Origin of the sequence: Microbacterium sp. BE35, assembly GCF_031457705.1 — a bacterium.
Taxonomy (GTDB): Bacteria; Actinomycetota; Actinomycetes; order Actinomycetales; family Microbacteriaceae; genus Microbacterium; species Microbacterium trichothecenolyticum.
This window is the reverse complement of sequence record NZ_JAVDXD010000001.1, coordinates 1-111,161: the sequence shown is the minus strand read 5'-3', so window position 1 is coordinate 111,161 and position 111,161 is coordinate 1. Positions and strand designations below refer to the sequence as shown.

General features: G+C 71.0%; 108 protein-coding genes and 1 pseudogene (1 of these 109 running past the window's edge). 58 read left to right on the top strand and 51 right to left on the bottom strand.

All coding sequences use genetic code 11. The features are described from left to right. Positions 1-536: the 3' portion of a sodium:solute symporter family transporter gene (locus J2Y46_RS00545; RefSeq protein ID WP_310239493.1), read on the top strand. Its footprint begins 1,081 nt before the window's first position; only the last 536 of its 1,617 coding nucleotides appear in the window; its start codon lies off the left edge, out of view; it ends in the stop codon at positions 534-536. Positions 537-1,070: 534 nt separating this feature from the next. Beyond that, a complete protein-coding gene (locus tag J2Y46_RS00540) occupies positions 1,071-1,778 on the top strand; it encodes a DUF899 family protein (protein ID WP_045297748.1) in 708 nt (235 codons plus the stop codon). A gap of 63 nt (positions 1,779-1,841) precedes the next feature. Here J2Y46_RS00540 and J2Y46_RS00535 read toward each other — a convergent pair whose 3' ends face one another. Continuing rightward, entirely contained in the window at positions 1,842-2,735 is an 894-nt protein-coding gene (locus tag J2Y46_RS00535; RefSeq protein WP_045297747.1) for an outer membrane phospholipase A, read from the bottom strand. A gap of 304 nt (positions 2,736-3,039) precedes the next feature. On the opposite strand from J2Y46_RS00535, the gene J2Y46_RS00530 reads away from it, so the two are divergent. Together J2Y46_RS00530 and J2Y46_RS00525 are read left to right on the top strand one after the other, a co-directional pair. Next, a complete protein-coding gene (locus tag J2Y46_RS00530; protein ID WP_310239488.1) occupies positions 3,040-4,995 on the top strand; it encodes a GMC family oxidoreductase in 1,956 nt (651 codons plus the stop codon). A 53-nt stretch (positions 4,996-5,048) separates the two neighbouring features. Continuing rightward, positions 5,049-5,375 (top strand): annotated as a pseudogene (locus tag J2Y46_RS00525) (PTS transporter subunit EIIC); the annotation flags it as partial. Between the two features lie 152 nt (positions 5,376-5,527). Here the strand turns inward: J2Y46_RS00525 and pgi are convergent. Then, complete coding sequence (gene pgi, locus J2Y46_RS00520; protein ID WP_310239486.1) at positions 5,528-7,207, bottom strand: glucose-6-phosphate isomerase; 1,680 nt, start codon at positions 7,205-7,207, stop codon at positions 5,528-5,530. 122 nt (positions 7,208-7,329) lie between these two features. Between pgi and J2Y46_RS00515 the strand changes: the two genes are divergently transcribed. From J2Y46_RS00515 to J2Y46_RS00505, 3 genes are read left to right on the top strand one after another with little or no spacing between them, the layout of a single operon-like run. After that, positions 7,330-8,160 carry a Cof-type HAD-IIB family hydrolase gene (locus J2Y46_RS00515; RefSeq protein ID WP_310239483.1) on the top strand — a complete coding sequence of 277 codons (831 nt, stop codon included), beginning with the start codon at positions 7,330-7,332 and terminating at the stop codon, positions 8,158-8,160. 21 nt (positions 8,161-8,181) lie between these two features. Beyond that, on the top strand, positions 8,182-8,550 hold the full coding sequence (locus J2Y46_RS00510) for an HNH endonuclease (protein WP_045297742.1): 369 nt from the start codon (positions 8,182-8,184) through the stop codon (positions 8,548-8,550). After that, positions 8,547-9,020, top strand: a complete 474-nt coding sequence (locus J2Y46_RS00505; RefSeq protein ID WP_045297740.1) for a GNAT family N-acetyltransferase — start codon at positions 8,547-8,549, stop codon at positions 9,018-9,020. Before J2Y46_RS00510 ends, J2Y46_RS00505 begins: the two co-directional genes overlap by 4 nt. 72 nt (positions 9,021-9,092) lie before the next feature. On the opposite strand, the gene J2Y46_RS00500 is transcribed toward J2Y46_RS00505, so the two are convergent. Further along, a complete protein-coding gene (locus J2Y46_RS00500) occupies positions 9,093-9,848 on the bottom strand; it encodes an SDR family NAD(P)-dependent oxidoreductase (protein ID WP_045297739.1) in 756 nt (251 codons plus the stop codon). A gap of 107 nt (positions 9,849-9,955) precedes the next feature. On the opposite strand from J2Y46_RS00500, the gene J2Y46_RS00495 reads away from it, so the two are divergent. Continuing rightward, complete coding sequence (locus J2Y46_RS00495; protein ID WP_310239478.1) at positions 9,956-10,537, top strand: TetR/AcrR family transcriptional regulator; 582 nt, start codon at positions 9,956-9,958, stop codon at positions 10,535-10,537. Between the two features lie 5 nt (positions 10,538-10,542). On the opposite strand, the gene J2Y46_RS00490 is transcribed toward J2Y46_RS00495, so the two are convergent. The 3 genes from J2Y46_RS00490 to J2Y46_RS00480 all read right to left on the bottom strand — a co-directional run bounded on the left by J2Y46_RS00490 (position 10,543) and on the right by J2Y46_RS00480 (position 12,558). Next, positions 10,543-11,385: a hypothetical protein gene (locus J2Y46_RS00490; protein ID WP_310239476.1), complete on the bottom strand. Its 843-nt coding sequence runs from the start codon at positions 11,383-11,385 to the stop codon at positions 10,543-10,545. A 53-nt stretch (positions 11,386-11,438) separates the two neighbouring features. Further along, positions 11,439-11,843, bottom strand: a complete 405-nt coding sequence (locus J2Y46_RS00485; RefSeq protein ID WP_045297844.1) for a DUF6855 family protein — start codon at positions 11,841-11,843, stop codon at positions 11,439-11,441. Between the two features lie 61 nt (positions 11,844-11,904). Then, positions 11,905-12,558, bottom strand: coding sequence for a TetR/AcrR family transcriptional regulator (locus tag J2Y46_RS00480; protein ID WP_310239470.1), 654 nt, complete (start codon positions 12,556-12,558; stop codon positions 11,905-11,907). A gap of 115 nt (positions 12,559-12,673) precedes the next feature. Here J2Y46_RS00480 and J2Y46_RS00475 point away from each other — a divergent pair, with 115 nt between their 5' ends. Then, positions 12,674-14,149 carry an MFS transporter gene (locus J2Y46_RS00475; RefSeq protein ID WP_310239466.1) on the top strand — a complete coding sequence of 492 codons (1,476 nt, stop codon included), beginning with the start codon at positions 12,674-12,676 and terminating at the stop codon, positions 14,147-14,149. Between the two features lie 9 nt (positions 14,150-14,158). Here J2Y46_RS00475 and J2Y46_RS00470 read toward each other — a convergent pair whose 3' ends face one another. The 3 genes from J2Y46_RS00470 to J2Y46_RS00460 form a co-directional block, all read right to left on the bottom strand. Next, a complete protein-coding gene (locus tag J2Y46_RS00470) occupies positions 14,159-15,232 on the bottom strand; it encodes a C45 family peptidase (RefSeq protein ID WP_310239461.1) in 1,074 nt (357 codons plus the stop codon). A 6-nt stretch (positions 15,233-15,238) separates the two neighbouring features. Beyond that, positions 15,239-16,960, bottom strand: a complete 1,722-nt coding sequence (locus J2Y46_RS00465) for an amidase (RefSeq protein WP_045297731.1) — start codon at positions 16,958-16,960, stop codon at positions 15,239-15,241. Positions 16,961-17,072: 112 nt separating this feature from the next. Further along, positions 17,073-18,110 (bottom strand): agmatine deiminase family protein, encoded by a 1,038-nt coding sequence (locus tag J2Y46_RS00460; protein WP_310239459.1) that lies wholly within the window; start codon positions 18,108-18,110, stop codon positions 17,073-17,075. A gap of 101 nt (positions 18,111-18,211) precedes the next feature. Between J2Y46_RS00460 and J2Y46_RS00455 the strand changes: the two genes are divergently transcribed. The 3 genes from J2Y46_RS00455 to J2Y46_RS00445 all read left to right on the top strand — a co-directional run bounded on the left by J2Y46_RS00455 (position 18,212) and on the right by J2Y46_RS00445 (position 20,680). Next, the gene (locus tag J2Y46_RS00455) at positions 18,212-18,841 is read left to right on the top strand and encodes a TetR/AcrR family transcriptional regulator (RefSeq protein WP_045297728.1); all 630 of its coding nucleotides are present in this window, start codon (positions 18,212-18,214) and stop codon (positions 18,839-18,841) included. Then, complete coding sequence (locus J2Y46_RS00450) at positions 18,838-19,773, top strand: aminoglycoside phosphotransferase family protein (protein WP_310239455.1); 936 nt, start codon at positions 18,838-18,840, stop codon at positions 19,771-19,773. The genes J2Y46_RS00455 and J2Y46_RS00450 overlap by 4 nt, the downstream gene beginning before the upstream one ends. A gap of 73 nt (positions 19,774-19,846) precedes the next feature. Continuing rightward, a complete protein-coding gene (locus tag J2Y46_RS00445; protein ID WP_310239452.1) occupies positions 19,847-20,680 on the top strand; it encodes an aldo/keto reductase in 834 nt (277 codons plus the stop codon). A 55-nt stretch (positions 20,681-20,735) separates the two neighbouring features. Here the strand turns inward: J2Y46_RS00445 and J2Y46_RS00440 are convergent, their stop codons facing one another. Continuing rightward, a complete protein-coding gene (locus J2Y46_RS00440) occupies positions 20,736-21,482 on the bottom strand; it encodes an NAD(P)H-binding protein (RefSeq protein ID WP_310239449.1) in 747 nt (248 codons plus the stop codon). 183 nt (positions 21,483-21,665) lie between these two features. Continuing rightward, positions 21,666-22,409, bottom strand: coding sequence for an NAD(P)H-binding protein (locus J2Y46_RS00435; protein WP_310239446.1), 744 nt, complete (start codon positions 22,407-22,409; stop codon positions 21,666-21,668). Between the two features lie 125 nt (positions 22,410-22,534). On the opposite strand from J2Y46_RS00435, the gene sigJ reads away from it, so the two are divergent. Both sigJ and J2Y46_RS00425 read left to right on the top strand, forming a co-directional pair. Next, complete coding sequence (gene sigJ / locus J2Y46_RS00430; RefSeq protein WP_310239444.1) at positions 22,535-23,416, top strand: RNA polymerase sigma factor SigJ; 882 nt, start codon at positions 22,535-22,537, stop codon at positions 23,414-23,416. Between the two features lie 47 nt (positions 23,417-23,463). Further along, the gene (locus tag J2Y46_RS00425; protein WP_310239440.1) at positions 23,464-25,608 is read left to right on the top strand and encodes an alpha/beta fold hydrolase; all 2,145 of its coding nucleotides are present in this window, start codon (positions 23,464-23,466) and stop codon (positions 25,606-25,608) included. Positions 25,609-25,711: 103 nt separating this feature from the next. Here J2Y46_RS00425 and J2Y46_RS00420 read toward each other — a convergent pair whose 3' ends face one another. Both J2Y46_RS00420 and J2Y46_RS00415 read right to left on the bottom strand, forming a co-directional pair. Continuing rightward, a complete protein-coding gene (locus tag J2Y46_RS00420) occupies positions 25,712-25,897 on the bottom strand; it encodes a DUF1918 domain-containing protein (RefSeq protein ID WP_045297722.1) in 186 nt (61 codons plus the stop codon). Between the two features lie 71 nt (positions 25,898-25,968). Further along, positions 25,969-26,193 (bottom strand): hypothetical protein, encoded by a 225-nt coding sequence (locus J2Y46_RS00415; protein WP_045297720.1) that lies wholly within the window; start codon positions 26,191-26,193, stop codon positions 25,969-25,971. A gap of 96 nt (positions 26,194-26,289) precedes the next feature. Here J2Y46_RS00415 and J2Y46_RS00410 point away from each other — a divergent pair, with 96 nt between their 5' ends. After that, complete coding sequence (locus J2Y46_RS00410; RefSeq protein ID WP_310239436.1) at positions 26,290-27,207, top strand: aldo/keto reductase; 918 nt, start codon at positions 26,290-26,292, stop codon at positions 27,205-27,207. A gap of 63 nt (positions 27,208-27,270) precedes the next feature. Here J2Y46_RS00410 and J2Y46_RS00405 read toward each other — a convergent pair whose 3' ends face one another. The 4 genes from J2Y46_RS00405 to J2Y46_RS00390 all read right to left on the bottom strand — a co-directional run bounded on the left by J2Y46_RS00405 (position 27,271) and on the right by J2Y46_RS00390 (position 30,067). After that, entirely contained in the window at positions 27,271-27,687 is a 417-nt protein-coding gene (locus J2Y46_RS00405) for a VOC family protein (RefSeq protein ID WP_045297718.1), read from the bottom strand. 94 nt (positions 27,688-27,781) lie between these two features. Beyond that, complete coding sequence (locus J2Y46_RS00400) at positions 27,782-28,159, bottom strand: STAS/SEC14 domain-containing protein (protein WP_310239427.1); 378 nt, start codon at positions 28,157-28,159, stop codon at positions 27,782-27,784. Positions 28,160-28,210: 51 nt separating this feature from the next. Beyond that, complete coding sequence (locus J2Y46_RS00395) at positions 28,211-29,218, bottom strand: DNA-3-methyladenine glycosylase 2 family protein (protein WP_310239424.1); 1,008 nt, start codon at positions 29,216-29,218, stop codon at positions 28,211-28,213. A gap of 99 nt (positions 29,219-29,317) precedes the next feature. Then, complete coding sequence (locus J2Y46_RS00390) at positions 29,318-30,067, bottom strand: winged helix-turn-helix domain-containing protein (RefSeq protein WP_310239422.1); 750 nt, start codon at positions 30,065-30,067, stop codon at positions 29,318-29,320. Positions 30,068-30,587: 520 nt separating this feature from the next. On the opposite strand from J2Y46_RS00390, the gene J2Y46_RS00385 reads away from it, so the two are divergent. From J2Y46_RS00385 to J2Y46_RS00370, 4 genes are all read left to right on the top strand, one after another. Beyond that, a complete protein-coding gene (locus J2Y46_RS00385; protein WP_310239419.1) occupies positions 30,588-30,881 on the top strand; it encodes a GNAT family N-acetyltransferase in 294 nt (97 codons plus the stop codon). A 99-nt stretch (positions 30,882-30,980) separates the two neighbouring features. Next, entirely contained in the window at positions 30,981-31,220 is a 240-nt protein-coding gene (locus J2Y46_RS00380) for a hypothetical protein (RefSeq protein WP_310239416.1), read from the top strand. After that, complete coding sequence (locus J2Y46_RS00375; protein WP_310239414.1) at positions 31,220-31,822, top strand: hypothetical protein; 603 nt, start codon at positions 31,220-31,222, stop codon at positions 31,820-31,822. Before J2Y46_RS00380 ends, J2Y46_RS00375 begins: the two co-directional genes overlap by 1 nt. Before the next feature lie 56 nt (positions 31,823-31,878). After that, on the top strand, positions 31,879-32,325 hold the full coding sequence (locus J2Y46_RS00370; protein WP_045296547.1) for a DUF1622 domain-containing protein: 447 nt from the start codon (positions 31,879-31,881) through the stop codon (positions 32,323-32,325). Between the two features lie 9 nt (positions 32,326-32,334). Here J2Y46_RS00370 and J2Y46_RS00365 read toward each other — a convergent pair whose 3' ends face one another. From J2Y46_RS00365 to J2Y46_RS00350, 4 genes are all read right to left on the bottom strand, one after another. Continuing rightward, on the bottom strand, positions 32,335-32,550 hold the full coding sequence (locus tag J2Y46_RS00365; protein ID WP_045296545.1) for a hypothetical protein: 216 nt from the start codon (positions 32,548-32,550) through the stop codon (positions 32,335-32,337). Between the two features lie 110 nt (positions 32,551-32,660). Then, positions 32,661-33,392 (bottom strand): alpha/beta hydrolase, encoded by a 732-nt coding sequence (locus J2Y46_RS00360; RefSeq protein WP_310239412.1) that lies wholly within the window; start codon positions 33,390-33,392, stop codon positions 32,661-32,663. Positions 33,393-33,395: 3 nt separating this feature from the next. Further along, positions 33,396-33,956 carry a hypothetical protein gene (locus J2Y46_RS00355; protein WP_045296565.1) on the bottom strand — a complete coding sequence of 187 codons (561 nt, stop codon included), beginning with the start codon at positions 33,954-33,956 and terminating at the stop codon, positions 33,396-33,398. Positions 33,957-34,042: 86 nt separating this feature from the next. Next, a complete protein-coding gene (locus J2Y46_RS00350) occupies positions 34,043-34,516 on the bottom strand; it encodes an NUDIX domain-containing protein (protein ID WP_310239410.1) in 474 nt (157 codons plus the stop codon). Positions 34,517-34,626: 110 nt separating this feature from the next. Here J2Y46_RS00350 and J2Y46_RS00345 point away from each other — a divergent pair, with 110 nt between their 5' ends. The 3 genes from J2Y46_RS00345 to J2Y46_RS00335 all read left to right on the top strand — a co-directional run bounded on the left by J2Y46_RS00345 (position 34,627) and on the right by J2Y46_RS00335 (position 39,825). Further along, positions 34,627-35,775 (top strand): exonuclease SbcCD subunit D, encoded by a 1,149-nt coding sequence (locus tag J2Y46_RS00345; RefSeq protein ID WP_045296542.1) that lies wholly within the window; start codon positions 34,627-34,629, stop codon positions 35,773-35,775. Next, positions 35,772-38,780, top strand: coding sequence for an SMC family ATPase (locus tag J2Y46_RS00340; protein WP_310239405.1), 3,009 nt, complete (start codon positions 35,772-35,774; stop codon positions 38,778-38,780). The genes J2Y46_RS00345 and J2Y46_RS00340 overlap by 4 nt, the downstream gene beginning before the upstream one ends. A 193-nt stretch (positions 38,781-38,973) precedes the next feature. Further along, positions 38,974-39,825 (top strand): SGNH/GDSL hydrolase family protein, encoded by an 852-nt coding sequence (locus J2Y46_RS00335; RefSeq protein WP_045296540.1) that lies wholly within the window; start codon positions 38,974-38,976, stop codon positions 39,823-39,825. Positions 39,826-39,832: 7 nt separating this feature from the next. On the opposite strand, the gene J2Y46_RS00330 is transcribed toward J2Y46_RS00335, so the two are convergent. Continuing rightward, positions 39,833-40,390: a nucleoside phosphorylase gene (locus J2Y46_RS00330; RefSeq protein WP_045296539.1), complete on the bottom strand. Its 558-nt coding sequence runs from the start codon at positions 40,388-40,390 to the stop codon at positions 39,833-39,835. A 68-nt stretch (positions 40,391-40,458) separates the two neighbouring features. On the opposite strand from J2Y46_RS00330, the gene J2Y46_RS00325 reads away from it, so the two are divergent. Next, a complete protein-coding gene (locus J2Y46_RS00325; RefSeq protein WP_310239401.1) occupies positions 40,459-42,006 on the top strand; it encodes an MFS transporter in 1,548 nt (515 codons plus the stop codon). Here the strand turns inward: J2Y46_RS00325 and J2Y46_RS00320 are convergent. Both J2Y46_RS00320 and J2Y46_RS00315 read right to left on the bottom strand, forming a co-directional pair. Beyond that, positions 41,978-43,522 (bottom strand): lipase maturation factor family protein, encoded by a 1,545-nt coding sequence (locus J2Y46_RS00320; RefSeq protein WP_310239398.1) that lies wholly within the window; start codon positions 43,520-43,522, stop codon positions 41,978-41,980. The genes J2Y46_RS00325 and J2Y46_RS00320 overlap by 29 nt on opposite strands. A 4-nt stretch (positions 43,523-43,526) precedes the next feature. Further along, positions 43,527-44,999, bottom strand: coding sequence for an NAD(P)/FAD-dependent oxidoreductase (locus J2Y46_RS00315; protein ID WP_052676646.1), 1,473 nt, complete (start codon positions 44,997-44,999; stop codon positions 43,527-43,529). A 262-nt stretch (positions 45,000-45,261) separates the two neighbouring features. Here J2Y46_RS00315 and J2Y46_RS00310 point away from each other — a divergent pair, with 262 nt between their 5' ends. Next, positions 45,262-45,840: a hypothetical protein gene (locus J2Y46_RS00310; protein ID WP_045296561.1), complete on the top strand. Its 579-nt coding sequence runs from the start codon at positions 45,262-45,264 to the stop codon at positions 45,838-45,840. Positions 45,841-45,941: 101 nt separating this feature from the next. Here the strand turns inward: J2Y46_RS00310 and J2Y46_RS00305 are convergent, their stop codons facing one another. Further along, positions 45,942-48,002, bottom strand: coding sequence for an NAD(+) synthase (locus J2Y46_RS00305; protein WP_310239394.1), 2,061 nt, complete (start codon positions 48,000-48,002; stop codon positions 45,942-45,944). Between the two features lie 113 nt (positions 48,003-48,115). On the opposite strand from J2Y46_RS00305, the gene J2Y46_RS00300 reads away from it, so the two are divergent. From J2Y46_RS00300 to J2Y46_RS00285, 4 genes are all read left to right on the top strand, one after another. Then, a complete protein-coding gene (locus tag J2Y46_RS00300; protein ID WP_310239392.1) occupies positions 48,116-51,745 on the top strand; it encodes a TM0106 family RecB-like putative nuclease in 3,630 nt (1,209 codons plus the stop codon). 102 nt (positions 51,746-51,847) lie between these two features. Then, on the top strand, positions 51,848-52,168 hold the full coding sequence (locus tag J2Y46_RS00295; RefSeq protein WP_045296530.1) for a DUF3467 domain-containing protein: 321 nt from the start codon (positions 51,848-51,850) through the stop codon (positions 52,166-52,168). A gap of 220 nt (positions 52,169-52,388) precedes the next feature. Then, positions 52,389-52,949 carry a hypothetical protein gene (locus J2Y46_RS00290; RefSeq protein ID WP_310239388.1) on the top strand — a complete coding sequence of 187 codons (561 nt, stop codon included), beginning with the start codon at positions 52,389-52,391 and terminating at the stop codon, positions 52,947-52,949. Further along, complete coding sequence (locus J2Y46_RS00285) at positions 52,946-54,214, top strand: type III PLP-dependent enzyme (protein ID WP_310239384.1); 1,269 nt, start codon at positions 52,946-52,948, stop codon at positions 54,212-54,214. The genes J2Y46_RS00290 and J2Y46_RS00285 overlap by 4 nt, the downstream gene beginning before the upstream one ends. An 18-nt stretch (positions 54,215-54,232) precedes the next feature. Here J2Y46_RS00285 and upp read toward each other — a convergent pair whose 3' ends face one another. Then, positions 54,233-54,865 carry a uracil phosphoribosyltransferase gene (gene upp, locus J2Y46_RS00280; protein ID WP_045296524.1) on the bottom strand — a complete coding sequence of 211 codons (633 nt, stop codon included), beginning with the start codon at positions 54,863-54,865 and terminating at the stop codon, positions 54,233-54,235. A 99-nt stretch (positions 54,866-54,964) separates the two neighbouring features. Here upp and J2Y46_RS00275 point away from each other — a divergent pair, with 99 nt between their 5' ends. Together J2Y46_RS00275 and J2Y46_RS00270 are read left to right on the top strand one after the other, a co-directional pair. After that, complete coding sequence (locus J2Y46_RS00275) at positions 54,965-55,396, top strand: nucleoside deaminase (RefSeq protein ID WP_045296560.1); 432 nt, start codon at positions 54,965-54,967, stop codon at positions 55,394-55,396. 76 nt (positions 55,397-55,472) lie between these two features. Next, a complete protein-coding gene (locus tag J2Y46_RS00270; protein WP_310239381.1) occupies positions 55,473-56,198 on the top strand; it encodes a DUF2306 domain-containing protein in 726 nt (241 codons plus the stop codon). Between the two features lie 87 nt (positions 56,199-56,285). Here J2Y46_RS00270 and J2Y46_RS00265 read toward each other — a convergent pair whose 3' ends face one another. After that, positions 56,286-57,533, bottom strand: a complete 1,248-nt coding sequence (locus J2Y46_RS00265; protein ID WP_310239379.1) for a hypothetical protein — start codon at positions 57,531-57,533, stop codon at positions 56,286-56,288. Positions 57,534-57,675: 142 nt separating this feature from the next. Between J2Y46_RS00265 and J2Y46_RS00260 the strand changes: the two genes are divergently transcribed. Next, positions 57,676-58,026: a hypothetical protein gene (locus J2Y46_RS00260; RefSeq protein WP_045296517.1), complete on the top strand. Its 351-nt coding sequence runs from the start codon at positions 57,676-57,678 to the stop codon at positions 58,024-58,026. Positions 58,027-58,247: 221 nt separating this feature from the next. On the opposite strand, the gene J2Y46_RS00255 is transcribed toward J2Y46_RS00260, so the two are convergent. From J2Y46_RS00255 to J2Y46_RS00235, 5 genes are all read right to left on the bottom strand, one after another. Then, complete coding sequence (locus J2Y46_RS00255) at positions 58,248-59,174, bottom strand: LLM class F420-dependent oxidoreductase (protein WP_310239374.1); 927 nt, start codon at positions 59,172-59,174, stop codon at positions 58,248-58,250. Positions 59,175-59,199: 25 nt separating this feature from the next. Continuing rightward, on the bottom strand, positions 59,200-60,165 hold the full coding sequence (locus tag J2Y46_RS00250; RefSeq protein WP_310239371.1) for a cation diffusion facilitator family transporter: 966 nt from the start codon (positions 60,163-60,165) through the stop codon (positions 59,200-59,202). A gap of 67 nt (positions 60,166-60,232) precedes the next feature. Continuing rightward, on the bottom strand, positions 60,233-61,345 hold the full coding sequence (locus tag J2Y46_RS00245; protein WP_045296514.1) for an alpha/beta fold hydrolase: 1,113 nt from the start codon (positions 61,343-61,345) through the stop codon (positions 60,233-60,235). 178 nt (positions 61,346-61,523) lie between these two features. Continuing rightward, entirely contained in the window at positions 61,524-62,195 is a 672-nt protein-coding gene (locus tag J2Y46_RS00240; protein ID WP_310239368.1) for an SRPBCC domain-containing protein, read from the bottom strand. Position 62,196: 1 nt separating this feature from the next. Continuing rightward, positions 62,197-62,580, bottom strand: a complete 384-nt coding sequence (locus J2Y46_RS00235; RefSeq protein WP_310239365.1) for a metalloregulator ArsR/SmtB family transcription factor — start codon at positions 62,578-62,580, stop codon at positions 62,197-62,199. A gap of 178 nt (positions 62,581-62,758) precedes the next feature. Between J2Y46_RS00235 and proC the strand changes: the two genes are divergently transcribed. Continuing rightward, positions 62,759-63,604, top strand: coding sequence for a pyrroline-5-carboxylate reductase (gene proC / locus J2Y46_RS00230; RefSeq protein WP_310239361.1), 846 nt, complete (start codon positions 62,759-62,761; stop codon positions 63,602-63,604). Between the two features lie 14 nt (positions 63,605-63,618). On the opposite strand, the gene J2Y46_RS00225 is transcribed toward proC, so the two are convergent. The 4 genes from J2Y46_RS00225 to J2Y46_RS00210 all read right to left on the bottom strand — a co-directional run bounded on the left by J2Y46_RS00225 (position 63,619) and on the right by J2Y46_RS00210 (position 70,766). Then, a complete protein-coding gene (locus tag J2Y46_RS00225) occupies positions 63,619-64,014 on the bottom strand; it encodes a nuclear transport factor 2 family protein (RefSeq protein ID WP_310239360.1) in 396 nt (131 codons plus the stop codon). A 124-nt stretch (positions 64,015-64,138) separates the two neighbouring features. After that, complete coding sequence (locus J2Y46_RS00220) at positions 64,139-68,494, bottom strand: family 43 glycosylhydrolase (protein WP_310239357.1); 4,356 nt, start codon at positions 68,492-68,494, stop codon at positions 64,139-64,141. A gap of 195 nt (positions 68,495-68,689) precedes the next feature. Further along, a complete protein-coding gene (locus tag J2Y46_RS00215; protein WP_396653137.1) occupies positions 68,690-69,349 on the bottom strand; it encodes a TrkA family potassium uptake protein in 660 nt (219 codons plus the stop codon). A gap of 4 nt (positions 69,350-69,353) precedes the next feature. Then, complete coding sequence (locus J2Y46_RS00210) at positions 69,354-70,766, bottom strand: potassium transporter TrkG (RefSeq protein WP_045296508.1); 1,413 nt, start codon at positions 70,764-70,766, stop codon at positions 69,354-69,356. Between the two features lie 128 nt (positions 70,767-70,894). Here J2Y46_RS00210 and J2Y46_RS00205 point away from each other — a divergent pair, with 128 nt between their 5' ends. Beyond that, complete coding sequence (locus tag J2Y46_RS00205) at positions 70,895-71,305, top strand: metalloregulator ArsR/SmtB family transcription factor (protein ID WP_310239349.1); 411 nt, start codon at positions 70,895-70,897, stop codon at positions 71,303-71,305. A gap of 55 nt (positions 71,306-71,360) precedes the next feature. On the opposite strand, the gene J2Y46_RS00200 is transcribed toward J2Y46_RS00205, so the two are convergent. Next, positions 71,361-72,152 (bottom strand): ABC transporter permease, encoded by a 792-nt coding sequence (locus tag J2Y46_RS00200; protein WP_310239347.1) that lies wholly within the window; start codon positions 72,150-72,152, stop codon positions 71,361-71,363. Next, positions 72,149-73,102: an ATP-binding cassette domain-containing protein gene (locus J2Y46_RS00195; protein ID WP_084695399.1), complete on the bottom strand. Its 954-nt coding sequence runs from the start codon at positions 73,100-73,102 to the stop codon at positions 72,149-72,151. Before J2Y46_RS00195 ends, J2Y46_RS00200 begins: the two co-directional genes overlap by 4 nt. A gap of 106 nt (positions 73,103-73,208) precedes the next feature. On the opposite strand from J2Y46_RS00195, the gene J2Y46_RS00190 reads away from it, so the two are divergent. The 5 genes from J2Y46_RS00190 (at position 73,209) to J2Y46_RS00170 (ending at position 75,263) form a co-directional block, all read left to right on the top strand. Then, positions 73,209-74,138 (top strand): TetR/AcrR family transcriptional regulator, encoded by a 930-nt coding sequence (locus J2Y46_RS00190; RefSeq protein ID WP_045296504.1) that lies wholly within the window; start codon positions 73,209-73,211, stop codon positions 74,136-74,138. Between the two features lie 110 nt (positions 74,139-74,248). Next, the gene (locus J2Y46_RS00185; protein WP_045296502.1) at positions 74,249-74,440 is read left to right on the top strand and encodes a helix-turn-helix domain-containing protein; all 192 of its coding nucleotides are present in this window, start codon (positions 74,249-74,251) and stop codon (positions 74,438-74,440) included. An 81-nt stretch (positions 74,441-74,521) separates the two neighbouring features. Then, the gene (locus J2Y46_RS00180) at positions 74,522-74,620 is read left to right on the top strand and encodes a 30S ribosomal protein bS22 (protein ID WP_003792170.1); all 99 of its coding nucleotides are present in this window, start codon (positions 74,522-74,524) and stop codon (positions 74,618-74,620) included. 89 nt (positions 74,621-74,709) lie between these two features. Further along, positions 74,710-75,003, top strand: a complete 294-nt coding sequence (locus J2Y46_RS00175; RefSeq protein ID WP_045296499.1) for a rhodanese-like domain-containing protein — start codon at positions 74,710-74,712, stop codon at positions 75,001-75,003. Between the two features lie 8 nt (positions 75,004-75,011). Continuing rightward, positions 75,012-75,263, top strand: coding sequence for a glutaredoxin family protein (locus J2Y46_RS00170; protein ID WP_045296556.1), 252 nt, complete (start codon positions 75,012-75,014; stop codon positions 75,261-75,263). Between the two features lie 10 nt (positions 75,264-75,273). Here the strand turns inward: J2Y46_RS00170 and J2Y46_RS00165 are convergent, their stop codons facing one another. The 3 genes from J2Y46_RS00165 to aspS all read right to left on the bottom strand — a co-directional run bounded on the left by J2Y46_RS00165 (position 75,274) and on the right by aspS (position 77,756). Next, positions 75,274-75,456 (bottom strand): YegP family protein, encoded by a 183-nt coding sequence (locus J2Y46_RS00165; protein WP_045296498.1) that lies wholly within the window; start codon positions 75,454-75,456, stop codon positions 75,274-75,276. 134 nt (positions 75,457-75,590) lie between these two features. Further along, complete coding sequence (locus J2Y46_RS00160) at positions 75,591-76,364, bottom strand: tyrosine-protein phosphatase (protein WP_045296496.1); 774 nt, start codon at positions 76,362-76,364, stop codon at positions 75,591-75,593. Between the two features lie 51 nt (positions 76,365-76,415). After that, positions 76,416-77,756, bottom strand: a complete 1,341-nt coding sequence (gene aspS, locus J2Y46_RS00155; RefSeq protein WP_310239336.1) for an aspartate--tRNA(Asn) ligase — start codon at positions 77,754-77,756, stop codon at positions 76,416-76,418. 73 nt (positions 77,757-77,829) lie between these two features. Between aspS and J2Y46_RS00150 the strand changes: the two genes are divergently transcribed. From J2Y46_RS00150 to ccsB, 7 genes are all read left to right on the top strand, one after another. After that, positions 77,830-78,282, top strand: a complete 453-nt coding sequence (locus J2Y46_RS00150; RefSeq protein WP_396653136.1) for a DUF6264 family protein — start codon at positions 77,830-77,832, stop codon at positions 78,280-78,282. A 145-nt stretch (positions 78,283-78,427) separates the two neighbouring features. Beyond that, positions 78,428-79,105 carry a DedA family protein gene (locus J2Y46_RS00145; protein ID WP_045296494.1) on the top strand — a complete coding sequence of 226 codons (678 nt, stop codon included), beginning with the start codon at positions 78,428-78,430 and terminating at the stop codon, positions 79,103-79,105. Between the two features lie 65 nt (positions 79,106-79,170). Next, entirely contained in the window at positions 79,171-79,800 is a 630-nt protein-coding gene (locus J2Y46_RS00140; protein WP_045296493.1) for a histidine phosphatase family protein, read from the top strand. Then, positions 79,797-80,447: a TlpA disulfide reductase family protein gene (locus J2Y46_RS00135; RefSeq protein WP_310239330.1), complete on the top strand. Its 651-nt coding sequence runs from the start codon at positions 79,797-79,799 to the stop codon at positions 80,445-80,447. The genes J2Y46_RS00140 and J2Y46_RS00135 overlap by 4 nt, the downstream gene beginning before the upstream one ends. Beyond that, a complete protein-coding gene (locus tag J2Y46_RS00130) occupies positions 80,444-81,328 on the top strand; it encodes a cytochrome c biogenesis protein CcdA (RefSeq protein WP_310239328.1) in 885 nt (294 codons plus the stop codon). Before J2Y46_RS00135 ends, J2Y46_RS00130 begins: the two co-directional genes overlap by 4 nt. Before the next feature lie 16 nt (positions 81,329-81,344). After that, complete coding sequence (locus J2Y46_RS00125; RefSeq protein WP_310239325.1) at positions 81,345-83,075, top strand: cytochrome c biogenesis protein ResB; 1,731 nt, start codon at positions 81,345-81,347, stop codon at positions 83,073-83,075. Positions 83,076-83,080: 5 nt separating this feature from the next. Beyond that, complete coding sequence (ccsB, locus tag J2Y46_RS00120; protein WP_310239322.1) at positions 83,081-84,157, top strand: c-type cytochrome biogenesis protein CcsB; 1,077 nt, start codon at positions 83,081-83,083, stop codon at positions 84,155-84,157. Positions 84,158-84,211: 54 nt separating this feature from the next. On the opposite strand, the gene J2Y46_RS00115 is transcribed toward ccsB, so the two are convergent. The 3 genes from J2Y46_RS00115 to J2Y46_RS00105 form a co-directional block, all read right to left on the bottom strand. Next, positions 84,212-84,706 (bottom strand): nitroreductase/quinone reductase family protein, encoded by a 495-nt coding sequence (locus J2Y46_RS00115; RefSeq protein WP_310239319.1) that lies wholly within the window; start codon positions 84,704-84,706, stop codon positions 84,212-84,214. Positions 84,707-84,839: 133 nt separating this feature from the next. Continuing rightward, on the bottom strand, positions 84,840-86,912 hold the full coding sequence (locus J2Y46_RS00110) for a YhgE/Pip domain-containing protein (RefSeq protein ID WP_310239317.1): 2,073 nt from the start codon (positions 86,910-86,912) through the stop codon (positions 84,840-84,842). Next, positions 86,909-89,803: an MMPL family transporter gene (locus J2Y46_RS00105; protein ID WP_310239315.1), complete on the bottom strand. Its 2,895-nt coding sequence runs from the start codon at positions 89,801-89,803 to the stop codon at positions 86,909-86,911. Before J2Y46_RS00105 ends, J2Y46_RS00110 begins: the two co-directional genes overlap by 4 nt. Before the next feature lie 135 nt (positions 89,804-89,938). Here J2Y46_RS00105 and J2Y46_RS00100 point away from each other — a divergent pair, with 135 nt between their 5' ends. Continuing rightward, positions 89,939-90,577: a TetR/AcrR family transcriptional regulator gene (locus tag J2Y46_RS00100; protein WP_045296486.1), complete on the top strand. Its 639-nt coding sequence runs from the start codon at positions 89,939-89,941 to the stop codon at positions 90,575-90,577. An 89-nt stretch (positions 90,578-90,666) separates the two neighbouring features. On the opposite strand, the gene J2Y46_RS00095 is transcribed toward J2Y46_RS00100, so the two are convergent. Beyond that, the gene (locus J2Y46_RS00095; protein ID WP_310239313.1) at positions 90,667-91,668 is read right to left on the bottom strand and encodes an o-succinylbenzoate synthase; all 1,002 of its coding nucleotides are present in this window, start codon (positions 91,666-91,668) and stop codon (positions 90,667-90,669) included. 23 nt (positions 91,669-91,691) lie between these two features. Further along, a complete protein-coding gene (locus tag J2Y46_RS00090; RefSeq protein ID WP_310239311.1) occupies positions 91,692-91,859 on the bottom strand; it encodes a hypothetical protein in 168 nt (55 codons plus the stop codon). Positions 91,860-91,958: 99 nt separating this feature from the next. On the opposite strand from J2Y46_RS00090, the gene J2Y46_RS00085 reads away from it, so the two are divergent. From J2Y46_RS00085 to J2Y46_RS00070, 4 genes are all read left to right on the top strand, one after another. After that, complete coding sequence (locus J2Y46_RS00085) at positions 91,959-92,294, top strand: PadR family transcriptional regulator (protein WP_045296484.1); 336 nt, start codon at positions 91,959-91,961, stop codon at positions 92,292-92,294. 1 nt (position 92,295) lies between these two features. Beyond that, on the top strand, positions 92,296-93,270 hold the full coding sequence (locus tag J2Y46_RS00080) for a permease prefix domain 1-containing protein (RefSeq protein WP_045296483.1): 975 nt from the start codon (positions 92,296-92,298) through the stop codon (positions 93,268-93,270). A gap of 102 nt (positions 93,271-93,372) precedes the next feature. Next, complete coding sequence (locus J2Y46_RS00075; protein ID WP_310239305.1) at positions 93,373-94,170, top strand: LLM class F420-dependent oxidoreductase; 798 nt, start codon at positions 93,373-93,375, stop codon at positions 94,168-94,170. Positions 94,171-94,423: 253 nt separating this feature from the next. Then, positions 94,424-98,128: a homocysteine S-methyltransferase family protein gene (locus J2Y46_RS00070; RefSeq protein ID WP_310239303.1), complete on the top strand. Its 3,705-nt coding sequence runs from the start codon at positions 94,424-94,426 to the stop codon at positions 98,126-98,128. 45 nt (positions 98,129-98,173) lie between these two features. Here the strand turns inward: J2Y46_RS00070 and J2Y46_RS00065 are convergent, their stop codons facing one another. The 3 genes from J2Y46_RS00065 to J2Y46_RS00055 are packed head-to-tail and all read right to left on the bottom strand — an operon-like array spanning position 98,174 to position 102,201. After that, complete coding sequence (locus tag J2Y46_RS00065) at positions 98,174-98,599, bottom strand: hypothetical protein (protein WP_310239300.1); 426 nt, start codon at positions 98,597-98,599, stop codon at positions 98,174-98,176. Positions 98,600-98,624: 25 nt separating this feature from the next. Beyond that, a complete protein-coding gene (locus J2Y46_RS00060; protein ID WP_310239297.1) occupies positions 98,625-101,651 on the bottom strand; it encodes an ATP-binding cassette domain-containing protein in 3,027 nt (1,008 codons plus the stop codon). Position 101,652: 1 nt separating this feature from the next. Beyond that, positions 101,653-102,201, bottom strand: coding sequence for a hypothetical protein (locus tag J2Y46_RS00055; RefSeq protein ID WP_310239294.1), 549 nt, complete (start codon positions 102,199-102,201; stop codon positions 101,653-101,655). Positions 102,202-102,277: 76 nt separating this feature from the next. Here J2Y46_RS00055 and J2Y46_RS00050 point away from each other — a divergent pair, with 76 nt between their 5' ends. Together J2Y46_RS00050 and J2Y46_RS00045 are read left to right on the top strand one after the other, a co-directional pair. Beyond that, positions 102,278-103,192: a 1,4-dihydroxy-2-naphthoyl-CoA synthase gene (locus J2Y46_RS00050; RefSeq protein WP_045296643.1), complete on the top strand. Its 915-nt coding sequence runs from the start codon at positions 102,278-102,280 to the stop codon at positions 103,190-103,192. Positions 103,193-103,283: 91 nt separating this feature from the next. After that, positions 103,284-104,438 carry an AMP-binding protein gene (locus J2Y46_RS00045; protein ID WP_045296644.1) on the top strand — a complete coding sequence of 385 codons (1,155 nt, stop codon included), beginning with the start codon at positions 103,284-103,286 and terminating at the stop codon, positions 104,436-104,438. Positions 104,439-104,455: 17 nt separating this feature from the next. Here J2Y46_RS00045 and J2Y46_RS00040 read toward each other — a convergent pair whose 3' ends face one another. After that, complete coding sequence (locus J2Y46_RS00040) at positions 104,456-104,839, bottom strand: VOC family protein (protein WP_045296645.1); 384 nt, start codon at positions 104,837-104,839, stop codon at positions 104,456-104,458. An 89-nt stretch (positions 104,840-104,928) separates the two neighbouring features. On the opposite strand from J2Y46_RS00040, the gene J2Y46_RS00035 reads away from it, so the two are divergent. Continuing rightward, on the top strand, positions 104,929-105,912 hold the full coding sequence (locus J2Y46_RS00035; RefSeq protein WP_310239290.1) for a 1,4-dihydroxy-2-naphthoate polyprenyltransferase: 984 nt from the start codon (positions 104,929-104,931) through the stop codon (positions 105,910-105,912). A 99-nt stretch (positions 105,913-106,011) separates the two neighbouring features. On the opposite strand, the gene J2Y46_RS00030 is transcribed toward J2Y46_RS00035, so the two are convergent. After that, positions 106,012-106,347 carry a DUF4229 domain-containing protein gene (locus J2Y46_RS00030; protein ID WP_310239288.1) on the bottom strand — a complete coding sequence of 112 codons (336 nt, stop codon included), beginning with the start codon at positions 106,345-106,347 and terminating at the stop codon, positions 106,012-106,014. A 102-nt stretch (positions 106,348-106,449) separates the two neighbouring features. Here J2Y46_RS00030 and J2Y46_RS00025 point away from each other — a divergent pair, with 102 nt between their 5' ends. From J2Y46_RS00025 to J2Y46_RS00005, 5 genes are all read left to right on the top strand, one after another. After that, the gene (locus tag J2Y46_RS00025; RefSeq protein ID WP_310239286.1) at positions 106,450-106,944 is read left to right on the top strand and encodes a PLDc N-terminal domain-containing protein; all 495 of its coding nucleotides are present in this window, start codon (positions 106,450-106,452) and stop codon (positions 106,942-106,944) included. Position 106,945: 1 nt separating this feature from the next. Beyond that, entirely contained in the window at positions 106,946-108,769 is a 1,824-nt protein-coding gene (gene menD / locus J2Y46_RS00020) for a 2-succinyl-5-enolpyruvyl-6-hydroxy-3-cyclohexene-1-carboxylic-acid synthase (RefSeq protein ID WP_310239284.1), read from the top strand. A gap of 27 nt (positions 108,770-108,796) precedes the next feature. Beyond that, on the top strand, positions 108,797-109,660 hold the full coding sequence (locus J2Y46_RS00015; protein ID WP_045296650.1) for a PPK2 family polyphosphate kinase: 864 nt from the start codon (positions 108,797-108,799) through the stop codon (positions 109,658-109,660). Positions 109,661-109,788: 128 nt separating this feature from the next. Further along, the gene (locus tag J2Y46_RS00010; protein ID WP_045296651.1) at positions 109,789-110,142 is read left to right on the top strand and encodes a PadR family transcriptional regulator; all 354 of its coding nucleotides are present in this window, start codon (positions 109,789-109,791) and stop codon (positions 110,140-110,142) included. Further along, positions 110,139-111,029: a permease prefix domain 1-containing protein gene (locus J2Y46_RS00005; protein WP_310239279.1), complete on the top strand. Its 891-nt coding sequence runs from the start codon at positions 110,139-110,141 to the stop codon at positions 111,027-111,029. The genes J2Y46_RS00010 and J2Y46_RS00005 overlap by 4 nt, the downstream gene beginning before the upstream one ends. Positions 111,030-111,161 lie beyond the last annotated feature (132 nt).

Genomic DNA, 111,161 nt, shown 5'->3' with positions numbered 1-111,161 from the left:
CGATCACCGCCGCCGCGTCGTTCGCGCACGACATCTACGCGTCGGTCGTCAAGAAGGGCAAGCCCGAACCCGGCGCCGAGGTGAAGGTCGCGCGGCGCACGGTGGTCATCATCGGCATCGTCGCGATCATCGGCGGCATCGGAGCGAACGGTCAGAACGTCGCGTTCCTCGTGGCCCTCGCCTTCGCCGTCGCGGCCTCCGCGAACCTCCCGACGATCGTGTACTCGCTGTTCTGGAAGCGGTTCACGACCAAGGGCGCTCTGTGGAGCATGTACGGCGGTCTCGCCTCGGCGATCCTGCTCATCGTGTTCTCGCCGGTGGTCTCGGGCTCCGAGACGTCGATGCTGAAGACCGACGCGATCGACTTCGCGTGGTTCCCGTTGTCGAACCCCGGCATCATCTCGATCCCGCTCGCCTTCTTCCTGGGCTGGATCGTGAGCGTGCTCGACAAGACGCAGGAGGACCCGAAGAAGCAGTCCGAGATGGAGGTCCGCTCGCTCACCGGCATCGGCGCCGAGAAGGCGGTCAGCCACTAGAGCAAAGGGCAAGAGTAAGGGCCGGTCGGAGAGGCTACCGACCGGCCCTTTTTCCCTTGCACCAAGAGTGTCCTGCAATCACATGCCGGTAGCTGCCACAGCAAAACAACTACCGTGCGAGCACTCTATAACGGCCAGATAACGCTGACAAGCGTTTTCTGTGATCTTTTCGTGATCTTCCCAGGTGCGCCCGGATCCTGGATGCACGGGTGCCGACGGTCATCGCCAGTGGTCGACCGGGCGTGGCAGATGTCCTGGCCAGCGGACAAAAGTGAAGGGCCGGTCGGAGAGGCTACCGACCGGCCCTTGTCCCTTGCACCAAGAGTGTCCTGCAATCACATGCCGGTAGCTGCCACAGCAAAACAACTACCGTGCAAGCACTCTATAACGGCCAGATAACGCTGGCAAGAGGTCGTTGTTATGTTTCCGTGATCGATTTCCTGAGTGCCCTCGCCTGGTGGCGACGAGGGCCCTTGACCGGGGCGTTCAGATGTGTACAGTGTCAACATACGCACTCGACACTCGGAGGTTCCGATGCAGAGCTCGACCCAGAACGCCCTTCCGCCCGTCGTCGATGCCGAGCAATGGCGACGCGAGCTCGATGAGCTCCGCGTGCGCGAGAAGGCGGCGACGCGCGAGCTCGACGCCATCGCGGCGCAGCGCAGGAGGCTGCCGATGGTGGAGATGCCGGACTACACGCTGATGGGCGAGTACGGCCCGGTGCGCCTCGTCGACGTGTTCGAGGGAAAGTCGCAGCTCATCGTGTACAACCACATGTGGTTCGAGGGGAAGCAGTGGCACTGCCCGGGCTGCACCGGCTACACCTCGCAGTTCACGCGGCTCGACTTCCTCGACGCGTACGACGCCCGCTTCGTCATCGTGACGCAGGGGCCGATCGACGAAGCGCTCGAGTACAAGGAGCGCACGGGCAACCGCATGGACTGGTACTCCACCGCCGGGAGTCCGTTCGGCGCCGACGTCGACGCGCCCGCCGGCGGAGGTTTCGCGGTGAACGTCTTCCTCCGCGACGGCGACACCGTGTACCGCACGTGGCACACGAACGGCCGGGGCACCGAGCAGTTGAGCCACACGTTCCCGCTGATCGATGTGCTCCCGTACGGCCGTCAGGAGGAATGGCAGGACTCGCCCGAGGGCTGGCCGAAGACCGACGCATACGACGGATGGTTCACGTCGCAGAAGGTCGCGGAGCTGTACGGGCCGGGCGCGCACGCGCACGCCTGAATGCCGGATGCCGCACCCCGCGACTGCGGCCGGGGTGCGGCATCCGTTGTTCAGAGTGGCTGATCAGTACCAGTCGGTGGCCTGCGAGTGGCCCCACGCGGCGCACGGCGTGCCGTAGGAGCCCGCGATGTAGCCGAGGCCCCACGCGATCTGGGTGGCGGCGTTGGTCTGCCAGTCGGCTCCGGCGCTGGCCATCTTGTTGCCGGGAAGCGACTGCGGGATGCCCGTCGCGCCGCTTCCGGCGTTGTAGGCCTGGTAGTTCCAGCTCGATTCCTTGTTCCAGAGCGACTCGAGGCACGAGAACTGGCCGTCGCCCCACCCGTACTGCGAGGCGGCCATCTGGCGCGCGGTCGCTTTGGCGCCCTCGGGGGTGTTCGCGGCGGCGAGCGCGGCGGCGGCCTCTTCCGCCTGGCGCTGCGCCTCTGCGGCAGCGGCTGCGGCTGCGGCTGCCGCCTCCTCTGCGGCCTTCTTCTCCTTGGCAGCGGCGAGGTGCTCGCGGAGCTCTGTCACGCGGGCCTTCACCGTCTCGGTGGCGCCGCTCGCTTCGGCGGTGAGCCCCGGAACGAGGAGCATCGGAACGAGGTCGAGCTTCGCGAGCCGGTCGGCCGCCTGCTCGAGGCCGGCGGTGGCGACGGAGGTGTCGTCGATGCCCAGGTCGAGGCCTGCGGCGGCGATGTCGGCGGTGACCGAGGCGGCGTCGCTCAGCGCGACGCGAGCCGACAGGAGGGTGCTCTGCGCATCGGAGCGGATATCGCGGAACGAATCAGCGGTCGCTTCGGGCGCGGTGGCGGACGCGATCGCCGAGGCGGCCAGCGGCGCGGCGGCGGCGAGTGCCGGAGAAGCGAGCGTGAGGCCCGTCGTGAGGAGCACGCCGAGCGCGGCTCCGGTGGCGACGGCGGGCACGAAGAAGCGGCGGCGTGAACGGCGGGCAGGCGTGAGTGACTGGTCTGAATGCATGACGAACGTACGATCCTTCGGGTTTCGCGCCGCGGGTATCGGCGCCTGCGCGCCTTCGGGTCGGACGCACAAGTCCCCGAGTCTGCCTCATGGTGTCTGGACGGTTCCCGGTGTTTTCCTGGACGGAACGTGAGAGCGCTTTTGCGGGAAAGGCCTGATCGGAGGATGAGAATGTTCTCACGCGGAAGCCTCGGTGAGCCTTAAATGCGTGCTGGAGACTGTGAATCGCGATTCACTTAAAGCTTGCCTGGAGCCGGCAGGATGGTGCATGCTGGCGGCAGCAACGGCGCACCTGGAGGCACCCATGACGTTGACCGCAGCGCAGCGGGCGACATTCGAGTCCATCTTCGACACCTTCGCTCCCGGCGACGGCAACGGAATCCCCTCGGCCAGCCGGCTGGGTGCGGTTGCGATCGCCGAGGGCATGCTCGAGGCGAATCCCCGCAAGGGGGAGGCGGAACTCCTCGCCCGCGTGCTCTCGCTGTGGGACACGCCCCTCGGCGGCGTGCTCCTCGGCATCGGCCCGCGCCGGTTCTCGACGCTGCCGGCCGCGAAGCGCGAGGCGGCGCTCATCGCCCTGTCGGACTCGCGCGTGCCCCTCAAGCGCGTGCTGTTTCAGAACCTGAAGTCCGCGGCGATGCTGTCGTACTACGTCGCCCCCGGAGCTGACGGCGCCTCACCCCTCTGGGCGTCCATGGGCTACCCAGGTCCTCCCGGCCCCCGCGCCGACGCGGCGACGCCGCCGCTGCACCCGCAGACACCGGAGTCCGACCTCGCGCTCGCGTGCGACGTGGTCGTCGTGGGCTCTGGCGCGGGCGGCGGGACGGCGGCTGCGGTGCTCGCGGCGCAGGGGCTCGACGTGATCGTGCTCGAGAAGGGCGCCTACTACGACGATCGCGACTTCGACGGAAGCGAGCTCGGCGGCCTCGCCCGCCTCTACGCGCCCGGGCCTTCCGCCACCGCCGAGGGGCAGCTCAGCATCCTGTCGGCGCAATGCCTCGGCGGCGGCACCGTCGTGAACTTCTCGACCTCGTTCCGCACGCCCGACCACGTGCGCGAGGAGTGGGCCGCGCACGGGGTGCCGCAGTTCACGACGCCCGAGTACGACGTCGCACTCGATCAGGTGTGGGCACGGCTCGGCGTCAACGGCGCCTACAGCGAGCCCTCTGCGCGCGACCGCATCATGGAGCGAGGGCTCATCGACCTCGGTTGGCACGTCGGCGTGCTCGAGCGCAACGTCGTCGGCTGCGACACGGGCCCCGAGTGCGGCCGCTGCGGCTACGGGTGCCGCATCGGCGCGAAGCAGTCGGTGACCAAGACGTGGCTGACGGATGCCGAGACCGCCGGTGCGCGGCTCTACACCGGCGTCGACGTGCGAAAGGTCGACACCGCGGCGGGGCGGGCGACCGGCGTGTCGGGCCGCACCGCCGCCGGCCACAACGTCACGGTGCGTGCCCGCGCGGTCGTGGCCGCCGGCGGAGCCGTCCAGACGCCGGCGCTGCTGCGTCGCTCCGGATTGACGAACCCGAACATCGGCAAGCATCTGCGTCTGCACCCGGCGACGGCGGTGTGGGCGGAGTTCGACGAGGAGGTGCGCCCCTGGGAGGGCGCCATGCAGGCGCGCTACTCCGCCGAGCACGCCGACCTCGACGGCTCGGGCTACGGCGCCGTGTACGAGACCGCGGCGGCCAACCCCGGGCTGTCGGTCGCGTTCCAGTCGTGGCGGGGAGCGCGGCCCCACCTCGACGTGATGAAGCGCCTCGCGCACTACTCGAGCGTCGGCGTGATCACGCGGGACCAGGACGCGGGCGAGGTGCGTGTCGACAAGTCCGGGGAGCCGACGATGCACTACCTGCTGTCGGCCCGCGACGCCGCACGCGTTCAGGCAGGGGTGGCGGGTGCCGCCCGAATCCTCGAGGCGGCCGGCGCGCTGCGCATGTTCTCGGGGCACCAGGCAGGCATCGAGTGGACCCGCGCCGGCGGCGAGCCCCTCGACGCCTTCATCGCGCGCTGCGCTGCGGCGGGTTACGGTCCGGGCCGGTGCTCCATGGCGGCGCTGCACATCATGGGGTCCGCGCGCATGGGCGGCTCCGCTTCCACGAGCGCGGTCGACCCCGACGGCGCCACGTGGGAGGTGCCGAACCTCGTCGTCGCGGACGCCTCGACGTTCCCCACGGCCTCCGGCGTCAACCCGATGATCTCGATCGAGGCCATCGCGTACATGACGGCGACCCGCCTCGCCGGTCGCCTGCAGGCGTAGCTGCGGGAGCATCCGCCACGAAAAGTCCTGGCCCGGGGGCATACCGGGCCGCCGCCTACCCGTTCATGGTGCCCCTCGGCCTGCACTGGCCGATCAACGCGATCATGCTCCTGAACATCCAGACGCTCGGGTACGACTTCATCCAGGGCCCGATGGGTGCGTGGAACTTCGCATGCTTCGGTGCGACCGCCGGTGTGCTCGTGCTCTCGCTCCGCCACCGTGACACCCAGATGCGGCAGACGGCGACCGGCGCGCTCGCCGCAGGCCTGCTGGGCGGCATCTCGGAGCCGTCGCTGTACCGCATCCATCTGCGGTTCAAGCGGATCTATCCGCGCATGCTCGTGGGCTGCTTCGTCGGCGGTCTCACGATCGGCATCGGCAGCCTGATCATGGGTCTTCCCGACGGGGTCACCGGGCCCGGGCGCGGCCATCGAGCCGGTCGGCGACACCGTGTTCTCGCCGGGAGCGGGGGTGATCGTCGCGGCCCAGCCGACCGGGCACGCGTTCGGCATCGTCCTCGACGGCGTGCGGCCTACTCGCGATGCGCGGCGTAGTAGGCGAGGAGCGCGCGGGTCGAGGCATCCTGCGCGGCGATCGCCGCCTCGTCGCCCTCGATGGCCGGCGCGATCTGCAGAGCCAGCTGCTTGCCGAGCTCGACTCCCCATTGGTCGAACGAGTTGACGCCCCAGATCACGCCCTGCGTGAACGTGATGTGCTCGTACAGCGCGACGAGCTGGCCGAGCGCGGCGGGCGTGAGCGCCGGAGCGAAGATCGACGTCGTCGGCTTGTTGCCCGCGAACGTGCGCGCGGCGACGAGGGCCCCGGTGGTGCCTTCGGCCTCGACCTCTTCGGCCGTCTTGCCGAAGGCGAGCGCCTTGGTCTGCGCGAGGAAGTTCGACAGGAACAGGCCGTGCACGTCGCGGCCGCCGTCCTCGAGCGCGTAGGCGGGGTTGGCGAAGGCGATGAAGTCGGCCGGGATGAGGCGCGTGCCCTGGTGGATCAGCTGGTAGAACGCGTGCTGACCGTTGGTGCCGGGCTCGCCCCAGAACACCTCGCCGGTGTCGGTGGTGACAGGGGAGCCGTCCCAGCGGACGGACTTGCCGTTGGACTCCATGGTCAGCTGCTGCAGGTACGCGGCGAAGCGCGAGAGCTGCTGGGCGTAGGGGAGCACCGCGTGCGACTGGGCGCCGAGGAAGTTCGAGTACCAGATGTTGAGGAGGCCCATCAGCACCGGCACGTTGCGCTCGAGCGGCGTGCTCGCCACGTGCTCGTCGACCGCGTGGAATCCGGCGAGCAGCTCGCGGAACACGTCGGGGCCGAGCTCGATCATGAGCGAGAGACCGATGGCCGAGTCCACGGAGTAGCGGCCGCCGACCCAGTCCCAGAAGCCGAACGCGTTGTCGGTGTCGATGCCGAACGCGGCGACCTTGTCGAGAGCGGTCGAGACGGCGACGAAGTGGTGGGCCACAGTATCCGTCCTCGCCTCATCCGAGCCGTCGATCGCACCCGACGCCGCGAGGCCGGCCCACAGCCAGTCGCGCGCGAGGCGGGCGTTGGTCAGCGTCTCGAGCGTGGTGAAGGTCTTCGACGCGACGATGAACAGCGTCGTCTCGGGGTCGAGGTCCTTCGTCTTGTTCGCGAGGTCGAACGGGTCGATGTTCGACACGAAGCGGGCCTGGATGCCGGCGGTGGCATACGGCTCGAGGGCCGCCGAGATCATGACCGGACCGAGGTCCGAGCCGCCGATGCCGATGTTGACGATGTGCGTGACCTTCTTGCCGGTCACGCCCTGCCACTCGCCCGAGCGCACGCGATCGGCGAAGGCAGTCATGGCGGTGAGCACCGATTGCACATCGGCGTCGACGTCCTGGCCGTCCACGACGAGCGCGGGCGCGGCGCCCGCGGGCCGCCGCAGCGCGGTGTGGAGCACCGCTCGGTCCTCAGTGGTGTTGATGTGCTCGCCGGCGAGCATCGCGGCGTAGCGCTCGGCGACCCCGGTCTCTTCGGCGAGCTTCACGAGCGCCGCGAGGATCTCGTCGGTCACGAGGTTCTTCGACAGGTCGACGTGCAGGTCGGCGAGCTCGAAGCTCAGACGCTCGGCGCGACGCGGATCGATGGCGAACCAGTCGCGCAGATCGGGGGCGAACGAGTCGCGGATCGAGCTGAGCTCGGCCCAGGCGGAGGTGGTGGTGGCATCGATGGGAGCTGTCACGCACCCCAAGGTACCCGCGCGGGTGCGCGCGTTGGTTACGCGTTACTCACCGACGGCCCGCCGCTGTTGTGAGGCTGGCGTCCGCCCGGCGTTCAGGAAGCCGACCGTAGGGTGGAAGCACCATGCCCTTCCCCTCGCCCGACCTCCGCCTGATCGCCGTCGACATGGACGGCACGCTCCTCGACGGCCACGGCCGCATCCCCGAGGCCCTCTGGCCGCTGCTGGACCGCCTGCACGCGGACGGCATCCGCTTCGCGCCGGCGAGCGGACGCCAGCTCGCGACGCTGCAGCGCGCGTTCGCCGAGCACCTCGACGACATGGTGTTCATCGCCGAGAACGGCGCGTACGTCGTCGAGGGCGACGCCGAGATCAGCTCGGACGCGATGGACGCTGCGTTCACGGCGTCGCTCGTCACGCGCCTGCGCGCGCTCGCCGTCGAGGGGCGTGACCTCGGCATCGTCGTGTGCGGCAAGCGGTCCGCCTACATCGAGCGCGCCGACGACGCCTTCCTCCCCGAGGCCGAGAAGTACTACGCCCGGCTCGAGGCCGTGCCCGATCTGCTCGCCGTCGACGACCAGATCCTCAAGGTCGCGATCTTCGACTTCGCGGAGGCCGCGGCCACCGCCCCGGCGCTCGACGATCTGCGAGCGACCCACCAGGTGGTGGTGTCGGGCGAGCACTGGATCGACGTGATGAACCAGGGCGTCAACAAAGGCGTCGCGCTCGGGCGGCTGCAGGCGGCGACGGGTATCACGCCCGAGCAGACGGCGGTGTTCGGCGACTACCTCAACGACCTCGAGATGATGGATGCCGCGTCCCTGTCATTCGCGATGGCCAACGCGCACCCGCTCGTCGCGGCCAGGGCGCGCTTCCGCGCCCCGTCGAACCTCGACCACGGCGTCATCACCACGATCGAGAAGCTCCTCGACGGCGTGCCCGACCCCGTCGCCTGACGGAGTCGGTAGCCTTCGGGCATGGCGGTGAGTCAGACCAGGCGTGCGCGCGCCGCGCGACGCCGCGCTCGCCGGGTGGCCGCTGCCGACAACGACCTCACACTCGACGAGTGGGAGGACCTCGTCGAGGCGTGGGGCGCGTGCGCCTACTGCGGCGTGACGGTGGGTCCGTTCCAGAAGGACTGCGTGCTGCCCATCTCCCGCGGCGGCCGCTACACGTTCGAGAACGTCGTCCCCGCGTGCCGGTCGTGCAACGCGAGCAAGTGCAACGACGAGGTGACCGGGTGGCTGCGTCGCAAGCGCCTCGACGAGCGCGCGTTCCTGCTGCGCCATGTCGAGGTCCTCGCCGCGTGGCGCGGCGCGGCCGCGGTGCCCGGTGAGACACCATGACCGTCCTCATCCGTCCGTACGACAGCGCCGACTGGGACGACATCCAGCGCATCCACGACGCCGCCCGGCTCGACGAGCTCCGCGCCGCCGGGCTCCTCGATGCGTACCTCGACCTCGCCGCCACGTATGAGAACGAGGGCCTCTTCGATGACGAGGTGTGGGTCGCCGAGACCGAGGGTGCGGTCGCAGGCTTCATCGCCGGCAGCGTCGGCCCCGGCGGCGGCGAGATCACCTGGATCTACGTCGATCCCGGCCAGTACCGCCGCGGCGTCGGCCGGGCACTCGTCGAGCACTTCGTCGCGCGCTCCGGCGGGCGGGTCGAACTCGAGGTCCTCGACGGCAACGCCGCGCGCGACTTCTACGAGGCGCTGGGTTTCGTGCTCGAGTCGACCACGACCGGCAAGCTCGCCGGTAACGAGATGTTCACCGCGACCGGCCACACTCTCGTGTGGACCCCGCCGCAGCTGTAGACATCGCGCGGAATGGGAGGCGGCCCGCGTGCTTCGGGTGCACGCGGGCCGCCGGTTCCGGACAGGCGGATGCTACTGCGCGGCGTAACCGCCGTCGACGAGGTGGTAGCTGCCGCTGACGAAGGTGGCGGCATCCGAGGCGAGGAACGCCACGAGGTTCGCCACCTCCTGCGGGTCGCCGAGGCGGCCCAGCGCGTGCTTGGCGGCGAGCGCGGCCTGCGCGTCGGCGTCGAGGTTCGCGTCGACGAGGGGAGTGTGGATGAAGCCGGGGCCGACCGCGTTCACGCGCACGCCCTGCGTGCCGTACTCGAGAGCGGCGTTCTTGGTGAGGCCGACGACGCCGTGCTTGGCGGTGACGTAGGCCGACGACATGGGGATGCCGACGGAGCCGAGCACCGACGAGATGTTGACGATCGAGCCGCCGCCGTTCTTCGCGATCGCGGGCGCCTGCGCGCGCGTGCCGTAGAACACCGCGTTCAGGTTGATCTCGATGACCTTCTGCCACGAGTCGATCGGGTACTCGCCGATCGGTGCCGCCGCGCCGCCGATACCGGCGTTGTTGACCGCGATCCGCAGGGGAGCGAGGGCCTCTGCGGCCTCGACGGCCGCCTGCCCGACCGCAGGGTCCGCCACGTCGCCGACGAACGCCGCTGCCGTGCCGCCCGCGCCCGTGATCTCTGCGACGACCGCGTCCGCGGCCTCCTGTCGCACATCCGCGACGAGGACCGCCGCGCCGTTCGCGGCGAGGGTGAGGGCGACCGCCCGGCCGATGCCGGATCCTGCGCCGGTGACGATGGCGGAACGCTCCGCGACATCGTACGTAGCCATGATTACCTCCGTTGGTGGCGTCATCGCGTGGCGCCGATCACTTCTCCGACATCTGTCGGCTATACATGACTTAACCTACACCTGTCGAAAAGATTCCCGGAGGCGCCATGGACCCTCGCAAACAGCGCAGTCGTGATCGTCTGTACGCCGCGGCACTCCGTCTCGCCGAGGATCGGCCGATCGCGAGCTTGACGGTCACCCAGCTCGCCGATGCGGCGGGCGTACATCGCTCGACCTTCTACGAGCACGCGGAATCGCCCGAGGCGCTGGTCGAGGCGGCGCTCACCGCCGAGCTCGACGTGCTGCGCGACGAGCTCATGAAGGACCGATCGGATGCCGCCACCGCCGTCGCGACCGTGACCGAAGGTGTGCTGCACCACATCCTGCGGCACGTCGACATCTACCGCCGCGAGCTCGCGGACGGCGGCGGAGCGCTGCACGCGATGCTGAGCAGGCACTTCCGCAGCACCACCGAGACACTGCTGGACCGCGGGCGCGTCGAGATCGCGGTGCCGGTCGCGGGCGCGACCCCCGCGAGCGTCTCGGACGCCGCCGCGCGCTTCCTCGCGGACGGCACGGTGGGGATCATCGACGGGTGGCTGCGGCATCCGTCCCCGCGGGTCGAGGACTTCCTCCGGGTGTATCTCGCGCTGCTGCCGGACTGGTGGCCGCACCGCCCCGAGGCCTGACCGGGCTAGTCGGCCGCGGGTACCGTTCCCGTGAGCACGGCGATGCCATCGAGCACGGCGCGCGCGGTCGAGCGGGCGCCGAGCACCCGGAAGTGGCCAGACGTCGGGACGGCGATGTTCGTCGCGCCGTCGAGTGCGCTCCCCTCGGGGATGTGGGGATCCCACGGCCCGAACACCGACACGATGCGGCCGTTGACCGACGTCTCGCGGCCGAGGGTGAGGATGGTCTCGTCCTTGGGGCTGAAGGCGCGGATGCTCGGGACGACGAAGAGGCGGGCGAGCCGCGAGCCGCCGAACGGCGTCGCCACGGCGACGAGCCCGACCAGGCCGAGCGGGCGACCGCCGTCGGTCGCTGCCGCGGCGCCCTCGGCAGGGTCGCCGCCGGCGGCCGCCGCTGCGGCGGCCCGCGCGGCGGCCCCGGACGAGACCAGCAGGTGCTTGCCGATGAGGCCGCCCTTGCTGTGGGCGACGAGCACGCGCCCGGCGTCGGGCGCCGGCGTGCGGGCGAGCAGGTCGGCGAGGCGCTCCGACGTCGAAGCGATCGTGCGCCGGTTCACACCCAGACCGTGCACCACGCGCACCCTATGGCCCGCCGAAGCGAGCGCGTCGCCCAGGGGGCGCAGGAACGTCCAGTGCTCGTACACACCGGGGATGAGATACACCTCGGGCAGCCCGGGCTCGCCACGCTGCCAGGCCGGCGGAGCGGGGCGAGGTCGCCCGATCGCCCATGGGAACGAGAGCACGGCGAGCTGCCGGCGCCCGGCGTAGACGTAGTCGGCGACCCATGACAACCCGCGGCCCACCATCGACGGGCGCGCGAACGTGGTCGCTTCCGGCGGGCGCGGCATGGGCGAAAGTCTAGAAGCCCCGCCGCCCGCGGTGCCGCTCGTGTCGATGCCGGTCACACGGCGCGGACGCTGTTGCTGCGCTTGTCGTGCGTCAGCTCGGCGAGCCCGAGCTCCTCCAGCAGCGGCGGGAGATACATCCCGAACCGTCCGCGGTACCCCTTGCGGAGTCCATACCAGCCGCCGACGGGGTTGCCCTCGTCACGGCCCCACGCTTCGACCGTGCCGTCGGCCGCCGGCTTCTGCTCGTCGGCGGCCCCGAGCGGCACCCAGTCGCCCTGCTCGCGCAGCCACGCCGCGAGGTCGTCGATCGCGCTCAGGTGGTACTTGAGAGTCGTCGAGCCCACCTGGCAGACGAGTGCCGGCGGGTCCGCTGCCTCGTCGCGGTACATCGTGTACTCGCTGGTGCCCGGCGCCGTGGTGAGCTGCCACGGGTCCTCAGCGGTCCCTGAACCGGCCATCTCCATCCCCTCCGTCGGTGCGAGTCTTGCCGGTTCGCGGGGTGACGGCAAGGGGCGCAGCTCAGTCGGCGGCCGGGGCCTCGGGCGTGCCGCGGACACCCGTGATGGCCGACTCCACGACGGAGGCCGCGAGGGCGTCGATGACGGATGCCGGCTGCCAGCGCACCGGGCCGTGCACGGCGATGTCTGCGAAGCCGTGCACCGCCGACCAGCACGCCCACTCGGCGTACGGGCGGCGATCGGGGGAGAGGGCGCCCGCGTGCACCATCGCGTCGAGGGTCTCCATGAGGAGCCGGAACGGGGCGACGATCTCGTCGTCGAGGGTGACGATGCCCTCGTTCGCTTGGGTGTCCTGCGTGAAGAACGCGGTCTCGAACCACCCGCGCTCGGCGCGCGCGAAGTCGATGTAGGCGAGGCCCACGCGGCGCAGCCGCTCGATCGCGGCCTCCGCGGGGGAGAGGTCGCCCGGCGTGGCCGCGACGCGCGAAGTGATCGCGTCGGCCAGTGCCAGCTGCGCCTCGCGGGCGACGGCGCGCACCAGGGCGTCGCGATCGGCGAAATGCCGGTAGGCGGCATTGGGTGAAACCCCGACGGCGCGGGTCGCCTCGCGCAGCGTGACCGCGCCCGGGCCGCCGGTGCGCGCGAGCAGCAGGCCTTTGCTGATCAGCGCGTGTCGGAGGTCACCGTGATGATAGGCGCGCACGGGCGAAGTCATTGCGTCCTCCCGGCCGGGTGTGTACGTTATGAAAACCGAATGTGAACAGTGTCCACATTCACTTTAGGCCCTCGCCCTCGCCGCTCGTTCCACGAACACGCCGAAGGAATCCGTCATGAGCCAGCCGAGCCCTGCCGGGCCCGCAGCATCCGAAGATCCCGTCCAGCACCGCCCCGATGCGCGCACGCTCCGCGCGTTCTACCAGGTGCTCGTCAACACCGCGCTCGCCAACGTGACCTCGAGCTACCTCTGGTTCGCGCTGACGTTCTGGGTGTACCTCGAGACCAAGTCGGTGCTCGCGACGGCGATCATCGGCGGGTCGTACATGCTGCTCGTGGCCGTCTTCGGCGTCGTGTTCGGCGTGATCGTCGATCACATGAAGAAGAAGTCGGTCATGCTGCTCTCGAGCATCGTGACAGTGTCGGCCTACGTCGTCGCCGGCGCCATGTTCGTGGCGTTCCCCGAGAGTGCGCTGCTCGACTGGACCGGTCCGTGGTTCTGGGCGTTCGCGGGCGTCATCCTCCTCGGCGGGGTCGTCGAGAACCTCCGCAACATCGCGCTCTCGACGACGGTGACCCTGCTCGTCCCAGGGGACCGGCGCGACAAGGCGAACGGTCTCGTCGGTGCGGTGCAGGGCATCGCGTTCATGGTCACGAGCGTGTTCTCCGGCCTGTCGATCGGGCTGCTCGGCATGGGCTGGACGGTCGCCATCGCGATCGCTGCCACCGGTGTCGCGCTGATCCACCTCATCTTCGTCCCGATCCCCGAGCGCGGCGTCGCCCACGTCGAGGGGGAGGCGCCGAAGGGCTTCGGCTTCAAGGGCGTGATCCCTGCGGTCATGGCGGTGCCGGGGCTTCTCGCCCTCATCCTCTTCTCCACGTTCAACAACCTCGTGGGCGGGGTCTTCATGGCCCTCATGGACCCGTACGGACTGACGCTCTTCTCGGTCGAGATGTGGGGCATCGTCCTCGGCGTGACGAGCTTCGGATTCATCATCGGCGGCGCACTCGTGGCGAGGTTCGGCCTCGGCAAGAACCCGGTGCGCACGATGCTGCTCGTCAACATCGGCATCGCGCTGCTCGGCATGACCTTCGCGATCCGCGAGTGGTGGTGGCTGTACGGGCTCGGCATCCTGATCTTCATGGCGCTCATGCCCATCGCCGAAGCCTCCGAGCAGACGATCGTGCAGCGCGTCGTGCCGTTCGAGAAGCAGGGGCGCGTCTTCGGCTTCGCCGCGAGCGTGGAGTCCGCCGCGGCACCCGTCTCCGCCTTCCTCATCGGACCCATCGCGCAGTTCTGGCTCATCCCCTACATGAATTCGCCCGAGGGCCAGCAGGCGTGGGGCTGGCTGCTCGGCGAGGGCGAGGCTCGCGGCATCGCGCTCGCGTTCGTCGGCGCGAGCCTGGTGCTCCTGCTGGTCGTGCTGCTCGCCTTCGTGTCCAAGCCCTATCGTGAGCTGTCCGACGCGTACTCCGCGGCCCCGCCGTCGCTCCACACCGACGAGGAGGGGGCGGATGCTGCCACCCCGGCGACATCCGGGACCGACGTGACCGGCGGGGCCGCTGAAGACCTGCGCTCGGGCCTGCGCTGACACGGCGGGTCAGAAGCGGGCGAGGCCTCCGGCAGCCGCTTCGTCAGGACGGCCGGGGAAGACCTCGAGCGCGAAGCCCTGGGTGTCGACGGCGACCGTGAGCAGGGTCGCCCACTGATCGATGCGGGGGAGGGTCGGGTCGGGGGTCATGCAGATCTCGGCCGCGGCTCCCTGTCCGCCGCACGCCGCGAGCGCCCGGGCGGTGGGATCCAGGCCGGCGAGGCCGTCCCGCACGTCCTCGAGATGCGCGAGGCGCTCCATGGTCGTGGAGTCGGCGGGCATGGTGTCGCCCGCGAAGAGCGCCGAGTCGAGGAAGTGGTTCGTGTGGAAGAGCCAGCCGTCCGCGGCGGGCTCGACGGCGCCGAGACCTGCGGGAGAAAGCTCGAGCGACGCGGCCCGCGACCCGGCACCGTCGGTCTCGAAGACCGTCAGCACTGTCGAGGCGCTCACCGTCGCGCTCGCTGCGATGTCCTGCGCGTCCCCGATGGACCGGGCCTCTTCGAGCACGCGGCGCGCGATCGCGTGGACGGGGACGCCGCCGGCGTCCGAGTCCGTCTGGTGCGACAGGATGTTGAAGTGCAGGCCGAGCCCGGCGCTGTTGACGCCGATCTTCGCCGCGGTGCCGAACTCGGTGAACATCTTCACGCGCATCCCGCCGGCGGTGGCGAACTCCACCAGGAGTCCCTCCGGCACCAAGAAGTCGTGCCAGTCCCACGTCTGCAGCGTCTCGGCAGCGAGCCGCGGGCCGACATGGACCGCGGTCGAGCACTCGCCCTCCCTCGGCGGTGGTGCCACCGCGAGGATCTCGGTGCGTCCGCCGACGGCGGCGAGCCGCCACGGCTCGAGGCCGGCCGCAGCGGCGATGGCGTCGGCCTCCGCGCCGAGGCCCGGTGCCCAGGTGGCGAGCGAGGCGTGCGTGCGGTCGGCGATCGCCCTCACCGCATCGGAAGGGATGCCGAGCTCGGCGAAGTGCGCGAGGTACAGCTGCGCCGTGCGCCGGTACTGGGTTGCGAAAGCCGCACCCAGTTCGGCGCCGCGCGTGGCGGGATCCGGAGTCGTCGACGTGAAGGTGCGGAGTTCCATGGGTTCTCAGTCGAGCTCGGGCGTGCGCGGGGGAGCGGTGCGGCGCGGCCGCAGGGCCTCGAACGCCGCGGCCCAGGCGAGCAGGTCGGGGTCGCTGTAGGCGCGCCCCGCGATCGTCAGCCCCACCGGCATCCCGATGTCGTCCATCGTGCCCATCGGCACGGTCACCGTCGGGATGCCGAGGTGCCGGATCGCGAGGTTGCCGTTGGCGACCCATACGCCGTTGCGCCAGCCGAGATCGGCGGATGCCGCGTTCACGTCCATGTCGGCGGGGCCGACGTCGGCGACCGCGGGGAAGAGCACGGCGTCGAGGCCGAGGATCGACATCCAGTCCTCGAGGTCGATGCGCCGCGTCTCCTCGAGGCCGCGGACGCCGTCGGCGATCTCGGGGATGTCGGCGAACGACGCGTACGGGTGCTCGCGCACCTGCGCCGGATAGGTCGCGATGTCGTCGTCGAAGCCGGTGTACCGGTCGGGCAGCGCACCGTCGGGGTGCGGGAAGATCGTCGCGCCGTCCACGCCGTCGAGTCGATCGAGCGCCGGGTCGCCGTTCGCTCGCAGGAAGTCGTCCCACGCCCACGCCGAGAGGTCGACGATCTCGCGCTGGAGGAAGGCCTCGGTCACGAGCCCGCGCGTCTTGATCGTCGGGGCGCCCGGGCGATCGCCCTCGTAGTTCGTGACCGCCGGGAAGTCGACTTCCACGACCTCGGCGCCGGCCGCCTCCAGGTCGAGCCGCGCCTTCTCCCACAGCGCGAGCACCGAGGGCCGGGTCTCGACACGGGTGCCCGTCGGTCCGCCGATCCCGCCGTCAGCGGCGGTGCCGGCCTCCGGATCGGCGTTGATGTACATGCGCGGCACACCGAATCGACGCCCCGCGAGGGTCGCGGCGGCGGCATCGGCATCGCCCGACGCGAGCGCCGGGTACGACGCCGGGCGCAGGGCGGAGGCATCCGGGATCCGGATCCAGGGCTGCGCGCGCCAGAAATCGCCGCGCGTCTCGGGGTCGTCGGCGACCATCACGTCGAGGATCTCGAGCAGGTCCGCCATCGTGCGGGTGTGCGGCACGACGACGTCCATCGTGGGCACGAGCGGCCAGTTGCCGCGCACCGAGATGACGCCGCGCGACGGGGTGTAGGCGCACAGTGCGTTGTTCGAGGCCGGCGCGCGGCCGCTCGACCACGTCTCCTCGCCGAGCCCGAACGCCGCGAAGCTCGCCGCGGTCGCCGTGCCTGAGCCGTTCGACGAGCCCGACCCGAACGCCGACGTCAGGTACTCGGCGTTGTAGGGGCTCTCGGCGCGGCCGTAGAGACCCCGCTGCATCCCGCCGTTGGCCATCGGGGGCATGTTGGTGAGACCGATCAGCACGGCCCCGGCACCGCGCAGACGCTCGATCGAGAACGCGTCGCGCTGCGCGACGAGGTCGGCGAACGCGGGCGAGCCCGCCGCGACGGTGAGGCCCTTCGCCATGAACGAGTCCTTGGCGGTGTATGGGATGCCGTCGAGCGGCCCGAGCGCGCGCCCTCCGGCGCGACGGAGATCGGACGCCGCGGCCTCGGCCCGCGCGTCGGGATTGCGCACGACCACCGCGGTGAGCGCCGTCGCCGTGCCGGGCGCATCGTACGCGTCGATGCGAGCCAGATACGCGTCCACGAGCTCGACGCTCGTCACGGCGCCGGACTCGAGGGCCTCGCGCAGCTCCGTGATCGTCTTCTCGACCACGGGGTACATCAGGCCATCTCCCGTCGGACACGGAGTCGGAGGTCTTCGGCGACTCGCCGGTTCGCGGCATCCGCTCCTCGGCGCGTCGCCGCGACGCTCCGATTCTGTGCGCGCCCAAGGCTCATCGCGCCACCACCGTCGGCTGCTGCTGCGTGATGCAGTGGATGCCGCCGCCGCCCGCGAAGATCTGGCGGGCGTCGACCGTCAGCGCGCGGCGCCCCGGGTACGCGGCCTCGAGGATCTCGCGCGCCTGCGCGTCGGCGCGGTCCTCGCCGAACCCGCACGCGATGATCCCGTCGTTGACGACCAGGTGGTTGACGTAGCTGTAGTCGACGAATCCCTCATGGTCGCGGAGAATCTCAGGGGCGGGGAGGTCGATGATCTCGAAGGTTCGGCCCGCGGCATCCGTCTGCTCCGAGAAGAAGGCGCGCAGATCGCGCGACACCTCGAAGTCGGGATGCTCGGGATTCTGCTGCGCGTGCAGCAGGATGCGGCCGGGGGTCGGGATGGTGGCGACGATGTCGACGTGGCCGTTCGTGCCGAACTCGTCGTAGTCGCGGGTGAGGCCGCGGGGGAGCCACACGACCTTCGTCGCGCCGATCGTGCGGTGCAGTTCCGCCTCGACGCGTGCCCGGTCGGCGAAGCGGTTGCGGCGCGGGTCGAGCTGCACGGTCTCGGTGGCCAGCACCGTGCCTTCGCCGTCGACGTGGATGCCGCCGCCCTCGTTGACGAGCAGCGAGCTCACCAGCTCGGCGCCGACGAGGTCCGCGGTGAAGCGGGCGTGCTGCGCGGCCTTCTCCCACGAGGCCCATTCGGGCGCGCCCCAGCCGTTGAAGATCCAGTCGACGGCGCCGAGCGCGCCGGGACGCTGGTCGTCCACGACGAACGTCGGACCGTGGTCGCGGAACCAGAACTCGTCGACCGGCGTCTCGACGATGTCGATGGCGGAGTCGAGCATGCGCCGGGCGCGCTCGGCCTTCGACGGATCGACGAGCATCGTGACCGGCTCGAAGCCGGCGACGGCGTTGGCGACCGCGCTCCACGCCGCGTAGAAGCGCTCCTGCTCGGCTGGGTCGTCGCCGAGCGTCGGCCCCTCGTTCGGGAACGCCATCCACGTGCGCTCGTGCGGATCGCCCTCGTGCGGCATCCTCCAGGCCATCGGCGCCCCTTCGTTCGGTGTTTGTCGCGGTGGCGGTCGATGCGCCTCGCGAAGTAATTGATCTAGCGATCAATAGGAAAGATACCTATGCTGGCGAGACCATGTCAAGCACATCGTCACGGCCGCGGACCCGCAAGGCTCCCGCCGAACGGGCTGCCGAGATCGTCGCGGCGGCGACCGCGATCGCGCGGGAACAGGGACCGAGCGCCCTCACGCTGCGCGCAGTCGCCGAGCGTGCAGGAGTCGCCTCCGGCCTCGTGGCGCACTACCAGCCCTCGATGGACGACCTCGTCGCGCGCGTCTACGCCGACCTCGTCGATGAGGAGGTGCGCGACGTCGAGGGGGTCGTCGGTGCGGTCGCCGATCCGGGTGCACGGCTCGGGGCCCTCATCGACACCCTGATGGACGGCGAGCGGGAAGAGCTCACCGTCGTGTGGGTCGAGGGGTGGGCGATGGCCCGCCGCAACGACGCCCTCGCGCGTGCCGTGCGGGCGCAGATGGAGCGCTGGCAGACGCTCGTGGAGTCGATCATCGAGGACGGATGCCGCGCCGGCGCCTTCTCGACGACCGAGCCCGGCGAGGTGGCGTGGCAGCTCATCGGCATGATCGACGGACTCAACGCGCAGTCCCTCTCGCGCGGCACCGACACGACCCGGTTCGCCGCCCGCACGGCCCGCGCGGCGGAGGCCCTCGTCGGCGCCGCGCCCGGATCGGTGCCGATCCCGACATGACGCGCCTCCCGTGGAACGAGATCCCGCCGCCGCTGCGCGCGCGGGTGGAAGAGGTGCTCGGCGAGCCCGTGGTCGAGGCGCTGTCGCAGACGGGCGGGTTCTCGCCCGGGTCCGCCGACCGCGTGATCACGGCATCCGGCCGCCGCGCGTTCGTCAAGAGCGCCGGGCTGTCGCTGAACGCCGACACCCCGGGAATCCACCGCGCAGAGGCGGCGATCACGGCAGCACTTCCGCCCCACGTCCCGGCGCCGGCACTCCTCGGCTTCGTCGAGCACGACGACTGGGTCGCCCTCGTGCTCGAGGACGTCGAGGCGCGGCATCCGTCCACTCCGTGGGAGCCTGGCGAACTCGAGGCCGTCCTCGAAGCGCTGCACGCGATGACGGCGACGCCGCTGCCCGCGGACGCCGCCGTGACGACGCTCGCCGACGCGATCGCGGGCGACGCCGCCGAATGGCAGCGCATCGACCCTGTGACCCTGCCCCCGTTGCCACGCGGACTCGACACGTGGGTGCGGGCGCACCATGACGGTTTGACGGATGCCGCGGCCCGCGCCGTCGCGGACGTGCGCGGCGACCGGCTCGTGCACTTCGACACCCGCGCCGACAACATCCTGCTGCGTGAAGACGGGTCGGTGGTGCTGATCGACTGGCCGTGGGCGGCGAGGGGCGTGGCGTGGTTCGACGCGCTGTCGCTCCTCATCAACGTGCGCTACTACGACCCCGATGCCGACATCGAGCGCCTGATCGGGCGGCACGCGATCTTCGACGGCATGCCTCGCGATGCCGCGACCCGTGTGCTCGCCGGTTTCGCGGGCATGTTCCTCGGGTCCTCGCTGCGGCCGGTGCCGCCGAGGATGCCAACGCTGCGCACCTTCCAGAGGGACCAGGCGATCGTGACGCTGGACTGGTTGCGCGAGCGCTGGGAGAGGTGAGACCCGACGTCCGTCCGTGACGCCCCGCGCGCGACACGCGGCGCGCGCGGGGCAGCAGGGCCAGGATGGAGCCATGAGCGCGATCCCCACCGTGACCTTGAACGACGGCGCCTGGTTCCCCGAGCTGGGTCTGGGCACCTACGGCCTTCGGGGCGAGGAGGGGATCGCGGCCATGGTCGGCGCGATCGGCTCCGGCTACCGGCTGCTCGACACCGCGGTCAACTACGAGAACGAGCGCGAGGTCGGCGAGGCCGTGCGGCGCAGCGACGTCGACCGCCGCACACTGCTGGTCGCGTCGAAGATCCCCGGTCGCCACCACGGCCGGCAGGAGGCGGTCGACAGCGTCAAGGGCTCGCTGGATCGGCTGGGCCTCGACCGCATCGACCTGCAGCTGATCCACTGGCCGAACCCCAGCGTCGGCAAGTACGTCGACACCTGGCGCGGCCTCATCGAGGCGCGTGAACTCGGACTCGTCCGCTCCATCGGCGTCTCCAACTTCACCGAGGACCAACTGGCCGAGCTCATCGAGGAGACGGGCGTCGTGCCCGCGGTGAACCAGGTCGAGCTGCACCCGTACTTCCCGCAGGCGAAGCTTCGCGCGTTCCACGCGACGCACGGCATCCGCACCGAGAGCTGGAGCCCGCTCGCCAAGCGCAGCGAGCTGCTGACGGAGCAGATCCTCACCGAGCTCGCGACGGTCCACGACGTGACGCCGACGCAGGTGGTGCTGCGCTGGCACACGCAGCTCGGCAGCACGCCGATTCCCAAGTCGGCCGACGCCGACCGACAGCGTGAGAACGCGGACGTCTTCGGCTTCACGCTCACTCACGATCAGCTCGCGGCGGTCAGCGCGCTCGAGCGCGGTCGTCTGTGGGACGGCGACCCGAACACCCACGAGGAGATGTGACCGAACGGATGCTGCGACCCGGCGCACCGCGCAGGGTCGCAGCATCCGCTCCGGTTCAGGCGTCGGGGAGGGCGTCGAGCCACTCGGCGAACGTCTGGGTGCCGCGCAGCGCATCGGGGCCGGGAAGCAGCGCTCCGGAGCGGAGGGCGCGGCCGAGGCCGCCGGGGGTGTTCACGACGGGGATCGGGCCGCGATGGCCGATCGCGCGGGCGTAGCGGTGCACCATGTCGGCGAGGCTCTCCTCCTGCGGTCCGGCGAGGTCGGTCGCGCGGCCGGCGGGACCCTGCTCGGCCAGGTCGACGAGGTGCGCGGCGACCTCGTGCACGGCGACGGGCTGCACGCGACCGGACGGAGTGACATGGGCCCCGGCGTGGCCTCGGTGGTACATCATCGCCGCGTACTCGTGGAACTGTGTCGTGCGCAGGATCGTCCACGGCACGTCGCTGCCGGCGACCAGCCGCTCCTGCACCAGCTTTCCGGCGTAGTAGCCGTCGGGGGCCGCCTCGGCGCCGACGATGGTCAGCACCAGGTGGTGGGCGACCCCCGCTGCGCGCTCGGCCATGAGGAGGCTCTTCGTGGCCCCGGCGAATAACATCACCGACACGTCGGGCTTCGCGGTCGTCACATTGGTCACGTCGATCAGCGCGTCGACCCCGTCCAGCGAGCCCGCGAGCCCTGCGCCGCTCAGGAGTTCGACCCCCGTGCGGCGGGACAGGGTGCTGACATCGTGGCCGCGCCCGCGCGCGATCTCTGCGATGTGCCCGCCCGTCATGCCGGTGCCGCCGGCGATGGCGAGTCTCACGAATCCTCCTGGTGCGTGTGACCCCGACCCCCGCTCAGCGTAGACCTGCTCGGTCCTGCTGCACGATACGAGCGGCTCGGGCTCGCTCGGGGGAGAGTGCGCACCCGAGCCGCTCACGGAGCGGCCCGACGAGCGCACCGCCTCGATCGGAGGGAGGCGCGCTGCCGCCGGTCGGATACGGGCTCAGCCGATTTCGGCGAGCCACTGCGCGAACGTCTGGACGCCCAGCACCGCGCCGTCGCCCGGGAGCGCGAGACCCGCCCGCATGCCCTTCATCTGCGCGCCCGGCAGGCTCACCGAGGGGATCCAGCCGTCGTGGCCGGTGCGCCGGGCATACGCCTTGACCATCCCGTCGAGCCGCTCCTCGCGCGGTCCGGCGAGGTCCGCGGCGCGGCCCTGGGGTGCGCCGGCGGCGAGTCGGGCCAGGTGGGCGCCGACCTCGCGCGCGGCGACCGGCTGCACGCGCGCCCTCGGCGCGACATGCAGCGGCCCGACCTTCGCCCGGTCGAACAGTTGGCCGGCGAACTCGTGGAACTGCGTCGCGCGCAGGATGGTCCACGGCACGGGCGCTGCCTCGACCACGCGCTCCTGCGCGAGCTTTCCTGCGTAGTAGTCGTGCGGCATCCGGTCGATCCCCACGATCGACAGCAGCACCACGTGCGGAACGCGCGCCCGAGCGGCCGCGTCGACGAGATTGCCGGTCGCGGTCTCGAAGAACCGCGTGGCGGCATCCGCCGACAGCGTCGAGACGTTCGCGGTGTCGATGACTGCGTCGACGCGGTCGAGCGCGGCGTCCAGACCCGCCCCGGTGGTCAGATCGACGCCGGTGCCGCGACTGAGCACGACCGGGTCGTGTCCGTCCGCCCGCACCGCCTCCACGACATGGCTTCCGACGACACCCGTGCCTCCGGCGACCGCGATCCTCATGACATCACTCCTCTCGTTCCCCGAACGGGGATCTCGACAGTCCGACGATGCGGCACGCGAGAATGTGAGGAATCGGCTCACATTCTCCGGGCATGCGTCGCCGGAACATCGAGAAGGGATCACGGATGCCTCCCACCGACGAGGTCGAGAGCGAACGCCGGGCCCTCCTCGGCCTCTGCTACCGCATGCTCGGCACGGTGGCCGACGCCGAGGATGCGGTGCAGGAGACGTACGTCCGCTGGCTCCGCCTGTCGGACGAGGAGCGGGCCGCGATCCGCAACCCCGCCGCCTGGCTGACCCGGGTCGCCGGACGCGTGTGCCTCGACATGCTGGGCTCGGCGCGCGCCCGGCGCGAGCACTACGTGGGGGAGTGGCTGCCGGAGCCCGTGCCGCAGGGCTCACCGCTCGCAGCATCCGGCCCTCTCGACCCGATCGAGCAGGTCACGCTCGACGACTCCGTCTCGATGGCACTGCTCGTGCTGCTCGAGTCGCTCACCCCTGCGGAGCGCGTCGCGTTCGTGCTGCACGATGTCTTCGGCGTGCCGTTCGCCGAGATCGCCGAGACGGTGGGGCGCAGCGCGGATGCCGTTCGGCAGCTGGCGTCGCAGGCGCGGCGGCGCGTGCGCGAGCATCGCACGGGCGCAGCCTCGCGGGAACAGCATGACGCGGTCGCCCGCGCCTTCGCGGCGGCGACCGCCACCGGCGAGCTCGACGCCCTCGTCGCCGTGCTCGATCCCGGTGTCGTGCTGCGCTCGGACGGCGGAGGACGCGTCTCGGCTGCGCTGCGTCCGGTGCGCGGCGCCGACCGCGTCGGGAGGTTCCTCCTCGGTCTGCCGCGGCTGGAGCCCGACGCGGTGCTCGTCGCGATCGAGACGCCCGACGGGCTGGGATTCCTCGCGACGATCGACGACGAGCCCAGCGCACTGGTGTCGCTGGAGGTGCGCGACGGGCGGGTCACCGACGTCTACATCATGCGCAACCCCGACAAGCTCACGCAGTGGAGCTGACGGATCCACATTCCGCGGGCCGAGGAGCGTCGGTTAGCGTGGAGCGCATGGCGTCCCCCTCGAACTCCACCGCTTTCGATTCGCTCACCGACTACATCGCCCTTCCGCGGGTGGAGGCGCTCGCCCTCTCACCCGACGGGAAGACCGCCGTGCTCACCGTCGCTGCGCTGAAGAAGGACGGCACCGGCTACGACCGGTCATTGTGGGCGGTGCCGGCGACGGGCGGCGGCACGCCGCGACGGCTGACGCGGTCGGCGAAGGGCGAGGCGGGCGCCGCGTTCACGGCCGGCGGCGACATCCTGTTCGTCTCCGCCCGGCCCGATGCCGACGGCGACGCCGACGACGAGTCCGGCCAGCTGTGGCTGCTGCCCGCCACCGGCGGTGAAGCGCGGCCCGTGACGCGACTGGCGGGCGGGGTCGACGGCATCGCCGCGACCGCCGACGCTTCCGCACGGCTGGTGATCTCGGCCTCCCTGCTGCCGGGCGCCGACACACTCGAGGGCGAGGCGGCGCTGCGCGCGAAGCGCAAGGAGAAGAAGGTGTCGGCGATCCTGCACGACACCTACCCCGTCCGCTACTGGGACCACGACCTCGGCCCCGCCGAGCCGCACCTGCTCGCGATCGACATCGACGCCCTCGAGGACACCATCGCCGCGGCGGTGGCGGACACGGCGGCAGCAGACGCGTCGGAAGCGGATGCCTCGACCCCCGCGGACGCCGGGGCCCCGGCATCCGGGACCGAGGCGAACCCGTACCCGGCGACCCTGCCGCGTCCGCGGGACCTCACGCCGAAGCCGGTGCGGTCGCTCGACCACGCGGAGGCCGCGCTCACGCCGGACGGGGCGACGCTCGTGGTGTCGCTCGAGCACCGTGAGCAGCGCGCCGGGCGCCGCGTGATCGTCGCGATCGATACGGCGACCGGCGAGCGCACGACGCTGTTCGATGAGGTCGGCGTGGACTACGAGATGCCTGCGATCAGCCACGACGGCGCGCGCATCGCCTACCTCCGCACGGTCAAGAGCAGCCCGGCCGCTCCCACGGACTGCGAGATCTGGGTCGCCGGGATCGACGGCAGCGGCGCACAGCGCGTCGCGGCCGAGTGGGACCACTGGGCGTCGTCGCTGGAGTTCGCGGCCGACGACACGGCGCTCATCGCGACCGCCGACCACGACGGCCGCGCACCGGTGTTCCGCATCCCCGTCGACGGCGGCGCGCCCGAGAAGCTCACCGACGACGACTTCGCGTACGCGAACGTCGTGGTCGACCGCCGTACGGGGGATGTCGTGGCGCTCCGTTCGTCGTGGGTCGTGCCGCCGCACCCCGTCCGCATCGCACGCGACGGCGCGGTGACCCCGCTCGCGACGCCGGCGCCGACGCCGGCCGCCCCGGGCTCGATCACCGAGGTCGAGACCACCGCTGAGGACGGCGCCCGCGTGCGCGGCTGGCTGCTGCTGCCCGAAGGGGCATCGGAGGATTCGCCGGCGCCGCTGCTGCTGTGGATCCACGGTGGTCCCCTCAACAGCTGGAACGCGTGGAGCTGGCGCTGGGCACCGCTGCTCGCGGTTGCTCGCGGGTATGCCGTGCTGCTGCCCGACCCCGCCCTGTCGACCGGCTACGGCCTGGACTTCATCGCTCGCGGCTGGAACAGCTGGGGTGGCAAGCCGTACACGGACCTGCTGTCGATCACCGACGCCGTCGAGGCCCGCGACGACATCGACCAGACGCGCACCGCCGCGATGGGCGGATCCTTCGGCGGTTACATGGCCAACTGGGTCGCCGGTCACACCGACCGCTTCCAGGCGATCGTGACCCACGCGAGCCTCTGGGCGCTCGACCAGTTCTCGGGCACGACCGACAGCTCGGAGTACTGGCAGCGGATCTTCACCCCCGAGGCGATGACCGAGCACTCGCCGCATCAGTTCGTGCGGGACATCCGCACGCCGCTGCTGGTCGTCCACGGCGACAAGGACTACCGCGTGCCGATCGGCGAGGGTCTGCGGCTGTGGTCGGAACTCGCCGAGCACCATGCCGACGAGGACGGGCGCATGCCGCACCGCTTCCTGTACTTCCCCGACGAGAACCACTGGGTACTCAAGCCCCAGCACGCCGTCGTCTGGTACGAGACGGTGTTCGCGTTCCTCGGCGAGCACGTGCTCGGCGAGGAGCCGTCGCGGTACGAACTCCTGGGGTAGCACGCGGCGCCGAGCACACCGTCGGAGGTCTTCCTCGACACGCCGGAAGACGGATGCCACGTCCCGGCGTGGCGGGCGGATCCTCCGATTCTGTGCACGCGGTTCAGGACGCGTGCCGGACTTCGCAGTCGCTTCCCGGCGACAGGATCGCCTCGTGCCCGTCGTCGTAACGGACCACGAGCAGCGGGTTGTCCCCGGTGCCGCGGACCTCGATGACCTCACCCGCGCGCTCCACGGCACCGACGACACGGCCGTGGATGATCACGCGATCGCCGACGCTCGCTTGCATGGCGGACCACCTCCTGGCGCTCACCATACGACGCGGCGGCGGCCAGGGGTAGGGGTGAGCGGGTGCGACGCCTACAGCTGGGCGCCGTCGTCGTCGCGATCTTCGAGCCCGACACTGCGCCCGCGCCAGGACTCGTAGGCCATGAGCCACCCGATCGACACCGCGGCGGCGAGCACGACCCCCAGCAGCACGTTGCCCCAGATGAGTCCGAAGACGATCCCCAGCGTGAACATGAGGGCCGTGCCGAGCGCCCAGCCCGAGTGCCCGCGCGTCCAGCCTCTCCGCGTCGTGGTCATGGCGAAAGCCTAGGGGTGCGGCGGAGCCCGTGGGCCGCCTGTGGCCCGGAGGCTCTCGGTAGGTTGGAAGGACCCACCTCATACGGAACGGATGCCATGACCCTCAACGTCAGCCCGCTCACCCTCGGCACCTCCCCTCTCGGACGAGGCACCGAGCCCGGTTCCCCCGAAGAGGACGCCGCCGTCCGATTCGCAGAGCAGCTGTTCGACAGCAGCCACGCCTTCATCGACACCTCCAACAACTACTCCGGGGGGCGGTCCGAGGCGGTGCTGGGCCTCGCGATCGCACGGAAGGGAACGGATGCCGCGACCCGCGTCATCTCAAAGGTCGATTGCGACCCCGAGACCGGCGCGTTCGACCGCGACCGCGTCATGCGCTCGTTCGAAGAGACGACGGCGCGCCTCGGCGTCGAGCGTCTGCCGCTGCTGCACCTGCACGATCCCTACACCGTCACCTTCGACGAGGCGATGGGCCGCGGCGGCGCGGTCGAGGGACTCATCGAGTTGCGCGAATCGGGTCGAGTCGACGCGATCGGCGTGGCCGCGGGACCGGTCGGGATGATGGCCGGCTACGTCGAGACCGGCGTCTTCGACGCCGTGCTCATCCACAACCGCTTCACGGTCGTCGACCACTCCGCCGCGCCGGTGTTCGCCGACGCGCGCGAGCGCGGCATGACGGTGTTCAACGCGGCGCCGTTCGGCGCCGGCATCCTCGCCACCGGGGCGCGCGAGGGTGCGATGTACGGTTACCGTCCGGCGACCCCCGAGCTGCAGGAGTGGGTGTCGCGCCTCGAGCGTGTCGCCGCCTCGTTCGGGGTCAGCCTTCCGGCGGTGGCTCTGCACTTCTCGCTGCGGTCGCCGCTGGTCGACTCGACCGTGGTCGGCATCTCGTCGGCGCGGCGTCTCGCGCAGCTCGACGAGCTCGCCGCGACGCCGATCCCCGACGAGGTGTGGACCCAGCTCGAAGCACTCGGGCCCGCGCCGTCGCCCGTAGACGACAGCGCCTACGCCTGATCGCTGGCACCCTGCGTCGAGCGAGCGCGGACCCCGGCTCCTGCGGGGGTCCGCGCCGTGGGCTCACGCCTGCTGGGCGTTGACCGCGACCATCCAGTCGATGCCGAAGCGGTCGGTGAGCATGCCGAACTTTCCGCCCCACGGCGGGGTGTCGTACGGCATCGTGATGGTGCCGCCGTCGGCGAGCTTGTCCCAGAAGCCCTGCAGCGAGGCCTCGTCGTCACCGCTGACCGAGACCGAGATGCCGGCCGGCCTCTCGTAGTTCATTCCGGTGGGCGTGTCGGCGCCCATGAGGATGAACCCGTCGGGGCTGGTGAGCTGCGCGTGCATCACGAGGTCGTTCTCGGAGGGGTCCTGCACCATCCCCTCGAACTGGCCGAACGTCGAGATGTCGAGGTCGCCCCCGAACACGCTCTGATAGAACGTCATCGCCTCGCGGGCTTCGTTCTTGAAGGAGAGATACGGGTTGAGGCTGGGCATGTCGAACTCCTGAAGTGGGTGGTGGATGCCGCGCCCGGCCGCGTGGCGCGTCCCAGTGTCGTCGTGACCTCCGACATCCACAAGGAGGTCCGCGTCAGGTGTCCTTGGGCCCCTCCGCCGCCCACGCGATCGCGTCGTCGAGCGCCGACACCGCGAAGATCCGCAGCTCGCAGGGGAACAGGAACGAGATGCCGTGGATCACCTCGCCGATCAGGCTGTGGTCGGTGACGAGCGCGATGCGCCCCCACACGTCGGCCGGCTTCCCCTCGAGCTTGGCGTCCTGCCAGAGAGCGCCGAGCGAGTAGCGCTCGAACTCGTCGCCGAGGACGTAGACCAGGTTGACCTTGCGGCCGGCGTCCACCGCCGCGTCGATCGCCGGGTCGAGAGACCCGACGTAGTCCGATGTGTCGACGGCGCCGATGGCGCGGAACCCGATGACGCCGTCGGGCAGGCCGTGCAGAGACTCGATCATGCGTCCATCGTGTCGGCGGACGCCGCGACCGCGGCGCGGACGCGCGGAGAGTCAGCGGTCGCGGTGGTCTTCGGGGTGCAGGCGCGCGCCGCGCCGGGGCTCGCGCACACCGCTCGCCCCGATGAGACGGATCACGCGCTGGCGCTGACCCGGCCACGCGGCCAGGAGCCGCAGCATCCCATCGTCGTCCGTGCGATGGCCGGTCAGCGCGTAGCCGACCTCGTGAGCCAGGTGGTAGTCGCCGACGCTCACGGCGTCGGCGTCGCCGAGTGCCCTGATGCGAGCCTCCGCGGAGGTCCATGGACCGATGCCGGGCTGGCTCACGAGCACGCGGTCGACGGCCTCGCCGTCGTCGGCGGCGAGCACGGCCCGCACGATCGCGTCGCCGCGGCGGGCGGCGCGCACGACGGTCTTCGACTGCGGCGGTTCGAGCCCCGCGCGGTGCCACACCCACGAGGGGACGCGCTGCCATCCGTCGATCGTCGGCGGGGCGAACATCGGCGCCGGCGTCGGGCCGGGAGCACGCTCGCCGCACCACGTCACGACGCGCCGCCACGCTCCGAACGCCTGCATGCCGGTGACCTTCTGCTCGAAGACCGCGCTCGCCAGGGCGTCGAACACGAGATCGGTGCGCGAGAGGCGCAGCCCGGGATTGCGGTGATGAGCGTCGGCGACGAGTGGATGCCGCGACGCATCGAAGTCGCCGGGCTCGTCGTCCGCACCGCACAGCGCGGGAAGCTGCGCGAGCGCCCACTCGCGGCCCGGACCCCAGGCGGCGCCGCGGATCACGCCCGGGTGCGTCTCCCGGATCGCGAGCGTCGCGATGCCGGCCGGCGTACGGCTCACCCGCCAGATGACCGCGCCCGAGACCGCCATCGTCGGGTCCCCGGCTCCGCGTCGCTGATACAGCACAGTGCGGCGGAGGTCGAGCGGATGCCGCGGCCGGTACTCCGTCTCGAGCGGTCGGCCATAGTCGGGCCGGGGATCGCGGGTCGCCGCCCGTGGACCGAAGCGCTCGGCATCCCTCGCTCGAGGGATGCGCGAGAGCGAGGTGGTCATGCCGCCCACCCTACGCCCCGCCCTCCGACATCGAATCCTGCTCGCCTGTCGCGAAGGGTCGGCGCGGCTGACCCGATGCGACAGATGGACAGAATGCGATCAGAAGCGGTCGGGCGACGGGGTGCCGTGGCCGTAGCGGATGACGACGTCGGCGTGACGGTCGAAGCGGTAGCCGACGCCGCGCACGGTGCGGACGATGTCCTCGTACCGGCCGAGCTTGGCGCGAAGACGACGCACGTGCACGTCGATCGTCCGCTCGCCCGGGGCGTCCTCGTCGGTCGCGCCCTGCCACAGCGACGTCACCAGCTCGGTGCGCTCGATGGTGCGGCCCTCTCGCAGGACGAGGTACTGCAGCAGCTCGAACTCCTTGAAGGTGAAGGCGGCCGACTCGCCGTCGATGAGCACGCGCTTGCGCGAGATGTCGACGACCACGCCGCCCGAGGCGGGCTCTTCGTCCTCGGGCTCCTCCTGCTTGGTGCGGGCGACGGCCGACGGCTCGTGCAGCGCGAGGCGCACGACGTCGACGTCGCGGCCGCCCGAGCCCACCGGCGCGAGGGCGACGGTGGCGTAGGTCTCGGCGGACGGGGCCAGCTCGGCGAGGGTGCGGCGCAGGGCGTCGACGAGCACGCCGAGGTTCACGCCGGAGGCGGCGGCCTTGGCTTCGTCGATGCCGACGTAGAGGGCGAAGCCACGCGGGGACGTGCCGGCGGGGAGGGCGCGCCCGGCCGGCTGCGCGGGCTCGGGGGCCGGGGCCGCAGGCGCCTCGACCGCGGCCGGGTGATTCACGGCGCGGAGGTGGCGGACGGGGGCGGTGGCGGTGGGACGGTCGAGGAGTGCGGTGGTCGACATGATGATGGTCCTTGCGGGAGGAACCCGTGTGGCGGAGACCGGGTTGGATGATGTGCTGCGGCCCTGGTCGTCGGTGGCGAGAAAGGCCGTAGGCCGGATGGGGCCTGTGCCCGACGTTGGGCGGTGTGCGAAGCGGGTCCGGGTGCGCGTGATCGACGCACGAAACCGGTGCTTCGGGGGACTCCGTACGATCCGTGTTCAGAAGCGGAGGAGGAGTCCGACGGGGGTCACCGTGCTAGTGGCACATTCGACAACACATGACAACGCGGCCGGCCATCATCATGCCGGCAGTCCTGTTCGCCTCCCGGGCGGACAGATACAGCGCGTTGTCAGTCATGAGCCCGATTATTACCGACTTTGTCCAAAAACGTCAAATCGCACGGGTTCCGGGCCCAGATCGTTTCGGAATGTGACAGATTGCTCAGTCCCACGTCGGGTGAGACCGAGTGTCAGCTGGGTGATCACTGCGACATACCGGGCGACGCGTCCCGCCGTGGCGCCGCGGGCGTAGCCTGGCGGCGTGACCGACCTCCGCTTCGCGAAAGAGCCCGACGCCTCGCGGTACACCCTGCACCGCGGCGACGATCTCGTGAGCGTGCTCGACTATCGCGACGACGGACGCACCGTTGCCATGACACGCGCCTATACGGTTCCCACCTTCCGCGGGCACGGCTACGCCGGCGAGCTCGTCGAGCGCGCGGTCGAGGAGCTGGAGGCGCGCGGGGATCGCAAGGTCATCCCGGTGTGCTGGTACGTCGCGGACTGGTTCGATGCGAACCCGACGCGCCGAGGCATCCTGAATCCGCGTCCGTAGCCGCAGTGTGCCCCGCCGACATCGTCGGCACTTCTTGTCAACCCCATGTCGCCGTGCGGCCGCGCGACGGAGGCTGGGGGAGGACGAGAGGAGCACGCCATGGATCGCGATCGAGCGAGAGACCAGGACCTGCCCGAGGGCGTCGTGAACGCCGACCCGCCCGGCGGCTGGGAGCAGGTCGACGACACGGAGTCGCGGGAGCGCACCGCGGCGGTGAGCGGGGCCGACCTGCTCACGGATGCCGCGCTGCAGCCCGACGACCCCGTCGAGGGGGAGGCGGCGCGGCAGGGTGCCGATCCCGACCTTGCGACCGAAAGCGGACGAGGAGAGGAGCCGTGATGAGCACGACCGGTGACGAGTACGAGCGGGCGGGGGTCGACCGCCCCGATCGAGAAGATGCCGCAGGTGCCGGCGGCACGCAGGCGCCGGGCGAACCGGTGCGCGACGAGCCGCCCTCGGCACCGCCCGCGCTGGGCGAGCCTGCGCCGGACGCGCCGGATGCCGCATCCGCGACGGGGGACCCGGGTCGGACCGACGTCGAGCCCGGGGTGCCGGCGGCGCCCCCGCCGAGCCACGAGGCGGTCGGCATCGGGGTCGTGGAAGACGGCAGGGACCACCACGGCCAGGACGGCGCCCGCGCGACCCAGACCGCGGGGGAGGCGCAGCGCACCCCCGGTGCACTCGGGACCGAGCAGGAGCAGCGGCTTCCCGCGATGGCGCAGAACAACGCGTCCGACGTCGACAAGGTGGCGGGCATCGTCGCGCAGACGCGCCAGGACGTCGGCACGCATCCTCTGGAGCACATCGCGCATGTGCTGCGCCAGCGGCTTACGCAGTCCGGCATCGAGCTGCCGGAGAACGACATCGAGGAGCTCGCGCGACAGGTGTCGGTCGGGGACACCGACGACCCTGCGCACCCGCGGCGCCACGCCGCGGACTGACTCCGCGATTCGCCCGCCGATGTGCACGCACCCGGCCCTAGGCTGGGCGCGTGCACATGGAGGCGGTGTTCACGGCCGTCGCCGTCGGCTTCGAGGCCGTCGGCGCCGCCGCCATGATCGTGGGCTTCGTGATCGCGCTCGTTCTGGGCGGCCGGTCGCTCGCGCGTCACGAAGGCGGTCAGACCGCGTTCACGACACTGCGCACGACCCTCGGCGGAGCGATCCTCCTCGGGCTCGAGGTCCTGGTCGCCGCGGACCTCATCCGCACGATCACCTCCAAGCCCTCTCTCGAGGACGCGGCCATCCTGGGTCTCATCGTGCTCATCCGGACCATCCTGTCGATCTCCATCCAGATCGAGATCGAAGGCACTCTGCCGTGGCGTCGCGCCCTCCTGCGCAGCGGGGGCCAGATGATCGGCGATGCGGTCGCGAAGGACCGCGCGGCCCAGCAGGCCGCCGGCGCAGCGCGCGGGCCTGCTCCCCCGGACCCGCGCACGCCCTGACCTCGTGGGCTACGCGACCGCGCAGACCGCGGGGTCGTGCTCCGAGACGTGCAGCCCGATCGGCCGCGCCCACGCGACGCGCTGCGGGCGGGCGATGACGCGGGCCGGGCGGCGCACGGCGGCAGCGGTCCTCCGCTCGCGGATGGAGGCGAGGATCGCGTGCTCGCGGTCTCGCGACCAGGTGTCGTGGCGGTACTGCTGTTCGGCGGCGTATACAGCGAACATGGTTTCCTCCGTTGGTTCCGACAGTGTGAAACCTACGCGGGGGTTCCGACATTGCAGGCTGCGACGGGGATGGCAGGATTCCGGCGGGACCAGGCAGTCGCGAGCCGTCGTCACACCGATCGGGCGAACTCGCGGATGACCCGTGCGGCGGGTGCGGCATCCCGGATCATCGTCTCGTGACCGTGCCCCGCCACCTCGGCCAGCCGGCCGTCGGGCAGCGCGTCCGCGACCTGTCGGCACCACTGCTGCGGCGCCACGATGTCGTCCTCGCCGCGCAGAACCAGCGCCGGCATCCGCACGCGCGGCAGTGCCTCCTCGGGACGGTGCCGGAGCATCGCGCGGAACTTGGCGCGCAGCCGCGGCCCGGCGCGCACGTACTCCCGAGCGCCGCGCGCGATCACCACCGGGCTCTCGACGGCGATGTCGCGCAGCAGCCGCCACACCTGCCGCGGTGCCGTCCGGGCCTCGGGATCGACGGTCGGCCCGATGAGCACGATGCCGTCGACGAGCGCGGGATGGCGTACGGCGACCTCCAGCGCGACCTGCGCGCCCATCGAGTGCCCGATGACGACGGCGGGGGCGCGCACGCGAGCCCGGAGGTACGCGGCGACGAGATCGGCGGTGCGCTCGATCGTGAGCACGCGGCGCGGTTCGGGGGCCTCGCCGTAGCCGGGGAGGTCGAACGAGACGACCTCGCCGTCGCCCAGATGACGCTCGAGGTCGGCGAAGACGCTTCGGCCCATTCCGATGCCGTGGATGAGGACGTACACGCGCTCGCCGCGTCCGCGCCGCTGCGCGACCAGTGTCGCGCCGGCGTGCGCGAATCTCTCCACGTCCGTCATGGATCAGGCGGCGCCCGGCTGATCGCGAAGGCCGACGCGATCGGGGATGTCGAAGTGCACCCGCGGCAGCCAGGCCTCGGGCTCGGGCCAGGGCCGTGAGGCGGGCAGGGAGCGCAGCCTCGCCCGCAGGGCGGTGCCGGATGCCTCGACCGGAAGCACGCGCGACGGGGCGTGGTGGGCGAGCGCACCGAGCCACCAGTGCCGCCACGTGCCCTCGATCGCCTCGGGTCCGGCGACGACGTAGTAGTCGGGCATGACGGCCTCGCCCGACGCGAACAGCGACAGCAGCGCACCGACCTCCGCCTCGAGGGAGCCCAGCGTGGCGCGCTCCTCGTACAGCTCGACCCAGGCCGACGCGACGTGCTCGAGCGGGTCCGCGTCGTGGACGACGTAGGGCATCGAGACGGAGGCGACGAGGTGCGCGGCGACGGCCGGCTCGGCCTCGCGCAACGACAGCGCGACGAGCGCGGGAACATCGGCGAGGCCGGTCAGCAGCTCGTCGCTGTCGGCTCCGACGAGCGCCACCACGGTCGATCGCGGAGCGGTGTCTGCGTTGTGCGCCATGTTCCACGATACGTCCGGCGGAGGACCGAAGGGAGGGTGCACCGCCGGAAGAGGAGCGAACCCGGCCGGCGGCGACGCCGCCGCGGTCACTCCGCGGTGAGCACCACCGTCGCGAGATCCGCCCCGAACGTGAAGCGCGCGTCGACCGTGCCGCCGCGGAGCAAGCCCGGGAGCCACCGCGAGGCGTCGTCCCACATGCGCGCGTACGGCACCGCGTCGAGGCCGTACCACTGCGGCGTCATCCCGTCGCGCTCGACGGGGTCGCCCCGCCACCTGCGGCACACGAACACCGTCGCCTGCCGGGACCACGCGCGCCGGGTCGGGAAGTGGTACTCGACCGTTCCGGCGAACAGCAGATCGGATGCCTCGACCCGCACGCCGAGCGACTTCCGAGCCTCGCGCACGGCGGCCTCGTCGGCGCCCTCGCCCGGGTCGACCTCGACGCAGATGCCGACGACCTTCCCCCGGCCGAGCCCGGCGCGCTTGCGGCCCAGCAGCACCTCGGCCCCGTCCGCCCCGCGGCGCAGCAGGAACACCACGCAGACCTCGGGCAAGGACATGGCTCGAGGGTACGCGCCGGAGACGCCGCGCCGACGCGGAAACCCCGGTGGTTCGCCGGTCCGCGGCCTGCCTCGCCGGCGATGTCAGGGGCCGAACGTACCGTGTGAGCATGCGGATCCTGCACACCTCGGACTGGCACATCGGGCGGTCGTTCCACGGCCACTCGACGCTGGATGCGCTGCGCGGTGTGCTCGAGGCGCTGGTCGCGCAGGTGACGGAGCGCGACGTCGACCTCGTGATCGTCGCAGGCGACGTGTTCGACTCCGCGACACCCGCGGCGGGCGCATATACGCTCCTGACGGACGCGCTGCGCGGCCTGGCCGACGCGGGTGCGACCGTCGTGGTCACGAGCGGCAACCACGACTCGGCGGCGCGGCTCGGCTTTCAATCGGGCCTCCTCCGCGACGGCGTCCACGTCATCACCGATCCCGCGACCATCGGGACCCCGATCACCGTCCACGACGAGCACGGCCCCGTGCACGTGTACGGCATCCCGTACCTCGAGCCCGTGCTCCTGCGCGGCGCCTGGCCCGGCGTGCGCACGCAGGCCGATGTGCTCGCGCATGCGATGGACCTGGTGCGGACGGATGCCGCGACCCGCGGGGCGCGCTCGATCGCGGTCGCGCACTGCTTCGCGGCGGGGGTCGAGCCGACACCCCACCTCGAGCGCGACATCCAGCAGGGCGGGCTCGACATCGTTCCGCTGTCCGCCTTCGACGGCGTGGACTACATGGCCCTCGGCCACATCCACGGGCGTCAGCAGCTCTCGCCGCGCGTTCGATACGCCGGGGCGCCTCTGCACTACAGCTTCGACGAGGGGCACAAGCCGCGCGGGGCATGGCTCGTCGAACTCGGCGCCGAGGGACTCGGCGACATCGAGTGGCTCCCGCTGCCGGTGCCGCGCGCCCTCACCACGCTGACCGCGACCCTCGACGAGCTGCTCTCCGACGAGCGGTTCGCGTCCCACGCCGACGAGTGGGTACGCGCCGAATACACCGATCCACTGCCGCAGCGCGACCCGATGCGGCGACTGCTCGCCCGTTTCCCGTTCTGCGCCGAGGTGCGTCACGCGCCGGTCGCGACGCGCATCGACGATGCGCGCTCCTACGCCGAACGGGTCCGCTCCGCCCGCAACGACGCCGAGCTCGTCGACGCCTTCCTCTCCCATGTGCGCGAGGGAGAGGGCGCGTCGATCCGCGAGGCCGAGCTCGTCGGCGAGCTGCTGGAGCAGCGCGCGCGGGTGGAGGCGACCGCGTGAGGCTGCACCACCTCGAGCTCACCGGCTTCGGGCCCTTCCTCGAGAGGCAGAGCGTCGACTTCGAGGCGTTCTCGCACGACGGCATCTTCCTCATCGCCGGCCGCACCGGCGCGGGCAAGTCGAGCATCCTCGACGGCGTCTGCTTCGCGCTGTACGGCAGCGTGCCCCGCTACGAGACGGGCGACAAGCGCCTGCGCAGCGACCACTGCGCGCCCGAGGATCCCACCGAGGTCCGCCTCGAGTTCACCGTCGGCGACCGGCGCTGGCGGGTCACCCGCGCTCCGGAGTACCAGCGGCCTGCAAGACGCGGCGGCGGGCTCACCACCGAGCCCACGCGGGCCGAGCTCGAAGAGCTCGTCGCGGGCGAGTGGATCGGCCGCGCTGCGAAACCACGCGACGTCGGGCTGTTCCTCGACGAGGTGCTCGGCCTCAACGCCCAGCAGTTCCAGCAGGTGATCCTGCTGGCGCAGAACCGCTTCTCGAGGTTCCTCCTCGCCTCCGGCACGGAGCGGCAGACGTTGCTGCGCGCGCTCTTCGGCACGCGTCGCTACGAGGAGTACGCGCGCGAACTGGGCGAGCGCAGCAAGGCGGCGCAGCACGAGCTGGATGCGCTCGGCGAACGGGCCCGCACCCTGCTCGATCAGGCGGAGCGCCTCATCGCGGCGCACGAGCTCGTGCCGGCCGAGGAGGCCGAGGGCGACAGGCCGCTCGACCTTGCTGCGCGGCGCGCGGCGGTCGACCTCGGTCAGCAGCGTGCGTCGTACCGCCTCGACACGCTGACGCGCGAGCGCGCCGCTGCGGACGACACCCGCACCCTCGCGGAGGCTGCGCACGCCGAGCGCGTCGCGCTGGCCAAGGCGCAGGCAGAGCTCTCGCGCGCGCGGGAGCGGCTCGCCGCGCTCGAGGAGGCGGGCCCGCAGATCGCCGACGACCGTCGGCGACTCAACCGGGCACGCTCTGCAGAGGTGCTGCGCGCGCCACTCGAGACGGCACGCCGAGCCGAGCGCAGCGCGGCGACGTCGGCCGAGCTGGCCGCGTCCGCCGACGCGGCATGGGCTCGTGCGGTCGCCGGCACCGACGACGCGAGCGCCGACGATCTCTCCGCGGTGGTCGAGCGACTCACCGGCGAGCTGGCCGTATGGACCGCGGCCCTCGCGCACGAGGCGGCCCTGGCCGACGGCGAGACGCGGAAGACGGCTGCCGCAGCGGACGCGGCGCGGCTCGAGGCCGATGTCGTGGCACTCGATGCACAGCGCGCGCAGGTGCCGGCCGAGCTCGAGCGCATCGACACGGAGCTCGAGGCCGAGCGCGCGGCGGCCTCCCGTCGCGATCCCGCTCAGGTGCGCCACGACGAGCTCACCGGGCGCCTTGCGGCCGCCGTCGAGGCCGAAGGGCTCGCCGACGCGCAGCGCGCAGCAGAGATCGTCCACCGCGATGCGGCCGCGGCGGCCGCCGCCGCCGCCGAGAGGGTCGCCGCACTCCTCCAGCGCCGTCTCGACGGCTACGCGGGCGAGCTCGCCGCGACGCTCGTCGAGGGCGAGCCCTGCGCCGTGTGCGGTGCGACGGCACATCCGTCGCCGGCCGCGCAGGCCGACGAGCCGGTGACCGACGAGCTCCTCACGGCGGCAGAGGCCCAGCGTGACGCGGCTGTCGCGCGCGAGCGCACCGCAGCGGACGTCGCGAAGACCGCGCGGGAACGCCATGGTGCGGCAGCCGCCCGCGCCGGCGGAGAAGGCGTCGAGCGGCTCCGCGAGCAGCTGGCCGCGGCCACCGCAGACCTGGCCGCCGCCGAGCGCGCCGTCCAACGCCGCGATGCGCTCGCGGCCCGGCGCACCGAGCTGGCGGCGCTCGACCACGAGGCCGAGACATCCCGAGCATCCCTGACGGAGCGACTCGCCGAGGCACGCACCCGGATCGCGGCGCTGGAAGAGCGGGTCGCGGCTGCGCGCGAGGCGGTCGACGCGGCCCGCGGCGAGCACGTGAGCGTCGCCGACCGCGTCGCCCACGCCACCTCGATCCGCGACGCGGGCCGTGCGGCGGTCGACGCCCGCGCCGATGCGCATCGCGCGGCGACCCTGGCAGCGCAGGCGCGCACCGACGTCGACGAGAGGATCGCGGCATCCGTCTTCGCCGACGTCGCCGAGGCGACCGCCGCACTCGCCGCACTCCCCGACGTGGAAGCCCTCGCAGAGCGGATCTCGGCGCACGACACGCAGCTCGGAGCCGCGCGGGCGCGCATGCTCGAGCTCGAGCTCGAACTCGCGGGCGCGCCGAGCGAGCGCGTCGACACCGATGCGTCACAGGCGGCGCTCGCGGCCGCCGACGCGGCACGCACCGAGGCGCTCCGCGCGGAGAGCGACGCGCGCACGCTGGTGGCGGGACTCCGCGATCTCGCGATGCAGATCGATCACGCGTACGCCGGCGTCGCCGCACGCGCCGCAGAGGCCGCGGCCATCGCACGGCTCGCCGACACCGTCGCGGGCCGCGCCCCCAACACGATGAAGATGGACCTCGAGACGTTCGTGCTCGCCGCCGAACTCGAAGAGATCGTGGCCGCCGCGAACCTGCGGCTCAGCGACATGTCGTCGGGTCGCTACGGGCTGCAGCACACCGATGCGCGGGCCGCGCGCGGCGCCGCGTCCGGCCTCGGCCTCGAGATCATGGACGCCTTCACCGGCCAGTCCCGTCCGGCCCAGTCGTTGTCGGGCGGCGAGACGTTCCTCGCATCGCTCGCGCTCGCCCTCGGGCTCGCCGAGGTCGTCACCGCCCGTGCGGGCGGTGTGCGACTCGACACCCTGTTCGTCGACGAAGGCTTCGGCTCGCTCGACGAGGAGACGCTCGACCTCGCCATGCGCACCCTCGACGAGCTGCGCCAGGGCGGGCGCACCGTGGGCGTCATCAGCCATGTGGCCGCGATGAAGGAGCAGCTGCCCGCGCAGCTCGCGGTCGAGGCGACACCGGCCGGGCCGAGCGTCATCCGGCAGGACGCCGCCGCCCGCGTCTGAGCCACGGGCTCGGCTCCGCCCATCCAGCGCGGCACCGTGGTGGGGCTGGTCCCCCTGTCGCCGGGGCGATGCACGGGTGTATCGTTCGCGGCAGATCGCTTCCTGGGGATTCGCGATCCCGCCCGACCGCCGGCGCTCGTCCGGCCGCGGCCGTCAGCCGCGCCCTCTCGTTACGACGACGTACGGAGTCGAAATGCGTTCCACCTCTCGGGCGCGCCGCGCCCTCGCCGCGTTCGCGGCATCCGCCCTTCTTCTCACCGGCACTCTCAGCGCCGCCTCCGCCGCGCACGCCGCACCCGCGCCGGCGATGATCACCCGCATGGCCTCGCTCGGGGACTCGATCACCCAGGCGGCGATGACGTGTTCGAGCCTCACGTCATGTCCGGCCAACAGCTGGTCCACCGGAACCACGACATCGGTCAACTCGCACCTGCAGCGGTTGCGGGCGGCCGGGTCTGCAGGCCTCGTCAACGTCTTCAACGACGCCAAATCAGGCGTGGGATCGTCGGCGCTGCCCGCCCAGGCGCAGATGGCCGCCGGACAGGGGGCAGAGTACGTCACGATCGAGATCGGCGCGATCGACGCCTGCACCCGGACCGTGGCGCAGATGACGTCGGTCGATGCGTTCCGGACCAACGTGCAGGCGGCGCTCTCCACCCTGGCAGCGAGTCCGGCGGCGCCGGAGATCTTCGTCGCGAGCATCCCGAGCCTGCAGCGCCTCTACGACATCAACAGGTCGAGTCTGTCCGCCCGTCTCGCGTGGTCGCTGCTCGGCACCTGCCAATCGATGCTCGCCAACCCGAGCAGCAGCGCGACCGCCGACGTGCAGCGCCGCACGCTGGTGCAGCAGCGGGTGACCGATTTCAACAAGGTGCTGGAGGCCGCCTGCGCAGCCACCGCGAAGTGCCGATTCGACGGATACGCGGTCGCGAACTATGCGTTCGCGAAGTCCGACATCTCGACGCGGGACTACTTCCACCCGTCGCTGTCGGGCCAGGCCACGCTGGCGAACATCACATGGGCGAAGACGCAGTGGGTGTCGTGAGGCGGGGTCAGACGCCGTAGTCGGCGCGGATGCGGTCGCGCAGCTGGTGGCTGCAGGCAGCCACGGCCGTGCGCCAGTCGGTGATCGCGCCGTCCTGGGCGCGGTCTGAGACGGCCTTGAGCACGCGGATCGGCACGCCGAACCGCTGCGCGACCCAGATGTAGGCGTACGTCTCCATGTCGACGAGGCCGGCGCCGAGCGGCCGGATGACCTCCACGGCCTCGGAGTCGTCGACGAAGTGGTCGCCGGTCGCGATCGTCACGCCGTCGGCGTCGAGCTCGACGCGCGCCGGCAGTGACACATGCTGACCGACGATCCCGTCGATGTCGGTGACGTCGTGCTGCAGGGCGGCGGCGATCTCGTAGACGGATGCCTCGAGCCGGGCGTCGATCGCGCCCGCGGTGCCGACCACCACGACCTCGTCGTATGCGTTCGCGTCGAGGGCGCGGGTGAGCGCGTATGTCGCCTGGAGCTTGCCGGGGCCGGTGACGAGGCGGTCGAATCCGTCGAGGTCGTCGGGGAACGCGACGAGCTCGGAGGCGAGGGCGGCGACGAGGAGTCTCACCCTCCCATCATCTCCCGCTCGCCGGAGTCTGCGCCCGACGCGCCGCGGACGGGGTTAGCCTGGGCGAGATGTCCCAGCCACAGCCGACGCCGCAGAGAACCTCGAGGCCGGCGCGCGCCGTGCCGGTCACGACCGCCGTCATCCCCCTGTCCCACGGCGCCCGCTGGCGCGCATTCTGGGTCTGCGTCTCGGTCGCGGCGATCACCATCCTCGACATGACGAAGGTCAACGTCGCGCTGCCGTCGATCGGCGAGGTGCTCGGAGCGAGCTCGACCCAGCTGCAGCTGATCGTGTCGGGATTCGTCCTCACCTTCGGGCTCGTGCTCGTGCCGATGGGCCGCCTGGGCGACCAGCGCTCGCGGCGGACGCTGTTCGTCGTAGGGCTCTCGCTCTATACGGTCACCAGCGTGCTGTGCGCGCTCGCGCCGACCGCCGAGGCGCTGCTGATCGGGCGGCTCCTGCAGGGCGTGGCGGCGGGCATCCAGATGCCACAGGTGCTCGGCATGGCGCAGGAGCTGTTCCAGGGCAAGGAGCGTGCCCGCGCCTTCGGCCTCTTCGGCGCGACGATCGGCATCGCGACCGCATTCGGCCCGACGCTCGGCGGTCTGCTCATCGCCCTCGGCGGGCCGACGAACGGCTGGCGGCTCATCTTCTGGATGAACGTGCCGCTGTGCCTCATCGCGATCGCGCTCGCGCTGTGGCTCCTGCCCGACACCCGCACGCGATCCCAGCGCAAGGTGCAGCTCGACCCGGTCGGTGTGCTGCTGTTCGGCGCGAGCGTGATCTCGCTCATGTGGCCCTTCCTCTTCACCACCGGCGCGCCCACCGACAACCCGGCGCGGTGGTGGCTGCTCGTCGCCTTCGCGCTGTTCGCTTCCGCCTTCATCGCGTGGGAGCGTCGCTACGCGAAGCGCGGCCGCAACCCGCTCATCCCGCTCGGCCTCTTCCGCATCACGTCGTATCGCAACGGCACGCTGCTGCAGACGGCGTACTTCACCGCGGCGCCGGCGATGTTCCTCGTCACGACGCTGTTCCTGCAGCTCGGCCTCGGGCTCGCACCGGTGTACGCGGGCATGGTCTCGATCGGATTCGCGCTCGCCTCCGCCGTCACCTCGTGGATCGGCGGCAACCTCGTCAGCACGCACGGCCGCGTGGTCGTGGTGTGGGGTCTCGCCGGCATGCTGCTGTGCGTCGGCGGGCTGGTGCTCGCGGCGCTCTACAGCGACCCCGCGTGGACCCCCTACATCGCCGCCGCGGTCATGACCGTCGGGGGTGCCGGAGGCGGTCTCGTCATCGCCCCGAACCAGGCGCTCACTCTCGGCGACATCCCAGTCAAGCAGGGCGGCCTCGCCGGCTCCGTCGGCCAGCTGGGCCAGCGCATCGGCGCGGCGGTCGGCACAGCGGTCGCGCTGTCGCTGTTCTACGCCGCGATCTACCGCGAGTCCGGCTCCCACGACAGCCTCGTCGTCTACCACGACGCGTACGCCTTCGGGATGCTGTCTGTCGCGGTCTTCCTCGCGCTCGCGTTCCTGGTGGCCATTGTCGACCTCACCGCGCGCCGCAGCGCGCGCGAGCGCGAGGCCGCCGTCAGCGGCGGAGGGACGCCGGTCCCATGACCGTGCGCCGCCGGTCGCGCTTCCATCGGGCGCGGGACTCGCGGAACTCCGCGCGCGTGGTGAAGCGGTAGCGGTACGACACGGCCCGAACCCATCGCGGCCGCTCGCCCGAGAACGGATCGTGCGCGAGCAGACGCAGGGTCGCAGCATCCGCTTCCAGCAGCCGCACCAGGAATGCGGTGAACCACTCGTCCAGTGACCGCCCGAGCGGGAGGAACCACATCAGCCAGTCGAGGCGCAGGTGGTACGGCGCGAACTGCCGCGGGATGCGGTGCACCTCGCCGGGCTTTCCCTTGAAGCCGTACTCCTGCCACGTGGCTCTGTCAGGATCGTCGTCCATCGTGCCCTCGACGACGATCTCGATGCGCTCCTTCGTGACCGTGCCGAACGCGCCGTAGGCGTTGGCGAGCTGCCACCGGTTGAACGACGCGTTCATCAGCTGCCGCCGCGCGAACAGGTTCTGCAGCGGCCACCAGCTGATCACGAGGTACAGCACGCCGACCGCGCACGTGATGACGAGCCAGTACACCGGGATCCCGCTGAACACGCCGGGAGGAAGGGTCCCCACGCCTTCGCCGGTCACCGCCGGCGCGGTGGCCGGAGCCTCCAGGCGCGTGGGCCCAGCCGCGCCTTCATACTCTGCGCCCATGCCCGGCAGTCCGATCGCCGAGAAGGCGAGCACGATCGTCATCCAGTTGAGCCATGCGAAGTTGCCGGTGACGACGAGCCACGCCTGCGTCGCGATGACGATCGCGGCCGCCACCGCCCCGATGATGGCGGGCACCGGTCCGGACACGAAGAGCCCGGCGAACGGCGCGAACAGGAACCACGGCACCACGAGCTGCGCGAAGTGGTTGGCGAGCACCTCGCCCTTGTGGAACCAGCGGGGGAGGAGGTGCGCCTGGCGGCTGAGCGGCCCCGGCATCGGCTGCGTCTCGTGGTGGTAGGTGAGCGCGGTGAGGTCGCGCCACTCGCGCCCACCGCGGATCTTGATCATGCCCGCGCCGAACTCGAGTCGGAACACCAGCCACCAGAACAGCACGATCACGACGACCGGCGGCGGCTGGTCGTCAGAGCCCAGGAACGCCGCGAGGAAGCCGGCCTCGAGCAGCAGCATCTCCCAGCCGAATCCATAGAAGGTCTGCCCGATGCTCGTGATCGACATGTACCCGAGCCACAGCGCGAGGAAGCACAGCATCGGCACCCACGGCGGACCGAGCTGCGGGAGGCCCGCGACCAGCGTCGCGGCGATCAGGATGCCCGTCCAGCACAGGGCGACGAGTCTGCGGTCGGTGTACCGGAAATGACGGAACAGGGTGGGGCGCAGCATCCGGGCCCCTCTTTTCGAGGTTCGCACCCACTCGAGCAGCTCCGACGCGGGCAGCAGGCCGTGCTCGCCGAGAAGCGGGCGGAACTGGTTCAGCGACGAGACGAACGCGATGACGAACAGGGCGGCGATGCCCCGCTGCAGCACCTGTCGAGCGAACTCGAAGTCGACCGCGGCGAAAGCGTCCACCCGGTCACGCTCCGAAGAGATCCCCGAGTTCGAGGCGGTCGCCACGACGACGCCCGCGATCGTGCAGGGCCTGGCGTGCGGCGTACCACCCCGGCATGCCGGTGACGCCGGGTCCGGGCGGGGTCGACGCCGACGCGAGGTAAACGCCCCGCAGCGGGGTGCGCCACGGCGTCGTCGAGACGACGGGGCGCCGGATCGCCTGCGCGAACGTGAACGCGCCGCCGAGGATGTCGCCGTCGATGTCGGCGGGGTTGTACGCGGCGCGCTGGGCGGCCGTCATCGCGTGGCTCGCGAGGATGCCGTGACGGAATCCCGGAGCGAAGCGCTCGACCTGCCGCACGACGGCTTCGGTGGGGTCGAACGTCGACCCCGCCGGAACGTGGATGTACGCCCACAGCACGTGCTTGCCCGAGGGGGCACGAGTGCCGTCGAGCACGCTCGGCTGCACGGTCAGGACGTACGGCCGGTCGGTCAGGCGGCCTCGCGCCACTGCGTTCTCGCTCGCCTCGACCTCTTCCCGTGTGCCGCCGAGGTGCACGGTGGGGGCCAGGGCGACGTCGGGATGGGACCACGGCACGGGGCCGTCGAGGGCGAAGTCGACCTTCGCGGCGGCCGGGCCGTAGCGGTACTGCCGCACGGCGTGCGCGTACCGCGCGGGAAGGTCGGGGTGCGTGAGGAGGAGCCGCGGCGTGGTGTCGAGCAGCAGCAGGTCGCCGGCATCCGGATCACCCCAGTCCAGTCCCGCGAGGGTCTGCACCCGGTTGCCGGTTTCGACGCCGCCACCGTGCGCCTCCAGATCGGCGACGAGCGCGTCCGCGATCGCCTGCGAGCCGCCGCGGGGGAACGCCCAGCCGTCGGCGGAGTGCCCGTGCGCTGCGAGGAAGAGCCCCGAGGCGGCCCCTCCGAGCGAGGGCAGCGGGGTGTTCGCGTGCGCGAGCACGCCCGCGAGCAGCGCGTTCGCCTCCTCGGTGCGAAAGGTCCCGCGGCCTAGGCGCGTCCCGAGCTGCAGGGCGCGCAAACCGAACCGGACGGTGGTGACCGGATGCCGCGGCCACCGCAGCAGCTGTGACCCGGTGAAGTCCACGAGGCCGCCGAGGTGACGGCTGAGAGGGCGCAGGACCGCCCGCCATGCGCGGCCGTCGGGGCCGAGGGCATCGGCCGTGCGCTCGATGTCGCGCCACGCGATCGCCGCGCGCCCGCCGTCCAGCGGCTGCGCGTACGAGGCGAGCGGGTGGATCCAGCCGACCCGCTCGTGGATGCCGAACGCCCGGAAGAAGGGCGACGACAGCGCCGCGGGGTGCACCGCCGAGCACACGTCGTGGCGGAAGCCGGGAAGGGTGAGCGCCGCGGTGCGGACGCCGCCGCCGATGGTCGCGGCGGCCTCGAGCACGCGCACCTCGTAGCCGGCGCGCGCCAGCGCGACCGCGGCCGACAGCCCGTTGGGGCCACTGCCGATCACCGTCGCGCGCCTCGCCATGCGCCCCATCCTTCCATCGCCCCGCGGTCCTGGGAGGGGGGTTGACGGCCCGTCTCGCGCGAAAGGGCGGGTGCGGGACGCGACACGCCGGGAGGCGGCATCCGTCATCGGCGCGTCGTCGTCACCGACCCGCGTGTCCGCACAGGCGACAGGATCGCGGGGACTCGATCGGGTGGAGACGAAGGGGCGTGGCGATCTTCCTCACCGCTTCCCGCCGCGACAGGATGGAGGTGCGGACGGGCCGCGGAGAATGGGGTGGATCATGCAATCGGTGCTTCTCGAGACTCCGGCAGGAATCACGGCGCGTCTCGGCTGGGACCCCAAGCTCTCGGACCACGACCGCAAACGCGCACTCGCGAAGGAGATCGTCGCGACGAAGCTCGGCGTCGACCCGAAGGACGTGCGCGTCGAGCGCGAGGCCCCCCGCACGTTCGGGTTCCACACCCAGCTGATCGCCGAGGTGGGCGGTGCCGAGGTACCGCTGAAGATCCGCAACGTCAACTTCCGCGCCGCCACCGTCGTCGCGGTCGCCGATGCCGACGCCTCCCTCGGGCTCGATCTGCGCGACGCGCACCCCGACGACGCAGAGCTGCACCTCATGAAGCGGCACTCGCACCTGCTCGACGAGAACGACCTCGGCAAGCTCCTCGCCCACTGGACCCGCGTGCAGGCCGTGCGCGATGCCGACGGCCGGGGCGCTCGCGTCGCCGCCGATCACGTGCGCCTGGACAGCCCGCTGACGAAGGGCTGGATCCCCGACCGCAAGGTCTTCTACAAGCTCGCTGACCTGTCCCGCGACAGCTGGATCATCACGCTGGCGTACACGCAGGCACCCGCCTGAGCCGCAGCATCCGGAATCGCCGTTCTTCCTGATCCCGGCGACAGCGCGCACCGCCGAAGGCGCCGGCGGAACGGATGCCGCGGGCCGCAGCATCCGCTTCTTCAGTCCTTCACGAGATCGGGGAGGGCCGCCTTCAGCTCCGCGAGCCACACGCGGGCGTTGCCGTCCGACGGGGCGCGCCAGTCGCCGCGCGGCGACAGCGAACCTGCGGGCGAGACCTTCGGACCGTTGGGGATCGCGGAGCGCTTGAACTGCGCGAACGCGAAGTAGCGCTTCAGGAACACCTGCAGCCACTTCGCGACCGTGGGCAGGTCGTAGGCGTAGCGGTCCTCGTCGGGGAAGCCGGGGGGCCAGGCGCCGGCCTCGGCATCGCCCCACGCGTGCGCGGCGAGGTAGGCGATCTTCGACGGGCGGAAGCCGTAGCGGAGGATGTGGAACAGCGCGAAGTCGTGCAGCGCGTAGGGTCCGATGCGGTCCTCGGTCGACTGCATCTTGCCGTCCTGACCCATGGGCACCAGCTCGGGCGAGATCTCGGTGTCGAGCACCGACTGCAGCACCTCGGCCTCGCGGTCGTCGACGCCCTCGCGCTCGGAGATCACCCAGCGGATCACGTGCTGGATGAGGGTCTTCGGCACGCCGGCGTTGACGGCGTAGTGGCTCATGTGGTCGCCGACGCCGTACGTTGCCCAGCCGAGGGCGAGCTCCGACAGGTCGGAGGTGCCGATGACCATGCCGCCGTGGTGGTTCGCGAGGCGGAAGAGGTAGTCGGTGCGCAGACCCGCCTGCACGTTCTCGAACGTGATGTCGTGCACCGGCTCGCCGTCGGCGAACGGGTGCCCGAGGCGCTCGAGCATCTCGATCGCGAGCGGCCGGATGTCGATCGTGTCGATCGAGGCGCCGACCGATTCGGCGAGGGCGATCGCGTTGGACTTCGTGTGCTCGCTCGTGGCGAAGCCAGGCATGGTGTACGCGAGGATGTCGCTGCGCGGGCGCCCCATCAGGTCCATGGCGCGCGCGACCACCAGCAGCGCGTGGGTCGAGTCGAGGCCGCCGCTCACGCCGATCACCGGCTTCGGGCCGCCGATCGCGCGCATCCGCTGCACGAGACCCGAGACCTGGATGTTGAACGCCTCGTAGCAGTCCTGCGCGAGGCGGGCGGGGTCGTCGGGCACGAAGGGGAACCGGTCCAGCGTTCGGCGCAGGCCCACGTCGGTGCGCGGCGGGTCGAGCCGGAAGTGGACGGTGCGGAACGAGGCATCCGCTCCCGTCGTCCTGCGGTTGTCGTCGAAGGTGCCCTGGCGCAGGCGGTCCTGGCGCAGGCGGTCGAGGTCGACGTCGGCGATCGAGCGGCGCGGACCGTCGGGGAACCGTTCGGTCTCGACGAGCAGGTTGCCGCCCTCATAGATCATGGTCTGGCCATCCCACGAGAGGTCGTTCGTGGACTCGCCGGCGCCCGCTGCGGCGTATGCGTAGGCGGCGAGGCAGCGCAGCGACTGCGACTGGCAGAGGTCCTTGCGGTCCTCCGCGCGCGCGATCGTGATGGGGCTTCCGCTGAGGTTGAGGAGCACGGTCGCGCCCGCCAGCGCCGCGCGCGACGACGGCGGGATCGGCACCCACACGTCCTCGCAGACCTCTGCGTGCACGATGAGACCGGAGACATCGAGCGCCTCGAACAGCAGGTCGGGTCCGAACGGCGCCTCGAGCTCGCCCACGCGGATGTCCTGGCCGGCCCGGTCGTCGCCCGGCGCGTACCAGCGGCGCTCGTAGAACTCGCGGTAGGTCGGGAGATACGACTTGGGCGCGACGCCCAGCAGCTCGCCGCGGTGGATCACGACGGCGCAGTTGTAGAGGCGGTTGCGGTGGCGCAGCGGCGCGCCGACGACGAGCAACGGCAGGAGATCGACGGATGCCTCCACCAGCCGCTCGATCGCGTCGACGACGGCGTCGAGCACGGGGTCCTGCATGACGAGGTCGTCGATCGCGTAGCCGGTCAGACACAGCTCGGGGAAGACCGCGACGGCCACCGCGTCGGCGTCGCACACCCGCGCTGCCTCGAGCACGGCGTCGGCGTTCGTCGCCGGGTCGGCGATGGCGACCGGGATCGTGCACGCGGCGATGCGGGCGAACCCGTGCCGGTACGCGCTGTCGAAGGGCAGGCTCATGGGTCAAGTCTGTCAGGTGGTGCATGAGGGCGGACGTGTCGGCGCCCGCGGCGCCCGGACGGGCGCGCTGTCTGCCGTCGCGGCTACTGTCGAAGTGGGCAGAAGGGCGCGGCATGCGATACATCGAGGACGAGGGCCGGATCGTCTGGAGCGCGAGCGATCTGAAGACCGCTGCGGAGTGCGAGTTCGCGTGGCTTCGCGCGATCGACGCGCGACTCGGCCGCGTGGCCGCGGTGGAGGATCCCGAAGACCTCACCCTCGAGCGCGCCGGTCGCCTCGGCACGGTGCACGAGCGCCGGGTGCTCGCCGACTACATCGAGCGCTACGGGGATCGCGTGGTCGAGATCCCCGAGACGCGATCATCGGATGCTGCCGCCCTCGCCGCTGCGGTGGCCCAGACGAATGCCGCCCTCGCGTCGGATGCCGAGGTCGTCTATCAGGCGGCGTTCTCGACCGAGTCGTTCGTGGGCTTCGCGGATTTCCTCGTGCGCGACGAGGCCGGGCGCTGGTTGGTGCAGGACACCAAGCTGGCGCGCCACGCGCGCGTCACCGCCCTCATGCAGCTCGCGGCATACGTCGACCAGCTCGACCGTCTGAGGGTGCCGCGCTCCGACCGCGTGCAGCTGCTGCTCGGCGACGGCAGCGTCAGCGAGCACGAGGTCGACGACCTGCTCCCCGTGTTCGCGCTGCGCCGAGAGCGGCTCGGCGCGCTCACCGCCGACCGTCGCCTCGACCTCGGCCCGGCGGGGGAGCCGATAGCGTGGGGCGACCCGCGCGGCGAGCTCGGCGTCGTCGCGTGCGGACGCTGCGCGACGTGCGATGCCGAGGTCGTGGCGTCCCGCGATCTGCTGCTCGTGGCGGGTATGCGCCCCGTGCAGCGCGAGCGTCTGCGCGCCGCCGGCATCGAGACGATCGAGCAGCTCGCCGGGGCGCCGAGCGGGCCGGCGGGCATGAACCCCGACGTGTTCGCGTCGCTGCGGACGCAGGCGCGCCTGCAGCTCGAGAGCCCGGCGGGCACTCCGCCGCTCATCGCGCCGAAGCCCGTGCCGCACGAGATCGTGGTGGCAGAGAGCGTGATCGCCGCCGACGGCGCGACGCTCGCCCAGGCGACGGTGGCCGCCGTGCTCGAGGCTCCTGCGGCCGCTCCTGCTCCGCCGATCCCGGTGTTCGAGGTGGTGGCGCCCAAGGCGCTCGGCGCGCTTCCGCGACCCGACCACGGAGACCTGTTCTTCGACTTCGAGGGCGACCCGCTGCACACCGAGCCGCCCGCACCGGGCGAGCCCACCCAGTGGGGCATCGACTATCTGTTCGGCTGGGTCGATACGCGGGAGCAGTACACCGCGCTGTGGGCTCACTCGTTCGCCGACGAGAAGCGCGCGCTCGAGGCATTCCTCGACATCGTGAATCTCCGCCGGCAGCAGTTCCCCGGCATGCACATCTATCACTACGCGCCGTACGAGCCGACGCACCTGCTCGCGATGGCGGCCCGCCACGGCGCGCGCGAGGCCGACGTCGACCGGTTGCTGCGCGACGGCGTGTTCGTCGATCTGTACCCGGTCGTGCGCCGCGCGCTGCGGGTCGGCTCCCGCTCGTACTCGATCAAGAAGCTCGAGCCGCTCTACATGGGCGATGAGGTGCGCACCAGCGACGTGCAAAAGGGCGACGACTCGATCGTCCGCTACGTCGAGGCGCGTGCGCTGCAGGCCGACGGCGCCGAGGCCGAGGCGAGCCTCGTGTTCGATGACCTCGCGGACTACAACCGTTACGACTGCGTCTCGACGCGACGCCTGCGGGACTGGCTCGTCGACCGCGCCCGCGAGGCGAAGCTGGTGCCTTCGCCGAACCCCGAGCCCGACGAGCGGGCGTACGAGCCGTCGGTTCGGGCGACGGTGCTCGACGCGCTGGCGCTCGACCACCCCGAGGACTCCGTGGGGGCGCGCTCGCTGCGCCTCGGCGCTGCGGCGATCGACTACTACCCGCGCGAGGCGAAGTCCTTCTGGGCGACGCATTTCCTGCGACTGCGCGAGCCCGTCTCGCTGTGGGACGAGACCCGAGACGTCGTGGCCGTCGACCCGGCTCGCAGCCGCGTGCGCGAGGACTGGCACTTCCTCGAGAGCGGCAGGGGCGGCGAGCGGCGCATCGTCGAGCTGCGCGGCGACCTCGCCCCCGGTACACGGCTCAGCGAGGGCACCAACCCGTTCGCGCTGTACGAACTGCCCGCACCGTTCCCGTTCGAGGCGTCGCCGCGCTGGATCCATGCATACCGGTCCGTGACCGTCGTGGAGGTCCTCGACGACGGCGCCGTGATCGAGGAGACCGCCATCGACGGCGTGACCTGGAACGACCTGCCGCTCGCGCTCACCCCGCAGGCGCCGCCCGCCGCAGGCAACCAGCAGAAGGCGATCGACGCGTGGGCGGATGCCGTGATCGCTGCCGCGCCGGACCTTCCCACCGACCCGGCCACCGACATCCTGTGCCGCCGGCCGCCGCGCACGCTGAACGGGAATCTGCCTGCTGCGGGGGCGGATGCCGTCGACGCCATCGCGCGGGCCGTGCGCGACCTCGACCGGAGCTACCTGGCCGTGCAGGGCCCGCCAGGAACCGGCAAGACCTATGTGGGATCCCACGTGATCGCCCGGCTCGTGCGCGATCACGGGTACAAGGTCGGCGTGGTCGCCCAGGGGCACGCGACCATCGAGCACCTCCTCTACCGCGTCATCGCTGCGGGCGTGCCGGCGGTCCAGGTGGGCAAGGCGCCGAAGGACGCGACGACCGATCACGCCTTCACCGTGCTGCCCAAGAACGGCGTGGCGGCCTTCACGGCCGAGCACGAGGCATCCGGTTACGTCATCGGCGGCACCGCGTGGGACTTCAGCCACGAGGGCCGCGTCCCGCGCGGCAGCCTCGACCTCCTCGTCGTCGACGAGGCCGGCCAGTTCTCGCTCGCCTCGACGATCGCGGTGTCGCTCGCCGCTCCCCGGCTGCTGCTGCTCGGTGATCCGCAGCAGCTGCCGCAGGTTAGCCAGGGCACGCACCCCGCCCCCGTCGACACGTCGGCGCTCGGCTGGGTGATGGACGGCGCCGACGTCATCCCGCACGAGTACGGGTACTTCCTCGCCGAGACCCGGCGCATGCGTCCCGAGGTCGCAGCGCCCGTGTCGACGCTTTCGTACCGCGGTGAGCTCGAGGCGCACCCCTCGACGGCGCTGCGGCGGATCGAGGGCGTGCCTGCGGGCCTCGTCCCGATCGCGCTGCGCCATCACGGCAACGCCACGCAGTCGCTCGAAGAGGCCGCGGAGGTCGCCCGCCTCGTCACCGATCTGATCGGTCGGGAGTGGACGGATGCCGCCACCGACGATTCCGACGGTTCGTCATTCTCGCACCCGCCGCGGTGGCTCGAGCAGAAGGATCTCATCGTCGTCACGCCGTACAACGCCCAGCAGGTCGCGGTCGAGGCGGCCCTCGCCGCGGCAGGATTTCCCGATGTGCCCGTCGGTACGGTCGACAAGTTCCAGGGCAAGGAGGCCGCCGTCGCGATCGTGTCGCTGGCGGCCTCGAGCGGGCGCGACGCGCCCCGCGGGCTCGAGTTCCTGCTGCTGCGCAATCGCCTCAACGTCGCGATCTCGCGCGCGATGCACACGGCGTTCGTCGTGTACTCGCCGGGGCTCCTCGACGACCTGCCGTACACCCCCGAAGGTGTGGCACGTCTGAGCGGTTTCGCGCGACTGGTCGGCCGGGGCTGAGCCCCGCGTAGACTCGCGCTCACAGTCGAACACGTCGCACACGACAGCCCCCGAGCGTCTCGCACCGGTCAGGGACGAGATACCCGCCGAACAGGAGCCCGCATGGCCGACGACGCCTCGCAGCAGTTCGAGATCGACCTCCCGCCTGAGCTCATCGGCGGCAACTACGCCGACTTCGCGAACGTGTGGCACACGCCGACCGTGTTCGTGATGGACTTCCTCACCCTCGCGCAGCCGCCGCGCGAGCAGGTCGACGCCGAGACCGGCCAGCGCCACACGGTCGTCCCGGCGCGTGTCGTCAGCCGCATCCGCATCCCACCCGACCAGGTGTTCGAGCTCGCGAAGGCGCTGACCCAGCAGCTGGAGTTCTGGGAGCGGGAAACCGGTCGTCGCAACCCGCAGGAGCCTCCGCTCGGCGACTGAGGCGACGCCCCGCTGCGCGACTGAGCGCGGGGTTGTCGCTAGACGGCCGCCGTGGCCAAAGTCAACCCCTTTGGGCGAAAAATTCTGGCCACGTAGCCTTGCCACGCGTCGTAAAAAGCGCAGAGGCGCGGTATCCGTTCGGCGAGGGGCGGATGCCGCGCCGCCCCGTTTCCGGTATCACTGCCTGTGCTTCCTCCTCTGACACACGGAGGGGGAAGACATGACAACGATCGACCAGCCGCTCGCGACCATCGCGACCACGCCGGAGGCGGCGGCCCAGACGCAGACGACGATCGATGAGGCGCCCCGGCGTCGTGGGATCGTCTTCTGGATCGTCCGCTATCTGCCCGCCGAGGTGGCAGGAACCGTCGCCATGGTGGTCGGGGGACTCCTCGCCACCCTCTGGACCGACGCGGCACCGCTCATCGCCGTGGCGGCCCTCCTCGGCGAGATCATCGGCTTCTACGCCGTGCTCGCGGTCGCGATCTACATCGAGCAGGCGCCTGACGCGCCGACACGGCGACGGGCTGTCGCCCGTACGGCCGTGCTGCTGGTCGCGGAGTTCGGCGCAGCCGAGCTGCTCGACACCTTCCTGGTGCGTCCCGCGGCGCTGATGCTCGGCGTGTGGCTCATCCCCGATCCGCTGTGGGGCATGCTCGCCGGCAAGATCGCCGCCGACATCGTGTTCTACGCGGTCGCCGCCGGCGCCTTCACCGTCACCGCCAAGACCGGCCTGCGCGACGCACGTCGCCCCTGGGGAACCAAGGAGGTGACGAGGTGAATCTCGCGGCCCTCCGACGCGAGCCCCGCACGACCCGGGCGCTCGAGAGCAGACGGCGGGCCGAGGCATCCGCTCTGCTGTCGTCCGTCGCGGCTCGCGCGGCCATCGCCGTGCACGGCACACCGCTGCTGCTGCTCGATCCGGAGCGCGTGCGCCGGCAGTACCGCCACCTGCGCACCGCGCTGCCGTTCGTCGGGCTCCACTACGCGGTCAAGGCGCTCGCCCACGACGCCGTGCTCGACGTGCTCGACGATGCCGGCTGCGGGTTCGACGTCGCGACCGGCGAGGAGCTGGCGATGCTGACGCGCCGGGGTGTCGCGGCATCCCGCATCATCCACACGCATCCGATCAAGAAGCCCGCCGAGATCGCCGAGGCGCTGGCCGCGGGGCTGCGCACCTTCGTGGTCGACAACGACGTCGAGATCGAGAAGTTCCGGGGTGCGCCGAGCGACACGCGACTGCTGGTGCGTCTGGCCTACCGCAGCCCGCACGCGAAGAGCGACCTGTCGAGCAAGTTCGGAGTCGGGCCGTTCGAGGCGGCGCGTCTCGTCGAGAGCGCGCACGCCGCAGGCATCACGGTCGCCGGCTTCAGCTATCACGTGGGCAGCCAGCTGGACGATCCGACCCGTTTCGCGACCGCGGCCGCCGACACGCTCGAGCTCATGGGCATCCTCGAGCGGCGTCTCAACGTGCAGTTCGACACCCTGGACATCGGCGGCGGCTTCCCGGCGTCGTACGACTCCGAGTCAGCGGCCATCGAAGACGTCGCGGCTGCGCTCCGCCCCGTGCTCGAGCCGCACGCGCGGCGGCTCGACATCATCGCCGAGCCCGGCCGAGTGATGGTGGCCGACGCGATGACCCTGGTCACGAGCGTCGTGGGCATCGCCGAGCGCGGCGACGGTCGCTGGTACTACCTGGACGACGGGCTCTACGGCTCGTATTCGAACGTGCTCACCGAAGACGTGCACCCGCTCGTCTTCGCCGAGCGAGACCTCACCGCAACGCCGGCGGATGCGGCGAACCACCGCTGGGCGACCCTCGGGGGCCCGACCTGCGATTCGTCGGACGTGATCGCGCGCGAGGTGCTGCTGCCCGAGCTGGAGGTGGGTGACCTTCTCGTGAGCCCCACGATGGGCGCGTACACGACGGTCACCGCGACGCGATTCAACGGCCGCCCGTTCACTCCGGTCGCCGTCGTCGGGCGGGGTGCCACGACCGCCGAGGTCGCTGTGGCGTCGGATGTGCGCCGCGTGCCGATCGTGTGATCGTGCGGCGGCCGCGGGTCAGACCGTGCCGTACAGCCGGTCGCCGGCGTCGCCGAGCCCCGGCACGATGTAGCCCTTCTCGTTGAGGCGCTCGTCGAGTGCGCCGAGCACGAGCGTGACGTCGCGACCCGCGACCTGCTTCTCGATCGCCGCGACGCCCTCGGGGGCGCCCAGGATGCAGATCGCGGTGACGTCCTGTGCGCCGCGGTCGAACAGGAAGTCGATGGCCGCGCCCAGCGAGCCGCCGGTGGCGAGCATCGGGTCGAGCACGAAGCACTGGCGATCGCTCAGATCGTTGGGCAGGCGCTCGGCGTATGTCGTCGGCTCGAGGGTCTCTTCGTTGCGCGCCATGCCGAGGAAGCCGACCTCGGCGGTCGGGATGAGCTTGACCATGCCCTCGAGCATGCCGAGGCCCGCACGGAGGATCGGCACCACCAGGGGGCGCGGCTCGTCGATGCGGACGCCGGTCGTCGTCGTCACCGGCGTCTGGATCTCGATCGGCGCGACGCGGACGTTGCGGGTCGCCTCGTAGGCGAGCAGCGTCACGAGTTCCTCGGTGAGCTGGCGAAACACCGGCGACGGGGTGCGCTTGTCGCGCAGCACCGTCAGCTTGTGGGTGATGAGGGGGTGGTCGGCGACGTGCAGGCGCATAGAGACAGGTTAGTGCGTCGCGGTGCCGGAACCCCGGGCGACTTCGTCGGGGGCGACTACGCTCGTGCTGTGCTTCCCGCCCCCGCCGACCTCGCCGCGATGGACCGCGCGCTGGCGCTCGCCGCGGTGGCCGGCGGTGCGGGCGACGTCCCGGTAGGGGCCGTGGTGACGGATGCCGCGGGCACGGTGATCGGCGAGGGCCGGAACCTCCGTGAGCTCGAGCACGATCCGACCGCGCACGCCGAGGTGGTGGCTCTTCGCGCAGCGGCAGCGACGCGTGGCAACTGGAACCTCGAAGGCTGCACACTCGTGGTGACGCTCGAGCCCTGCGTGATGTGTGCGGGCGCTGTGCTCCAGTCGCGCATCTCGCGGCTCGTGTTCGGCGCGTGGGACGAGAAGGCCGGCGCGGCGGGATCGATGTACGACGTCGTGCGCGACCGGCGCCTGCCCTATCGCGCCGAGGTCGTCGCTGGCGTGCGCGAGGCCGAGGCATCCGCCCTCCTTCGCGCCTTCTTCGACGCCCGCCGCTGATCGGGGGGTGAGCCCCGGCGGATCGGGGGGACAGCACCCTGCTGGACGCCCCGCGCCCGGACTTAGCGTGACGGCCATGACCCGCCTCATCGAACCGGTCCGGACCGCTCCATCCGTCGCACGGCCGGGCGGCATCCGCTCACGCATCGGCTGGACGTTCGTCCTGCTGACGGCGCTCGCCATCGTCGCGTACTCCGCCGTGCCGTACTTCACCGCATCGCTGGCCGACCTCGCCGGGCAGGACGTGGGGCTCGCCCCGACGTACGCCGCCGTGCCCCCATTCGTCCAGGGAGCCCTCTACCTCCACATCGTCGGCGGGGCGACGGCGCTCGTCGCCGGTCCGCTGCAGTTCTGGCGGGGCCTGCGCACGCGCGCGCCGCGCGTGCACCGCTGGATCGGCCGGGTGTACCTGGTCGCGGTGGGGATCGGGGCGGTCGGCGGACTCATCATCGCGCCGTCGAGCCCCGCCGGCTACGTCGGCTTCTTCGGGTTCGGCGCGCTCGCCGTCCTGTGGCTCATCACGGGTTGGCGCGCGTACCGCGCGATCCGTCGCCACGACGTACCGAGCCATCAGGCGTGGATGATCCGCAACTACGCTCTGACCTACTCCGGCGTCATGCTGCGCATCTGGCTGCCGCTGCTGCTGATGGCGCCGCTCCTGCTCGGGCAGCCGTGGGAGTTCGACTCCGCCTTCGCGAACGCCTACGCCGCGGTGCCGTTCCTGTGCTGGCTCCCGAACCTCGTCTTCGCCGAGTGGCTGATCCGCCGTCGGGGCCTGCCCTCGTACCGCCTGCCGGTCTGACCTCCGACGGGGCCGACCCCTGATTCAGCGCCGGATCACGACGGCGCCGCCGCACACCGCGCGGAGCCCGTCGGGATCGACGCGCGCTCAGCCCTCACGACGTCGCGTCACAGCCCACACGATGAGCCCGGCGGCGGCACCGACGGCAATGCCGGCGATCATCCCGAAGGTCCACCCCTGATCCACGGGTCGGTCCTCGACCACCCACTCGCGGATCAGGTCCCGTGCGAGGTCGGCGGAGCCGATCGATGCCGCGGTGAACCCCGATTCGTAGGTCGCGAAGGTCTGCGCAGCGCCCGTGTCGGCGTCGACCCATCGGAACTCGGAGCTGTTGTCTTCGGCGTAGGTCTGAAGCACGACGGTGTCGTCGTCGCGCCAGCCCAGGGCCGCCGCATACTCGACGCCCGCGAGCGCGAACATCTGCGTCGTGCCGGCCGAGAGTGCGGAGATCTGCAGCGTCGCAGAGCTGGTCAGCGTTCTGCCCGTGGGCTTCTCCACCCACACGGGGTTGTGGACCAGCGTCACGAGGCGGGTGCCGTCCGGTGACCACGCGTCGTCGCCGAACGCCTGCCCCGTCAGCTCCGCGGGGAGTTCGCGGATGCTGTGCCCCGCGGCATCCATCATCACGGCGCCCTGCGACGCCTGCGCGACGACGCGAGATCCATCGGGGGCCAATGCCGCCGATGTCACCGCGTCCAGCGAGTACTCGAGCAGGTCGCCGCTCGACAGGTCGAGCAAGGCGAGTGTGCCGCTGAACGGCGGGTCGGTGTACCGGCTCATCTCACCGTCGCCGAGCAGCACCAGGACGTGGTCTCCGTCGGAGGCGATGCTCAACGGTACGGCGCTGCGCCCGACTCCGATCGATACCTCTCGGTCGGTGCCGTCGACGAGGGAACGGACGAGGACGCTGCCGTGACCGTTCGCGCCTGCGATCACCGCGAACGTGCCGTCGGCTGACAGCACCATGGCGGCTGGGTCGCCCTGGTCGGTCGGCACAGAGCGCTGCTCGGCGGCACCGAGGCGCCGGTATGTGCTGCCGTCGACGCCGAGTGCGACCGCCTGCGGGGAGTCCATGAATTCAACCCCGATGCCGTTCTGGTAGATCATTGTTGCCGGCATGTCGAGGTCGCTGTGCGAGACGAACCACGAGTAGGTGGCGACCGCCGTGGGAAAGGCGGGCGAGCTCGAAGGCGGCGGGGTCGAGGAGGCGATCAGCGCGGGAACGGCGACCGCGGCGAACCCGACCGCACCCGCGATCAGCGCAGGCAGGAGCGGCGTCCGCTTCTTCGGCCGCGGTACGGCCGGTGCGTCGCCGGCAACCGTCACGGTGGTCATCGCAACTCCTGCCTGCACGCTAGCGGTGATGAGCCGTCGGCGGAACGACCGGGAAGTGAACAGCGCACTCCCTGTGGCCGGCCGACGCGTGCGGCACGCAGACGGGGTCGACACCGCCCAGGTGCTTCGCTAGGGTTCCGGTGTGGACCGGGCGACGTCGCGCGATCGGCTGACGACAGCCGGGGCCGTCGCCCTCGCATCGGCAGCCGGCGCCGTGCTCGCTCTATGGGTCTACCGCGTGCTCTGGGTGCAGAATACCGGGACCCCGGCAGCACTGGACGCGAATGAGAACGCTGCTGTGTTCGCGTGGCTCGTCGGCTGGCTGCTGCTGATCTGTGCAGCGGGTGCGGCTGTCGTGCTGCTCGCGAGCGTCGTCGGGCGGATCAGCGCCCGGAGGCCGCCTCTCATCGATCTCGTCGCACTCGGAGCCACGGCGGGCCTCATCATGGTGGCGATCGCACTGGCTCCGCTGTGGGCCACGACCTCCGTCTGAGCCTGGCCGGCAGACGAGAACGACCACCCGGGTGCGCCGTTCGCGGATCTGCGCCGCTGAGCGAAGGCATCCGGTCGGCACCGGAGCCTCTGGCGCGCGCGTCGACCCGGGGCGACAATCAGCGGTTACGGGGCACAACTCACCGAGAAGTGCCCGACCCGATTCCGGGATCCGGCGCCCCCACGAGGCAGGGAGTCGAGGAATGGGCCACACCCTGAACGTCAGCGGGGGAGGTGGGGGAGCACCTCGCCGAGGTACTCGACGTGCGAGACGTCCTGCAGGTCCATCAGTTGGAAGTAGACGCGCTTCGCGCCGATGGCCACCAGCCGCTCGACCTTCGCGACGATCTCGTCGCGGGTGCCGACGATGTTCACGTCGCCGCGCAGCTCGTCGACGGTGCGGCCGAGATTCTCGGCACGCCGGTCGAGTTCCGACGGGGATGCCGCGGCCAGCGTCGGCAGCGCCACCGAGAGCTTGAGCGATTCGGGGTCGCGACCGACGCGTTCGCACGCGGCGCGCACTCCGGCGAACTTCTCCGCCGACTCCGCCTCGGACCGGAAGCCGATGTTGAACTCCGTCGCGAACCGCGCGGCGAGCTCGGGGGTGCGCTTCGGCCCGCCGCCGCCCACGATGACGGGAACGCGGGACTGCACCGGCTTCGGCAGGGCCGGGGCATCCGTCAGCCGATAGTGCTCGCCCGCGAAGCTGTAGGTCTCGTCGACGGGGGTCGACCACAGGCCGGTCACGATCGCGAGCTGCTCCTCGAGGAGGCCGAACCGCTTGGCCGGGAACGGGATGCCGTAGGCCTCGTGCTCGCGACCGAACCACCCCGTGCCGAGGCCGAGCTCTGCACGGCCGCCCGACATCGCGTCGACCTGCGCCACCTGGATCGCCAGAAGCCCCGGAACACGGTAGGTCACCGACGACACGAGCGTGCCGAGGCGGATGCGGGAGGTCTCGCGGGCGAGTCCCGCCAGCGTGGTCCACGCGTCGGTGGGACCGGGAAGCCCGTCGCCGTCGCCCATGTGCAGGTAGTGGTCGGAGCGGAAGAAGCCGTCGAAGCCGAGACGCTCGGCTGCCTGAGCGAAGGCGAGCTGGTCATCGTAGCTGGCGCCCTGCTGGGGCTCGGTGAAGATGCAGTATTCCATGGCGGTCGCTGAACCTGTCGAACGGTCAGTCCGCCGACTTGATGACGAACTCCGACGTGGGCGGAGTGGCGTCGTCGCCCGGTCGGTAGATGTCGGGCTCGAAGTAGATGACGCGAGCCGCCGGCACGGCCGCCCGCACGCGCGCTTCGACGCGGTCGATGTCGGAGGCGACGTGCGCCAGTGGGGCATCCGACGCGAACCCGAGCTTCGCCGCGACGAGCAGCTCGTCGGGGCCGAGGTAGAGCGTCTTGATGTGGATGATCTTCTCGACCTCGGGCCCGTTGTGGATGGCGTCGACGATGCGGTCGTGGTCGGCATCGGTCGCACCCTCGCCGACGAGAAGGCTCTTGGTCTCGATGCCGAGCGTGATGGCCACGAGGATCAGCAGCGTGCCGATCATGAGCGTGCCGATCGCGTCGAACACCGGGTTGTGCGTGATGACGGTCATGCCGACGCCGAACAGCGCGAACACGAGGCCGGTGAGCGCGGCGATGTCTTCGAGCAGGACCACGGGGAGCTCCGGCGCCTTCGCGTGCCGTACGAACGAGACCCACGACTGCCCCTTGGGTCGCACGTGGTTGCTCTCCTTGACGGCCGTGCGCAGCGAGAACGACTCCAGCACGATCGCGACGACGAGCACGGCGATCGGGATCCACGCGTTCTCGAGCTCGTGCGGGTGGGTGAGCTTGTCGATGCCCTCGTAGATCGAGAACAGGCCGCCGACCGAGAACAGGATGATCGACACGACGAACGCATACACGTACCGCTCGCGGCCGTAGCCGAAGGGGTGCTCGCGGTCGGCCTTCTTCTTCGCCTGGCGCCCGCCGAGCATGAGCAGCAGCTGGTTGCCCGAATCGGCGACCGAGTGGATCGCCTCGGCGAGCATCGACGCCGAGCCCGACAGGAACCACGCGATGAACTTCGCCAGGGCGATGCCCATGTTGGCCAGGAACGCCGCGAGGATCGCCTTGCCGCCGCCGGAAGCACTCATGCGGATGAGTCTACGGATGCCGCGACCCGCGTCATGCGCGGGCCGCGGCCTGTGACGGGTTCCGGCATCAGTCGGACGAGCGCAGGATGATCGCCTCGGTCGGCGGGGAGGGGTCGTGCGGGTGCCCGACGTACCCGATGACCTCGAGCAGCGCGTGGCGGAACTCGGCCGGCCGCTCCAGGTGCGGCGAGTGCCCGGTGTCCTCGAGCGCGAGCTCGGTGACTTGGCCGCCCGCGTCGGAGTACCGGGCCAGGACGTCGCGCGTCTGCGACACCATCTCCTGCGGCGGTGCGACGTCGTCCCCGGGCCAGCCGGGGACGATGCCGAGCTTTCCGAGGTGATTGAAGTCGTAGAAGGATGCGTCCGACACGATGGCGTCGGCGGTGCCGTGGATCCACAGGATCGGCGGCTTGTCGGAGAGGTCGACGATGCCCGAGACGTCGAAGTGACCGGGCGTCATGGTGTTGAGCACCCCGATGTCGCCGGCGCCGAAGCCCGGCCAGTTCTCGCTCTTCACCATGTCGCCGGGGTAGTTGCCGGTCGCCGTCGAGGTCGTGAGCATCGACTCCACCCAGACGTCCTCGTTGTCGGTCTGATATCCGGGGGCCACGTAGCCCGAGCGGAAGACGTTGCGAGGCGAGGTCGGCGCCTCGTCGGTGGTGTCGTGGTCGATCAGGCGCTGCACGAAGTCCGGGTTCGCTCCGCCGCCGCCGCACCCTGCGTCGTCATCGGTGAGGCGCGAGCCGTCGCGGCGGGTGCCGCCGAACCCGTACGGCGACACCGGTGCCTGCAGGGTGAGGCTGAGTGCGCCATGATCGAGCGCGTACTGCATCACGACGCCGCCTCCCATCGACCATCCGACGAGGTGCGCCGTCGCGATCCCGAGCGCCTCGAGCGTCGCGCGCACGTCGTCGCTGAAGTCGCGGACCCCGCGGGTCGCGTCGATCGGCGCGTGTTCCGTTCCGCCGAAGCCTCGCAGGTCGATCGCGAGAACCCGCAGGTCGTGAGGCAGGTCCTGCATCAACTCCTGCCAGAACAGCGACGACGACACGTTGCCGTGGATGAGCACCACGGTGCGATCGGGCGGTGTGGCCGGGTCGTCCGCGGTGCGCTCCAGCACGTTCACCGACAGCCCGGGCGTCTCGACGATGCGTGCGGCGATGCCGTCGAAGAGGGTCATTTCGGGTGCCTCCCACGTCCTGCGGAAGCCCCTGCGACCCCGCCCACTCACGAGAATAGACCGGCCGCGGGATCTTGTGAATCAGGTTTCATGTTAGGGATGCCGCGGCCGCGGCCGGGCCCACGCGCCGGGGGGTCCCCTCCGCCCGCCGGCGGCGCGCGGAGGGGCGCGGGACCGGTCAGTCCTCCGTGGAGGGCGGGGTCTGGCCGGTGTAGAAGGCGAACGTGTTGTCGGCGGCTCGCGCAGCGGCAGCGGGATCGGCGCCGTCGGCGGCGTGCGCGGCGCCCCACGCATCGGCGGCGCCGCGATAGAACGCGCGGCCTTCGTCCGTGAACGCCCATGCCTCGGCGTCTTCGGGCTTGGGCCCACCGCCGCCGGTGAGGTGAAGATTGAGCCCGAGCAGGCCGCCATCCCAGCCGACACCGGTGGCGCCGGGGCCGTAGACGTCCCAGAACTCGGCGGGCACCTCGTCGGTGCGGGCGATGTGCTCCAGCTCGAAGCGGGTCGCATCGACGCCCTCCGCCGTGAGCCGCACCGTGAGCCAGGTCACGCCGCCGCCGTACTCCCACGTCGCCTTGTAGTGCGCGGCGCCGTTCGCGGGAGGCGCGCACTCCTGGATCTCGCCGCCGGCGTTGCCCTCGATCTGGTAGCGGCCGCCGACCATGAGGTCACCCGAGATGGGCTGGAACCACCGTGCGATCCGGTCCGCGCGGGTGACGGCGTCCCAGACGTCGTCGATGGGGGACGGATAGGTCTGCGCGAGCGTCTGCACGCGCGACGGGAAGCCGTCGATCTCTTCGCTCGCGATCTCGCGGCTCACTGCGGCGAGCTGGCGCTGCACGTCGACCATGTCAATCCTCCTGGGGTTCGGTCGTGTCGGTGTCGCCGGCGGTGTCCTGTTCCGCCGCGAGACGCCGGGCCCGGCGCCCCCGTGCGAGCTCGGTGCCGAGGGCGTCGAGATGCGGCTGCCAGAACCGCCGGAACGGGTCGAACCAGGCCGCGGCGTTCTCGATCGGCTCCGGCGCGATCGCGTAGAGGCGGCGGGCGCCCTCCGGCCGCACCGTCGCGAACCCCGACTCGCGCAGCACCCGCAGGTGCTGGGAGACGGCGGGCTGCGAGATGCCGAACTCACGCTGCACGTCCTCGCCGATCTCGCCGGCGCTGCGCTCGCCCTCCGCCAGGAGTTCGAGGATGCGTCGGCGCACCGGGTCGCCGAGGATGTCGAGCGCGTGCACGGGACCATGTTTGCGCTCTGGCTTATATAAGTCAAGACCTATCCTGACCTATCCGTTCGCAATTCAGGATGGATGGCGTCGGGATAGGGTGCGACCCACATGTTTCCGCGCCTCGACGCGTGTGGGTGGAGCAACCATCCTGAATTGCGAACACGGGTGGGCTCGTAGGATCGGATCCATGGCTGCAGACACCCCCGCCCTTCCGCCCATCGCGATCCTCGGCGCCGGCTCCATGGGCGGTGCGATCGCCCGCGGTCTGTCTCGATCGGGCCTCGCTGCCGGGGGAGTGACCACGACGAACCGCTCCCTCGCGAAGGCCGCAGAGCTGGAGGGCCTCGAAGGCGTCACGAGCCTCGCCCTGGAGGCGCAGTCGACCGCGAACACGGATGCCGCGACCGCCGCGGGCGTCGTGCTCGTGGGTGTCAAGCCGACGATGGTGCCGGACCTGCTGCGGGAGATCGCGCCGGTGCTGCGGCCCGGGACGATCGTGGTGAGCCTCGCCGCCGGTGTCACCGTCGCGACCTTCGAGGAGATCCTCGGGGACGGTGTCGCGGTGCTCCGCTCCATGCCGAACACGCCCGCGCTCGTCGGGCATGGAGTCACCGGCCTCGCTGCCGGCTCGCGCGCGGACGAGGGCGCGGTCGCCACGGTCCGTCGGCTGTTCGAGACCGTCGGCTCCGTCGTCGAGGTGCCGGAGTCGCAGATCGACGCGCTCTCCACGATCTCGGGCTCGGGTCCTGCGTACTTCTTCCTGCTCGTGGAGGAGTTCACGAAGGCCGCCGTCGCCAAGGGATTCGCCCAGCCCGAGGCGCGGCTCATGGCGGAGCAGACCTTCATCGGCGCTGCGGCGCTGCTCGAGGCATCCGGAGACGATCCCGCCGAGCTGCGACGACGCGTCACCAGCCCGAAGGGGACGACCGAGCGGGCCATCGCGGTGCTGGAGGACGCCCGCCTCGACGACGTGTTCGCCGAAGCCACCGATGCGGCGCTGGCCCGTGCGAAAGAGCTCGCCCAGGGCGGGTGAGCGACTCGTGCGAATCAGCCTCTGGGCTGCTTCATGTACCACTCGGTGAACGCGCGAGCCCGCCCATCCTCGTCGAGGTCGATCACCCACAGGTTGCGGTAGGTCCGACCGTCGGGCTGCTCCTCACCCGAGGCGGCGTAGTCGGTTCGGGCGTCGACGAAGACACGGTGGCCGTCGACACCCGCGATCTCCCATTCGAACTCGTACGTGCCCGGCTCGTCGCGCGCGTCGAGCCATCCGGCGACGATCGCGTCAGCACCCGCCCACGGCTCACCCCACGGCTGGGTGAGGTACGCGGCATCGTCGGTGAAGAGTGCTCGGATGTCGTCGGGCTCGTTCGTCTTCCACGCGTTCTCGTACGCCGCGACCCATCGCCGGGCGGCCGCCTCCGTCGTGTTCCGGTCTGTCATGCCGCGAGTATCCCGCGAACCCCGGACAACCGCATCCACCCGGGCAGAGCCCCGGCCGGAGTGCTCGCAGACACAGCAGGAGGGGTGGCACTCGCGTGCCACCCCTCCTGGTCGGATCAGCGCGTCAGCCGCAGACGGTGCCCGCGTAGGTCGCGGTCGTCGTCGACGTGACGGGGGCTCCGCCGAGCGTCGCCGTCGCGGTCACCTCGACAAAGCCGCCTTCGAGGTTTCCGAGTCGCGTGGTGAACGCCTGCGACGTGGCCTTGCCGGCGGCGACGGAGGCGATGTCCTTCGCGCCGTAGGCGGTCGCGACCTTGAGCGAAGCTGCGACATCGTCGAGGTTCGTCGCCGTCACGGTGAGCACGGCCTTGCCGGCGACGCAGCGAGCCGCGGTCGTGACCCGGATCTCCGGGCCGGTCGGCGGGAGCTGGATCGTCTGCGGTACGACGCTCTCGAGAGTGGGCACGACCGGCTTGATGAGCCCGTCGGCGCCGAACTCGAGCTTGTCGATCGTCGTCTCACGGTGCGTTCCGTCGCCGCCGGGCATTCCGAACCGGTGGTACGCGATGTACCAGTCGTCAGTGCCCGGGACGTTGATGATCGAGCTGTGGCCGGTGCCCTTGATGCCGAGCGACAGGTCCTTCTGCAGGATCACGCCGCGATACGTCCACGGACCGTTCATGCTGGTCGCGGTGGCGTACCCGACCCGGTAGTTCTCCGATCCGGTGTCGTCGATGGCGTAGGTGAGGTGGTACAGCCCGTTGCGGTAGTTGAAGAAGACGCCCTCGCGGAAGTCCGTCAGCCCGTTGATCCGCTGGTACGTGCCCGGCTTGATCGACACCATGTCGTCGTTGAGCTCCGCCAGCACCGGCGACCCGTTGCCCCAGCCCAGATACCACTTGCCCGTCACCGGGTCGTGGAAGGCGGCCGGGTCGATGGCCTGACCGGACGTGACGGCCTCGTTGTTGAGGATCATCGCCGCGGGCTGTGCGATGAACGGTCCTTCGGGGCTGTCGGCCACCGCGACGCCGATCGTCTTGCGGTTGTACGTCGGGTTGTGGCCGCTGAAGTAGAAGTAGTACTTCCCGTCCCGCTCGATGACCGTCGGCGCCCACGCGTTGCCGGTCGCCCACGGCACGTTGCCGTTCGCGCCGTCGAGGGTGAGGAACGGCTGCGCCGCCCGCTCCCAGGTCACGAGGTCCTTCGACTTCCACACGTAGAACGTGTTGCCTCCCCACCCGGGCAGCCCGTCGGTCGTCGCGTAGATGTAGTACGTGTCGCCGAACACCGCGATGTTCGGGTCGGCGTAGTACCCCGGCAGCACCGGGCTGTTCACCACGCGCGCCTCGATCTTCCACGTGACGGTCGAGCCGTCCGGCTTCGTCAGCGTGTAGCTCTTCGGCTGGGTGAGGTTCACCGTCGTGCCCGACGCGGGCGAGACCGTGGCCCCGGGAACGGTCGAGAACGTCGGGGCGAGTGCCGAGACATCCGTCCCCTTCTTCACGGGCAGCACGACCGAGTGGTCCGTCGCGTCGACGATCGGCGCGAGCTTGAGCGCATCGGCGTTCGCGAGCGAGACGTCCAGGAGCTGGTCGGTGACGCCCGCATTCGCGAGCACCTCGACGGGCGAGAGCGCACGGTTGTACACGCTCACGTTGTCGAACCAGCCCTGGAAGTAGCCGTCAGCGGAATAGAACGACTTGCCCAGGTACCCGGCGAGGCTCGTGCCGAGGTCGCTGACCTTGGTGTTCAGGGTCGTGTTCTGACCCATCCGGATGCCGTCCGAGTACACCGTCATCGTCGTGCCCTCGAAGACGACGTCGATGTGGTGCCACTGGCCCGAGGCGACCGTTCCGGTCACCGCGGACTCGGTCGTGTACGTCGCCTGGGTGATCGCACTGCGCACATCACCTCCTCGCACGCGCAGGAAGTAGTACTTGTTGGAGTCCTTGCCGAAGGCGAACGAGAAGAAGTTGCCGCTGGTCTTCTCCGACTTGACGTCCATCGACACGGTCATGGTGTCGCGCCCGTCGAAGAAGCCGGTCGGGAACGACGCGAAGCCGTTCGTCGAGCCGTCGAGCTTGAGCGCCTTGCCCTTGACGGCATCCGTCGCCACTGCCGCCGTGCCCGACGCGGTCAGGTTCGCCGCGCCGATCGAGTCGTTCAGCGTGCCGTCGTCGAACGTGTACTTCGCGATCGGCTCCTGCTGAGGCTCCTCCGGGTCGGTCGGGTCGACCGGCTCGTCGCCGTACGCCGCGAGCAGGCGCTCCTCCTCGGCAGCCGACAGCCGCATCACCGAGCCGTGGCGGAAGGCCTGGTCGAACGAGTACTGGTTCGCACCCGATCCCGCGCTCAGCTGCGTGAACTGCAGGCTCGCGAGGGTGTCGGCGGTCTGCGCGTAGTAGCCGCTCTGGTCGCCCATCAGCGCCCAGCGCCCGTCGGGGAGCTGGTAGGCCGTGAGGCCCTCCATCGAGGCGCGCATGCCGTGGGCCGCCGCCTCGCCGCGGGCGATCACCGTGGTCCACGGGCCGTCCAGGCTCGTGGCGGTGTCGACGACCGTGTGCCAGTCCGACGTCGAGAAGCGGTAGTACGTGTCGCCTTCCTTCGCGATGGTCGTGTCGATGATGTTCGGCCCGGTCGCGCCGTCGCCCTTGGCGTTCAGCGAGAGCCAGATCTCGGGCTTGGTGAACGTGGTGAAGTCGCGCGTCTTGGTGAGGTACACCCGCAGCGCCCAGTCGTTCGTGCCGTTGTCGGTCTTGTCGCGCGCCGACCAGTACACGTAGTACTCGCCGGTCGCCTCGTTGTAGATCGCCTCGGGCGCCCACACGCAGCCCGCCTGGTCGAAGCCCGCGAACACGATGCGCTGGTCGCTCCAGTGCACGAGGTCGGTCGACTCCCACACCACGATGTTCTGGCTGGCGTTCAGCTGGTCCCAGCCGGAGCCGCCGGCCCCACCGCCCTCGGCGTGCAGGTCGGTGCCGATGATCCAGTACTTGTCGCCCTCGGGGGAGCGCACCAGGTGCGGGTCCCGCACGCCCAGGTCGCCGGCGAGGTTCGCGAGGATCGGCTCGTTGTCGTTGAGCTTGTCCCAGTGCAGGCCGTCGTCGCTGTAGCCGTAGAAGATCTTCTCGTAGCCGCCCTGCGCCGCGAAGTGCGTCCACAGGTAGCCCGCCGAGTAGTCCTTGTCGAGACCGGCCGGGGTGGCCTTCACTGTCACCGGGATGGTGCGCTGCACGCCGGAGGCCGCGACCGTCGCGGTGAGCGTCACGACGGTGTCGCTCGCGCCGCGCGTCACCACGCCGGCCGCCTTGCCGCCCTGCGCCGTGGTGGTGATGACGCCGGCCGGTGATGCCGACCACGTGATGGCGCTGCCGTTCTTCGAGCCCGCCGCCGGCAGCGTGATGTTGCCGCGGACGTCGCTCGCGTTCGGGATCGAGATCGCATCGAGGTCGGCCTGGGCGAGCGCTTCGCTGCCCGGCTGCGGCAGCACGGTCGCCGTGAACTGCTTCGTCTGCGTCGACGCACCCCGGGTGAGCGTCGCCGTCAGCGTGACGTCGACGCTCGGCTGGCCCGCCGCCGGACGCGTGACGGCGCCCGTCCCCGAGATCACGCCCGCGTTGCCGGTCGCCCACGCGACACTCGACCCGTTCGCCGCCGTCGACGGCAGAGCGAGGTTGGCGGTGACCGCGCTCAGGTTGCCGAGGGAGAGCGCCGCCGCATCGCGCTGCACGCGCGTCGCATCGGCCGGGGCGAGCCCGGCGACCTCGGTCTCCGTCAGCGCGGAGTCGTAGATCCGCACGTTGCGCAGGCTCCCGGCCAAGTACTTGTCGGCGGTGTAGACCGAGCGGCCGAGGTAGTTCGCCGTCGTGACGCCGCCGCCGATGGCGCCCGGCTTGATCGTGACGCCGGTGCTCTGCGCGACCTGCGCCCCGTCGAGGTACACGCGGGCGGTGTCGGTCGCGTCATCGAGCGTGTAGGTGATCGTCTTCCAGACGTCGCGGGCGAGGTTCGCGCTGCTGTTGACGGTCTGCTCGGTCGTCCAGTTGCCGGTCGCGATCGAGGTCTTGTAGGTGTTGCCGGTCGAGTACAGGTACCCGTTGCCGACACCCGAGCCGTCGGTGTTTCCGAGGCCGTAGATGAAGTACGGCGTCGCCTGCGACGCACGCACGAGCACGTCGGCGCTCACGGTGATCGAGTCGAGGCCCGCGAGGATGTTGTTCGGCAGCCTGACGTAATCGTCGGTGCCGTCCAAGCGTGCGCCCTCGCTGCCCGTCAGTGTCGGGCCGCCGACATAGGTCGCGTTCCTCCCCGACCCCGAGGCATCCGTCGCCACCGTGCCGGAGGTCTCATCGAGCTGATAGTGCGCGACGAGATGGGGTTCCGCCGCCAAGGCGGGTTGGGTCGCGACGACGGCGCCGGTGACCCCGAGTGCCAATGCCGTGAGCCCTGCGACTGTTCTTCGCAGGCGTGAGTGCCTCATTGCAGATCCTTTCCCTCCCGGTCATCAGCGGCCGGGACGCGCCGACTCGCGATGGTCGGCCCGCCGGAATGTTATCGCTCACTGTGAGCGCGAACAAGGATCGATTTGTAACGATCAAAGCGTGGATCCACGTGTGGCCGCTTCCGGGCAGGCGGAAGCCGCCCGCGCGGAAGCGGGGTGTGTGGGGGGAGGCCGTCAGCGCTCGAGCGAGGCGAAGCGCTCGATGTCGGAGTTGGTGCCCGACACGATGATGAGGTCGTGGTTCGTGACCACGGTGTTGGCCTCGGCGTAGCGGAAGGGTTTGCCGGGGCTTTTCACGCCGACGACCGTGACGTTGTATTTCGTGCGCACGCCGGATTCGTTCAGGCCGACACCGCGGATGAACTTCGGCGGGTACAGCTTCGCCAGCGCGAAGTCGTCGTCGAATCGGATGAAGTCGAGCATGCGTCCGCTGACGAGATGGGCGACGCGCTCGCCGGCCTCCCGCTCGGGGTAGATCACGTGGTTCGCGCCCACGCGGGCGAGGATCTTGCCGTGCGACTGCGACACCGCCTTCGCCCAGATCTGCGGCACTTTCAGGTCGACGAGATTGGCGGTGATGAGGACGGATGCCTCGATCGAGGAGCCCACCGCGACGACGGCGACCGAGAAGTCCTGTGCGCCGATCTGCTTGAGCGAGTCGATGTTGCGGGCGTCCGCCTGCACCGTGTGGGTGACCCGCTCCGACCACTTCTGCACGAGGTCGAGGTTGTCGTCGATGGCGAGCACCTCGCGGTCGAGCCGGTCCAGCTCACCCGCACAGGCGGCGCCGAAGCGCCCGAGTCCGATCACGAGAACAGGCGCATCGCCCCTCATCCGCTCAACCAACGATCGGCCTTTCCACCGGCAGCGAGTACAGCTGCGATCGGGATGACGCGGCCACCGCCGCGGCGAGTGTCACTGTACCAACGCGACCCATGACGATCGTGATGGCCAGGACGTAGATGGCGGGATCCGGCAGCTGCGCGGTGAGGCCGGTCGACAGGCCCACGGTCGCGAAGCCGGAGATGACGTCGAACAGGACGTCTCCGAGATCGGCCTTCGTGATCTGCGTGATGATGATCGTCGAGATCGCGACGATCGTCGAGCCCCAGGCCACGACCGACAGCGCGACGCGCAGCACGTCGCTCGGGATGCGGCGACCGAACGCCTGGTTCGACGCGCGACCCTTGGCCTCGGAGATGACCGCGAGCGCGATGACCGCGAGCGTCGTGACCTTGATGCCGCCCGCCGTCGACGCGGAGCCGCCGCCGACGAACATGAGCATGCACGCGACCAGGAGGCTCGACTGGTTGAGCTGCCCGATGTCGAGGATGGCGAAGCCACCGGATCTCGTCATCGCCGACAGGAAGAACGCCTGGAACGTGGTGTCCCACGCATCGTTGGTGCCGAGGGTGAGCAGGTTGTCGTACTCGAGGATGAGGAAGACGACGCCGCCGAGGAAGAACAGCGTCACCGTCGTGATGAGGGTGAGCTTCGCGTGCAGCGACCACCGCCGGACACGCCACCGCTGACGCAGAAGCGTGTAGATCACCGGGAATCCGATGGAGCCGAGGAACACGCCCGCCATGAGAACCGTGAGGAAGAAGTAGTCGTGCCGGAAGGGCGCGAGGCCCTCGGCGTTCGGCGTGAACCCCGTGTTGGTGAACGACATCGCGGCGTAGAACGGCGCCTCCCACAACGCGACGTTCCACGGAACACCCGCGACGAGCAGGCCCGGATAGAGCAGGATCGCGATCGCGCCCTCGATGACGAGGGTCGACAGGGCGACGGTCGCGAGCAGGCTGCCGATCTGGCCGAGCTGAACCGTCTGGCCCTCGTTGACCGGGCCGCCGTGGGTGCGGAGGGGATTCGAGTCGCTGGCGGCGATGAGCTTCGCGCGCAGGCCGAGCCGCCGCGAGATCACGAGTCCCAGGATGGACGCGAGGGTCAGCACGCCGAGGGCACCGATCTGGACGCCGACGAACACCAGCACATGGCCGAACGGCGACCAGTGCGTCGCCATGTCGACGGTCGCGAGTCCGGTGACGCAGATCGTCGACACCGCCGTGAAGAAGGCGTCGGCGAAGGGGGTGACCTGACCGTTCGCGGCCGCCACGGGAAGCGAGAACAGTCCGGTGAACACCAGGATCAGCGAGAGGAAGATGATGATCGCGAACCGCGCGGGGGAGCGCTGGGTCAGGTCGCGGAAGAACTCCATGAACCCGTGGCCGACGGCGCGCAGCGCACTCATGCCTGAGACGGGTGCGGCGCGCCTGCCATCCGTCATACGGGGTTCCTCCTGGTGCGAACGGTCCTCGTGCGGGCGGCCCGGCGGTCTCGCTCATGGTACTCCGCTGGGCTCCCGACTAATCTGAGCACATGGCGGACATCTTCGACGTGATCGCAGACGGAACGCGTCGCGACATCCTGCGACTGCTGCTCGATCGATCATCCGCCGGAGAGCGCGGCACCAGCGTGTCGCACATCGTGACCGAGCTCGGCGCCAGCCAGCCCACCGTCTCGAAGCACCTCAAGGTGCTGCGCGACGCCCACCTGGTCTCGGTGCGCGAAGAGGGCCAGCACCGCTACTACAGCCTCTCGGCCGCACCCCTCGACGAGGTCGACGACTGGCTCGTGCCCTTCCTCGACGACGACGGCGGCATCGAGGGCGACGGCATCGCCGCGGCGCTGCCGGATTCGGCAGCGCACGCGGCAGAGGTCGTCGGCCGCGCCGCCGCGTCCGCGAAGCACGCCCTCGAGAACGCCCTCAAGCGACTCCCCGGACGTTGACCGACAGAAACGGACGGGATGCCTCGGCTCGAAGCATCCCGTCCGTCGAGCGAGGTCAGTGGCGACGGCTCTTGCGGCCGAAGAGCCACGCGCCCCAGACCGCCGAGATCGCGGCGATCGCGATGCACCAGCCGATGGCCCACCACGCCTCGGTGCCGAGGTCGGTACCCATCAGGAGGCCGCGGAGGGTCTCGATGATCGGGGTGATCGGCTGGTTGTCGGCGACCCACTGCAGCCACTCGGGCATGGTCTCGACCGGCACGAACGCGCTCGACAGGTACGGCAGGAAGAGAATGATGAACCCGTAGCCGGATGCCGCCTCCGGGCTGCCGGCCGCCAGCCCGATCGAGGCGAACAGATACGTGATCGCGAGGATGTACAGCGCGATGAGTCCGGCCGCGCCGATCCACGCGAGGAGGTCGGCGTGCGGGCGGAACCCGACGAGGAGCCCGACCCCGATGACGACGGCGGTCGCGACGAGGTTGCGGGCGAGGCTCGCCACGACGTGACCCGTGAGCACGGCGCCGCTGCGCAGCGGCATCGTGCGGAAGCGGTCGATGATGCCGCTGGACATGTCGCGCGCGACGTAGGTCGCGGTCGTCGCGGCTCCGAAGCCCGCGCAGAGCAGGATGATGCCCGGGACGACGTAGTCGACGTAGGCCCCGCCGGGCTCGATCGCGCCGCCGAACACGAACGTGAACAGCAGCATGAGCATCACCGGCAGCAGGATCGACATGCTGAGCGATTCGCCGTCGCGCAGCGACTGCGTGAGACTGCGTCCGACGAACACCGACTCGGCGGTGAAGCCGCGCAGCGGCGGGCGAGGGGTGATGGCGGTCGTGGTCATGCGAGCTCCTTGGCGGCAGGGGCGTGGGACGCGCCGGTGAGCGAGAGGAAGACGTCGTCGAGGGTCGGGCGTCGCAGCGTCACCTCGGCGCCGGCAACCCCGTCGCCGAGCTGGTCCATCGCCGAGCGAAGGCCGTCGATCGATCCGTCGGTGGCGATCTCGCGCAGCACCTCGCCGCCGGCCCCGGTCAGCACGACGGTGTCGGTGCCCACGAGCGACTTGAGCTCGGCGGGGGTGCCTGTCGCGACGACGCGACCCCCGTCGAGCACCGCGATGCGGCCGGCGAGCTGATCCGCCTCCTCGAGGTACTGGGTCGTGAGGAACACGGTGGTGCCGGCGCTGGCGAGCGACCGGATGACGTCCCACAGCTCACGGCGGCTGCGCGGATCGACGCCGGTGGTGGGCTCGTCGAGGAACAGAACCTCGGGGACCACGACGAAGCTGAGGGCGAGGTCGAGACGTCGGCGCATCCCGCCGGAGTAGGTGCCCACGCGGCGGGTCGCGGCATCCGTCAGCGTGAAGCGCTCCAGCAGCTCGGCGGCGCGCAGCTTCGCGGTCCGCCGCGACAGACCCGACAGGCGCCCGAGCATGACGAGGTTCTCGACCCCGGTGAGCATGTCGTCCACGGCGGCCGACTGCCCGGTGAGCGCGATGCGCCCGCGCACCGCGTCGGGCTGCGTCGCGACGTCGTGCCCCGCCACCCGGGCGCTGCCGACGTCGGGGCGCAGCAGCGTCGTGAGGATCGAGATGGTCGTCGTCTTGCCCGCGCCGTTCGCGCCGAGGAGGGCGAAGATCTCGCCGCGCGCGACTGTGAGATCGAGGCGGTCGAGGACGAGGGTGCGTCCGAAGCTCTTGCCGAGCCCGCGGACGTCGATGGCGGGTGCTGGGCCCACGTACCGAGAGGCTCCGCGCGACGCGCCAGCGGCGTGTGGAGTAGGTGTGGGGATCATCGCGGCATCCTTCCGTCAGATCGTGTAGGGGAGAAACTGTTTATGCCAGTAACTGTTTATGACGCTAACACACTGTTTACGTAATAAACAGTCTTAGACTGACGCCATGACCGATGCAGTCGAGCCCGAGCTCCCGCGGGGCATCGCCCTCGCGTGGGGAGTGGCCGCCAACCCGCAGCGCGGCCCCAAGCGCGAGATGAGCGTCGAGCGCATCGTGGAGGCGGCGGTGGAGATCGCGGATGCCGAGGGCCTCGGTGCCGTGTCGATGGCCGCGGTGGCAGCGCGCCTCGGCTTCACTCCGATGTCGCTCTACCGCTACGTCACCGCGAAGGAAGACCTCATCCTGCTCATGCAGGAGGAGGCGACCGGTGCGCCGTCGGAGGCGACGCGGACGGCCGGTGGGTGGCGTGAGCGGCTGGAAGCGCTCTACCGCGAGCAGTTGCAGCACTACCTCACGCACCCGTGGGTCCTCGACATCCCGATCTCGGGGGTCCCCGCGACGCCGAACAGCGCCGCATGGATGGACGCCGGGCTGAGCGCGCTCGCCGACACCGACCTCAGCTACACCGAGCGCCTCGCCGTCATGCTGCTCGTCACCGGCACCGCGCACTGGGCCGGCACCGTCCTCGCGGGCTACGCGCGGGTCGAGCGCGAGCGGGGTGTCGACGGCCAGGCGATCAGCCGCAGCGAGGACGCGATGTTTCGCGCCCTGATCACGGCCGACGCCTACCCCGAGCTCCGTGCCGCGATCGAGGCGGGCGCGTTCCTCGACGAGTCGGATCCGTTCTCCTTCGCCCTCGCCCGCGGCCTCGAAGGGGTCAGCGCCTACATCGCCGCGACAGCCGACGGACGCCCGGAACGGCCGCAGTCGTGGGTCGTGCCCGACGACGCCGACATCGCCGACGACAAGAAGTTCCGCGAGGCCCGCAAGGCCGTGCGTGAGGCCGAGAAGGCTCTGCGCGACGCCCACAAGCTCGAGCGTCAGGCCGCGCGCGAGGCGCGTGATCGGCGCGCTCGGCAGCGTCCGGAAGCGTGATCACCCCACGGGCATCACGTGTCACAGGCTTCACACCAGTCTCTGTGTTTACACGCGGGTCGCCCGCGTTCTAAAGTGACTGCAGCACTTCTGGGGAAGGGGGGATCGACATGGCTGAATTGCCGGACGTGCGCTTCCTCACGGTGGCCGAGGTCGCTGAGCTGATGCGGGTCTCGAAGATGACGGTGTACAGGCTCGTGCACTCGGGCGAGCTGCCCGCGGTGCGCTTCGGCCGCAGCTACCGCGTGCCCGACTCAGCGGTCACCGAGGCTCTGCAACGGCCGATCGCCGACGTCGGCTAGACTGTCCCGAGGCATTTTCCTTTTGCCCCGTTCCCGGGCGCGGCCAGGCCGCGTCCAGACCCCGATCTAGTGAGGTTTTCCGTGGGTTCTGTCATCAAGAAGCGCCGCAAGCGCATGGCGAAGAAGAAGCACCGCAAGCTGCTTCGCAAGACTCGCCACCAGCGCCGCAACAAGAAGTAAGCGGCATCCGCACCAAGCGCCTGTCTCCGGACGGGCGCTTCGTGTATCCCGCGCCCCCGCCGGCGCAGCCCGCGACCCGAGAGGCCGTCATGAAGTCCATCACCGTTCAGCAGTTGCGCGACCGCGTCGGAACGCCGCTCATCGATGTCCGCGAGGTCGACGAGTACGCCGCGGGCCACGTGCCCGGCGCCGTGAACATCCCGATGTCGGTCATCGGCGGTCGCCTCGACGAACTGCCCGACGGCGCGTTCGACGTCATCTGCGCGATCGGCGGCCGCTCCGGCCGCGTGGTCGAAGCGCTCGAAGCGCGCGGCTACGACGTCACCAACGTCGACGGCGGCACGAACGAGTGGATCGCGGCCGGCTTCCCGGTCGAGGCGTGACGCCGCGCGTGAGGACCATCACCCTCATCGGCAAGCCCGACTGCCACTTGTGCGACGTGGCGCGCGAGGTCGTCGAGACCGTCGTGGCGGAGCTGCCCGAGGACGCGGTCGACGTCGAGGAGCTCTCGATCGCCGACGACCCGTCCCTCTATGCGCAGTGGTGGGAGAAGATCCCCGTCGTGCTCATCGACGGTGAGCTGCACGGACACTGGCGTGTGTCGCCCGACCGCCTGCGTGCGGCGCTGGCCACTGCGCGCTGACGGACCGGCGTCACCTCTCGATCTCTTCGACCTCCGCGCCGGGCGCGTTCGTCTTGACCGATTCGATGCCGTTCAGTGCGCTCGCCTTCGACGAGTATCCCTGACTGGTCGCGATCACCTGTCCGTTCGACGCCTTCAGGTTGAAGCGCCAGTCTCCGCCCTTGTCGGTCCACAGTTCGAACTTGCCCGCCATCGGAGCCCCCTCGGTCCATGTGGGAAGCGGACGGATGCCGCGTCCCGGCGTGTCGCCGCGTTCACGCTATCGGCGCCGGCGTCGCCGCGGAAGGGACCCGCGTCCTCCGGGTTCCGGGTGGCGGATGCCGGGGTTCACGCCCGCAAGCGAGTCCGGAGCGCGTCGAGCTCCGCGTCGGTGAGGCCGCCCGACTGCAGATAGGCGGCGGACCCGCCCTTGCCGTCGACCCAGGTCAGGGCCTGCTCGATCGCAGCGGGAGGAGTCCTGGTCACGAGGGTGCGCAGCGAGTCGGTGACGGGCACGCCCATCGAGGTGAGGGTGCCGAGCATGCCCTCGGCCCAGGGACCGGCGAGGTTGTCCTGCGAGGACGCGTAGTCGGCGACGATCGCGTCGCGCTCCGCGCCCGCGGCGTCGAGCATCAGGGCGACCGCCACCCCCGTGCGATCCTTCCCCGCGGTGCAGTGCACGAGCACCGCCGTCGGCTCGTCGTCGGTGGATGCGCCGACGAGGCGTGCCACGCCCGCGAAGGTCTCTGCGCCGGCGGCGAGCATCGACAGGTACAGCTCGCCGAGCGTGGGCAGCTGCGCCAGCACGGTCGCGAACGACTCCGGCACTGCCGTCGCGTCGGCGCCGACCGCCGGCTGGGGCAGCGCGCCCTCCAGGAGGGTGAGCGACTCGACGCGGAACGGGCGTGACACCGGAACCCGATCGGGAGCCATCTGCTGCTCGACGGGCGTGCGGAAATCGGCGATCACGCCTACCGCCGTGTCGGCGAGCTGCGCGAGCCCGTCGTCGGTGAGCGCGTTGAGCGCGGCAGACCGGTAGAGCACGCCGCTGCGGATCACGCCGCCCGAGGTCAGCGGCATCCCGCCCGTATCGCGGAAGTTGAACAGTCCCTCGATCGCCATACGATTCACCCTAGCCGCCGACGCCCGACGGCCCGCACCGTCCGGGGCGGGTCAGGGCGCGAGGCGCGTCGGGCCCCTGAAGAGGTAAGTGACCTCGCGGATCGAGTCCTGCCCGAGCAGCAGCATGAGCACTCGCGCGAGGCCCATGCCGAACCCGCCGTGGGGCGGGGCGCCATAGCGGAAGAAGTCGAAGTAGAAGTCGAGGTGCTCGGCCCCGAGGCCCTTCTCCTTCGCCTGCTCGATCAGCACGTCGACGCGGTGCTCGCGCTGGGCACCCGTGGTGATCTCGACCCCCTTGAACAGGAGGTCGTACGACTTGGTGAGCCCGGTCTCCTCGTCGCGCATGTGGTAGAACGCGCGGATCTCTGGGTGGTAGTCGGTGATGAAGACGAACTGGTGGCCGTAGGTCTCCTCGACGTAGGCCGAGATCTGGCGCTCGCCCTCGGGGTCGAGGTCGCCGTCGGTGCGGGGGATCTCGTAGCCGCGGCTCTTCACGATCTCGCGCGCCTCGGCCAACGGGATGCGCGGGAACGGAATCGCCGGCACCTGCACCTCGAGGCCGAAGAGCTCCTCGATCTCGGCGCCGTGCTTGTCCTTCACGGCCTGGAACGCGGTCTGCAGGAGCTCCTCCTGCATCGCGGCGACGTCCTCGTGGGAATCGATCCAGCTGATCTCGGCGTCGACCGAGGTGAACTCCGTCGCGTGGCGCGACGTGAACGAGGGGTCGGCGCGGAAGGCGGGGGCGATCTCGAAGATCTTGCCGAAGCCGGCGACCTGCGCCATCTGCTTGAAGAACTGCGGCGACTGCGCGAGATACGCGGTCTTGTCCTCGAAGTACGGCACCTCGAAGAGCTCGGCGTTGGACTCGGATGCCGAGGCCATGAGCTTGGGGGAGTGCACCTCGATGTAGTCGCGCTCGATCCAGTACGAGCGGAAGGCGTGCTCGAGGGTGGTCTGGACGCGGAAGACGAGGTTGTTGCGGCGCTGGCGCAGGTCCAGGAAGCGCCAGTCCATGCGCTTGTCGAGGCCCGAGTCCGCCGCGATGGGCGTCTCGGGGAGGGCGGCCGCCGCGATGTCCAGGCGTGCGATCTTGATCTCGACCCCGCCGAGCTTCACGCGCTCGTCGTGCTTGAGCTCGCCGGTCACGGTCAGGAAGGTTCCCGTGGCGAGGTTCGAGATGAGGTCCGTGAGGGCCAGGGCCGCAGCATCCTGTTCGCTGCCGTCCTCTGCTGGGCGCGTGGCGGGGTTCACCAGCTGCACGGCGCCGGACTCATCCCGGAGGATCACGAACTGCACCTTCTTCTGATCACGGACGGTCTCGACCCACCCGGAGACCGACACCGGGCCGTCGGCGAGACCCTGAAGCTGCTTGACGAGGACGCGTTCACTCACGAGCGACAAGTCTACGTGGACGCGCCGCGCTCGCCTTCTCGCCGAAATCCGCACCCACCGCTACCATGCGGGCATGACCACGCCGGAATCCGAGCAGCCTGCGCCGGCTTGGACCGCGGCGGCTCCGCCTCCCTATCCGGGCGGCCCCGCCTACACGCCCTCCGCGGAGGGCGCAGCCCCGACGAAGCCGCCGGTGAAGGTCCTCGACCTCGTGATCACGATCGTGCTGCTGGTCGCCGACGCGGTGCTGGCGACGCTCGCGTCGTTCATGGGGATCTTCCTCGTAATGGCGTCCGATTCGTGCGGCGCCCGCGACTGTAACGTCGACCTCATCACCCTCGGCTGGCTGATGGGCATGATCCTGCCGTGGGTGATGCTCGTCGCGACGGTCGTCGTGGCGATCGTGCTGATGGTCAAGCGACGGCTCGCGTTCTGGGTTCCGCTCGCCGGAGCCGCCCTCATCGTGCTGTCGCTCGTCGCAGCGTTCATGGTCGCTTCGGCCGCGGTTCCGGGTTCGACCCTCTGATCCCAGCGGGAACTCGCGAGGTCCATCGGCTTCCGGGGGTCTGCACCCGGGTTCCGTTCACCATCGCCCCGTAGCGTGGACGGTGTCGCGCCGACCGGTCGCGGCCGCCGCCACGAAAATGCCACCGACGGACGGGATCCGACGAATGACGACTGCGACGACGACCGACGGCTCCTGGCTCACCGCTCTCGCGGACTGGGCCGTCTCCCTGATGGACGTGATCGGACCCGCCGGAGCGGGCATCGCGATCGCGATGGAGAACCTCTTCCCGCCGCTGCCGAGCGAGGTGATCCTGCCGATGGCGGGACTCGCGGCCAGCCGCGGGTCGTTCTCGCTGGTCGAGGCCTTGGCGTGGACCACCATCGGATCGGTCCTCGGCGCGCTCCTTCTCTACGGGCTCGGCGCGTGGCTCGGGATCGCGCGGCTGCGTGCGATCGCGACCAAGGTGCCGCTGCTTCACCCGGAAGACATCGACCGCACGGTCGCGTGGTTCGGGCGCCACGGCGGCAAGGCCGTGTTCTTCGGCCGGATGATCCCGATCTTCCGGAGCCTCATCTCCATTCCCGCAGGCATCACCCGCATGCCCGTGTGGCGGTTCACGCTGCTCACCGCGGCGGGAAGCCTGGTGTGGAACTCGATCTTCGTGCTCTCGGGCTTCTTCCTCGGGGAGTCGTGGCACATCGTCGAGCGGTACGCCGAGATCCTGCAGTACGTCGTGATCGCTGTTGCCGTCATCGGCGTGGCATGGTTCCTGTACGTGCGGGTCCGTGCCCTGCTCGAGTCCCGTGGCACCTCTCGCGGTCCCGAGCCCGAACTCGACTGAGGCGGGCGCCGAAGCTGGGAGAACGCTCAGCCGGTCCACAGAGGACCCCCACGTAGACTGGGCCGGTGCCCGCCGCTCGCCTTCATCTCGTGCGCCACGGGGAGGTCCACAATCCTGCCCGCGTGCTCTACGGGCGACTCCCCGGATACCGGCTGAGCGCCGACGGCCGTCACATGGCCCGGCAGGCCGCCGAGTACATCAAGTCGCTCGACCGTCCCGTGTCGGCGCTCGTGTGCTCGCCGCTGGAGCGCACGCAGGAGTCGGCCGAGCCCTTCACCGAGATCTTCGGCCTCCAGCCCCTCCTCGACGAGCGCGTGATCGAGCCGACCAACGTCTTCGAGGGCAAGCGCATGGCGCGGGCACTCGTCAATCCCTGGAACTGGCGACACCTCCGCAAGCCGGCGCTGCCGAGCTGGGGCGAGCCGTATGCGGACGTCGTGGGCCGTATGAACTCGGCGATGACGCACGCATGGGATGCTGCGGACTCGGGCGACGTCGTCATCGTGTCGCACCAGCTCCCGATCTGGATCACCCACCTCGCGGTCGCCGGACTCCCGCTCCGGCACGACCCCCGCGCGCGACGTTGCGCGCTGTCGAGCGTGACGAGCTTCGAGATGGTCGACGGCAAATGGACCGAGACCGCCTACGCCGAACCGGCGTCGACGGCCGGCGCAGTGGATGTGGGGGCGGTATGACTCAGCGGGTCGTTGAGCGAGCGCGCGAGTCGAAGCGCCCCGCGCGCGGCGCGCGACTGCGGGCGGCGGCATCCGCTCTCCTCGTCGTCGGGCTGATCTCCGGTCTCGCCGCGTGCACGAGCGACCCCCTCGCCGAGCAGTACCGCTCGGGCGACAACAAGGGCTTCGTCGCGGCCGACGGCTTCCGCGTCGTCGAGATCCCGGCCGCCGATCGCACCGAACCGGTCGAGTTCGAGGGCGTGCTCGACACCGGCGGCACGACCTCGAGCGCCGACTACGCGGGCGACGTGCTCGTCGTGAACTTCTGGTACGCCGGCTGCGCGCCGTGCCGCGTCGAGGCCCCGGAGCTGGCCGCGGTCGACGCGGAGTTCCAGGGCCAGGGCGTCTCGTTCCTCGGGGTGAACCTGTACGACGGCGCCGCGGCGTCCCAGGCGTTCGCCGAGAAGTACGGCGTGGCGTACCCCAGCGCCCTGGCGACCGAGGACGGCTCGATCAAGCTCGCGTTCGCGGGGGAGACCCCGCTCAACGCGGTGCCCGTCACGATCGTGCTCGACAAGCACGGCCGCGTCGCCGCCCGCCTTGTCGGTCAGATCGAAGAGGCATCGATCCTCGAGACCATCGTGCGCGACACCCTGGAGGAGTCGTGAACATCGGCGCCCTCGTCGCCGACGGGTCGCTCCTGATCGCGATCCCGATCGCGATCCTGGCCGGCGCCATCTCCTTCCTGTCGCCCTGCGTGCTGCCGCTCGTTCCGGGGTACCTCGGCTTCATCGGCGGCGCGGTCTCGCCGCGACCCGCGCCGGTTCCCGTGGGAACGGATGCTGCGGCCCAGGGCATCTCGGACAGTCGGCGCGTGTCGACTCCGCGTTTCGACTCGCAAGCGCGCTCGACGACCGCGCCCTTCGCTCGCTCGACGACCGCGAAGCCCGGTCGGGACGGTGACGCGCCCGCCCGCGGGCGCCTCATGCTGGGCGTGCTCCTGTTCATCGCCGGGTTCACCGTGGTCTTCGTCAGCATGGCGATGCTCGGCGGCACACTCGGGCGCTTCCTGCTCGAGTACCAGGACCTCATCACCCGCGTCCTCGGTGTCGTCATCATCGCGATGGGGCTCGTCTTCATCGGGTGGTTCGGCCTCGCTCAGCGCATCGCGCGGCCCCAGGTGAGAGGCAACCTCGGACTCATCGGCGCACCGCTCCTCGGCGTCGCGCTCGGCATCGGCTGGGCGCCGTGCATCGGCCCGACCCTCGCCGTGATCCTCACGATGGCGTTCGACTCCGGCTCGGCCGCCCGCGCGGCGCTCCTGGGTGTGGCGTACTCGCTGGGGCTCGGCATCCCGTTCCTGCTCCTCACGCTGGGATTCGGGTGGGCGACGCGCTCGGTGTCGTTCGTGCGGCGCCACATCCGCGTCGTCAACCTCATCGGCGGCGCGGTGCTCATCGTGCTGGGCCTGCTCATGGTGACCGGCGTCTGGACCGCCGTGATGGCCCAGCTCCAGGGGGTGTTCGCCAGTGTCCCGGCCCCGCTCTGATGCTCCGGAAGGCTCTGTGACCGACGACGTGACCGACCCGCTGAGGCCCTCCGATCACGCCGACTCCCCGGCACCCGATGCTTCGACAGGCGGAGCAGCCGGCGGGGGCGCGCTCGGCGTCGTCGGGTGGCTGCGCTGGGGCTGGCGTCAGCTCACGTCGATGCGCACAGCGCTCGTGCTCCTGCTGCTGCTCGCGATCGCCGCCGTGCCCGGCTCGCTCGTGCCGCAGCGCAGCGCCGACCCCAACGGCGTGCGCCAGTACTTCGTCGACAACGCGGATCTCGCGCCGGTGCTCGACAAGCTGAGCCTGTTCGACGTGTACACGTCGCCGTGGTTCTCGGCGATCTACATCCTGCTGTTCGTCTCGCTCGTGGGCTGCGTCATCCCGCGCACCAAGCACCACTACAAGGCGATGCGCGCGCAGCCGCCGCGCACGCCCGCCCGACTGGCTCGCCTGGACGCGCACCGCTCCGAGATCCTCGAGTTCCAGGACGACACGGATGCCGCGGCCGCCGCCGCGACCGCGATCGAGGCGGCGCAGCAGCAGCTGCGCAAGGCCGGGTACCGTGTCGCCCGCTACGACGGCGCGACGTCGCTGTCGGTGTCCGCGGAGCGAGGGTACCTTCGCGAGACCGGCAACCTGGTGTTCCACGCCGCGCTGGTCGGCGTGCTGCTCGCGGTCGGCATCGGCGGCGGATTCACCTACACCGGGCAGACGGTCATCATCGAGGGCCGCACCTGGGTGAACACGATGCTCGACTACACGTCGTTCAATCCCGGCCGGTTCGTCGACGAGGACGCCCTCCAGCCCTACGCGCTGACGCTCGACGAGTTCTCGCTCTCCTACGTCACCCCCGGTGCGAAGGGCGCGGGGCAGGCCGGCGACTTCGTCGCGCACCTGACGACGCAGTTCCCGGACGCCGATGCCGAAGCGGGCGAGGTGCGCGTCAACCACCCGCTGCAGATCGCCGGCGACAAGGTGTATCTGATGGGCAACGGCTATGCCCCGACCATCACCATCCGAAACAGCGACGGTGACGTGGTCTTCTCGGAGTCCGTCCCGTTCCTGCCGCAGGACAACAACATGACCTCGCAGGGCGTCGTGAAGGTGCCGGACGGCCTCCGTGAGCAGGTGGGCCTCGTGGGCTTCTTCTATCCCACCGCGCAGGAGCTCACGAACGGCGCCTACACCTCGGTGTACGGCGACCTCGAGTACCCGATGCTCACCTTCTGGGTCTACGCCGGCGACCTCGGCATCGACGGCGGCGTGCCCAAGTCGGTGTACACGCTCGACCCGAGCGAGATGACCCAGCTCGCGGGAGGCGATTCGGGCACTGACTCGCTCGAGCTGAAGCCCGGCGACACCGTCGACCTTCCGGACGGCCTCGGCACGATCACCTTCGAGAACGAGACACCGGAGGCGGCCGGCTTCCAGGACTCGGTCAAGCGGTACGTGTCGCTCTCGATCCATCGCGACGCCGCGGCGACGTGGGTGCTGGTGTTCGCCGTGCTCGCGACGGCCGGCCTGCTCGCCGCGCTCTTCGTGCCGCGTCGCCGCATGTGGGTCAAGGCGACGCGTCAGGGCCACACCGTGCACCTCGAATACGCCGGTCTTGCGCGCGGCGAGGACCCTGCACTCGACGGCGCGGTCGAGCAGTTCGCCCAGCGCCACCTCGCCTCGCTCGCCGACCCCGCTCCCGCTGGCGAGCGCCCCACGAAGCCCGAATCCACCCCCGACGTAGACTGAGGACCATGCCCGACGCCTCCCCCCTCACCCTCGACTCGGTCTCGGTGCTGCTGGTCTGGACGGCCATCGCGATCTACGCCCTCGCGTTCATCGCGTACGCGGTCGACCTGGCCCGTCGCGGTGCCGTCGCCGTGGACGCGAAGGATGCCGCGGCCAAGATCGCGCGCGAGCGCGAACTCGTCGCAGCCGGCCGCGCCGGCGGCGGCTCGCGTGTCGGGATCATCGAGCAGATGCGCGCGCAGGAGACGGCGTCCGAAGAGGCGCTCAACGCCCCGGTCGGCAAGCGCGCGCGACTCGTGTGGGCCCGCATCGGCACGTCGCTGACGGTGCTCGGCTTCCTCTTCCACCTCGGCGGCGACGTCACCCGCGGCATCGCGGCCGGGCGCGTGCCGTGGTCGAACATGTACGAGTTCGCCCTCACCGGCACGCTGCTGATCGTCGCGGTGTACCTCGGCGTGCTCTTCCGGTACGACCTGCGATTCCTCGGCACCTTCATCACGGGCCTGGTGGTGGTGCTGCTGGGTGGCACGGCCATCTGGTTCTACACCGACATCGTGCCCCTCATGGACCCGCTGAAGTCGGTGTGGCTCGTCATCCACGTCTTCGTCGCCTCCCTCGCGACGGCGCTGTTCGCCCTCGCCTTCGGCCTCTCGGTGCTGCAGCTCATGCAGGCCCGGCGCGAGACGAAGATCGCGGCTCTCGCGAAGGCGGAGGGCGGGGCATCCGGCACCGCGAAGACCGGACCGGGCTTCCTCAAGACGCTCCCGAGCGCCGAGGCGCTCGAGTCGCTGGCCTACCGCTTCGCGATCCTCGGCTTCATCTTCTGGACCTTCACGCTCATCGCCGGCTCCATCTGGGCCAACGACGCGTGGGGCCGCTACTGGGGCTTCGACACCAAGGAAGTCTGGACCTTCGTGATCTGGGTCCTCTACGCCGGGTATATCCACGCACGGGCCACGCGCGGCTGGCGCGGCTCGCGCTCGGCGTGGCTGTCGGTCATCGGCTTCACCGCGGTGATCTTCAACTTCACGATCGTCAACATGTTCTTCAAGGGCCTCCACGCCTACTCCGGCCTGAACTGAAGCCGGCGAGCATCCGTCGCGGTGCAGGCCCGAGCCGACCGCGTTCCTCGTCCGTCACGCCGGAGCGAGCACCACGACCGGGGTCTCGCGGCTGCGCAGCGCCGCGTAGGCGTCCAGGTCCGCGTCGCCCTCGAGGGTGCGCCACACGGCCCACAACCGCTCGCGCTCCGCACCCGTCGCCTCGTGGGCGAGCACCGCGCGCGTGCCGTCGGGAAGGTCGACGGATGCCGCGGGCCGGGCCTTGAGGTTCAGCCACCACGCCGGCGGCGGATCGCCCCACCCGTTCATCGCGAGGGTGACGAGATCGGGGCCGTCCTCGAAGTACCCGACGATCGCGACGCGCGGGCTGCCCGACCGGCGTCCGACGGTGTGCAGGCGCATCATCCCGTAGACGGTGGGGGACGGATGCCGCAGCCCCACGCGTCCGCCGGTCACCCGGTACAGCCCGCGATGAACGACCCACGCGGTGCGGATGAACCAGCGCGGCGGGATCCGGGCGGGGTCGTGCGGCTGCCCGGCCGGACGCGGAGCGGACCCTGGAGCGTTCATGTCTCCGATCCTGACGCGCCGCCTTCGCGGGGGCAATCGGCCGATCGGCCGGGATCTCGGGCCGATCGGCCGAGGCGCCGGAACGCGACGGAGCCCCGGCCGCGAGGCGGCCGGGGCTCCGTCGACGCGCGGGTCAGGCGGTGACGGGGGCCGCCTTCAGCAGCGCTCTCGCCGACGTGCTGCGCCGGCGCGCCACCGCGAGGATCGTGGCGCCGAGGCCGAGCACGGTCCACACCACCAGGCCGGCGATCGCGGCGCCGAGTCCCGACGCCGAGGTGAGGGCGGCGAGCATCCCGTTGTAGGCGGGCCCGGTGGGCAGCAGGGCCGCGACGCTCGAGAGCACACCGGGCACCGTCGAGACGACGCCGGTCGCGACGGCGAACACGCCGATCAGTGCGGCGATCCATCGCCCGGCACCGCCGAACACGGCGATCAGGGCCTGGTTCACCGCGGCGAACGCGATGCCGGCGACGACCGCCACCAGGGCGAACACCCACCAGTCCGCCCACGCGTACGACGCGGCGAGCTGCACGACGCCGGCCACGAGCATGCCCTGCACGGCGCCGAGCGCCGCCGCCGGGGCGAACGAGCGCAGCGCGAGCAGCGCCGAGGGCTGGCGCGACGTGAGCGCGCGACGCGAGACGGCCTGCAACGCGACGAAGGTGCCGAGTCCGCCGAACCACAGTGCGAGGGTCGCGAGAAGCGGGATCGCGGAGGCGCCGAACAGCGACGTGCCCACGCCCTCCGCTTCCACGGGGTTCGCCACCACGGTGGCGAGGTCGGTGGCTTGGTCGTCGGTGTACGACGGGAGGGAATCGGATGCCGTGGCCAGCCCGCTCGCGAGCTCACCGGTGCCGTCCGCGAGCTGGGCCACGCCCTCGGCGAGGCTCGTGGCGCCGTCGGCGGCCTGGGTCGCGCCCGAGGCGAGCTGCGATGCGCCGTCGGAGAGGCCGTCCGCTCCGCTCTGGATGCCGGTCACGCCGGTCGCCAGCTGCCCCGCGCCCGCCGCTGACTGGTCGATGCCGCCGGCGAGCTGGGTGAGGCCGCCCGCCAGCGTGCCGACGCCGGTGCCGATGGTGCGGAACTGCGTTGCGAACTCTGCCGTCGCTTTCTTGTTGAACTGGTCGAGCACATACACCGCGGTGCCGGCATCCGTCGCGGCGGTGCCCGCCTGCCCGGCGGCCGCGAGTGTTCCGGCCGCCGCGTTCGCCAGGCGGATGCAGAAGCCCGAATCGGACGGCGTGCACTCTGCCGAGAGCTGCTGCAGCGCCGCCGCCTGTGTCCCGATGTCGGTTGCTGTCGTGACGGTGCTTGCAGCCGCGACGTCGAGGTAATCCGACACGGTGGTGGGAACGACCCCGGTCTGCTCAAGGGCCGCAGCGCCGGCGTTCACGCCGTCGGCGATCTGCTGCGCACCAGCTGAGGCTTCACGCGTCTTGCCGGCGATCGTGGTCAGACCGGACTGCAGCGACGTCGCGCCGCCCGCGATCTGGCCGGCGCCGCTGGCGAGCTGCGAGGCCCCGCTTGCCAGCTGGTCGTTGCCGTCGGCGATCTGCGAGATGCCGTCGGGCAGCTGAGCCGCGCCGTCGGCGGCCTGGGTCGCGCCGTCGGCGAGCTGCTGCGCACCGTCGGCGGCGGTGCCGAGCTGGTCGCCCAGCGTTGTGAACCCGAGGAAGACGTTCTCAAGGTACACGGTCGACAGCTGCGTGCCCATGGTCGAGGCGGCGGCGGAGGCGACCTGCGCCGTGATGGCGTCGTCCACGATGAGGCTGTCGGGAGGCGTCGTCACCTCGATCGTGGCCTGCTCCGGCGTCTCGCCCGGGCGGGTCGACAGGGCGGCGGCCGTGAAGTTCTCGGGGATCGTGATGACGGCGGCGTAGGTGCCGTCGGCGAGGCCAGCGGCCGCGTCATCCGCGTTCGAGAGCGTCCAGGTGAGGTTGCTGTCGAGCTCGTCTGAGCCCTCGACGAGCCCGGCGGTGAGCTGGCGGCCGAGCGGCACCAGCTGCCCGTCGACGGTGACCGGCTCGTCCTCGTTCACGACGGCGGCGGTCAGGTTGTCGAGCCGCTCCACGGGGTTGTACAGCGCGGCCACCAGGATGCCGCCGATGACGACGGGCAGCAGCAGCACGCCGATCAGCGTCAGCCACGTGACGGGCCGGGTCGAGCGCGCGCGCTCGACGGCCGTGGTGATCCAGTTCGGGGTCATGCGTTCACCTCTGCGGTGGGGGTGGTCTGAGCGGTGGCGGAGCGCAGCGTGATCGAGGTCACGTCGGGGCGGTGCGCGTCCGCGAGGAGGGCGAGAGCCGCGCTCTCGGTGCGGCCGGTCACGACGAGCGTCAGCCGCTTGTCGCTCGCCGCGAGCGCCGCAGCGGCGTCGCGCAGCAGCGCGGCGGCCTGGTCGCGCTCCGCGTGATCGAGCGCGTCGACGCCTTCGATCACGACGAGGCTCGCCTTCCCGGTGAGGGCGCGGCGCAGCGCCGGCACGCGGTCGTCGGCGTCGGCGAGGAGCGCGAGCCCGACGTGCGCACGCACCCAGGCCCCGCGCTCGGGGAGCAGATGGCCGGCGACGCGCAGGCGTCCGTCGGTCGGGGCCAGTCGCGCCGCGATCGTGAGCGCGAAGGCCCGCGCCGCGCGGGGGTCGCCCGTCGCGATGAGCGTGCCGCCGGGCTCCGCACGGAAGGCGGCGTCGTCGAACAGCACGACTTCGCCGGCCGAGCCGCCCGCGTCCGCACGCACAGCGACGCCGTCGCCGACGACCACGGCCGTCGTGTCGGGCTCCGGCCAGTCGGCGAGCGAGAGCTCGCGCTCGACGGCCTCGCCCTCGATGTCGAAGTGGGGGAGGATCCGCTCGAGCCAGCGCGGCATCCACCACGCCTTGTCGCCGAGCAGCGCCATGACGGCCGGCACGAGCGTCATGCGCACGAGGAACGCGTCGACGGCGATGCCGACGGCGAGGCCCAGCGCGATCGGCTTGATCGAGGAGTCGCCCTCGGGCACGAAGGCCGCGAAGACGGCGAACATGATGACCGCGGCGGCGGTGACCACGCGCGCCGAGGCCGTGAAGCCCGAGCGCACGGCGCCGACCGCGAGATCGCGGCCGCCGCGCGTCGCGTGACCGCCGGCGGCGCGGCGGGCGTGCACGAAGTCCTCGCGCATGCGGCTGACGAGGAAGACCTCGTAGTCCATCGCCAGGCCGAACAGCACGCCCATCAGGATGATCGGCATGAAGCTGATCACGGGGCCCGTACGGTCCACATGCAGCAGTTCCGCGCCCCAGCCCCACTCGAACACGGCTGCGACGACGCCGAACGCGGCCATCACCGACAGCAGGTAGCCGAGGGCGGCCTTGATCGGCACCCAGATCGAGCGGAACACGATCATGAGGAGCACGAGCGACAGGCCCACGACGAACACGCCGAACGGCAGCAGGGCGGCGCCCAGGCGGTCCGAGATGTCGATGCCGACGGCGGTGAATCCCGTCACCTTGAGGTCGACGCCGTACTCGTCCTCGAGCTCCGGGGCGAGCGCGCGCAGGTCGCGCACGAGCTGGGCGGTGGCCGGGTCGTCGGGCGCGGTCTCGGGCACGATCTGGATCAGCCCGGTGTCGGCGGTCTCGTTCGGCGTCGCGAGCGCGACCTCCTTCACGCCCGGCACCTTCTCGATCTCGGCCTTGAGGTCGGCCATGAGTCCGAGCGGATCGGTCGACGTCACGATCGTCCCGGTCATGATGAGCGGGCCGTTCGACCCCGGCCCGAAGTGCTCGGCCGTGAGGTCGTACGCCTGACGCGCCTGGCTCGACTCCGGCTGCTGGCCGGCATTCGGCAGGGCGAGCGCGAGGCTCGCCGCCGGGATCGCCATGACGCCGAGCGTGAGCACGACGGCGATGGTGGTGACGATCGGGTGCTTGGTCACCAGCATGACCCAGCGGTTGGTCCGCTTGGTCGGCGTGTGGGAGGGGAGGGGCGCGTCGACGACGTCGTTCGGCTCGACGCCGGCGTCCGAAGTCCGGGCCTCTTGCGCCGCCGAGCGGCGGGCACCGGGCAGAGGCATCCCCCGCCGCTTCCTGCCGTGGCCCCAGCCGGCGACGCGGTGCTTCGAGAAGCCGAGGAGCGCGGGCGTGAGAGTGAGGGCGACGACGACGGCGATCGCGACGGCGACCGCCGCGGCGATGCCCATCGTGGTGAGGAAGGGGATGCCGGCGAAGCCGAGGCCGATGAGGGCGATGAGCACCGTGATGCCGGCGAAGACGACCGCGGAACCGGCCGTGCCTGTCGCGCGGGCGGCGGACTCCTCGGGCTCGACCCCGGCGCGCACCTGATCCTGATGTCGCGCCACGATGAAGAGGGCGTAGTCGATCCCGACCGCGAGTCCCAGCATGATCGCGAGCATCGGGGTCGTCGACGACACCGATACGAACGCGGTGGCGACGAAGATGAGCGCGATCGCGAGGCCCACGCCGATGAGCGCGGACACGAGCGGGAACCACGCCACCGCGAACGAGCGGAATGTGACGATGAGGACGAACAGCGCGATGAGCACGCCGACCGCCTCGATGAGGGACAGGGCAGGCACCGAAGTGGAGAAGAGGTCGCCGCCCATGGCGACCTGCGAGCCCTCGGGAAGCGTCTCGCGCAGATCGTCGGCGACCTGTTCGAGGCCCTCCTTCGTCTCGTCGGACACGTCGGTCGACTGGCCGTCGAACTGCAGGCGGATGATCGCGGCGGACTCGTCGTCCGACACCATGCCCGTCACCATCTCGTTGAAGGGGTCGGTCACGGCGATGACCCCGTCGAGGTCTTCGAGGTGCGCGACCGTGTCGCCGATGGCGCCGGTGTACGGCTCCTCGTCGATCCGGTCGCCGTCGGCCGTCACGATGACGAGCTGGGCGCTCGTGCCGCTCGCCTGGGGGAAGCTGCGATCGAGCAGCTGGATGCCCTCCTGCGCCTCCGTGCCGGGGATCGAGAAGGAGTTGTCGGTGCCGCCCAGGTGCGGGATCGCGAACCCGAGGGCGATGCCGAGCAGCATGAGCCACGAGACCAGCACCCGCCAGGGGTGGCGGTAGGTCCAACGGCCGAGCGCATACAGAAGAGTCGACAACAGCGCCTCCGGTTACGGGTGGAGAGTTCGGGAACCGTCGATACAGCGCTGTATCGGATACATGAGTGTATCGTAGGGCGGACGTGTCGCCCCAACCTGAGTAATGCGTGTGAGACTGGACGAGATGGAGGACCGATGACCGACACCCCCGTGGCCGAAGCGACCGGCACCTCACGTCGCCGGGAGGCGACCCGGCAGAAGCTGCTGGATGCCGCCGCCCTGGTCTTCGCGGAAGTCGGCCTGGATGCGGCATCCGTCGAAGCGATCTGCGAGCGCGCAGGCTTCACGCGCGGCGCGTTCTACTCCAACTTCGAGACCAAGGACGAGCTCATGCTCGCCCTGACCGAGCGGGTCGCCGGCGAGAAGATCGACGAGGTCGCCGAGCGCGTCGCCCAGCTGCAGGAGCGCGGCGAGGATCTCGAGCCCGGTGCCCTCGTGCGCCAGCTGCTCGACGTGGCGTTCGACAAGAAGCAGGGCATCCTGCTCACGAGCGAGATCCGCACGCGCGCGATGCGCGACCAGCGGCTCGCCGAGACCTACATCGCGTGGCAGACCGGCATGGTCGAGCGCGTCGGCTCGTTCATCGAGGAGCTCGCGCTCACGTATCGCTTCAGGCTGCGCCTGTCGCCGCAGGAGTTCGCGGGCCTCATCCTGCAGACCTGGGAAGACACGTCGGCCTTCGCGGTCATGACCGGCCTGAGCGTGCCCGAGATGCACCAGTTGGTCAACGAGCGCACCGCGCGCGTGGCCACCGCCCTCGTCGACCCCCTCTGACCCCCGGCAGTCGCGCTCCTCCCGGTCGTTGAGCGAGCTTGCGAGTCGAAACGCCGCGAGCCTTCCGCAGGCGGTGAGTCCCGCAGGCATCACCCCGCGGTGCGCAGCACCTCATAGCAGCGGGCGAGCCGGTCGAGCCACCACCGGCGGCGGTCCGCGGATGCCGCGTGCGCGGCGAGCAGCGCCGGGTCGGGCGTGACGCGCCCGACGGCGAGCATCCCGCCGCGCGGCGCGAGCGGCGGATCGACGACGTCCGCCGTGAACAGCGACGCCGTGCCGAGTCCGCAGTCGTAGTCGAGCTCGGGGAGGGCTGCGGCCAGCGCGACGCCCATCGACAGCCCGACGGACGTGTCGAGCGCGCTCGACACGATCGTGGGAAGGCCGGCTTCCTGGACGATCTCGAGCGCTCGCCGCACGCCGCCGAGCGGCTGCGCCTTGATCACGAGCAGGTCGGCGGCTCCGGCCCGGGCGACCGCCACCGGATCGGCCGCCTTGCGCACGCTCTCGTCGGCGGCGATCGGGATGCCCATGTACTTCACGCGCCGACGCAGCTCAGCGAGCTCCTCGACGCTCGCGCACGGCTGCTCGGCGTACTCGAGGTCGAACTCGGCGAGCGCGTGGATCGCGTGCTCGGCCTCGTCGACGTTCCAGGCGCCATTGGCGTCGACGCGGATGCGCCCCTCCGGCCCCATGGCCTCGCGCACGGCGCGCACGCGCGCCACGTCGTCCGGGAGCACCTGACCGGGCTCCGCCACCTTGACCTTCGCCGTGCGGCAGCCGTCGAACCGCGCCAGTACGGACGGGACGGATGCTGCCGCCACCGCCGGCACGGTGGCGTTGACGCCGATGCGCTCGCGAAGGGCGGCGGGCCGCGGCATCCGTGAATCCTCGATGGCGGCAGCCAGCCACGTGGAGGCTTCCGCGTCGTCGTACTCGGCGAACGGCGAGAACTCGGCCCAGCCCTCTGGGCCATGGAAGAGAACGGCCTCGCGCACGTCGATGCCGCGGAACCGCGTCGCGAGTGGCAGTGCGACGACGTGCGCGGTGTCGAGGATCTCGGCGAGCGGGGGGAGCGGGGCAGACGTGGTCACGTGCTCAGTCTGCCCCGTCGCGGTCAGAATCCGCTGCCGGCCTGGAAGCGGTGACTCCTTGCTTCTGCGTGCCCGATCACGCGGGCATCGACGTACGAGGAGGAGTGCGCATTCCGGTACTCCTCATGGCTCACGGGCTTTCCGAGGAGTGCCCACTTCAGGCGCATCCAACGACTCGGCTTCTCGGACATGGGGGCCTCCCGTCTCGCGGTGCCCCCAGCATCCCAGTTCGGATCGGAACTATAAAGTGCCGTTGACGATAGTGTGTGACGCACAGTATGGTGTGAGGCATGAGCGAAACCGAGATCCTCGAGACGCATCTGCAGGAGCTGCGGCGCGGCACGACCGTGCTCGCGTGCCTGCGGCTCCTCGAGACGCCGGGGTACGGGTACGGGCTGCTCGAGGAGCTCGGCAAGCGCGGCTTCCCCACCGACGCGAACACGCTGTACCCGCTGCTGCGGCGCCTCGAGAAGCAGGGGTATCTCACGAGCGAGTGGAACACCGACGAATCCCGTCCCCGCAAGTTCTACCGCACCAGCGATGCCGGCCTCCGTCTGGCCGGCGCCCTCACCGACGACTTCCGCGCGATCGCCGTCGCGATCGACGCCCTCCCCCAGGAGAAGTGACATGACCACCACCGCCACCCTCACCGATCGCTACGTCGACGCGGCGATGCGCACGGTGCCCGAGGCGCAGCGCGCCGACCTCGCGGCCGAGCTGCGCGCGTCGATCGACGACCAGGTCGAAGCCCGCCTCGAGCAGGGCGAGCCGCGCGACACGGCCGAACGCGCCGTGCTCACCGAGCTCGGCGACCCCGACAAGCTCGCCGCGGGGTACACGGATCGCCCGCTGTGGCTCGTCGGCCCGCGCTACTTCCTCGACTGGTGGCGGCTGCTGAAGCTGCTGCTGTACATCGTGCCCGCGTGCGCAGCCTTCGGCGTCTCGCTCGCGATGGTGCTCGACGGTGCCACGTTCGGCGAGATCATCGGCGCGCTCGTGCCGCTGCTGCTCTCGGTGGTCGTGCACCTCGCGTTCTGGACCACGCTGGTCTTCGTCATCCTCGAGCGCACCGGTCACCAGCCGATGACCGGCCAGCCCTGGACGCCCGACCAGCTCCCCGAACCGCGCCAGAAGGGCGTCGGCCTCGGCGACATGATCACCTCGCTGGCGTTCCTCGGAATCATGGCCGGGGTCGTGCTGTGGGACCTGTTCATCGGCTTCGTGCCCACGGAGCCCGGTCTATCGTTCCTCGACCCGGGGCTCTGGCCCTGGTGGATCCTGGCGCTGTTCGCCGTGATGGCCCTCGAAGCCGTGCTCGCGGTCGTCGTCTACGCGATCGGACGCTGGACTGTCGGACTCGCGGTGGCCAACGGCATCCTGAATCTCGTCATCGCGGTGCCCGCGCTGTGGCTGCTGTTCGAAGGGCGCCTCATCAACCCGGCGTACTTCCCGACGATCATCCCCGGCGACGGCGCCGAGGTCGGCGAGATCATCTCGATCATCGTCGGCTTCGTCATCGCGGGCGTCGCGATCTGGGACACGGTGGATGCCGCACTCAAGGCTGCGCGTGCGCGGCGGGGGTCGTCACGCGTCCTCAGCTGAGGACCTGGCCCGAGATGCGGACCGAACCCCGGGGGCGGTCCGCATCTCGGCGCATTCCCTCGAACGAGGACCGCCCCCTTCGAGCGGCCGTACGCTTTCCCCATGCCCCTCCTCGATACTCCCGTGCGCCTCGGCGTGCAGCTGCAGCCCCAGCACGCGCCCTACTCCTCCTTCCGCGACGCCGTCCTGCGGCTGGAGGAGATGGGCGTCGACATCCTCTTCAACTGGGACCACTTCTTCCCGCTCAGCGGTGACCCCGACGGCCTCCACTTCGAGTCGTGGACGATGCTCGCCGCATGGGCGGAGCAGACCGAGCGGGTCGAGTTCGGTGCCCTCGTCAACTGCAACAGCTACCGCAACCCCGACCTGCAGGCCGACATGGCCCGCACGATCGACCACATCTCGGCGAAGGACGGCGTCGGCCGCTTCATCTTCGCCACCGGTTCGGGCTGGTTCGCCCGCGACTACGAGGAGTACGGCTACGAGTTCGGCACCGCCGGGTCGCGCCTCGACGACCTCGCCGCCGGGCTCGAGCGGATCGAGGCGCGCTGGCAGAAGCTCAACCCGGCCCCGACCCGCGACATCCCGGTCATGATCGGCGGCGCAGGCGAGCAGAAGACCCTGCGCCTGGTCGCCCGGCACGCCGACATCTGGCACAGCTACGTGCGCGCGAGCGATCTGCCCCACAAGCTCGAGGTCATCGAGCGGTGGGCCGATCGCGAGCAGCGCGACACCTCCAACCTCGTCATCTCGAACGAGCTGCACCAGCGCGACGAGGCCCACGCCGACGGCCTCTACGACGCCGGCGTGCGCCTGTTCACGATCGGATTCCAGGGCCCCGACTGGGACTACGACCTCATCCGCTCGTGGCTGCGCTGGCGCGACACCAAGAACGCCTGACCCCTCCCGCCGTCCCTCGTCGGTCCCGCCGTCCCTCGCTGGTCCCGCCGTCCCTCGCTGGTCCCGCGTCCCTCGCTCATTCCGCGAGAATCCATCTGGGCGACGAGACCCCGGGTGAGCCCCAGGGTCTCGTCGCCCCGATGGATTCTCGCGGTGGGTGGGGGCGGCGGGTGGGGGCGGTGGCGCGCGGGGGCCGAGCGGAGGATCCGTCACGAACCGCGACCCCGGAGTACCGGCGACTAAAATCGCGGAGGTGACCGCAGCACCGCCCGTACCCCGGTTCGCCCTCGACATCGACGGGGTTCCGCGACCCGAGAGGTCGCAGCAGCTGCTCGACGGCGTGCGTGAGCGGGTCGTGATCGCCGACGGCGCGATGGGGACGATGCTCCAGCGGTACGACCTGTCGATCGACGGCGACTTCCAGGGCCTCGAGGGGTGCAACGAGATCCTCAACGTCTCGCGCCCCGACGTCGTCGGCGCGATCCACGACGCGTACCTCGAGGTCGGTGTCGACGCGGTCGAGACCAATACGTTCGGTGCGAACTGGTCGAACCTCGACGACTACGGCATCGTCGACCGCATCGCCGAGCTCGCCGAGGTCGGTGCGCGCATCGCGCGCGAGCGCGTCGAGGCGGCGGAGGCCGTCGACGGGCGCGTGCGCTGGGTGCTCGGCTCGATGGGTCCGGGCACGAAGCTGCCGAGCCTCGGCCACACCACCTACGACAACCTCAAGCAGACCTTCGCACTTCAGGCCGAGGGCCTCATCGACGGCGGCGCCGACGCGTTCCTCGTCGAGACGAGTCAGGACCTGCTCCAGACCAAGGCCGCGATCAACGGGTGTCGTCAGGCGATCGTGAGCCGCGGCATCCGTCTTCCGATCTTCGTCGAGGTGACCGTCGAGACCACCGGGACCATGCTCATGGGCTCCGAGATCGGCGCGGCGCTGACCGCGATCGAGCCGCTCGGCGTCGACGCGATCGGGCTCAACTGCGCCACCGGCCCGACCGAGATGAGCGAGCACCTCCGGCACCTGTCGAAGCACGCGACCGTGCCGATCGCGTGCATGCCCAACGCGGGGCTTCCCGTGCTCGGCGCGAACGGCGCGCATTACCCGCTCACCCCTGTCGAGCTCGCGACCGCGCACGAGCAGTTCGTGCGCGAGTTCGGGCTGGGACTGGTCGGCGGATGCTGCGGCACCACGCCCGAGCACCTGGCCGCGGTGGTCGAGCGCCTGGCCCACCTCCGGTCGTCGAGCGAGCGAACCGACACGAACCCTGCCGAACCCGGCCCAGACAGCGAGCGCGCGCTTCACGTGCGTGCTCTCGGCGACCGGGCCATCGACCTCGACCCCGGCGTGGCCTCGCTCTACCAGCACGTGTCGTTCCAGCAGGACGCCTCGTACCTCGCGATCGGCGAGCGCACCAACGCGAACGGATCGAAGGCGTTCCGCGAGGCGATGCTCGAGGAGCGGTGGGACGACTGCGTCGAGATCGCCCGCGACCAGATCCGCGTCGGCGCCCACCTCCTGGACGTCTGCACCGACTACGTCGGCCGCGACGGCGCCGCGGACATGCGCGAGGTCGTGTCGCGTCTCGCGAGCGCGTCGACGCTGCCGCTCGTCGTGGACTCGACCGAGCCCGCGGTCATCGCCGCGGGGCTCGAGTTGATCGGCGGCCGGCCCGTCGTGAACTCCGTCAACTACGAGGACGGCGACGGCCCGACCTCGCGGTTCGGACGCATCATGCCGCTGGTGAAGGAGCACGGCACCGCGGTGGTGGCGCTGACGATCGACGAGCACGGCCAGGCCCGCACCACCGAGGGCAAGGTGCAGATCGCGACGCGGCTCATCGACGAGCTCGTGGGCGACTGGGGCCTGCGGGTGAACGACATCATCGTCGACTGCCTGACCTTCCCGATCGCCACCGGCCAGGAGGAGACCCGCCGCGACGCCATCGAGACGATCGAGGCGATCCGGCAGATCACGGCCAAGTACCCCGGCATCAACACGACGCTCGGCGTCTCGAACGTGTCGTTCGGCCTCAACCCGGCCGCGCGCAGCGTGCTGAACTCCGCGTTCCTGCACGAGGCGGTCCAGGCGGGCCTCACCTCGGGCATCATCGACGCCGCGAAGATCGTGCCGCTCGCCTCCATCTCGGAGGAGCAGCGCAAGGTCGCGCTCGATCTGGTGTGGGACCGCCGCGAGTACGACGCAGACGGCAACGTCACGTACGACCCGCTGGCACGGATGCTGGACCTCTTCGCGGGCGTCGACACCGCGGCCCTGCGCAACCAGCGGGCGGCCGAGCTCGCCGCGCTGCCGGTCGGCGAGCGGCTCGAGCGGCGCATCATCGACGGCGAGGGCAAGGGCCTCGAGGCAGACCTCGACCTCGCCCGCGAGGGCGGCCTGGCGCCGCTGCAGATCATCAACGACCACCTGCTCGAGGGTATGAAGGTCGTCGGCGAGCGGTTCGGCGCCGGCGAGATGCAGCTGCCGTTCGTGCTGCAGTCGGCCGAGGTCATGAAGAACGCGGTCGCCCTCCTCGAACCGCACATGGAGAAGTCGGATGCCTCGGGCAAGGGCCGCATCATCCTGGCGACGGTCCGCGGCGACGTGCACGACATCGGCAAGAACCTCGTCGACATCATCCTCACCAACAACGGGTACGACGTCGTCAACCTCGGCATCAAGCAGCCGATCGCGGACATCATCGCGGCCGCCGAGGAGCACGACGCCGACGTCATCGGCATGTCCGGTCTCCTCGTGAAATCGACGGTCGTGATGAAGGAGAACCTCGAAGAGCTCACGTCGCGTGGCCTCGGCAAGAAGTGGCCGGTGATCCTCGGCGGTGCGGCGCTCACGCGCGCGTACGTCGAGGACGACCTCGCCTCGCTGTTCGACGGCGAGGTGCGCTATGCCCGCGATGCGTTCGAGGGGCTCGCGCTCATGGACCCGCTCGTGAAGATCGCGCGCGGCGCCGATCCGGCGTCCGTCGGACTCCCGGCGCTGAAGAAGCGGCGGCATGCGGCGGGCTCCAAGCTCACCCTCACGGAGCCCGAGGCGATGCCGGCACGCTCGGACGTGGCATCCGACAATCCCGTCCCCGCTCCGCCGTTCTGGGGCACCCGCATCGTCCGCGGCCTCGCGCTGCACGATTACGCCGCGTTCCTCGACGAGCGCGCGACGTTCATGGGCCAGTGGGGCCTCAAACCCGGCCGCGGCGAGGACGGCGCCACCTACGAGCAGCTCGTCGAGACGGAAGGCCGGCCGCGGCTGCGGTACTGGCTCGACCGCATCCTCGCCGAGGGCATGCTCGACGCCTCGGTCGCGTACGGGTTCTTCCCTGTCGTGTCGGAAGGCAACGACGTCGTCGTGCTGCACCACGGCGACGACCCCTCGGGAGCGCTGGGGGACGCCGGCCTCCTCGCCCCCGACGGCGGGTCGGGCGGCACGCTCGGCACCGACCGGCTGCGCTTCCACTTCCCGCGCCAGCGCCGCGACCGCCACCTGTGCCTCGCCGACTTCGTGCGCTCGCGCGAGTCCGGCCAGGTCGACGTGCTGCCGGTGCAGCTCGTGACCGCGGGCGCGAACATCGATTCGGTCACCGCGAAGCTCTTCGCCGAGGACAGGTACCGCGACTACTACGAGCTCAACGGGCTGGTGATGCAGCTGACCGAGGCGCTCGCCGAGTACTGGCACGCCCGCATCCGCTCCGAGCTCGGCTTCTCGCAGGAGGACCCGACCGACACGGCGGGCCTCTTCAAACTCGAGTACCGCGGCGCCCGCTTCTCGCTCGGCTACCCCGCGTGCCCCGACATGGAGGACCGCCGCAAGGTCGTCGAGCTCCTCCGCCCCGAGCGGATGGGGGTCGAGCTCAGCGAGGAGCTGCAGCTTCACCCCGAGCAGTCGACCGATGCGTTCGTCTTCCACCACCCCGAGGCGAAGTACTTCTCCGTCTGAGGTCGGGTGCTTTCAGAACACGGATGCGGCGACCCGCGGCATCCGTCAGTTCGACGTGATCCGGAAGTCGATGCCGGCGGGCACGCCGCCGTCGAGCCATGCGTCGGGCGATGCCGTGATGAAGGACACGATGCCGAGCACGGAGGCCACGAGCGGCACCACCCACAGGGCGGTCGCGGCGATCCGGAGGATGCGCGTGATCTGGGCGGTCGTCGTGGCCTTCGCGGCGCGGCTCAGGGCGATGACGAACACGAGCGCCATCACGAGCCACGTCAGGGGCGACGGGCGCAGCGTCGCGGTGTAGCAGATCTGGTCTCCGCCGGACGCGGAGCCCAGGCATCCGCCGCTCGAGGCGAGGGTGAGCATGCCGTAGAGCACCGCCCACAGGAGGCCGCGCTTCGCGAGCGAGACGATCTCGGGCAGGTACGCGCCGACGAGGTCGGTCGGCGGCGGTGCGGTCGCGGTGATCACGTGAGCTCCTTCCCGCACGTGACCCTCACGATAGGGCAGATGCGCGCTCCCGCGGGGCGGGGATGGGCTGCGTCCGTGTCGCCAGCGGCTTGGTGCGCCGCAGCGCCGCGAGGATCGGACGGCCGACCACGGCCAGTCCGAGAACCGTGGTGATCGCGCGGAGGGTGTCCCAGCTGAGTGTCGAGGTGACGAGCGAGTACAGCAGGAAGCTCGTGAGGTTCACGTCGAGCGGTGCGCTGCCGTCGTACGAGATGCCGGTGCCGTAGCCGACGGCGAACGGCCAGAACCAGAGGTTCATCAGCAGGCCGAACGCGTATGAGGCCACGACGCCGTAGACGCTGAGCATCGTGATCTCGCCCCCGCGCGAGATCCGCCGGGGAAGGAGTCCCGCGATCGCGCCGACCCACGCACACGCGAACATCTGGAACGGGGTCCACGGACCGAACGTGCCCGTGATCAGGGTGGACAGGGCGATCGTCGCCATGCCGAGCAGCATGCCGAACCGTGCGCCGTACGCACGCCCCGCCAGGATCAGCAGGATGAACACCGCCTCGACGCCGCCGACGCCGGTGCCCGCGATGCGCACGGCCGCGCCGATCGCGGCGAGCGTGCCGAGCAGCGCCAGCATGTGCGCCGATCGCACGCTCCCGTCGAGCGTCGCGACGACGACGAGCGCGGCGAGCGGCACGAGCGCGAGCGCCGCCACGGGCACCGCCGCGTAGGCCTGTTCGGGTACCGCGGTGGCGACCAGTGGCCAGCAGAAGGCCCCGAGCGCGACGAGGTTGGCGGCGGCCAGCGCGGCGAGCGGCAGACGGCGTCCCCAGACGCGTCGCCGGGAGCCGTCGGGCACGGTCTCCCCTGTTCGCAATTCAGGAAGGTTCGCAGGACCCGCGTCCGCAGGAAGGCGTTCCCACCTTTCGGCCTGGGTTGCAGACCGGGAGGGAGCCGGCGCGCGGCCGGCCGGATCAGGGTGCTCCCCGAGGCCTGAGCCGTCTGCGGAGGGCCGGAGCGTCCGGTCACGAGTTCCCAACTCAGGATCGTTCGAGCCGACGGCATCAGCACCCCCCGAATTCCGCGGTTCGCGCACGGCCGACGCGCGCTCATCCTGAGTTGGGAACGGCGCGGCGGTGAGCACGCCGGCCCGCATCGTCAGGGCGCGGTCGGCGCGGGCCGTGAAGTCGGGCTCGTGCGAGGCCACCAGCACCGCCGTGCCGGATGCGGCGAGCGAGGTCAGCGCCGCCCAGACCAGGTCGCGGGCGGCGGGGTCGAGGCCGCGCGTGGGCTCGTCGACCATGAGCACACGCGGCGAGCCCGCGAGCTGGATCGCCAGTGCGAGGCAGCGTCGCTCACCCGCAGAGAGGTCGCGTGGATGCCGCGCCAGCCGTGCTGCGAGTGCCGGGCTGTCGGGGTCGAGACCCAGGAATCCGGCGAACCGTGCCGCGGTGCCCGGCGCCGAACCCACGTCGCGGCGCGCGGCCCGGCGGTCCGCCCGACGGCATTCGGCGGCGACGCTGTCGGACACGAAAAGGTCGTCCGAGGCATCCGGAACCAGCGAGACCCGACCGGCTGACTCGATGTCCGCTCCCCGTGCGGGCAGTGCGAGCGCCGCGAGCAGGCTCGACTTGCCGGCGCCGTTGGGTCCGACGAGTGCGACGATCTCGCCGGCGCGCAGTTCGATGTCTGCACCCGCTACGGCCACCGTTTCGCGGTGGCGCACCGTGATTCCGCGGGCGCGCAGCACGACATCCCCCGGTTCGGCGGGTTCGGGGCGTATCCCGTTCACTCGGGGCGCATCCCGTGCGCCCCGATCGTCCGCGGTGCGCCCCGAACCCGTGAAGGACTCCACGGAATCGACCACGCCGTCGTCGATCCGCAGCACCGTGTCGGCGATCCCGGAGAGCGCCTGGACGCGGTGCTCGGCGACGACGACGCACATACCGGCCTCGTGCGCGAGGGCATCCAGCAGGTGTGCGACGCGCACGCGAGCGTCCGCGTCGAGGTCGGCGAGCGGTTCGTCGACCAGCAGCAGGATGGGGTGCTCGACGATCGCCGCGGCGATCGCCACGATCGTCGCCTCACCGGCCGAGAGCCCGCGGGTGGTGCGGTCGAGCAGCGGCGTCACGCCGACCCGCTCGGCGACCTCGGCCACGCGCGCGGCGGTGATCACGGGCGCGACGCCGCGCAGCTCGAGCGAGAGCCCGATCTCGTCGCGCACCCACTCGGTGGCGAACGCGTCACGCGGATGCTGCAGCACCACGCCCACGCGCTGGGCGAGGTCGCGCGGGGGCACCGTCGCGCGTTCGTGCCCGACGACCCGCAGCGACCCGGCGATCCAGCCGCCGTCGGTGTGCGTGTGCAGGCCCGCGACGGCCCGCAGCAGCGTCGATTTGCCCGCGCCGGTCGGCCCCGACACGAGCGTGAGCGTGCCCGCCTCGAGCGTGAGCGACGGCGGAAGCCGGAGACCGAGTCCCGCAGCGCCGTCGCCGAACGCGATCTGCACGCTCTCGGCCTGAACCGGTGCGAGGCAGTCCCCGTCCAGCCCGCGTCCCGCGAAGCCACGCAGCTCGAGGGCTGCGGCCACGGCCCCGGCGCGCTCGAGGGTTCGCTCCAGCAGCGGCAGCAGCATCCGTGCCCCGCCGCGCTCGCCGCGGAGTCGCTGCGCGAACCGCACCGCGCGGGCGCCGTCGGCGAGCGAGGGGAGCGTGGCCGCGGCGATCGCGAGCGCCCGTGCGACGCCGCGCAGCGGGCCGCGTCGCGAGGCCCGCGCGAAGACCCGGTGCAGGTCGACCAGGGCGTTCACCACCCCGAACGCGAGGATCGCGAGGGCGATCGGCACGGCGCTGGCCGCGGCATCCCACAGTCCGTCGACCGTGACGGGACCCAGCAGCACCACATGCGCGAACGGCGACGGCAGCCGCACCGCCGGAAGATCCAGCAGGACGAAGCCGTCGCCGTCGGCGCCGTGGAAGAGGATGCGGTAGACGACCCGGGCCGCCACGAACCCTGCGGCGAGGATCGCCGCGGCTCGCAGGGGACCGGGTCGGAACGTCATGTCAGGACGTCGGCGCTGCCGGTTCGCCGTTCAGGGTGAAGAGCAGTTCGAGCCCCTCGCCGGGCTCGAGCTCGAGGGTCGACAGGCCTTCCTCGGCGTACCCCCACTCGCCTTCGGCGGGCTTGATCCACAGCGACCAGTAGGCGAACGCCGCGGGCATCGATTCGCAGGTCTCGAAGTACTCCGAGCCGTCGTCTGCGGTGATCGCCTGGTCTTCAGCCGGGACGCCGTTCACGCGGCACACGACCTGGTCGCCGTACTCCTCGGTGCCCTCGGTCGTGACGTTCACGAGCGTCAGCGCGTCGGCGGCGGCGAGCGTCTCGTCGGTCTCGATGCACCACGACTTGCTGTCGCCGTCCTCGAGCGCCGAGGCGTCCACAGCCACGGTGATGCCGGCGTCATCGGCGCACGCCTCGTCGCTGACCTGCACGGCCTGCGTGTCGGAGGCCGTCGGCGCCGCCCCGGGGGCGTCGGACGAGCAGGCGGCGAGGGCGAAGAGCAGGGCAGCGGATGCCGCGGCGGCCGCCACGGCGCGAAGAGTCGAAGTCACCGATCCAGGCTAGGCCCCTGCTGCCGGTGTCCGGTTGCACATGACGTCCGCGCGGAGCCCGCCGTAGGCTGGCCGGGTGAGCGTTTCGGAACTCTTCGACGACAGCGAGTGGCAGCAGGCGCCCGGCCGGCCCGAGGGCGGCTACACCGACATCACGGCCCACGTCTCGAAGGACGGCCGCATCGCGCGCATCGCGTTCGACCGGCCGGAGGTGCGCAACGCCTTCCGCCCCCACACCGTGGACGAGCTCTACCGCGCGCTCGACATCGCTCGCCAGGACCCCCGCGTGGGTGTCGTCCTGCTCACCGGAAACGGGCCGAGCCCCAAGGACGGCGGCTGGGCCTTCTGCTCGGGCGGCGACCAGCGCATCCGCGGGCGCGACGGCTACAAGTACTCCGAGGACGAGTCCGCGGTCCCGGCCGAGCAGCAGGCCCGCGCCGGGCGACTCCACATCCTCGAGGTGCAGCGGCTGATCCGGTTCATGCCCAAGGTCGTCATCGCGGTGATCCCCGGGTGGGCCGCGGGCGGCGGGCACTCGCTGCACGTCGTGTGCGACCTGTCGATCGCCTCCGCCGAGCACGGCCGGTTCAAGCAGACGGACGCCGATGTGGGCTCGTTCGACGCCGGGTACGGCTCCGCGTACTTCGCCCGGCAGATCGGGCAGAAGTTCGCGCGCGAGGTCTTCTTCCTCGCCGAGGAGTACTCCGCGCAGCGCGCCTACGAGATGGGCGCGGTGAACCGGGTCGTGCCGCATGCCGACCTCGAGCGCGAAGCCGTGTCGATGGCCCGCACGATCCTCACCAAGTCGCCGACCGCGATCCGCATGCTGAAGTTCGCGTTCAACGCGGTCGACGACGGCCTGGTCGGTCAGCAGGTCTTCGCGGGGGAGGCCACGCGCCTGGCCTACGGCACCGACGAGGCGGTCGAGGGCCGCGACTCGTTCCTCGAGAAGCGCGACCCGGACTGGTCGCCCTACCCCTGGCACTTCTGATGAGCACCAACTCCTCCGAAACTCCCGCCCTGGGCCTGGGAGCGCGGCGAAACGGCCTGGGCCGGCAGGTTTCCGAGGAGTTGATGCCCGCATGAAGCTCGTCCCCGTCGTCGGCGATGACCCCCGCGAGATCCTGCGGGGTCTGCGCGGTGCGCTGCACGGCGCCGGACCCGCGCTCGGCCTCGGCCTCGTCAGCGGGCTGCCCGGCGAGGTGCGGGCGGGCACGGCCGTGGTCGTGACGACGTCCGGGTCCACCGGCATCCCGAAGAGCGTCGTCCTCAGCCGTGACGCGCTCACTTCGAGCGCCCTGTCGACCGCCGACCGCATCGGCGACGGCGCGTGGCTGCTGGCGCTGCCGGCGAGCTACGTCGCGGGACTGCAGGTGCTCGTGCGCTCCCTCGTCCAGGACCGCGAGCCCGCGATCCTGGCGGGCGCTTTCACCCCGCAGGCGTTCTCGGCGGCCGCGCTGATGATGGTGTCGACCGAGCGCGGCGAGCGGGTGCCGAGCTACACGTCGCTGGTGCCGGCGCAGCTGTCGAAGCTCCTCGACGCGGCCGAGCACGACCCTTCGGTTCTCGCGGCGCTGCGCTCCTTCGAGACGATCCTCGTCGGTGGCCAGGCGCTCCCCGCGGCGACCCTCGAGCGCGCTCAAGCCGCGGGCGCACGCATTGTGCGCACCTACGGCTCCACCGAGACCAGCGGCGGCTGCGTCTATGACGGCGTGGCCCTGGGCAACGTGCGGCTGCGCATCGAGCGCGGGGAGGTGCAGGTCTCCGGCCCGACACTGGCCGACGGCTACCTCGGCAACGACGAACTGACGGATGCTGTGTTCCTCCGCGACCGCGACGGCTCCCGGTGGTACCGCACCGGTGACGCAGGGCTGATCGAGGACGGCGTCCTGCGCGTGCGGGGCCGCATCGACAACGTCATCGTGTCGGGCGGCATCAACGTCTCGCTCGACCGCGTCGAGCGGATCGTGCGCGGGATCCCGGGGCTCGCTCTCGCCGTCGTCGTGGGGATTCCCGACGAGCGGTGGGGCGAGGCATCCGTCGTCGTGGCCTCCCGGGGCGAGGCGCTGCGGCGCAGCGAAGCCGTGCAGCTCGAGGAAGCGCGTGCCGCCGTCCAGGCCGAGATCGGCGCACATGCCCGCCCGGCACGGCTGGTGCTGGTGGACGAGCTCGCGACGCTGCCCTCGGGAAAGCCCGACCGCGAGGCGATCCGCCGCGCGGTGATGGCCCTGCACTGACGCGGCGCGCCGCGGGGTCAGCCCTGCGGGTACGGGCCGGTGTCGACGACGCAGAAGCGGTTGCCCTCGGTGTCTTCGAGGACGACCCAGTCGGCGTCGTCGGGGTAGTCGTGCCAGTCGACCTCGCGCGCGCCGAGCCCGAGCAGGCGGGTCACCTCGGCCGCCTGGTCCTCGGCGTACAGGTCGAGGTGGATCCGCGGCGGGTAGTGCTGCGGGTACCCGGTGACCGACAGCGCGAGGCTCGCTCCGGGCGCCGACCAATCGGTCTTGCCCGGCGGATCGAGGATCACCCAGTCGTCGGAGGGCTCGTTGCGGTTCACGTAGCCGAGGGCCGTGCGCCAGAAGTCGCCGGCGCGTGAGATGTCCTCCACGGTGAGGACGATGGATCCGATGCTCAGCATGGGCTTCATCCTCGCCCTCGGCGCCGACATCCGTCAGGGGGTTGACGGATTCGCGTGCCTCATCGGCGCGGCCCCTATGATGTGCATTCGTGGCAGGAACCCCGAGCAAGAAGCGAACCACCGCCGGACGCAGGAAGCAGCCTCCCCGCGGGAACCCGCAGAAGGCGCACGTCCCGCGCGACCCCGCGCATGTCGCGAAGCCCACGGCGCGCGACTGGATCGGCGCGGCGCGCCTGCGCACCCTGCCCCTCGCGATCACGCCCATCCTCGTCGGCACGGGCGCCGCGATCCTCGTGGTGGACGTCTTCCACTGGGTGATCGCGCTCTTCTGCCTCATCGTGTCGGTGTCGCTGCAGATCGGCGTCAACTACGCCAACGACTACAGCGACGGGATCCGTGGCACCGACGACTTCCGGGTCGGTCCCGCCCGCCTCACGGCCGGCCGCAAGGTGAAGCCGCGCACGGTGCTCATCGTCGCGCTGGCGTTCTTCGCGATCGCCGCGGTCGCCGGGCTCGCGATCACCATCCGCACGCAGCAGTGGTGGCTGATCGCCGCCGGTGCCGTGTGCATCCTCGCGGCGTGGTTCTACACCGGCGGCAAGCGCCCCTACGGCTACTACGGCCTCGGCGAGCTCTTCGTCTTCGTGTTCTTCGGTCTCGTCGCGACGCTCGGCACGACGTGGGTGCAGGCCTTCGCGGTCCCGCAGGAGGCGTGGTTCGGCGCCGTCGGCGTCGGTCTCATCGCCTGCGCGGTGCTGCTGGCGAACAACCTGCGCGACATCGACCAGGACCGCGCCGCGCACAAGCGGACGCTCACCGTGCTCATCGGCCGCACCGCCACGCGCTGGCTCTTCACCGTGTTCCTGCTGGTGGCGTTCGCCATCGCCGCGTTCCTGGCGTGGATCGGCTACCCGATCGCCTGGCTCACGCTGCTGGCGCTGCTGGCTGGTGCGCCCGCGATCCTCATCGTGTGGACCTACCGCGACCCGCGCGAGCTCGTCGTCGCCCTCGGGCTCACGTCCCTGACGTCGGTCGCGTACGGCGCGTTCCTGATGTGGGCCTTTATCGGCTGACGGATGCCGCACGCCGGCCGGCCGCGGACTCAGATACCGCGTCCTGGTCGAGAAACCACGCGCCGCGTGGTGTCTCGGCGTGGATGAGGTATCTCGCGCTCAGGAGCGGCTGCCGGGCGTCTCGGCGTCGGGCGCGGCGGGCGTAGCAGGGGCGGCGGGCGTGGCAGGGGCGGCGGCGTCGGCCGCGGCATCCTCCGCCTCCTCGTCGCTCGCCGCGGCACGCGCCTGGGCGCGGCGCTCGGCAAGGCCCGACGTGACGTCGTCGAGAGGCTTGCGCAGGAACAGCACCGAGAGGCTCAGGCCGATGAGGGCCGCGAAGATGGCGGCGAGCCAGTAGTACTCGCGCATGATCGGGAACAGCATCAGGATGCCGAACGGCACGAGGAACGCCAGCAGCCGCAGCACCGAATAGACGATGGCAGAGCGCGCTTTCACCCGTCCATCCTACGTTCCGTCGGCGAGTCGGCTTCTGCGGCGGTTGCGTCACGGAGCGCCCGCGAACGCCCACTCGGGGCCCCGCCCGCCTAGGATGGGAAGATGCCTCGGGTGCTGTTGATTCTGGCCCTGGTGGCGACCGCGTTCTGGGTCTTCACCATCGTCGATTGCGCCGTCCAGCCCCCGACCCGCCACCGCGGCGTGAGCAAGCCGATCTGGATCCTCATCGTCGTCCTGCTGCCGGTGCTGGGCGGCCTCCTCTGGCTCATCGTCGGCCGGGGGCGCGCGTCGACCGTCGCCGCCCGCAGGGCACCCGACGACGACCCCGAGTTCCTCGGCCGCATCGGCACGATCTCCGACCAGGACGAGCGCATCCGCCGCCTCGAGGAGGAGCTCGCGCAGCTCGACGCCGAGGGCGAAGACCCCCGCTTCAACCCGCCGGGCGGTCCCGCGGCATCCGACGACACCGCCGTGCCCGGAAGCGCGGCAGCCGCGGGCGGCACCGCCACGCCGGGAACCCCGCCGCAGCCGAAGCCGCCGATCCGTCCCGCGGACGGCGACGACGACGCCCGCGGTCAGCGCGAGGCCCTCGGCTGACGTGACCGCCTCCGACAGCGCCGGGGGCGCGCTCGACGCCGCGCCCGCGACCGATGCCGCCGCTGCGCTGCTGGGCCGGCTCGTCGAGCTCGGTGTGCGCCACGTCGTCCTGAGCCCGGGCTCGCGCTCGCAGGCGCTCGCCCTGGTCGCCGCCGAGCTGGAACGGCGCGGGGCCCTCCGCCTCCACGTGCGCATCGACGAGCGCGTCGCCGGCTTCACCGCGCTCGGCATCGGACGGGAGACACGGATGCCGGCGGCCGTGGTCTGCACGTCGGGCACCGCGGTCGCGAACCTGCTGCCCGCCGCGCTCGAGGCCCATCACGCCGGCGTCCCGCTGCTGCTGCTCACTGCCGACCGACCCCCGGAGCTGCGCGGTGTCGGTGCGAACCAGACGACGCGCCAGCCGGGGATGTTCGCACCCACGGTGCGGCTCGAGGCCGACGTGCCGGTGCCCGAGGCGCTCGATCCCGATGGCACGCACGAGCAGAGTGCGATGCTCCGCCTCCTCGCCGAGGACGCGATCGCCGCGGCGCTGGGAGCGGGCACGCGGTCGCCGGGTCCGGTGCACCTGAACCTGCCGTACCGCGAGCCGCTGTCGGGCGCTCTCCCCGCGTGGATGGGCGTGCCCGCCGCCGAGCTCGACACCGCCGTCGTCGACGACCCCGACGGACCTCCGGTGGCGGTCGACGCCGAGGACGAGGCATCCGGTGCGCTGTATCAGGGCGGGGGCGGCATCGGCGAGGCCGACCTCCCGACCGAGCCGGAGGACGCGCCGCTCGTGCTCGAGCGCGGTCCCCGCACCATCGTGCTCGCAGGTGCCGACGCCGGCCCCGACGCGGAGGAGCTCGCCCACGTCGGCGCGTGGCCGCTCGTCGCCGAGATCGTGAGCGGTGCGCGCTTCGGCCGTCAGCTCGTGCACGGCTACCGCGCGCTGCTGCGCGACCCGCAGCTCGGCGGCCGCATCGAGCGGGTCGTCGTGCTGGGCCACCCGACTCTCAGCAGGGAGACGGCGGCGCTGCTCTCCGACCCGGAGATCGAGGTCGTCGCGATCCGGGGTCCGGGCGAGCCGCTCAACCTCAACGGCGTCACTCTGGCCGCCGACCGCATCGCGGTCGCGACCGGCGACCCCGACCGCGAATGGCTCGGGGAGTGGCTGCAGGCGTCACGCGCAGCATCCGTCGATCTCACGCCACCCGCACCCGATGCCGACGGTCTCTCGTCGGCGGTGCCGGGGGAGCGGCTCGGTGCGATCGCGGCGGAGCTCGGGGTGATCCGCGCACCCGTCGACCGCGCCGCGCTCGTCGACGCCGTCTGGCGGGCGACGTGGCCCCATGATCGCCTCGTGTTCGGCTCGTCGCGTCTGGTGCGCGTCGCCGACCAGGTGCTCCCGGGCAAGAAGGTGCCGGTCCACGCCAATCGCGGGCTGGCGGGCATCGACGGAACGATCGCCACGGCGACCGGCATCGCCCTCGCGAGCCAGTCCGGCGGCGGCGCAGGCGTCACGCGCGTGATCCTCGGCGATCTCGCGCTGCTCCATGACGCCGGCGCGATGCTCCTGCCGCCCCAGGAGGATGAGCCGCGCATCCAGCTGATCGTCGGCAACGACGGCGGCGGCACGATCTTCGACGGGCTCGAGGTGGCAGCCGTCGCGGGCGCCGATGTGATGGACCGGGTGCTGCTGACCCCGCACACGGTGCGCCTCGAGCAGCTCGCGCTCGCGTACGGCTGGGAGTACCGTCGCGTCACGACGCGGGCGGCCCTCGACCAGGCGCTCACGTCGCCGGTCGGCGGACGCCAGCTGATCGAGGTCCCGCTCGAGCGCTGAGCCCGCGGCATCCGCCATGATGGCTCCATGATCGCCTCGAGTCAGAAGCACTGGAGCGGCGACGTCGCCGATCTCCTCCGAGTGGGTGAGAGCTTCGTCCTCGCCGACGTCGACACCCGCTCGACCCCGGGATACGAGAAGGACAAGGCGCACGCGGCGGATGACCTCCAGTCCGGCGCCGCCGATCTCGACGAGTATCAGGAGCGTCTCTACGCCCGCAGCCGGGTCGATGCGACGAACGCCTCCGTGCTGCTGGTGCTGCAGGCGATGGACTCCGCCGGCAAGGGCGGCATCATCCGTCATGTGGTGGGCTCCGTCGACCCGCAGGGCATCGTGCTCTCGGCGTTCAAGAAGCCCACGGAGGAAGAGCTGAAGCACGACTTCCTGTGGCGTGTCAAACAGCGGCTTCCCGTCTCGGGCATGATCGGCGTCTTCGATCGCTCGCACTACGAGGACGTGCTCATCGGCCGCGTGCGACGGCTCGCCCCCGAGCAGGAGATCGAGCGTCGCTACGCGGCGATCAACGACTTCGAGCGCCAGTTGACCGATTCCGGTACGAGGGTCGTCAAGGTGATGCTGCACATCTCGCCGGATGAGCAGAAGAAGCGCCTGATGCGGCGACTCAACCGCCTCGACAAGCACTGGAAGTACAACCCGACCGACGTCGATGAGCGCGAGCTGTGGCCGCAGTACATGGCGGCCTACCAGACCGTGTTCGAGCGCACGTCGACCGAGCACGCGCCGTGGTTCGTCGTGCCCGCCGACCACAAGTGGTACGGGCGCCTCGCCGTCCAGAACCTGCTGCTCGAGGCACTCCAGGACATCGACCCGCAGTGGCCGAAGGCGACGTTCGACGTCGAAACCGAGAAGCGGCGCCTCGCGGCCACCTGACCCGCCGCTCGCACCGAACGCCTCCCCGCCGAACCTCGGCAGGGGGGCGTTCGTCGTGGAGCAGGCGGGTATTCGAGCTCGCAAAGTAGTTGATGCTCATGAGTACTTGACGTGATATAGTACTTGACATGACACAAGACGACGCGTTCGCGGCCGACCTGCTGCGCGGCCACACCGACACGATCGTGCTCGGTGTGCTGCGGCGCGGAGACGCGTACGGCTTCGAGATCTACAAGACCATCCGCGATGCGACCGGCGGCGATCACGAGATCAAGGAGGCGACGCTGTACGCCACGTACCGACGCCTGGAGAAGGACGGCCTCGTCGAGTCGTACTGGGGCGACGAGTCGCAGGGCGGCCGTCGCAAGTACTACCGCATCACCGACGCCGGCCGCGCGGTCTTCCGCGGCAACGTCGCGGCCTGGACCGCGACCCGGCGCATCATCGACTCACTGCTCGACGTGAAGGAGAGCCAGCAATGAACACCGACATCCATCGACTCCTCGACGAGGCGTTCCAGGGCATCGAGATGACGCCCGACGCGCAGGACCTGAAGGAGGAGGTGCGTGCCAACCTCGTCGCCCGCACCGACGAGCTCGAGGCGGCGGGCATCGCGCCGACCGAGGCCGCGCGCCGTGCGATCGCCGAGCTCGGTGATGTGCGTGCCCTTCTCGATGCGACGACGGATGCTGCGCCCCGCCCGCACGCGGACGGCTACGCGGCCCTGCAGCAGCGTCATCGCGTGCGTCCGAAGCCCGGCTTCGTGGTGCGGGCCGTGGTGTGGTCCATCGCCGCGGTGATCGGCATCACGCTCGGCATCCTCGGGGCGGCCGGCGTGTGGCCGATTCCGCTCGGCGCCCAGATCGGCGCCTTCGGGTTCGCGGCGACCGCCCTCGGCCTCCTCGTCGGCGACTCGCTCTCGCAGGAGACGACCACCAACCACCCGATGCCGCAGAACCGCGCCGCCGGGTACTTCCTCGCCACGCTGCTCGGCGCGTACGGGCTCGGCTTCGTCGCGCTCGTCGCCTTCGGTTCGATGCCGGTGTGGGGCGTCGTGTTCGCGGCGCTCGGCGTCATCGCGTCGATCATCCTGTTCGCGTTCCTCGGGGCGAGCCAGACCAACCGCCACAAGGCCTGGACGCGTCAGGCGCACACGAGCGAGCCGCCGAACCGGTTCGAGCGCGAGCCCGAGACCGCCGCACGCTTCGGCATCTACAGCGCCGTCATCTGGCTGGTGACCTTCGCCGTCATCGCGGTGCTCGTCTTCACCGTCGGCTGGTGGTGGGCGCCGGTGACCTTCGTCGGCGGTTTCGCGGTCATGATGCTCGTCCTCGCACGCATGCTCTTCAGCCCCGAGAAGAAGTCCTGAAACGTCGGGCGGCGCCGCCCCCCCCCCCACCCCACAACAAACCCATAGCCCGAAGGGCTGCTTAGCCCAGGCAGAAAACAACCAAAACCCTGATCGCGCCAGAGTCGCCCCCCAACAAGTCAAAGTCGAAAC

Bases quoted from the DNA above. Each gene is read 5' to 3' on its own strand.
- J2Y46_RS00515 (WP_310239483.1), top strand. From the start codon at position 7,330: ATGCCCTTCCCCTCGCCCGACCTCCGCCTGATCGCCGTCGACATGGAC.
- J2Y46_RS00080 (WP_045296483.1), top strand. From the start codon at position 92,296: ATGACCACCACCGCCACCCTCACCGATCGCTACGTCGACGCGGCGATG.
- J2Y46_RS00435 (WP_310239446.1), bottom strand. From the start codon at position 22,409: ATGAGGATCGCGGTCGCCGGAGGCACGGGTGTCGTCGGAAGCCATGTC.
- J2Y46_RS00390 (WP_310239422.1), bottom strand. From the start codon at position 30,067: ATGTCGACCACCGCACTCCTCGACCGTCCCACCGCCACCGCCCCCGTC.
- J2Y46_RS00085 (WP_045296484.1), top strand. From the start codon at position 91,959: ATGAGCGAAACCGAGATCCTCGAGACGCATCTGCAGGAGCTGCGGCGC.
- J2Y46_RS00395 (WP_310239424.1), bottom strand. From the start codon at position 29,218: ATGACCACCTCGCTCTCGCGCATCCCTCGAGCGAGGGATGCCGAGCGC.
- J2Y46_RS00195 (WP_084695399.1), bottom strand. From the start codon at position 73,102: ATGATCCCCACACCTACTCCACACGCCGCTGGCGCGTCGCGCGGAGCC.
- ccsB (WP_310239322.1), top strand. From the start codon at position 83,081: ATGCCCGACGCCTCCCCCCTCACCCTCGACTCGGTCTCGGTGCTGCTG.
- J2Y46_RS00165 (WP_045296498.1), bottom strand. From the start codon at position 75,456: ATGGCGGGCAAGTTCGAACTGTGGACCGACAAGGGCGGAGACTGGCGC.
- J2Y46_RS00475 (WP_310239466.1), top strand. From the start codon at position 12,674: ATGAGCCAGCCGAGCCCTGCCGGGCCCGCAGCATCCGAAGATCCCGTC.
- J2Y46_RS00415 (WP_045297720.1), bottom strand. From the start codon at position 26,193: ATGACCACGACGCGGAGAGGCTGGACGCGCGGGCACTCGGGCTGGGCG.
- J2Y46_RS00365 (WP_045296545.1), bottom strand. From the start codon at position 32,550: ATGTTCGCTGTATACGCCGCCGAACAGCAGTACCGCCACGACACCTGG.
- J2Y46_RS00335 (WP_045296540.1), top strand. From the start codon at position 38,974: ATGCGTTCCACCTCTCGGGCGCGCCGCGCCCTCGCCGCGTTCGCGGCA.
- J2Y46_RS00295 (WP_045296530.1), top strand. From the start codon at position 51,848: ATGGCCGACGACGCCTCGCAGCAGTTCGAGATCGACCTCCCGCCTGAG.
- J2Y46_RS00145 (WP_045296494.1), top strand. From the start codon at position 78,428: ATGACGACTGCGACGACGACCGACGGCTCCTGGCTCACCGCTCTCGCG.
- J2Y46_RS00375 (WP_310239414.1), top strand. From the start codon at position 31,220: ATGAGCACGACCGGTGACGAGTACGAGCGGGCGGGGGTCGACCGCCCC.
- J2Y46_RS00300 (WP_310239392.1), top strand. From the start codon at position 48,116: ATGCGATACATCGAGGACGAGGGCCGGATCGTCTGGAGCGCGAGCGAT.
- J2Y46_RS00205 (WP_310239349.1), top strand. From the start codon at position 70,895: ATGGCGGACATCTTCGACGTGATCGCAGACGGAACGCGTCGCGACATC.
- J2Y46_RS00175 (WP_045296499.1), top strand. From the start codon at position 74,710: ATGAAGTCCATCACCGTTCAGCAGTTGCGCGACCGCGTCGGAACGCCG.
- J2Y46_RS00410 (WP_310239436.1), top strand. From the start codon at position 26,290: ATGACCCTCAACGTCAGCCCGCTCACCCTCGGCACCTCCCCTCTCGGA.
- J2Y46_RS00445 (WP_310239452.1), top strand. From the start codon at position 19,847: ATGAGCGCGATCCCCACCGTGACCTTGAACGACGGCGCCTGGTTCCCC.
- J2Y46_RS00005 (WP_310239279.1), top strand. From the start codon at position 110,139: ATGAACACCGACATCCATCGACTCCTCGACGAGGCGTTCCAGGGCATC.
- J2Y46_RS00040 (WP_045296645.1), bottom strand. From the start codon at position 104,839: ATGCTGAGCATCGGATCCATCGTCCTCACCGTGGAGGACATCTCACGC.
- J2Y46_RS00310 (WP_045296561.1), top strand. From the start codon at position 45,262: ATGCAATCGGTGCTTCTCGAGACTCCGGCAGGAATCACGGCGCGTCTC.
- J2Y46_RS00185 (WP_045296502.1), top strand. From the start codon at position 74,249: ATGGCTGAATTGCCGGACGTGCGCTTCCTCACGGTGGCCGAGGTCGCT.
- J2Y46_RS00400 (WP_310239427.1), bottom strand. From the start codon at position 28,159: ATGATCGAGTCTCTGCACGGCCTGCCCGACGGCGTCATCGGGTTCCGC.
- J2Y46_RS00290 (WP_310239388.1), top strand. From the start codon at position 52,389: ATGACAACGATCGACCAGCCGCTCGCGACCATCGCGACCACGCCGGAG.
- J2Y46_RS00250 (WP_310239371.1), bottom strand. From the start codon at position 60,165: ATGAGTGCTTCCGGCGGCGGCAAGGCGATCCTCGCGGCGTTCCTGGCC.
- J2Y46_RS00420 (WP_045297722.1), bottom strand. From the start codon at position 25,897: ATGCAAGCGAGCGTCGGCGATCGCGTGATCATCCACGGCCGTGTCGTC.
- J2Y46_RS00455 (WP_045297728.1), top strand. From the start codon at position 18,212: ATGTCAAGCACATCGTCACGGCCGCGGACCCGCAAGGCTCCCGCCGAA.
- J2Y46_RS00025 (WP_310239286.1), top strand. From the start codon at position 106,450: ATGCCTCGGGTGCTGTTGATTCTGGCCCTGGTGGCGACCGCGTTCTGG.
- J2Y46_RS00010 (WP_045296651.1), top strand. From the start codon at position 109,789: ATGACACAAGACGACGCGTTCGCGGCCGACCTGCTGCGCGGCCACACC.
- J2Y46_RS00505 (WP_045297740.1), top strand. From the start codon at position 8,547: ATGACCGTCCTCATCCGTCCGTACGACAGCGCCGACTGGGACGACATC.
- J2Y46_RS00190 (WP_045296504.1), top strand. From the start codon at position 73,209: ATGACCGATGCAGTCGAGCCCGAGCTCCCGCGGGGCATCGCCCTCGCG.
- J2Y46_RS00425 (WP_310239440.1), top strand. From the start codon at position 23,464: ATGGCGTCCCCCTCGAACTCCACCGCTTTCGATTCGCTCACCGACTAC.
- J2Y46_RS00200 (WP_310239347.1), bottom strand. From the start codon at position 72,152: ATGACCACGACCGCCATCACCCCTCGCCCGCCGCTGCGCGGCTTCACC.
- J2Y46_RS00075 (WP_310239305.1), top strand. From the start codon at position 93,373: ATGCCCCTCCTCGATACTCCCGTGCGCCTCGGCGTGCAGCTGCAGCCC.
- proC (WP_310239361.1), top strand. From the start codon at position 62,759: ATGGCTGCAGACACCCCCGCCCTTCCGCCCATCGCGATCCTCGGCGCC.
- J2Y46_RS00360 (WP_310239412.1), bottom strand. From the start codon at position 33,392: ATGACGGACGTGGAGAGATTCGCGCACGCCGGCGCGACACTGGTCGCG.
- J2Y46_RS00100 (WP_045296486.1), top strand. From the start codon at position 89,939: ATGACCGACACCCCCGTGGCCGAAGCGACCGGCACCTCACGTCGCCGG.
- J2Y46_RS00495 (WP_310239478.1), top strand. From the start codon at position 9,956: ATGGACCCTCGCAAACAGCGCAGTCGTGATCGTCTGTACGCCGCGGCA.
- J2Y46_RS00540 (WP_045297748.1), top strand. From the start codon at position 1,071: ATGCAGAGCTCGACCCAGAACGCCCTTCCGCCCGTCGTCGATGCCGAG.
- J2Y46_RS00350 (WP_310239410.1), bottom strand. From the start codon at position 34,516: ATGTCCTTGCCCGAGGTCTGCGTGGTGTTCCTGCTGCGCCGCGGGGCG.
- upp (WP_045296524.1), bottom strand. From the start codon at position 54,865: ATGCGCCTGCACGTCGCCGACCACCCCCTCATCACCCACAAGCTGACG.
- J2Y46_RS00115 (WP_310239319.1), bottom strand. From the start codon at position 84,706: ATGAACGCTCCAGGGTCCGCTCCGCGTCCGGCCGGGCAGCCGCACGAC.
- J2Y46_RS00220 (WP_310239357.1), bottom strand. From the start codon at position 68,494: ATGAGGCACTCACGCCTGCGAAGAACAGTCGCAGGGCTCACGGCATTG.
- J2Y46_RS00210 (WP_045296508.1), bottom strand. From the start codon at position 70,766: ATGAGTGCGCTGCGCGCCGTCGGCCACGGGTTCATGGAGTTCTTCCGC.
- J2Y46_RS00370 (WP_045296547.1), top strand. From the start codon at position 31,879: ATGGAGGCGGTGTTCACGGCCGTCGCCGTCGGCTTCGAGGCCGTCGGC.
- J2Y46_RS00090 (WP_310239311.1), bottom strand. From the start codon at position 91,859: ATGTCCGAGAAGCCGAGTCGTTGGATGCGCCTGAAGTGGGCACTCCTC.
- J2Y46_RS00405 (WP_045297718.1), bottom strand. From the start codon at position 27,687: ATGCCCAGCCTCAACCCGTATCTCTCCTTCAAGAACGAAGCCCGCGAG.
- J2Y46_RS00535 (WP_045297747.1), bottom strand. From the start codon at position 2,735: ATGCATTCAGACCAGTCACTCACGCCTGCCCGCCGTTCACGCCGCCGC.
- J2Y46_RS00060 (WP_310239297.1), bottom strand. From the start codon at position 101,651: ATGACGTTCCGACCCGGTCCCCTGCGAGCCGCGGCGATCCTCGCCGCA.
- J2Y46_RS00460 (WP_310239459.1), bottom strand. From the start codon at position 18,110: ATGGCCTGGAGGATGCCGCACGAGGGCGATCCGCACGAGCGCACGTGG.
- J2Y46_RS00135 (WP_310239330.1), top strand. From the start codon at position 79,797: ATGACTCAGCGGGTCGTTGAGCGAGCGCGCGAGTCGAAGCGCCCCGCG.
- J2Y46_RS00480 (WP_310239470.1), bottom strand. From the start codon at position 12,558: ATGACTTCGCCCGTGCGCGCCTATCATCACGGTGACCTCCGACACGCG.
- J2Y46_RS00355 (WP_045296565.1), bottom strand. From the start codon at position 33,956: ATGGCGCACAACGCAGACACCGCTCCGCGATCGACCGTGGTGGCGCTC.
- J2Y46_RS00245 (WP_045296514.1), bottom strand. From the start codon at position 61,345: ATGACCCTCTTCGACGGCATCGCCGCACGCATCGTCGAGACGCCCGGG.
- J2Y46_RS00275 (WP_045296560.1), top strand. From the start codon at position 54,965: ATGGACCGCGCGCTGGCGCTCGCCGCGGTGGCCGGCGGTGCGGGCGAC.
- J2Y46_RS00315 (WP_052676646.1), bottom strand. From the start codon at position 44,999: ATGGCGAGGCGCGCGACGGTGATCGGCAGTGGCCCCAACGGGCTGTCG.
- J2Y46_RS00510 (WP_045297742.1), top strand. From the start codon at position 8,182: ATGGCGGTGAGTCAGACCAGGCGTGCGCGCGCCGCGCGACGCCGCGCT.
- J2Y46_RS00110 (WP_310239317.1), bottom strand. From the start codon at position 86,912: ATGACCCCGAACTGGATCACCACGGCCGTCGAGCGCGCGCGCTCGACC.
- J2Y46_RS00465 (WP_045297731.1), bottom strand. From the start codon at position 16,960: ATGTACCCCGTGGTCGAGAAGACGATCACGGAGCTGCGCGAGGCCCTC.
- sigJ (WP_310239444.1), top strand. From the start codon at position 22,535: ATGCCTCCCACCGACGAGGTCGAGAGCGAACGCCGGGCCCTCCTCGGC.
- J2Y46_RS00305 (WP_310239394.1), bottom strand. From the start codon at position 48,002: ATGAGCCTGCCCTTCGACAGCGCGTACCGGCACGGGTTCGCCCGCATC.
- J2Y46_RS00450 (WP_310239455.1), top strand. From the start codon at position 18,838: ATGACGCGCCTCCCGTGGAACGAGATCCCGCCGCCGCTGCGCGCGCGG.
- J2Y46_RS00500 (WP_045297739.1), bottom strand. From the start codon at position 9,848: ATGGCTACGTACGATGTCGCGGAGCGTTCCGCCATCGTCACCGGCGCA.
- J2Y46_RS00325 (WP_310239401.1), top strand. From the start codon at position 40,459: ATGTCCCAGCCACAGCCGACGCCGCAGAGAACCTCGAGGCCGGCGCGC.
- J2Y46_RS00150 (WP_396653136.1), top strand. From the start codon at position 77,830: ATGACCACGCCGGAATCCGAGCAGCCTGCGCCGGCTTGGACCGCGGCG.
- J2Y46_RS00225 (WP_310239360.1), bottom strand. From the start codon at position 64,014: ATGACAGACCGGAACACGACGGAGGCGGCCGCCCGGCGATGGGTCGCG.
- J2Y46_RS00255 (WP_310239374.1), bottom strand. From the start codon at position 59,174: ATGGAATACTGCATCTTCACCGAGCCCCAGCAGGGCGCCAGCTACGAT.
- J2Y46_RS00470 (WP_310239461.1), bottom strand. From the start codon at position 15,232: ATGGAACTCCGCACCTTCACGTCGACGACTCCGGATCCCGCCACGCGC.
- J2Y46_RS00265 (WP_310239379.1), bottom strand. From the start codon at position 57,533: ATGACCACCGTGACGGTTGCCGGCGACGCACCGGCCGTACCGCGGCCG.
- J2Y46_RS00270 (WP_310239381.1), top strand. From the start codon at position 55,473: ATGACCCGCCTCATCGAACCGGTCCGGACCGCTCCATCCGTCGCACGG.
- J2Y46_RS00490 (WP_310239476.1), bottom strand. From the start codon at position 11,385: ATGCCGCGCCCGCCGGAAGCGACCACGTTCGCGCGCCCGTCGATGGTG.
- J2Y46_RS00485 (WP_045297844.1), bottom strand. From the start codon at position 11,843: ATGGCCGGTTCAGGGACCGCTGAGGACCCGTGGCAGCTCACCACGGCG.
- J2Y46_RS00045 (WP_045296644.1), top strand. From the start codon at position 103,284: ATGAAGCTCGTCCCCGTCGTCGGCGATGACCCCCGCGAGATCCTGCGG.
- J2Y46_RS00215 (WP_396653137.1), bottom strand. From the start codon at position 69,349: ATGAGGGGCGATGCGCCTGTTCTCGTGATCGGACTCGGGCGCTTCGGC.
- J2Y46_RS00345 (WP_045296542.1), top strand. From the start codon at position 34,627: ATGCGGATCCTGCACACCTCGGACTGGCACATCGGGCGGTCGTTCCAC.
- J2Y46_RS00160 (WP_045296496.1), bottom strand. From the start codon at position 76,364: ATGGCGATCGAGGGACTGTTCAACTTCCGCGATACGGGCGGGATGCCG.
- J2Y46_RS00380 (WP_310239416.1), top strand. From the start codon at position 30,981: ATGGATCGCGATCGAGCGAGAGACCAGGACCTGCCCGAGGGCGTCGTG.
- J2Y46_RS00015 (WP_045296650.1), top strand. From the start codon at position 108,797: ATGATCGCCTCGAGTCAGAAGCACTGGAGCGGCGACGTCGCCGATCTC.
- J2Y46_RS00240 (WP_310239368.1), bottom strand. From the start codon at position 62,195: ATGGTCGACGTGCAGCGCCAGCTCGCCGCAGTGAGCCGCGAGATCGCG.
- J2Y46_RS00530 (WP_310239488.1), top strand. From the start codon at position 3,040: ATGACGTTGACCGCAGCGCAGCGGGCGACATTCGAGTCCATCTTCGAC.